Genomic DNA, 115073 nt, shown 5'->3' on the forward strand with positions numbered 1-115073 from the left:
CGCATATTGAATGGTGGAGATCGACACGTTGAGTCGCTGGGATAACTGGCGCAATGACGGCAGCTTTACGCGCGTATCCGTGCTCACCTCGTTAATCAGGCTGATCATGTAGCGGTAGACCGCCTGATAAGCAAAGTCAGCCTGCCGTGCGCCCCGCAGCGTCATCGCCCAGACAGCTGAAAGGCCATGCCATCACGGGCTTGAGACCTTTGCACAGGCGCGCTGCGGGCACCGCCGAGGGCCAGGTTCATCGGCCGCTTGCGGTACAGATGCTGGAGCAAAGGCAACGGCAACCCACTGGCATCGGCGACCCATTGCTGCAGCATCTCGGCTGCCGGTTTACCCTGCAAAACCTTGTGCAACTCGGGCAACGCCACCAGCATGCCAGGGTGGCACTGACGCAAATAGCCTTCCAGCCGTTCGCCATGATGAATGAAAGGCGAAAACAGCAGGCAGACCAACTGGTTCTCGTCCAGACCGAAAAATTGTTGGGCAAGGCTGCTCGACAACGCACGCTCCCCGCGATTGGCGACCTGGTTCACCAGCTCTTCGGGCACCTGCCGACGCCGCAGGTAATTGCGCGCCTGCCCGAGGAACTCCTCCACGCCCTCCTCGTAATGCAACTCGCGCAGGCATTCGGCCTGCAGGCCGCGCAGGTGCGCCATCAACGGTGGGTTGGCAAAGCTTGGGTGGCTAAAGTGAAAGCCCAACGGATCTGGCGTGTAAGCCATGAAGTCGATGAGCAACGGCGCAGTCGCGCGGTCGATGCCTTCGAGCAAGTCGGCAATGCCGATATAGGCCAGGTGGCGATACCCGCCTGGGCTGACGTCAGCTTTGGGCACATAGTGCTCGCCGTACAGGTCACGGTAGAAATCGCCGCTCCACTCATCCATGCGCGTGAACAACCCGCCAAGCGACGTCGGTATCCCCTTGGCGGCCTTGACGCTTTTGGCCTGGGCGGCTTTTTTCAGCCACGCCAGCAGTTGGCTCTGTTTGCGCGCGGAATCGCCGCTGACCAGCGCGTGCACGCCACCGTTCCAGGCGGTGACACGCTGATAAAAGTCCCCCAGTGCCAGGTAGGCATCGTTACACAGCGTGGCGCGAACATCGCCGGAGGTCAGGTGCCCCACCATCAACATGTTGCGCTGGTGAGCTTCACAGCCACGGCTGGAGGCCGGACGCTGATGGTTGAAGGGCAACACCTGTTCGTTTTCGACCATCAACAACTCGACCCGCTCGTCATCATGGAAAAACAGCCGGCTATAACCGCGATGAATCGCGTCGAGGGTTTCTTGCGTCATACCCGCGTGGCGTAACGTTGCCACCCGTAACTGGAAGGTCCTGGGCGCACGTGCGGCAATACTCAACTGTGCGGCACGCAGTAGCGCCAAGGTGTAGCTGCTGACTTCGCCACCGCCATGGGCCACCAGCACTTTGTAATCGCCTACTTGTTCCATGCCGCCGGCGGCCACGACAATACGCTGAATCAATAATTGAAGTGCGGTGCGCTCCGCGCGTGTGAAATACCCAACCAAGCGTTGTTGAACTTGCTGGTAAACATAATTCATGGCCTGCTCGTGAATAGCGCTCATAGTTCTACTACCTGAGTTGAAATATCAGTTCAAAACAACTACCGAGCGTAGTTGTCCGATCTATTGCATGTGTAAGAACGTTGCCTGCGGCGCAGTGTGTGCGACAGATAAACACTAGCACCCGGTAACAAATCGATAAGGACCGCGTAGGGGGCTCCTTGCACGGCAGCGCTGGCGTCGAACAGCCGTACCGCAAGCATCCCAGCGATTTTCAGCAGCGCTCCTAGGAATATTCAGACAAGCTCCTACAACTCTTTAACCTCGAATTTAAAGATCCATCTGACAAATAAAACTTGTCAATTTTCAATCTCCGGTCATGCATCGATCGGAACCAGTCCTTGGCGTGCCGATCACCTCGCGTCCTGATAGCAATGGCGTCACGCGTAGTTGCAGGAAGTACCTGCTGATGAATCAGACAATCATTCATTACCCAGTCCTTGAGTTGAAAGTGAAGTACCAATTATCAGGGCTGAAATAATGATTAACAGATACAGAAGCTGGCCGAAAACCAGTTCAGATAGTTGCCGGGCCAAATACGCAGGGCGCAGACACAACAACGCCGCGCTGAATTTCAGGGCGGCGGCGGGAAAAAGGGCATCGTTTGCGGGACCGGACGGCCGTTGCGCGTTTCAGACAACGCGCGGATTCAACCCTTTCAAATGGCGCATTTGCCCCATGCGCCGAGGGTTTGTAAAACTCATTTACGAATCTTCCTACACCTCAAACAGCCTCAACCTGCAACGCAACGCGCTCGCGGCACGGGCATTCGTCCATGTAACGGTGTGCTTCTACAAACTGGTTGAACGCAAACACGGTGGTTTTCAGCGGCACCAGCACGCGATCGGCCGTCAGTTGGTTGATGTCACGCAAGGCGCGTTGCAAGGCAACGTGGTCCTGAATGATGCCCAACTCCGGCTTACCGGTGAAGTTACCGATACAGTGCACAAAGAACTGGATGTTCTTCTGGAACGCTGCACAGGCCGGGAACGGCGTCTGGTTGCCGCCTTGCAAGCCGTAGAGCACCAGGCTGCCACGGGGCGCCAGCACATCACCGAGCAATGACATCTGCGGGCCGCCCAAGCCATCGAACACCACATCCACGCCGCGGTTATCTGTGAACTTGTTGATTTGCATCAGCAGGTCCTGCTCTTCGGTGACAATGACCTTCTCGGCCCCCAGCGACAGCAGGTATTCACGCTCGGCGCTGTCCTTGGTGGCGGCGATCACGCGCACGCCCAGCGCCTTGCCCAGTTGTACGAACGAAGGGCCGGCACAGTGGCTGGCGTCAGTCACCAGGGCAAACTGGCCGGGTTTGACCCGCGCCAGGTCCATATAGGCAAAGTAGGCGATCAACAGCGGCGTGTAATGCACGCTGGCTTCAATCGGGCTCAGCACATCCGGATAACGGGTCAGCGCCGAACGCGGCAGCACGATTTGCTCGCCATACACGGGGTAATCATTGGGGCTCTCGGCCGGAAAACTGGCCACCTTATCGCCTACCGCCAAGTCATCCACGCCCTCACCGAGGGCCACCACCACACCGGCCATCTCATGGCCAAGGCCGGACGGCAAGCGTGCATGGGAGGACGCCAGGTTCTGGCGCCACAGAATGTCATACCAGCTGATGCCAATCGCTTCGACACGCACCTGCACTTCGCCCGGTGCGGGCTGCGCGGCTGCATGCTCTTCGCATTTGAGCACCTCGGCCGGACCAAACTTGTGAAAACGGATCGTGCGGGACATCGCAAACCTCGTCAAAGTAACCTCTAATGCCATGAACTCTATCTGGGCTTTCCAGGTAAGGCCACCGGTCGCCATTAATAGTCGACATGTCTGTCATTGATTCCGCAACTGAGGCATTTGCCTCAAGTATCGTAGGAAAACTCAATTATCCGGTGCAGAGTACCAGCCTTTCCCCGTAAGATTCATGCCGGTCATTGTTTACATGTGGCCGCTCACGTCAAGTTAGCTGACTCTTCCAGGACACAAGATGAACCGTAACGACCTGCGTCGTGTCGACCTTAACCTCTTGATCGTATTCGAAACCTTGATGCATGAGCGCAGTGTGACCCGCGCTGCCGAGAAATTGTTCCTTGGCCAGCCGGCCATCAGCGCGGCGTTGTCGCGTCTGCGTGGGCTGTTCGATGACCCGCTGTTTGTACGTACCGGGCGCAGCATGGAGCCGACGGCACGTGCCGTGGAAATCTTCGCCCTGCTCTCCCCGGCCCTGGACTCGATCTCCACCGCGGTGAGCCGCGCCGCCGAGTTCGACCCGGCCACCAGCACCGCCGTGTTCCGTATCGGCCTGTCCGACGACGTTGAATTCGCCTTGCTGCCGCAACTGCTCAAACGCCTGCGCGCCGAGGCGCCTGGCATCGTGCTGGTGGTGCGCCGCGTCAACTACATCCTGATGCCGGGCCTGCTGGCCTCCGGGGAAATTTCCATCGGCGTCAGCTACACCGCCGACCTGCCGGCCAACGCCAAGCGCAAAGTGCTGCGCCGCAGCCTGCCAAAACTGCTGCGCGCCGACAGCGTGCCCGGCTCCCTGAGCCTGGACGACTTCTGCGCCCGCCCTCACGCCCTCGTGTCCTTCGCAGGCGACCTGAGCGGGTTTATTGATGAAGAGCTGGAAAAACTCGATCGCAAACGCCACGTGGTATTGGCCGTGCCGCAATTCAACGGGCTGGGCACACTGCTGGCCGGCACCGACATCCTCGCCACCGTGCCGGATTACGCCGCCGAAGCACTGACCTCGGCGGGCGGTTTGCGCGCCGAGGACCCACCGTTGCCGGTGCGCACGTTTGAGCTGCACATGGCGTGGCGTGGGTCGCAGGATAATGATCCGGGGGAGCGGTGGTTGAGGTCGCGGATTCAGATGTTTTTTGGCGACCCTGAGAGTCTTTAGGCGTTGTCTGGCAGGCTGTTCGGCTGATCATTTTTGCGTTTCCACCAACCATGGAGCTCCATTCACTTCCGGTGGATTGCTAAATTGGGGGCACATCTGATGGCATGCATTGGATGCTTCGAAAAGGATGCCCCCAGCCTAAGGCCAAACAGGCTATTGATAAGGGCAGTTCCGATCGGAGTCTCTGCAAATCGATAGACCGGCCTGAGGCTTTCAACATATCTGTGGGAATCCTGAGAGTTTTTTGAAAAACAGGAAGCACCTGTGATCTGCCCTACCCTGATTATCACAAGACGTGGCGAGATCACCATAGGTGAGCCAAGTAGCCGCTCCGCTATTGGTCCTGCGCGATTCCCCCCGCACTCTGTGCCGACAACACAATCGCCAGCACCATCAACACCGCTCCTGTCAACATCCGATATGACGGCGCTCCATGGAACCACCACCACGCGTAGGCCATGGCGTAGACCGGCTCCAGTGAGATGATTATCCCGGCGCTGCGCGCGTTGACGCCCTTTAAGCATCAGCCCAGAGACGAAGTACACGATGAGTTTCTTGCGGTTGAGGCCCCGCAGCAAAGCCCGGTCTTGCAAAAGGGCAAACACCTCCAGGATTAGCTGGGCAAACTCCGCGTGGCCGAAGGTGATCATATTGACACTGGCGTGAATCAGCGGCCCAGGTTGGGGTGATTGAGTCGCTCACAAATGCGCAGGGCGTCGTCGTGCTTTTCGCTCCAGTGCAGCAAATGCGAGTAGATCAGGATGCCTATATTGCTCTGCTGTGCGATAGACAAGGCTTCGGCCAACAAACGCACCACAGGCTCATCGCCCACTGGGTCCGAACGCGCGAAATCCCCCGCGGTTTTAATCACCAATTCGACGGTGGAGCGTGGCGGTGCCACTTTCAGCATCTGATAAATGCCCGCGTTCTGCTCCGCCTCTGCGCCAAGGCGCAGGTTGAGCACCACATAGATGCCCGCTACCTCAATGTCGTAACGCGTCCTTGACGCTGTTCAATTGCTGGGCAGTTGCCCAGTTGCGTCCATCGCAGATTGAAAGATAGGTGGCGTCATAACCACCGCCTTAGTCATCTCGCACCTGTCCTCAAAACTGTAGGTGCCCATGGAGCTGTAGAAACAGGTGTCCTGTGCTTAAAACCTTGGCGTCATGGTGTTCTCCCGCAGGGCATCAGGCATTGGTTGCAAAGCACCGTCGAACGCCCACTTCGCCCCCACCAACACCGAAAGCAAATGTCTTGACACTAACTGTAGTGACCACTATAAAATGCACGCGATATGTAGCGATCGCTAATTAAATGGCTTTCAGTGATGCGCTGGACGGGAAGCATTCCCACAAACTGAATGAATCGGGTAGGCAACGTGATAGACCTGGCCGTACACAGCGTCGCCCAGTGGACCGAGATTATTCGCTCGCTCGCAGTCGTCGGGATTGCGCTATATGCCGCGATATTTGTGGTGGGCACTGTCGCCTTCGTACCCGCCTCGATGCTTACGGCGCTCGCCGGTTTTTTGTACGGCCCGATGGGGGGAACGCTGCTCATCTCGCCCGCTGGCTTGCTGTCTGCAGCGGTCGCATTTGCCTTGGGCAGATCGCTTCTGCGCCCTTGGGTCAAACGACGCCTGGCGAACAGCCCCACATCAGCGGCGGTCGACCACGCAATCGAGTCAGGAGGTTTTCGAATTGTTTTTCTCTTACGCCTAGCGTCCATCGTGCCGTTCGCTCCGCTGAGCTATGGACTCGGAGCCAGCCGAATCGCCCGTCGAGATTTCCTCCTGGCGACTTGGATCGGCCTGCTTCCTGGAACATTTCTGTATGCGTACTTGGGCTCTCTGGCGGCTGATGTCGCACAGATAATCAGTGGCGAGGTAACGACCAATCGATCGACTCAAATGATGACTTGGACGGGTCTGGTCGTTGCATTGATCGCCTTACTGACCGTCGCCAGATATGCACGCAAAGCGATCAACCAAGCCCTTCTTCAACCCTCTTCAAACTAGGAGTTACACCATGAGCAACCCAACTTACGTCGAAGACTACAACGCCATCGTCACGGTGCTGAACCACTACAACGAAGGTGGCAAGCAAGCCAAAAGCAGCCTCATGAAACCTGCCTTCAGCGAGCAGGCCACCATCTTTGGTGTAGATGGCGAAGGCAAGCTGACCGGAGGCCCGATCCAGGGTCTGTTCGACATCATCGACAGCGCCTTCCGGCCGTCACCGGAAGCCAAAGGCGCCATCGTCAACGTCGATATCGTGGGCACCGCTGCCAGCGCACGTATCGATACCAACGACATCTCCGGCTTCTGCTTCACCGATTTCTTCAACTTGCTGAAGGTTGACGGAAAGTGGACCGTCATCAGCAAGATCTACCACACCCACGTTGCTCCTTAACCCAGCCGTTTGAACCGCGCCCTGTTGGCGCCAAAACCATGCAAAGGGGTTTGACCATGAGCAAAAACATCAAAGCTGTACCCACCCAGGACTACAACGCCGTTGTCGCCGTGGCCCAGCAATACGCTGACGGCCTGCGTGCCGGCAGCCCGGAAGTGCTGGAGCAGGCCTTCCACAAGGAAGCGGTGATGTACGGCTTCACCAACGGCAAACTGTTGGGCGGCCCGATCAGCAACCTGTTCGACTTCGTCCGCACTAATGGCAAGGCCCCGGATATCAGCACTCGCCTGGACGTGCTGGCGATCACCCCAACCACCGCCGTGGTACGTGTGGACATGGAAAAGGACGCGATCGGTGCCGACTACAACGATTACCTGACACTGATCAAAATCGACGGCACCTGGAAGGTGATCGCCAAGGTTTATCACCAGTTTGAAGGCTGACCCGAGCAGCCTGAACGTAATGCTGTTTCTTAAGGTGATGAATCATGGCAAAAGTTGAATACAGCGCAGTGGTAGACGGCGGCGCCGAGCGCGTTTGGGATGTACTCAAGCGCTTCGGGAAAATCAGCCAGTGGCACCCGGCGATCCCGCAGAGCGTCATCGAAGACGGTCAGCCGGACGGTCTGGTCGGTTGCATTCGTCGGCTGACGTTGCAGGACGGCGCCATTCTGCGCGAGCAGTTGTTGTCGGTAGACGCGGTGAATCTGCAGTTCTCCTACCGCTTCGTTGAAGCGCCACTGCCCGTCGACAACTACGTGTTGACCGTGCGACTGATCCCGCTGACCGGCGAGCAGAAAACCGTGATTCTGTGGTCTGCGACCTTCGACACGCGCGAGCCTGATCCCCAGGGGCAATGGACCTCGACCATCGAGTCGCTCATTGTCGGCGGGCATGAAAGCCTCCAGGTTTACCTGAACCAAACCGCCACCGCGTGAATGTGCCCTACCCCGCTCCAGCAATGGATGCGGGGTTCAATTTTTCTGGAGTTACGATGCACGATCACATTGCCGAAGTGCCGCTTGAAAAAGCTTATCGGCTGATCAACCACGGTCCCACCGTGCTGGTTTTTGCTCAACACGAGGAGACTCGAAATGTGATGGCCGCGGCATGGGCCTGTGCATTGGATTTCTCACCGCCCAAAGTCACTGTGGTGCTGGACAAGATCGCCAAAACCCGCGAACTGGTAGAGCGTAGCGGCCTCTTTGTGATTCAGGTTCCCACCGTGGCACAGCTGCAATTGACCCGCGATGTCGGCAGCGTCAGCCTGCAGGAAGATCCACAGAAGCTGGCTCATAGCGGCGTGGAGCTATTCAGTATCAGCGGCCATGACGTGCCATTCGTGGCCGGCTGCTCGGCCTGGCTTGCGTGCAAACTATTGCCCGAACCGCACAACCAGTCGACCTACGACCTGTTTATCGGTGAAGTCGTCGCTGCCTGGGCCGACACACGGGTATTCAGCGACGGTCATTGGCTCTTTGAGCGTGCGCACCCGGACTTTCGTAGCCTGCACTACATCGCAGGCGGCCACTTTTATGCGATCGGAGAAGCGCTAACCCCATCAGTGATCTAGTGCAGTTTCAACCGAGGCTCGGTGCCTGGCCCCAGGTGGTTACCCGACATCAGTAATGCATAGGGTACCAGGCCATAGCGCGCGACTTGAGGCATGCGGTACAGCGATGCATAGAACGCCCGCGCCAACCATCCTTCCAGCGTCACGCAGGCTCTTCGCCAGCGCCACCGTCGACAATCAAAATACGAGTGTCATTGAAGGGTCTCAGTGCTTTTACTCGGGAGCACAGGACGGATCCTATAGCGCCCAGGCACACAGCGTCGCGCCGGTGCCTGGGCTGGGTGATTTCAACGCTTATGACTTACCAATCCTGACGGGTCGGCGAAATGATCAGGTCGTTGACGGTGACGTTTTCAGGCTGATTCAGTGCATACACCACTGCGCGACCAATATCGTCCGGCGAGATAGCAATTTTATTCAGCTCTTGAGCCGCTTTACGGCCTGCCGGGTCGGTGACTTTATCGGCCCAACCGGTGTTGATCACACCCGGGCTGACCGTGTTGACACGGATGCCGTGCTGCACACCTAGCTCTTTGCGCATCGACTCAGTCATGGCCTGCACGAAAAACTTAGTGGCGCTGTAGATACCCGCAGCAGGCCCAACCTGGTGACCGGCGACCGAATCCATATTCAGGATCTGGCCCGACTTCTGTTTCAGCATGAACGGCAACACCGCCGCGATACCATGCAGGTAGCCTTTGATGTTCACGTTGATCATCTTTTCCCAATCATCGGTGGCTAGGTCGACCCAGTTGGAAAACAGCATCAAGCCTGCGTTGTTGATCAGGATATCCACCGAACCGAAAGAGTCCTGGGCGAATTGCGCGAGCGCTTTCATATCCTCAGGGTTGGTAACGTCGCTGACGCGACCTACCGCTTCACCGCCCTTGCCTTTCAGTTCGCTGACGATGGCGTCCAGGCCTTGCTGGTCCAGGGCTGCTGCGACAATTCGAACGCCTTTCTCGGACAAGGCACGTGCCGATGCAGCACCCAGGCCGGACGATGCGCCAGTGATGATCGCGGTTTTATTCTGCAGATAGTTCATGGGCGTTCCTCTCGTTGGTGACTGCCCGTCTGTGCGGGCAGTTTTTGGGGTTATCGCGGATGTAAGCGGATCAGTAGTTGCCGACAGGCCAGTCGGTGTAGCCTTTGGCGCCGCCGCCGTAATACGACTCGCGCGGTGCGATGGTCAGTTCGGCCCCACGGCGCAAGCGCTCGACCAGGTCCGGGTTGGAGATAAACAGGCGGCCAAACGCTACCGCGTCGATCTTGCCTTGGGCGCGGCGCTCAATAGCCATGTCCAGGTCGTAGTTGTTGTTGCCGATGAAGGGCCCGTTGAACTGCGCGCTCAATGCGTCCATGTCCACGCCTTCCGGTACTTCACGCGAGGTGGCGGTAGCGCCTTCAACGAAGTGCAGGTAAGCCAGGTCGAAGGCGTTCAACTTCTGGATCAGGTAGCCATACATCGCCATCACGTTGCTGTCGGGCGGCGTGTTGCCGGCGTCAGGCGTCACCGGCGACAAACGAATGCCAACACGGTCGTTGCCCCAGATTTCGACGATTGCTTCGGTCACTTCCAGGGTCAGACGTGCACGGTTCTCGATGGAGCCGCCGTACTGGTCGGTGCGATGGTTCGTCGAGTCCCGCAGGAACTGGTCCAGCAGGTAGCTGTTAGCTGAGTGAACCTCTACACCATCAAAACCGGCACGCTTGGCATTCTCGGCAGCACGCTTGTACTTCTCGATGATCCCCGGGATCTCATCGGTTTCAAGTGCCCGTGGCATCGACACCGGAACGAAGCCGTTGGTGGTATAGGTGTCGCCTTCAGCCTTGATCGCGGAAGGTGCGACCGGTGCGGCACCGTCAGGTTGCAGCTCGACACTGGAGAACCGTCCCACATGCCATAGTTGGCTGACGATCTTCCCGCCGGCGGCATGCACGGCGTCCGTGACTTTCTTCCAGCCCGCAACCTGCTCCTCGCTCCAGATGCCGGGGGTGGCCGCGTAACCGCGGCCTTGCGCGGAAATATTGGTGGCCTCGGCGACGATCAAGCCCGCGGTGGCGCGTTGAGCGTAATACTCAGCGTGCAGCTCGTTGGGGATGCCATCTTCGGCATAGCGGCTACGGGTTACAGGCGCCATCAAAATACGGTTGGCGAGTTTCATCGCGCCCAGGTTGATGGGGGTGAATAAGTCGGTACGAGTGGCGTTGTCTGTCATGATAGACCTCAATTAAATAGACCGGTCGTCTAGTAAGTTGGTAAAAAATAACTACGACAAAAGTCGCTTTGCCAGAGTCAGGGATGTTTCAAAGGCGTCGTCGCGCTTGCCGATCTTCATCATCAACGAAGCGCCGAGCCAAACCTGATAGAGCGATTGCGCAAGCGTCGCGCTTGGCGCTGTGGACGTGATCGAGCCATCGACAAGCCCCTGCTCAATACAGCGCTCAAGCTTTGCGTGGATAGCCTGCGTGCCTCGGTCGAGCACCAGGCGCATGCCCTCCGAGAGGTCACAGACCTCGGCGCCCAACTTGACCACCAGGCACTTGTCGGTAGGCAAATCAGAGCACTGGGTTTGCGCCCAATACTGGAAGTAACTCAGCAGCCTTTGCGCGGCGGGTGCAGAACCCATCAACAGCGTGTCGACTGTTGCGAGGTAGTCGGAAAAATACTGCTCAAGCAATGCCTGACCAAATTCTTCCTTGGATTTGAAGTAGTGGTAGAACGAACCTTTAGGCACGCTCGCAGCCGCTACCACCTCAGCTAACCCTACGCTGGTGTAGCCTTTGTGAGTCATCAACGTCCTGGCGACATCCAGGATGTGTTGGCGTGTTTCAGAATGATGCTTTTTCATAATGCAGCCACCCTAATTAAAACTAGACCGGTCGTCTAGTAAATTTTAGAATAGGCTCACGTTCTACGACCAACGGCGAACGAAGACAAATGACAGGGTAAAGCTCATGAACACCCCTCCCCCCACGTCAACGTTCAACACCGAGTGCCTTGCGCAATTCAACCTCAATTGCCTGGTGATCTTCGCTGCGCTGTATCAGGAAAAAAGTGTCACCAGGGCGTCCGAGCGGTTGAACATTGGGCAACCTGCGGTCAGCAACAGCCTGTCCAAACTCAGGCTGGTTTTTCAGGACCCACTGTTTTTTCGCCGAAACGCAGAGATGGTGCCCACCGCAGTCGCCGATGATATTGCGAAGCATGTGATACCGCTATTGAGCGGTATTGGCCACGTGCTTGAGCGATACAACGTACCGGCCCTTGGGCACCCGTCACGGCCGAACTGAAAGCTCAGAATTACGCTACGCAACCGAAAATTTCATTTTGTGTATCATTGGGCAGAACTTTCTTCCAGGCATGCTCGTCTGGCGATACGCCCCCAAGGTGCTGCACTCAATGACCAACTCCACCCCAATCTCTGTTCCACGCGCAAAAGGACGCCCGCGCGCGTTTGATCGAGACCAGGCTCTGCTGCAGGCGCTGGCAGTGTTTTGGAGGCGTGGCTACGAGCCGGCCTCTGTGGCGGAATTGTGTTCAGCCATGGGCGTCAGCCCTCCCAGCCTGTATGCGGCGTTCGGCAACAAAGCCAAGTTGTTTCTCGAAGCGGTTGCCTACTACGAAGCGACGTTCTGGGATGCCACGTGGGAGCGCATGGACACCGAGCCCGACATCGTGCTTGCCATCAGCGAGTTCTTCCACACCTCCGCGTCGATCTTGACCGAACCCGAGGCGCCCTGCGGCTGCATGGTCGTCCTCGCGGCAGTCAATGTCTCCGACGATGCCGGTGAAGTCACCGCGACCCTAAAGGCCTTGCGCCAGGAAGGCCGTGACTACTTACAGCAGCGCTTGGATCGCGCAGTGGAACAAGGTCAGCTCAAACCGGAAACCAACACTCGCCTGCTCGCCGCTGCCTTGAATACATTGCTCGAGGGCATGTCCCTGCAGGCACATGACGCTGCCAGCAGGGAAGATCTGCAAGGCATCGGCGCAACAGCCGTAGCGATGCTGAGCCCTTCCCTGTCAGCTTGACTGGAACCAACTCCGCCAAACCACGCGCTGCATTCAAGCAAGCTGTTCACACGCAGCCTTGATGCGCGCGCATGCCTGCTCCAGCAGCACCGTGGAGGTCGCAAAGGAGATGCGGAAATAACCCTCCAACCCAAACGCACTCCCCGGTACCACCGCCACCTGTGCGGCTTCGAGCAGGTACTGGCAGACATCCACGTCATTAGTCAGCACCGCTCCTGCAGGCGTTTTGCGCCCGTACAGCCCCGAGCATGAAGGGAAGAGATAAAAAGCGCCCTCCGGACGGCGACATCCCAGGCCGGGAGTGGTGTTAAAAGCGTCCAGGCAAAGATCCCTGCGCTGACGAAACACTTCATTGCGCTCAGCCAGAAAATCGATAGGCCCGTCCAGCGCTGCCACGGCAGCCGCCTGGGATATTGCGCAGGGGTTGCTCGTGGTCTGCGATTGAATGGTGGCCATGGCGGCGATCAACGGTTTAGGACCGCCCGCATAACCAATGCGCCAGCCCGTCATTGAATACGCCTTTGAAACGCCATTCACGGTCAGCACGCGACCATGTAACGCCGGCACCTGCGAAGCCAGCGTGGAAAACACCCAACCGTCGTAACTCAGGTGCTCGTACATATCATCCGTCAGCACGTAGACCTGCGGATGCTCCAACAATACGGCGCCCAACCGATCAAGCTCTGCCGCGCTATAACCCGCCCCCGTCGGGTTGCTTGGCGAATTCAAAATCAGCCACTTGGTACGCGGCGTGATGGCTTGCTGGAGTTGCTCAGCGGTGATCTTGAAATGCTGATGGGCCGCGCAGCGGATTTCCACGGGCGTGCCCCCCGCCAGGCGCACCATGTCCGGATAGGACACCCAGTAAGGCGCAGGAATGATGACTTCATCCCCGGGGTTAAGGGTGGCCTGCAGCGCATTGATCAGCACTTGCTTACCGCCGGTGCCGACGCTGATTTCGTCTGTCGCGTAGGTGATGCCGTTTTCACGCTGAAATTTTCGAACGATCGCCGCTTTGAGTTCTGGAGTGCCGTCTACATCGGTGTAGCGGGTCTGGCCTGCATCAATCGCCGCCTTGGCAGCCGCGTTGATGTGATCGGGGGTTGGAAAGTCCGGCTCGCCGGTTGACAGGCTGATGATATCGGCCCCATTGCGGCGTAACTCTGCCGCCTTGCGCGTGATTACCAGCGTTGGCGAGGGCTTAACCGCTTTCAGCAAATTTCCGAGCAATTGCATGGGGCCACTCTTTGAGCTTTTGTTGATAGTGCATCAATGCTAGCGGCCTCCAGCAGACAATTAAAACAATATATATGGATGCAAAAAATCAATTTTATTTGTTTATTCCGGGCTGATTTTTTTGGCCTCTTGCGCCGATTGAAGACAAGGCACGTGCCCGGGGCCAAATCTCCCAGGCGCTTGACAGTTTCTGTAGTGACCAATATAGAATAACCCTCGGCGTGCATTCGCCGAGCGCGTTTGCAGGTTCGCTTGAGGGGACATTTTTGAAACATCGCCTGATCTGGAGGAACTATGCACTCAGTTTTTATCGTCGGTGGTTCGGGTAAAGTGGCCCGAAGCCTTGCTCGAAAACTGGCAGACCGAGGCCATCAACCACATTCGTTATACCGTCATGCGGAACAGGCCGAGGGACTCGAAGCACTCGGCGCCATCCCCGTGGCGGGTAACTTGCTTGACCTCGACACAGAGGCTCTGGCCAAGCTGATGGCGGGCAGTGATACCGTGGTATTCGCGGCGGGTGCCGGCGGCAAAGGCGGCGAGCAGATGACGGATGCCATCGACGGTCACGGCCTTGAGCTGTCCGTAGCCGCGGCTGAGTTGGCGGGCATTCAGCGCTTTATTCTTGTGTCGGCGTTTCCAGAGGCATCGCGTGGAAAATCAGTTTCCGAGACCTTCGAAAACTACATGGCCGTGAAAAAGCGCGCCGATGTGCACTTGGCCGCAAGCGATCTAGATTGGGTCATTCTGCGCCCCGGCACCTTGCTGGACTCACCCGGCAGTGGCAAGGTCCACGCTGGCCTGGCTATCCCCTATGGCGACGTGCCGCGCGACGATGTCGCCGCAGCCTTGTTGCAGATCATCGAACAGCCCGGCGTCAGTCGCGTCATTATCGAACTGACCCAAGGCAGCACACCGGTCAACGAGGCTATCCAGAGTTTTGTGCCGGATAGCACTCAAGCATGAACGAACCCACAACATTCAAGCTGCTACTGGTCGGCGCAAGCGGGCTGGTTGGCAGCCATGTACTGGATCTGGCCCTGTCGGATCCGCGCGTCGGCAAGGTCTACGCACCAACACGCAAGACTTTGGCGGCGCACCCTAAACTCATCGCCACGCCCATCGATTTTGATCACTTGGACGAACAGGCTGATCGCTGGCAAGCAGATGCTGTGATCTGCACGCTGGGTACCACGCTTAAAACAGCTGGCTCCAGAGCAGCCTTCGAGCGAGTCGACCACACCTATCCATTGGCAGTGGCCAGGCTCGCACGCGCGCATGGAACGCCGACCTACGTGCTCAATTCGGCTATCGGCGCAGATGCGGGATCTTCGTTTTTCTATAACCAGGTCAAAGGCCGCCTGGAACAGGATCTGGCGAGGGTGGGGTTTGAATCGCTGACGTACGTGCGGCCGGGTGTCATCGGAGGCAAGCGTGAGGAGGTGCGCCATGCCGAGCGTGCACTGATCCGGATGCTCAAACTTGCATCGCCGCTGTTACCTGAACGCTGGCGTCTCAATCCCCCGGCGCTGATTGCGCGGGCATTGCTTGAAGCCGCGATCAGTCAGGAGCCTGGCATTCATGTGGTGCCATCGAGCAGCATGACCAAGCCTGCCGATCGAAACTAAGCCAACAAGCGTCGGCTCATATCAAGCGCAGCATCAAAAGGCTCGCGTGTTCTGTTGACCTTGACCAACAACGAGGCGCCCAGCCACATCTGGTAGAGCGCTTCAGCCAATATTGCTGAGTCAATCGACGCACTTATGGAGCCATCCGCTTTACCCTGCTCAACACAACGAACCATCCGCTCAATAATCAGGGCAGTACCCTTCTCAAGCACACCGCGCATGTTTTCGGACAGGTCACACACTTCCGCCCCCAATTTGACCACCAGGCATTTTTGATCGGTGTGATCAAACGCCTGTGTCTCGGCCCAATAGCGTAGATAGCTCAGCAGACGTTCGGCGCCGGAGCCCTCACTGGCCAACTGCACATCGACACGCGTGAGGTACTCGTCAAAGTACTCTTCGAGCAGCGCTTGGCCGAACTCGTCCTTTGATCGAAAGTAGTGATAGAACGACCCTTTAGGTACACCCGCTGCCGCGAGCAGCTCGGTAAGGCCGACGGCGGTGTAACCTTTCTGGGTCATCAGCGACCTGGCGACATCGATGATGTGCTGGCGCATGTCATGGGCGGGTTTCTTCATAATGCCGCGCATGCTAGCAAAAAAATGATCTAGCGTCAGGCGCCCGTTAGAGCGCCTGACGTTTGTTCACCTGTATCGGAAGCAATTTTACGTAGCGCTTCAGCGACAAAAATATAAATATATTTCGAAGCAAAACATAATTATTATTTGAGCATGATCAAAGAACTGAAAACACTTATCGCTGTGGCGAGAGAAGGCACATTTGCGGCTGCCGGCAGCAAAATCGGCCTCACCCAAGCCGCCGTCAGCGCCCAGATGCAACGCCTTGAGGCGGAGCTAGGGGTACAGCTATTCGACCGTAAGGGACGCTCGGCTCAGTTAAATCGAATGGGTCACCAGGTTTTGGCGCAGGGTCAGGAACTGGTACGCCAATTTAAAGATCTGGGCTCGACATCGGTGGGTCTTCCTGCGAACGTTTTGGTCACCATTGGAGCGATTGCCTCGGTTCAGCGCTCCTTCTTGCCAGACGCCCTGGCTGAATTTCATCAACGATCTGCGCAATGCAGGACGCGAGTGCTCCCCGGCTTGTCGATGGAGTTGGTGAACCAAGTCGATTCAGGCGAAATCGATATGGCCGCGATAATCCGCCCGCCCTTCTCGCTTCACAGTGATCTGCGCTGGACAACCTTGGCGCGAGAACCTTACCGGCTGATCGTCCCCGCCGATATGCCGGGAGACGATTGGGCTGAATTGGTATCGAGCCAACCCTTTATACGCTATGACCGATCATCCTTCGGCGGACGCCAAGTGGATAGGTTTCTGCGACAAACCCATTTTTCATTGCACGAAGTCTGCGAGCTCGATGAACTGGATGCAATCGTCAAACTGGTTGCAAACGGCGTTGGAGTCGCCTTGGTGCCTGAAACGGCCACCCGTGAAGAATGGCCTGCCGAGGTACGTGCAATCGACCTGAAACAACGTACATTCCATCGCGATATTGGTTTGGTGCACCGTGCACGTCGCAGTCTAACTGAGCCAGTAAAACTACTGGCTCAACTGATTACCGAGCATGCAGTGAAGAAGCATTAGATAAGTGCTGACGAGTACTTCGTGAAACTCATCTTCGATTTCGAACTCAATTTTCAGCGCGGCCCTAACTAGTTAAGGCGCTTCATGGGTTTGGAAAATTTTGCTAACGACCGTCCACTTGCCTTCTACTTTCAGCAACTGGAAGAAGTCGGTGAAAGAGAGGCCTGACATGCCGTTGGCGTCGATACGAGCACTCGCGGCATTACCGACGATTTCAATACGAGTAATCGCGGCCTGCGCGTCGGGAGATGGACGGAAATTCTTGTCAATTCCCTCGAACAGGATTGGAATCGCGCCGCCGTCCAACTTGCCATCGGCACCGACGCTGTACATCGTCGCATGTTCATTGAAGGCGGGTTTCATAATACTGCTCTTGGCCTGCTTGCAACCCTCAATATACTTGTTAAGCACCTCTGTAATAGCTTGATAGTCTTCTACATACGTAGCTTTGCTGACTGTTTTACTGCTGAGAACTTGTGGGCCACCTGGTGCGTTTTCCGCTTGAGCCATCGCGCCTAAGGTCGAAATCAAGGCCAAAAAAAACAACTGCTTAATAGATATAACTTTCATTTAGTCGCTCTTCATAATGAGTGCAATTATTGAAAAATGCTCAACCGCACAAACGCAGCAGAAACTCCGGGATTCGACTGTGCGCAAGCAGCTTCGCAATGAGATGACGAGGTGTTTTCAATGACGAAGCCCGCAGTTTCACCGTGACCTGCGGGTTCTTTGTTTTTAAAATTACTTGCTCAGGTTGATCTTGAGTTCCTGAGAAGCCTGCGCAATCGCGCTGCGCGGCGTCGGCAGATGGCTGAAGCCATTCGACAGACCGAAATCGTGAATCATGCCGTTGTAGCGAACCGTCTTCACAGGCACACCCGCAGCGTCGAGCTTGCGGCCGTAAGCTTCAGCTTCATCGCGCAGGACATCGAATTCGGCTGTCTGGATCAGCGTCGGCGGCAAGCCCTTCAACTGTTCGGTCGTGGCCTGCAGTGGAGAAGCGTAAATCTGTTTGCGTGTCTCGGCGTCGGGTGCGTAATTGTCCCAGAACCACGCCATCATGTCCTTCGTCAGGAAATAGCCGTTGGCAAACTCCTTGTACGACGGCGTGTCAAAATTGGAATCTGTCACTGGGCACAGCAACACTTGCGAGCGCAGTTCAGGTCCACCCTTCTCGTTCGCCATCAGAGCAACTACGGCGGCAATGTTCCCGCCAGCACTATTGCCGGCTACGGCGAGGCGAGTGCCGTCTACCTTGATATCTTCGCCATGTTCGGCGACCCATTTTGTCGCGGCATAGGCTTGCTCGGTGGCGACGCCATATGCCGCCTCTGGCGAGAGGCTGTAGTTGACGAAGACCGCCACCGCACCCGAGCCTACCACCAGGTCACGCACCAGTCGTTCGTGGGTCGGGAAGTCGCCCAACACCCAGCCGCCGCCATGGAAATACATGAACGCGGGCAGCGTCTTCTGTTGGCTACCGACCGGGCGCACGATGGTCAACTTCAGATTGCTGCCGTTGACGCGGATCGTCTTCTCACTGACATCAGCTGCCGGCAAGGCCACTTGAGGGGCAGCCTGGGCGCCCGCCAGCGCGGCACGGGCATCGACCGGCTTCATGGAGTCGAGCGTCGGCACACCTTCAAGCGATTGCAAGAGTTTCGCCGTGTTGTGCTCAACTCCCGGGTATGTGGTGGCGGAGGCACTACCCGGCGCAAGAGTAACGACCGTAAAAGCGAGAGCGGAGGTAAGGGTTTTCATGACGGTTCCATTTGTATGGCTGAGTGCCGGGAAGCAATCAGCTACAGCAGACTCAAGGACGACAGAGGTTCAAGGCGCGACGTGGGTGTGAAAGATCTTGCTGACGACCGTCCACTTGCCATCGACTTTCAGCAGATGGAAAAAGTCGGTGAAAGAAATGCCTGACATGTCGTTGGCGTCGATGCGCGCGCTAGCCGCCGTACCGACAATCTCAATGCGGACGATAGCTGCCGGTGCATCTGGAGAGGGGCGAAAACCCTCATCAATCCCCTTGAACAGGATTGGAATTGCGCCACCGGCCAGCTTACCGTCGCCATCGACGCTAAACATGGTCGCTTGCTCATTGAAAGCAGGCTTCATGAGGCTGCTTTTTGCTTGCTTGCAGCCCTCGATGTACTGGTTCAGCACCTCGGTGATGGCGTGGTATTCGTGTACGTAAGTAGGTTTGCTCATGGTTAACTCCTGCTTCATTGGATTGAGGATTAGCGCACCGCAGCGGCGCGTTCGACGTGGACAAGTTCAGGCTTGGGTATCAAGCCATACAGAGCCGTAACGCGTGTAGGCAGCAGGAATCTCAATGATTTCTTTCAAATCATCTGCTGCAGTGCGCACCCAGAACGGATCACGCAGCATTTGCCGGCCGACAAACACCAAGTCAGCTCGGCCGTTTTGCAGGATGTCTTCGGCCTGACGACCACTCTGGATGACACCCACGGCACCCGTCGCAATATGCAATTCTTTGCGCAGCAACTCAGCGGCCGGGACTTGGTAACCAGGATAGGTCTGAACCTTGATCATCTTGATCCCGCCGGAGCTGCAGTCGATCAGATCGACGCCTTGCTCTTTCATCCAGCGACCGTATTCAAGGAACGACTCGGGGGTATTTCCGCCTTCGGCGTAATCAGAGCTGGAGATACGGACAAACAGAGGACGATCGCCCCAATGGGTTTTGACTTCCTCCAGCACTTCGCGCAGGAAGCGATAGCGACGCTTGGCATCACCGCCATATTCGTCGTCGCGGGTATTGGCGAGTGGGGAGAGGAACTCATTCAGCAAATAGCCATGAGCGGCATGAATCTCAAGCACATCAAAGCCCGCGTCACTGGCGCGTCGTGCGGCATCGCCATAGAGCTTTACCAACCCCGGAATTTCGTCAGCCGCGAGTGCGCGAGGCACGGGGCTGGTTTCCGTGAACGGGATAGCCGATGGCGCGATGTGAATGAGATTGGGCAGGTCAGCGTTGCGCCCCGCATGGCCGATCTGAGCACCGGCTTTTGCACCAAAGCTGTGAAGCAGTTCGGTCAGCGCTTTCAAGCCGACGATGTGTGCGTCACTCCAGATACCGAGGTCACCGGCCCCGATACGACCGTCGGCGTGGACTGCCAGCGTTTCCGGAAAAATCAGCCCCGCCTGGCCCAAGGCGCGAGCACCGTAATGCACTCGGTGCCACTCAGTGACAAAGCCGTCATCGGCAGCCATGTGCATGCACATCGGCGACATAACGACGCGGTTTTTCAGTTTAAGGCCTTTGATTTCATGAGGGGACAGCAGCAAACTCATCTAACTAATTCCATAGTGATCGATATGGAATAATGTTAACGTGCGCATCCGATTCGCGTAAGTACGCACATTTTTGTGCTGTAGGTACATTTTTTATACCTAGGAGATCCCTTTGAAGAAATGCACCCCACAGAGTGAAGTAGAAGCGTTTGCCTGTCCTGTCGCCTTTACGGTGGATGTCATCGGCGGCAAATGGAAATCGCTCATACTGTTCCATCTGATGTCAGGAACGAAGCGGTTCAACGAATTGCGTCGGCTGATGCCAGATGTGACCCAGAGAATGCTCACACTACAACTCAGAGAGCTGGAGACAGATAAGGTTATCCATCGCGAAATCTATCGAGAGGTCCCGCCCAAGGTCGAGTATTCCCTAACAGCATTAGGCAACACGCTTGCCCCACTGATCAGCGCGATGCGGGAGTGGGGAGCGGTGCATGAGCATGCAATCCTGGCATTCAGGCGCGCTGAGATTGATGCAAATTCATTTGAATCGCTCGCCTAACTTTAGATTCTTGTCAGGCAGGCGAACGCCTCAGCGCAGGATAAAGAACTAGCACTGGGGCGTGGGCTCTGGTGGATCTCGATCCACCTGGATGACCACCCCCTTACCGAGTGCTTCTGGCCAAATGCTCGTAAGCCAGACGAGCGGATTGACCCGCTACTTGGCGATGGACGTGACGCCCCTCCCCCTGGGATCAGATACGGGTTCAGGCACGCCGTGCTCAACGCGGATTGCCTGAATATCACCGTTGAAGCCCTGGTTAGCCAGGTAGTAGCCAGCGACGTCAAGGTCCGCCGCCAGTTGCCCGGAAATCGGCGCGTAGGGCTCCCAGAAGATCGTGTTGGCAGGCAGCAACTGGTGGTGAAAGCGCATCGCACCCACCGCGTCTTTTAGCCCTAGGTGGAAGTCATACACGTTACTGACAACCTGAAAGATAGACGTAAAAATCCGCGAGCCACCCGGTGTACCAATGACCAGGGCGACCTTGCCGTCCTTCAGGAAAATCGTCGGAGTCATCGAAGACAATGGCCGCTTTCCGGGTTCGATAGCATTGGTATCAGTACCCACGACACCCATCTGATTGGGCACCCCAGCCAGTGCCGAAAAGTCATCCATCTCGTCATTGAGCAAAATACCGGTTTTTTCTGCGACCACACCGGAGCCGAAAAAGCCATTGAGCGTGTAGGTGTTGGAAACGGCATTGCCCCATTTATCGACGATTGAGAAGTGCGTGGTCTGGGGTTTTTCCGGCGATTCAATATTCAGACCGGCGACAACCTTATTGGTGTCCGAAGGGACCGACAAATTGACCTGCGACGCCCGGCCCGCCAGGTAGTGCTCGTCGATCAACTCATGCACCGGCACCGTGTAAAAATCCGGATCGCCCAGGTACTGCGCCCGATCGGCAAACACCCGCTTCTCGATCTCCGCCACCAGGTGCATATAGCGCGCGGAATTGAGCGGCACGCCCTGGAAATCCTCGCGGCGCATCTCTTTCATCTTCAACAGTTGCACCAGCGCGACCCCGCCGGAGCTGGGCGGTGGAGCGGTGACAATCTGAAAGCCATTCCAGTTGGCTTGTATGGGATCTCGCCACACGGCTTTGTAGTCGGCCAGGTCCTGCGTGCTGATCAGCCCGCCATTGGCACTCATATCGGTCACGATCAACGCAGCGGTTTTACCGGCGTAGAATCCTTTAGGACCTTGCGCGGCGATGCGTCGGAGTACCGCCTCAAGTTCGGGCTGCTTAAAGGTGGTACCGGCCTGCAGCTTGCCGAAATGTTCAGCGAAGTTGGTTTTACCGGCGAAGCGTTTTTCGTTTTCGCTCGTAGCGATACTGGCCAGTGCTTCATCGACGACGAAACCATGGCGCGCATAGTGAATGGCCGGTTCGATCAGCTGCGTCCATTTGAGCTTGCCAAAACGTTTGTGCGCTTCCCACAGACCGGCGACCGTCCCCGGCACGCCCACCGACCGGTGGCCGATCACACTGCCTTGCGGTTGGTCGGCAGCAATCACTTTTTTACCCGAGCTGTCGACGAACATGTCTCGCGTCGCTTTCAGCGGCGCACGCTCGCGGTAATCGAGAAAGTAGGGTTTGCCCTTGAAGTAGACGGTCATGAAACCGCCTCCGCCGATGTTCCCGGCTTCGGGGTAGGTCACGGCCAGGGAAAAGGCAACGGCGACAGCCGCATCTACGGCATTCCCGCCTTTGGCAAAGATTGCGTTGGCGGTGTCCGCAGCAAATTGGTCAGGTACGGCCACCGCAGAGTGCGTCAACGCCGTGCGTGGGCTGGCGACCGCCAGTTGATAAGTTCCCATAAATAGCAACACCATCCATAGTGCGACGCAGCGACGCGTCCGATAGAACACTGATTTCTTGCACATAGACCACCTGTTTTTTTTATAAATAATGGCAGCACAGTGGCAACTAACAGGGCACGATTATTTATCTGAACCGAGCACCCGGGCGCCTGAAAAGAATCAACACGCAACAACTTCTTATTGGTTTGTCAGCCAAAAAAAAGAGCCCTCGACGCGGTTAACGTGGAAGGCTCTTGTGTGTCGCTGATTAAGCGTTCTGCTCGACCCCTACTGAGCTTTTTCGCTCCAGGGGGGCTTTCTCCCACTTGGCGATAACCAGGGGTGCGATTGCATTACCCAGCACGTTCAAGGTGGTAGTGCCGCTGTCGATGATCCGGAAGATCCCGGCAATCAACGCGACCCCTTCCAGCGGCAGCCCGGCAGACGCCAAAGTAGCCGACAGAATGATGATGGCGAACCCAGGTACACCCGCAGCGCCCTTTGACGTCAGCACCATCGTGACCACCAGCAAAATCTGCTGAGTCAGTGACAGGTCGATGCCATAGAGCTGGGCAATGAAGATCGTCGCCACACCGAGGAAGATCGAAGCACCGTCCAGGTTAAACGCATAACCCACCGGCACCACGAAGCTGACGATGCGCCGAGGCACGCCGTAGGCTTCCAGCTTGGTCATCAACTGCGGCATGACAGCCGCAGAAGCTGCACTGGAGAAGGCCAGGATCAGCTCATCGCGGAAGTACTTGATCAACTTGAAGACGTTTTCGCCGATCAGGTAGCAGATACCGCCGAGCATCACCAGGGCGAAGGTAATCAGCGCCAGGTACACCACACCGATCAACTTGAGCAACGGCAGCAACGAGGCAAATCCGAAGGTCGCTACAGTGGCGCCGATCATGCCGAATACACCGATCGGTGCGTAGGCCATGACAAACGACACCACCTTGAACATGGCGTCGGAGAAGCCCTGCACAACCGCTACAACCGGCGCACTTTTGGCTTTGGGCAACGTGTTCAACGCCATGCCCAGCAGCACCGCAAAGAACAGCACCGACAGCAACTTCCCTTCCGACATCGCGACAATCACGTTATCGGGCACGATGTTCTGCAGGATGATCAGCGCGCCTTTCGACGGCTCCATATGCACGGCTGCTGCGTTGTGCGCGATGCCCACGATTTCGGTGCCTTTACCCGGCTCGAACATGTTGGCGAAGCACAAGCCAAGCACGATGGCGAGGCTGGTGATTGCAAAGAAGTAGATCAACGACTTTGCGCCCATACGACCGAACGATTTGTTATCACCGCCCCCAGCAATGCCGAGGATCATGCAGCAGAAAACAATCGGCACGACGACCATTTTCATCATCTTGATGAAGATATCACCGAGCGGTTTAAGGATTTCGGTACTGACCCAAACTTGATTTTCCGGGTGGGTATTGAAATACCAACCCACGAGCACGCCAAGCAACAGCCCGGCAACGATTTGCCAAACTAAGGGGATACGTTTCATGTCTAGCCTTTTTGTTGGAATGAAAGGACTGCGTGACGGCAGTAGCTAGATTCATGAGCTTCCAGCTCATTTATATTTTCCTGACGCACTCTTTGGCGTGCGCCAGTTTTTTATTATTTAGCGAACAGCTGGCTCATATCCTTGAACGCCTTGAACTCCAGCGCGTTGCCGCACGGGTCGAACAGGAACATGGTGGCTTGCTCACCGACCTGGCCTTTAAAGCGAATGTAGGGTTCGATCACAAACTTGGTTGCGCGCGCTTTCAAGCGCTCGGCCAGGGCTTCCCATTGTGCCCACTCCAGGATGATGCCGAAGTGCGGAACCGGCACGTCGTGGCCGTCTACCGGGTTGCTGTGCACGCTTTCCTGCGAAGCAGTCTTAGGGTGCTCATGGATGACCAGTTGATGGCCGTAGAAATCGAAGTCTACCCACTGGTCGCTCGAGCGACCTTCGGAAAGACCGAACACGTCACCGTAGAAGTGACGTGTGGCGGCCAAGTCATACACAGGGATTGCGAGGTGGAAAGGAGAAAGACTCATCAGGACTCCGATAACAACTTTTTATTGGTTTGTGGTGCCGGACACCGTGGTCGCTGCCCGACGGCTTTTTGAAGGTGGATTTATGCTAAAGCCGAACCAACTTAAAAAAAATCAATATAAATTTTTCAACAGCACAATTTTATTTTGTTAATCGGTAATCTCTTTTTACTGCTCCCAACCCGCCTGAATCGCATGGGTAATTTTATCGACAAACACCCTTGTCTTCGTCGGAACCCACCTCCCCGGGGGAATCACGGCATAGATACCACCCGTTGCCGCGCCTTCCCATTGCCTCAATATTTGTATACGCGTGCCATCACGCACCGCCGCACCGGCCAGCCAATCAGGCGTCAGAATGATCCCTGCGCTCTCCACAGCAGCCTGTAAAAGCGCCTCCGAACTATCCGAGATCAGCGGCCCCGTCTCAATGCTGATTCCGTGTCTAGGCGACTGGAGTCGATGGACACGCGGGTCGATCCCCCTGGCAACCGCGCATTGCACATCGCGCAGAGCATGAGCATCTCGCGAGCCAATTTCTGGATAGATGCAGAGAGACAGACCCGAAAAGTCCGCTTAGGGATATCAACTCACAACCCATAACCCTCTTCCGAGCGACCACGGATTTGCCCCATTCGGGTTGCTCATCCAGTATATGGAGGCGCACTGAATACCAGCCACGGCCACCCAGGTCCGTGTCGGCAATCGCCGTTCGCGATCGCTCGTACGCCCGGTGTGAATGGGGGCATAACTGGGGGCATAATTCGTTTTTTCAGGCTGTAACTACCGCCCTAGAGCCCAGTCAAAATGTTCTTTGGCGACCCTGAGAGTCTCTAGGCGTCTTCTGGAGGGCTCGAATGCAACTGCCAGAGCAACGCCGACGGTTTGGCAGTCACAGCGCCGGGGCAGCGGGCATGGCAATACGGGTGCGCCGCTCATTCAGGGCAAATACCGTCATCGCCAGCGCCGCAATCGCGCCGGGGATGGCAAAGACCATGAAATTCAGTTGCAGAGGCAGTTCGATCGCCATCAGCGCGCCGCCCAACAGCGGGCCGACTATCGCGCCATTGCGACCGATGCCGGACGCCCAGCCCAGGCCCGTGGCGCGAATCGACAAGCCGTAAAGCTGCGCAGCCCCCGCGTACAGCAGGATCTGCGTACCAATGGTTGTGGCACCCGCGACGAAGATCAGCAGGTACAGGACCGGCATCGGGCTGTTGATGCCCAGCAGGCTGATCGAGACCATGGCGGCGGCGAAGAAGCAGATCACGACTTTCACCAGGTTCAGGCGGTCGCCCAAACGGCCGCCGAGCAGCGCCCCGGCCATGCCGCCCAGGTTCAGCGCGATCAGGAACGACAGGCTCGACCCCAGGCTGTAACCGGCGCCGGCCATCAGCTTGGGCAGCCACGAACTCAATGCATAGACCATCAGCAGGCAGCAGAAAAACGCGACCCAGATCATCGCCGTACGTACCGCCAGGCCATGGCGGAACAGCTCTACCACCGAGGCGCCCTTACTTTTGCTGTCGACGATCACCAGCGCATCGTCGACCTCGATCCTGGTGCCTGGCGACAACCGATTAAGCAGCGCGCGAGCCTTGTCTTGTTGGCCCTGGCGGATCAGGAAGCCGATGGATTCTGGCAGCCAGTACACAATCAGTGGCAACAGCAGCAGCGGAATCACCGCCACAAAAAACATCGACTGCCAACCGTAGGCCGGCAGCATGAAAATCCCCACGCTGGCGGCGAGCATGCCGCCCAGGGAATAGCCGCTGAACATGAAGGCCATCAAGGTGCTGCGCAATTTCTTCGGCGCGTATTCGTTGATCAGCGCCGCCGCGTTGGGCATCAACCCGCCGCAGCCGAGCCCGGCGATAAAACGGCAGATACCGAACTCGGTTGGGCTGCTGGCAAAGCCATTGATCACGGTGGCCAGACTGAACAGGGTGAAACAGAACACGATGCCTTTCTTGCGCCCGAAACGGTCCGCCAGGGTGCCGAAAATCAACGCGCCGAACATCATGCCGAACAGCGCATAGCTGCCCAGGGCGCCAGCCTGCAACGGCGTCAGCCCCCACTCGCGCATGATTGACGGCAGGACCACGCCGTAGATAAACAAGTCATAGCCGTCAAAGATCAATAGCAAGGCACACAGGCTCACGATCAACCAGTGGAAGCGGTTGAACGGGGCATTATCGATAATCGAATGGACATCATGGCTACGCATGGCAGTGCTCTCTTTATTGTTGTTGTGAGTCAGTGTCAGCTGATGGAAAAAGCCTTAGCCGAGGTCGCCGCCGCCCACCGGCAAGGTCACGCCGGTGATGTAGGAGGCCTCGTCGCAGGCCAGGAACAGAATCGCGCCAGCTTGTTCGTCGATGCTGCCGTAGCGTTTCATCGGGCTGCTGTCGAGGGTCTGGTCGACGATCTGCTGGTACCACACACGCTCTTGCTCGCTTTGCGGCTGGCTGTTGCGCGGGATCCGCCGTGGCGGTGCCTCGGTGCCGCCGGGCGCGGTGGCGTTGACCCGGATCCCGCTGCCGGCAGTCTCCAGGGCCAGGCAGGCCGTCAAGGCATTCACGCCGCCCTTGGCCGCGCCATACGGCACGCGATTGACCCCACGCGTCGCCACGGAAGACACGTTGACGATGGCGCCCGCGCCCTGCTCCAGCATGTAGGGCAGCACGCAATGGCAGCACCACAACGTAGGGAACAGCGAGCGGCGCACTTCGGCCTCGATTTCAGCCTCGGCGTAATGCTCGAAAGGCTTGGCCCAGATAGTCCCGCCGACGTTGTTGACCAGCACGTCGATGCGCCCGAAACGCGCCGTGGCGGCGGCCATCACCCGCGCGCACTCGCTGTAGTGTTCCAGGTCGGCGGTCAGCAGCAGCGCTCGCTCATGCTGCAATTCATGCACCAGCTCGGAGCGATCCACTGCGACCAGCCAGGCGCCCTCCTCCAGCAAGCGCTCGGCGACACGCCGGCCGATCCCTTGGGCAGCGCCGGTGACCAGCGCGACCTTGTTGTTAAACCGTTGAGTCATGCGGCAGTCCTCAGGCGGCATCGCACGTGGCGACGGCGTTAGCGGTGAATTTCTCGTAATGGAAGCTGGCCGGGGTCACGCCCTGCTGCTTGAAGTGCTCGCGCACCGCATCGACCATCGGCGGCGGGCCGCACAGGTACACGTCGACATCGCCGCCATTGAGGGCTTCGTCGGCCATGTGCTGCGTCACATAGCCCTGGCGCGGGTGAGTGGTGTGCGGATCAGCCACGCAGGTCACCAGGTTGAAGTCGGGCAAACGCGCGGTAAAAGCCTGCAACGCCTCGACCATCACCAGGTCCTGATCGCGCGTTACGCCGTAGATCAACCGGACCGGGCGGGTTTCCTGGCGCTGTGCGAGCACTTCAAGCATCGACAGGAACGGCGCCAGGCCGGTACCACCGGCCAGTAACAGCAGCGGCCGCGCCACCTCACGCAGGTAGAAACTCCCCAGCGGGCCGGTAATCGCCACGCGGTCGCCGGGCTGGGCGTGCTCCAGCCAGCTGCTCATCAACCCGCCGGGCACGTGCTTGATCAGGAAGCTGGCGTGCGTGTCGCCCGGGCGACTGCTGAAGGAGTAAGCGCGTGTCTGCCCACTGTCGGGCACGCTGATATTCACGTACTGGCCGGGCAGGAATACCGGCGCCTGGTCCAGCTCGAAACTCACCTGCAGCGCGGCATCGGCATGTCGGGTGATGCCGGCCAGCGTCGCGGCAAACTGCGTGGTGCCGGTCTTGCAGGCGCTGGACGGCACCGGCACGGCGATCACGCAGTCGGACTGCGGCACCATCTGGCAGGTCAGTACCTGGCGCGCCTGCGCTTCGTCGGCGCTCAGCGCGTCGTCGATATAGTCGTCGCCCAAGTCGTAGGCGCCGGTTTCACAGCGGCATTTGCAGGTGCCGCACACACCGTCCGAGCAGTCCATGGGCAGGTTGATGCGTTGGCGGAAGGCGGCATCGAGCACCTTTTCCCCCGCCTTGCAGTCGATGAAGCGGGTCACCCCATCTTCGAAGTTCAGAGCAATGGCATACGTCATGGCGGTGTCCTCAGATATGGTAGATGTCGATGACCTGGTGGATGTAGTCGTTTTTCAGCACCACCTTCTTGCGCGTGATCAGCGGCTGCTCGGCACGGATGTCGAGGCGATAGAAGGAGGTACCGAAATAACTGTCGGTGGTTTTGTAGCGGTGGCTGAGGGTGTGCCAGTTGAAACGCAGGTCCACCTGCGAGCCATCGTCGGCCAGCACTTCGAGGTTGCACAGCATGTGCACGGTGCGTGGCTCGGGGGTGCTGGCGCTGGAGCGCTCGGTCTTGATGCGGAAGATGCGGTCTTCCAGGCCGTCACGGCTGGGGTAGTAGATCAGCGAGATTTCGCGCTGCGGGTCTTCGGTGAGGGTGTCGTGATCGTCCCAGGCGGGCATCCAGAACTCGGCCTTGGGCGAATAGCAGGCCAGCCAGTCATCCCATTGGCGGTCGTCGAGCAGGCGCGCTTCACGGTAGAGAAAATCCAGCAGGTGCTCACGGGCAAGGCTCATGGCTGCACCTCGCGGTCGCTGGCAATCAGCCCTTGCTGTTCGCGCTCGATCGCACGCTGCAGGCTTTGGGCCCAGTGCGCATGCTGGCGCACAAACAAGCCCTCGTCCTCGGTCTTGACCCCGCTGAGCTGCGGTTGCATACCCATGGCCAAGGCATTCTCATCGGCCCCTTCCACCCACTGTTTGGCGCCACGGCTGAGGTCATTCCACAGGGTGCTCGCGCCCTGGTAACCGGTCTGGCAGGCGCGGAACTCCTCGAGGTCATCCGGGGTGCCCATGCCGCTGACGTTGAAGAAGTCTTCGTACTGGCGAATCCGCGTGGCGCGCTCCTGGGCGCTTTCGCCGATGGGCGCCATGCAGTAGATGGTCACTTCGGTTTTATCCACGGCGAGGGGCCGCACCACGCGGATCTGGGTCGAGAACTGGTCCATCAGGTACACATTGGGGTAGAGGCAGAGGTTGCGGGTCTGGTCGACGATAAAGTCGGCGCGCGCCTGGCCCAGGCGTTCGGCCAAGGCCTCGCGGTGAGCGTGCACCGGGCGCACTTCGGGGTTGAGCAGGCGCGTCCACAGCAGGATATGCCCGTGGTCGAAGGCGTAGACGCCGCCCAGGCTTTTCGACCAGCCATTGGCGTCGACGGTGCGCGTGCCTTCGGCCTCGTAGTTGCGCCGTCCCATGGTCGCCGAGTAGTTCCAGTGCACCGAGCTGACGTGGTAACCGTCGGCGCCGTTTTCGATTTGCAGCTTCCAGTTGCCGTCATAGACATAGGATGAGCTGCCGCGCAGCACCTCCAGGCCCAAAGGCGCCTGGTCGACCATCTGGTCGATGATCACGCGGGTTTCGCCCAGGTAATCGCGCAGTTCCGGCACCGCATCGCTGAGGCTGCCGAACAGGAAACCGCGATAGCTTTCAAAGCGCGCCAGGCGCTTGAGGTCATGGGAGCCGTCGCAGTCGAAGCTGTCCGGGTAGGCGCCGGTCTTGGCGTCCTTGACCTTGAGCAGCTTGCCGGCGTTGCTGAACGTCCAGCCATGGAAGGGGCAAGTGAATGAGCCCTTGTTGCCTTGTTTGCGCCGGCACAGCATGGCGCCGCGATGCGCGCAGGCGTTGACCAGGCCATGCAGCGCGGCGTGTTTGTCACGGGTAATGACCACCGGCTGGCGGCCGATCCAGGTGGTGAAGTAATCGTTGATCTCGGGCACCTGGCTTTCATGGGCCAGGTAGATCCAGCCGCCTTCGAAGATGTGTTTCATCTCCAGGGCAAACAGGTCGGGGTCGGTAAAGATGTCGCGGCGGCAGCGGAACACTCCGGTGGCGGGGTCTTCCTGTACGGACTCGCGCAATTGGCCGGCGAGTCGGTCGAGTGTACTGATCATGGGGCGGGCCCTCCGTTGTTCTTGTATCAGGCGCCCTCACCGTACGTGTTCGCCCTGCGCGTCAATATCCGCTGCCTGCACATCGTTATCCGCCAGGCGCACGTCGCTTAACGATGGCGTTTGAAGGTCTGCGACGGCAGTTCGCCGAAGCATTTGCGATAGGCCTCGGCAAACCGCCCCAGGTGCATGAAGCCATGGTCCAAAGCCACCTCGGTCACGCTGCGCGTGCTGCGCAGTTGCAAGCGTGCGTGCACGCGTTCGAGCTTGCAGCGGCGTACATAGTCGCGCGGCGACAGCCCCACCTGGCGCGCAAACAGGCTGTACAGCGAACGTTCGCTGACGTTGGCCACCGCCATCAACTGCTCGACGCTGATGTCATCGCCCAGGTGCTGCTGGATAAATTCGCGCACCGCTTCAAACCCACCGCCGTGGGCCGCCTGGGGGATCACCCGCAACACATTGCTGCCCAGCAATGCCAGCAGCTTGTTGGCCACGATGCGTTCGTACAGGCCCTGCATGTGGGGCTCGGCAGCGTTTTCCGCCTCATGGCAGATCAGCCCGAGCAACGGCAGGAAGCCGCTCATTTCACTGAGCGCGTGGCGGGCCGTCGCGAAGCGGATACCCACCTGCGGCAGGCTCCAGTGCTGCTCCAGGCAGGCGTTTTCCAGCAGGCGCACCGGCAGTTTGATGATGAATTTCTCGCAGTCGGCGGAATAGGTCAGGTCTACCGGGTCGTCCGGGTTGATCAGCAGGATTTCCCCCGGCCCGAACACGTCATCCTCACCACGGGAGCTGGAGCGGCAATGCCCGCTCAACAGGATCTGCAGGTGATAGATGGTCTCCAGCGCCACCGATGTGACCCGTACCGGAGCGCCGTAGCTGATGCGGCACAGGTCCAGGCTGGCGAAGGTGCGATGGCTGATACTCGCCCGGGGCCGGCCCTTGGGAGGCAGGCGAATGCAGTGGCTGCCCACGTGCTGGTTGACGTAGTCCGACACCGCGTAGGCATCGGCGCCCCGAAAAATCTGGCTGCGCTCACTCAATAGCACGGTCATGGTTGCGACTCTTTTATAGTTATTGGGCTCAGGCTGACGCGTGGGTACGGGGGCGTCCAATATGGAAAAAGTCTGAAGGGATACCCTGGAGGTATTGTCGGGCGTTCTGCGCCAGGGTTTCAGCGGTGCGCCGGGACGCGCAGGGCTTGCGGTGAGCATGGCGTGCTAAAACTTTGAAACAATACGCTTGGCCGGATTGGACGGCCGCTCGGGTACCTAGCGATACCCCCGCGCCTGAACATCGAACAACTCGGCATAGCGCCCACCCGCCGCCATCAGTTGGTGATGGCTGCCCTCCTCAAGGATTCGCCCGCCGTCCAGCACGATGATGTGGTCGGCATTGCGCACGCTGGAGAAGCGATGGGAAATCAACAGCGTCATGCGGCCCTTGGCGTGTTCGCGAAAATGCTCGAACACCGCCGCCTCGGCGCCGGCGTCCAGCGCGGCCGTCGGCTCGTCAAGAATCAGCAGGTCCGCCTCCTGGCGCATATACGCGCGTGACAAGGCGACTTTCTGCCATTGCCCACCCGACAACTCCTGGCCGCCAAGCCAGCGCCCTAACGGTGTGCCGTAGGCCTTGCTCAGACGCTCGATGAATTCGGCGGCCACCCCTTGTGTGGCGGCCGTGCGCCAGCGCGCCTCGTCGTTCAGCGCATCGACGTCACCCACGCCAAGGTTCTCGCCGACGGTCATCTGGTAGCGGATGTAATCCTGGAAAATCACTCCGATGCGCTGGCGCAGTGTCTGTTCATCCCAGTCTTGCAAGTCGCTGCCATCCAGCAGAATGCGCCCCGCGTGCGGTGTATACAGGCGCGTGAGCAGTTTGATCAGGCTGGTTTTGCCCGAGCCGTTCTCGCCCACCAGGGCCAGGCTTTGCCCCGGCGCCAAGTGCAGGTTGATGTCAGTCAATGCCGGCCGCTCAGCGCCGGGGTAACTGAACCCCACGTGCTCGCAGCGCAGACCGTCGCCGGGACGCGCGCCCTGGGTAAGCCGGCCACGGGGCACGACCACAGGGGTCAGCAGGTACTCATAAAGGTCCGACAGAAACAGGCTGTCGTCATACAGGCCGGCAATCGCGCTGAGGCTGGCGGTGATCGCGCTTTGCCCCTGCTTGAACAGCACGATGTACATGGTCATCTGGCCCAGGCTGGTCTGGCCGCGCACGGTGTCCAGCACCACCCAGGCGTAAGCCACATAAAACGCCGCGGTGCCCAGCAGGCCCAGGGCAAAGCCCCAGGCATCCCGACGCACCGTCAACTGGCGGTCTTCGGTGTACAAGCGCCGGGCGTTGTCGCGGTAGCGCTTGAGGAACAGCGGCGCCAGGCCGAACAGTTTGACCTCTTTGGCGTGGGTTTCGTGGGACAGCAGCGATTCCAGGTAATTCTGCTGCCGGGTCTCGGGCGCGCGCCGGTGGAACAGGCGAAACGCATTGCCCGAGAAATGCGTCTCGGCGAAGAACACCGGTAACGCGCCGACCACCAGAATCACCAGCGCCCACGGCGAAAAGTGCACCAACAGCACGGCAAAGCTGATCAGCGAGATCAGGTTCTGCACCAGCCCCAGGCCCTTGGTGACCAGGCTCAGCGGCCGTGTCGACGCGCCCTGGCGCACGCGCACCAGCTTGTCGTGGAACTCGGCGTCTTCAAATTGCAGGAGTGAGAGGGTCTGGGCTTTCTCCAGAATCATCAGGTTGACCTTCACCCCCAACTGCACCCGCAGCAACGATTGCTGCATGGACAACGCACGCTGGGCGGCGGCCAGCAGCGCCAACACGCCCGCCTCGGCCAGCACGTACTGCATCACCGGCCACACGGGCGCCTGGCTGCCGGCTGCATGAATCTGCATCGCGTGCACCACGCCATCGACAATGCGCTGGCCGATCCAGGCAGCCAGCGCAGGCAACAGACCGGCAACGATGGTGGCCAGCAGCAAGCCTATGAATAAGGGACGCGACGTGCCCCACACCAGCTTCAGTGCCCGGCGCGCCTGGATGGAAAACGCGCTCAATCGATTCAACAGCACCATGAATGGCATGGACTCCGTGTGGGGGGCTGGGGTGAGACGGGTGGATTATGGCAGGCGATGGCGTTGCGCACATCCAACGGTGAGGCAACAGGGGCAAGTGGTGGAGCAAGGGGCACCACGGCAGATTCTCGGCGCGCCGCAGCATGACAACCCCCGCAATCCCTATGCGCAGCCCATAACCTGCGACATTCAATCCTTGCTCAATTTGGGTATGGCCATACGGCTGCCCGCTTTGATTTCACGCAACGCCAGACTCGACTGAATAGACGCAATACCGACCTGGCGCCGCAACACTTGCTCGATAAAGTCGCTGTAGCTATCAAGGTCCTCCGCCAACACTTGGAGCACGTAGTCGGCGTCTCCGGTGATCTTGTGGCAGGCCAATACCTCTGGCAATTGCGCAATCACTGCCTCAAAGGCGTCCGGAGCGTGGTCGGCATGCGTGGAAAAGCGGATGTGCACGAATGCCATGATATCCAGCCCCAGCATTCTTCGATCAAGCGTTGCCTGATAGCCCTTTATCACCCCCGCCTCCTCCATTCTCTTGCGCCGTCGCCAGCAAGGCGTAAGGCTCAATGAAAGCCGCTCACTGAGTTCGGCATTGGAAATGCTCGCGTCCTCCTGCAATAACTCAAGAATGGCCAGATCGGTCTCATCGAGGCTGATGCGCCTGGATATATTTTTCTTCATTACGCCATTCCTGAGTTAAATCGCCCGGTAAATATACAAAATCACAAAAACAAAGCAAAGAAATCGCCTCCTGACCAGAACAGAATATTTGCACTGGCTCACATTAACGGATGCGCAGAATGTTTACAGTTTTCAGTGATTCCCACCGTCTGCACCATGGCACCGAGTTGAAGGATGGCGTGCTCAAGCCGTCGTTCGAGCAGCCCAGTCGGGCCGACACGGTTCACAACCGCGTCAAGCAAGTTGGCCTTGGCCAGATAGTCGAACCGCGCGCGTTCGACCGCTCGTGTTACGTCAACGCGCACAGCGAGCGCTACGTGAGCTTCCTGGAAAGCGCGTGGTCGCAATGGAGCGCCACAGGGCGCACCCATGATGCCCTGCCACTGGTATGGCCTGTACGTGACCTGGCCAACGATCAGGTACCCACGTTCATTGACGGCAAACTCGGCTTCTATGCGATGGATGCCGGCTCGCCGATCACTGCCACCACCTGGCAGGCGGTCAAGACCAGTGCCGATATCGCCCTGACGGGTCTGGCGCTTATCGATGAGGGCCATGACAGTGCCTTTGCCCTTTGTCGTCCGCCGGGCCATCACGCGGCGCGTGAATACATGGGGGGTTACTGCTATCTCAACAACGCGGCCATTGCTGCACAGCAGGCAATCACCCAGGGTGCCAAACGCGTCGCGGTACTCGACGTCGATTTTCATCACGGTAACGGCACCCAGAACATTTTTTACCCGCGCAATGACGTGATGTTCATATCGCTGCACGGCGAGCCGGCCGTGTCCTATCCCTACTATTCGGGGTTCAGCGATGAAGTCGGCGCAGGTGTTGGCGAAGGGTTCAACCTCAACTACCCGCTGCCGAAAAACACCGCCTGGGATACCTACCGCGACGCCCTGCTGCATGCCTGCAGGAAACTCCAGCAATTCTCGCCGCAGGTATTGGTGATCTCACTGGGGGTCGACACCTTCAAGGACGACCCGATCAGTCACTTCCTGCTGAAAAGCGAGGATTTCATCGGGATCGGCGAGCTGATAGCGAGTGTGGGTTGCCCCACCCTCTTTGTGATGGAAGGCGGCTATATGGTCGATGAAATCGGAATCAATGCGGTGAACGTACTGCATGGCTTCGAGAGCAAGCGCGCTTGAGCATCCGCCCGAAGACGGTGTGATCGACCTGAAAATATAAAAAACCTGTTTCAGAGGCTTGATCAGCAGCCGACCAAAGCCGCCCATCTGCGCACGGCCCGTTGACCTGCGAGTGACACCCCCAGGCGTGTGCAGGGGGGCCATCGCTGTCCAGATAAACCAACACCGTCACCCGCCATTGCATCCTGACAATGGCGCTGGCTATGCACTTTTCTGCCAAAACTCAAAAACATAAGATCAAGAGGTTTTGAAATGAAATCGAATCTATCAGAGCAGGTTGAGCAGCCTGCGCTGCAGCGCACGCTCAGCAATCGTCACATCCAGTTAATGGCAATGGGCGGAGCCATTGGTACAGGGTTGTTCATGGGCTCCGGAAAGATCATCGCCCTCTCCGGCACCTCGATCATCCTTATCTACATGATCATTGGCCTGTTCGTTTACTTCATCATGCGTGCCATGGGCGAAATGCTGCTTTCCAATTTGAATTTCAAGACCTTTGCGGATTTTGCCGGCGCCTACCTGGGGCCTCGCGCTGCATTTTTTCTCGGCTGGTCCTATTGGCTTAGCTGGAGCGTTGCGGTGATCGGCGATGCCGTCGTGGTCGGCGGTTTTTTCCAGTACTGGTTTCCCCATCTGCCTGCCTGGATACCGGCTATCGGGATGCTGGCGACACTGTTTGCCTTGAACGTGCTAACGGTCAGGCTTTTCGGTGAAGTCGAATTCTGGTTCGCGATCATTAAGATCATCGCCGTGGTGACACTTATTGGCGTCAGCATCGTGATGATTGCCAGCTCGTTCGTTTCGCCCAATGGCGTCACCGCGTCGCTGAGCCATCTGGTGGATAAGCAGGCTGCATTCCCTAATGGCTTGCTTGGTTTTTTTGCCGGTTTTCAGATGGCGATATTCTCATTTGCCGGCACCGAGTTGATCGGCACCGCTGCGGCAGAAACCCGCGCTCCGCAGAGGACGTTACCCAAGGCAATCAACTCGATTCCACTGCGAATCATCCTGTTCTACGTGTTGGCATTGGCCTGCATTATTGCCGTGACGTCCTGGCAACAGGTTTCACCGGTAAAAAGCCCTTTTGTCGAGCTTTTCCTCGTCGCAGGCTTTCCCGCAGCAGCCGGCATCGTTAACTTCGTGGTCCTGACATCCGCCGCGTCATCGGCCAACAGCGGCGTATTCTCCTCCAGCCGCATGCTGTTCGGGCTGGCGAATCAAGACAACGCTCCGGGTATTTTTCGGCGTCTATCGGGCAACAGCGTGCCTCTGTTGAGCCTGGCCTTCACGACACTGTTGATGCTGTCAGGTGTGCTCGTGCTGTTCATCGTTCCGCAAGTCATGACAGCTTTCACCATCGTGTCCACCGTGTCGGCGATCCTGGTGATCTTCACGTGGTCGACCATCCTCGCGTCTTACATTGCCTATCGCAAAAAACGTCCTGAGCTTCACGCCAAATCTGCTTACAAGATGCCAGGCGGCGTGCCAATGGCCTGGTTGTCACTGGCTTTTATGGGCTTCGTGCTCTGCCTGCTGGCATTGAGACCTGACACACGCGTGGCGTTGATGGTCATGCCGGGGTGGTTCATATGGCTGGCAATTGCCTATCAGCTGACACGTAGCAGGAAACCAAAAACCGCCGTTGAATCGGCAGGGCAATTCGGTTGAGTCAAAACGCGTATTTCAACCGGCAACGACCACGGCAGAGAACCCCACACGTGCACGCGTCAAAGGTTGATTAAAACAGAAGAAATTGGACTCAAGGAAAACCTGATGACTACCGATCCGGGGCTGGCTACAGCCGGGCTAGCGGAGCCCGATCCTGCGTGGCTCCGGGTAGGTAGATGCAGTATTCACTGATCAGAGGCGAGCAGCTTTTTAACTTCGGCAATGATCAAGTCGATGTTGAATGGCTTCGCCAATACCGCATCAAACAGATCCGATCTCTGCATGCCGATGTGTGCCTGAGCACCGCTCATCAGGATGATCGGCAATTGATTAGCGCAAGGGAGGGCTCGAACGGCTGTGGCAAATTCCAGGCCGTCCATAACAGGCATCATAAAGTCGGTGATGATCAAGGCAGGCCTTTCTCTATCCAGCACTTCCAGTCCTTTTCGACCATTGCTGGCAGTCACCACCATGAACCCCTCATCCTCCAGTGCGAAGCTGAGAATGTCAGCGATCAAATACTCGTCATCGACGACCAGGATGGTGGTCATGTTAATTCAACCCACTCAAAAGCTTAAGAAAGTGAACCGGGCGATGTCCCAGTGGGGGCTGAAGGTTCATGTCTCGAAGCCTTTTTCAGGAAAACATCGCGATCTTGGATGACAACCTCAAATCTGGAGGGGTCATAAGAGCTATCTCGTACCTTAAGAATGGAAAGTGTCCTGCTTAGTTCAGAGTGATTCTCAGAGAACCGCATCAGCATCAAGTTATCGACGATGCTGGACAGGTCAGAGTTTGGCGCGCTGACCTCGGAGCCAAATAGATCACGCATTTCCCAGGACGCGAATACGGTTACGCCCCTGGAGCGCAGTTCATTCATCAGCGCACTCAAGAAGTCAGTAATTCGCGCCGGATTTGTAGAAACTCGTGTCATACCGCTAAGGCTATCGATGAACAGGCGCTTGATGCCCTTCTCTTCTACAAGACTCAACAAGCGTGCGCCCAACCCATCCAGCAACCCCTCAGTCGTCGGCTGCCAGGCAATGCTCAGGGCGCCGCTGTTCTCCATGCCTTGGATATCGATACCCAATGATTGGCCTTTGAGTCGCAACCGTTGCGGGCTTTCATAAAAGCCAAAATGCAGTCCTGGAGCCTCCACCGTCGACTCGGCCAGAAATTTCAGGCCCAGCGTCGTTTTACCAATGCCGGAGGGGCCCATGACCAGAGACACACTGGAACTGTAAAGGCCTCCACCCAATATGCCGTCCAGCGAACCAATGCCACTGGCGATACGCGTCATGTCGGCGCTGTCGGGGGCGGATGGGTGGCTATAAAGGCTTTCGAGACGAGGGTAAACCACCAAGCCATTGTCGGTAATCTCACACTCATGAAGGCCTGTCATGGCCCCACTGCCGCGAGTTTTACGCAGTTGAATACGACGTACCGAGCGAGTGCCAAACAGCTCTTCGCCCATTTCAATGACGCCATCAACCATGGTGTGCTCAGGGCTGCCGTCGTCGAGACGGGAGCTGGTCAGAAACAGCACCGTGCAACCCGCGAAAGCAGCGTGCCCTTGCAACTCGGAAATGAATTTCTTGGTGTCGATGTGCGAGTCGGCTTTTGAGCGAGCATTAAGCAAGCCGTCTACCACCATCACTGTAGCTTTTTGGCGACTTATCTCGCGCCGAAGCAGTTTTACCACCTCGTCCAGCCCTTCGTTTTCCAACGTATCAAACGCGCTGACAAACTGAATGTCGGCGCCCACTTTGGACGCGTCGAAAAAGCTCAGAGTAGAAAGAAACTGAAAAAGACGGTCGTGTGACTCGGCCAGCAGTGTGGCGACCAGAACCCGGCCTCCATTGTTCGCATGATGGAACCCAAGTTGGTTGGCCAGGATCGTTTTGCCAGACCCTGGTCGCCCCTGGATTATGTAGGAGGCGCCCGCGACCAGCCCTCCCTTGAGCAGAGCGTCGAGCCCTTCGATTCCACTTTGGAGGCGTTTTAGCTTTTCCACAATGCGACCCTGATCTGAAAAACAGGCTGTTTAAGCCGAGTGATAGGAATGCTAACGCCATTTACGCTTTAGAGCCATTCAGACCTGGAGCGCGGTGGGTTAATCAACGGGAATGAAGTCCCAGATCATCTATCCCATGCGCGTATTGCGCAAGAAATGCTCAAGCACGTTACGAACGGGTTCGAAACGGTTTGGCTAACCGGATCAAAGATGCAACGCGGGCTTGGACTGGCGGATGCCATGGGCGGAGGGGACGCGAACACGCAGCGCGATCAGCAACGCGGCCAGCAGCATCAACACGGCCGCGGCTACAAATACGCCTGCGCTTCCACCGAGGCTGAACACCGCACCGCCAGCGGCGGCGCCCGTGGCAATGGCGGACTGCACCGAGGCCACCACCATGCCCCCGGCGCTTTCCGCCTGGTCAGGGACCGAGCTGGCGACCCAGTTCGACCACGCCACCGGCACGCCACCAAAGGCCAGGCCCCAGATCGCCAGCAGGACCGCCTGCCCCGGCACCGAGGCCGGCAACAGCACCAACGCCAGTGCGGCGACGCCGACCAGTGCGGGCATCAACACCAGCGTGGCCAGCGGGTGGCGCTCCAGCAGCCTCCCGGCCAACAGCGTGCCGACGAAGTTTGCGACACCGAACCCCAGCAGCATCAGTGACAGCCCTTGGGCGCCGATACCCGTAGTCCCCTCGAGGAAGGGCCGAACATAGGTGAACATCGCGAAGTGCCCGCTGTGCACCAGCACACAACCGAACATCCCCATGGCGATGCCCGGGCGCAGCAACACCTCAAGAACGGTGCGCAGGCGTGCCGGTCGGCGCGGCGCAAGGCGCGGCAGAGTGAACGCCTGTAAAGCCAGCGTGACCATGCCTACCGCCGCCGCCGCAAAGAACGCGCTGCGCCAGCCATACAGCCCACCCAAGTAGCTGCCCAGCGGTACCGCAACGACCGTGCCGATGGCGATGCCGCTGAAGATGATCGACAACGCCCGGGGCAACAAGGCACTCGGCACCAGGCGCATCGCTACTGCCGCCGCCATGCTCCAGAACCCGCCAAGGGCAATGCCCAGCAAGATACGCATCAACAACAGCACCACGAAGCTGGAGGAAACGGCGACCAACAGATTGGAGGCGACCATCAACGTGGAAAAACCCAGCAACACCCAACGTCGGTCGATGCCACGGGTCAGGCCTGGCACCAACAAGCCGGCAAACAGCGCCACCACCGCCGTCACGGTGACTGCCTGGCCAGCCAACGCCTCGGACACGCCCAGGTCAGTCGCCATCAGCGTCAACAAACTGGCCGGAAGGTACTCAGCGGTCAGTAATCCGAACACACCCATGGCCAAGGAAAATACTGCCATCCACGCGGGGGTTGCAGGTTCTACGTCCGCGTCGACGCCAACATGGCGGTCGGAAACGGTATTACACACACAGTCAGTCATTGCACGGATCTCCCAATCTTCATTGCGAGCCGCAGTCTAGGCGCGGGAATCCGGATGATCTATGATCTAAAGTCTCTACTTTTTGATCAAAACACCTGAACGATGCCTACAGATCAGTTTGCGCTTTCCTCGGATCTCATCAACGAGCTGTTACGCGGCATGCGCCTGCGTGGGGTCGAATACCGGCGTATCCAAACGGGGCCGACCTTTGGTTTGGGCTTCGCGGAAAAACCCGGGCACGCCTGGTTCCACTTCATGGCCGTCGGCACTGCGGTGTTAAAGATGGAGGACGGAACCACCTACGCGCTGTCTGCCGGCAACGCCGTGTTTATTTCCCATGGCGCGGCCCATCAACTGTTTTCCCATACGGACGTGCCGGTTCAAGACATCGACCGTTTAGACGGCGCCCCTCTGGGCGACACCGTCAGCGCGGTGGATACCGGGACCGACGGCAGCCCCACGCCGAGCACTATCGTGTTCAGTGGCTGCATGGAATTTGAACTGGGCAGCATCCATGGGCTTGGTCGGCTGATGCCGGGCCTGATGCTGATTGATGCCGGTGGCCAGCGTTACCCCGGACTGGTGCCGATCCTGACCACCATGGAACGCGAGGTCAGCGCCGCACGTGTCGGCTTCGCCGGTATCCTCGCGCGGCTGGCCGACGTGGTGGCGGCCATGGTCGTTCGCGGCTGGGTGGAGTGCGCCTGCGGCAATGCCTCTGGGCTGGTCGCCGCCTTGCGCGATCCACGCCTGGCCGGTGCGCTGCTTGCGCTCCACCAACAACCGGGTCGCGAATGGACCGTTGCGCAGCTGGCCGAGCACTGCAATACCTCGCGCTCGGTGTTCGCGGACCGCTTTCAAGTGACTATCGGCATGACCCCGCTGCGCTACGTCACCGAACTGCGAATGCGGCTTGCAAGCCAGTGGCTGACCCTCGAAAGGCTGCCGATTGAAGAGGTGGCGCAGCGCTTGGGCTATACCTCCCAGGCCGCCTTCAGTCGTGCATTCAAGCGCATTACGGGGCAGACACCGGGATTGAGTCGCAAGGTCAGGCAGCCCGCGCTGACTTGAACCGGGCGCAAGCAGCCGATGAGCCGTGGCGCCGGCTCATTTACCGCCCGTCACGTCGAGGAATGTACCGGTAACGAAGGATGCCTCCGCGCTCGCCAGCCATAGAATCGCGCGAGCCACCTCCTCGGGCTGACCACCGCGCCCCATGGGGATCGAATCCTTGACCCGATCGACCCGCCCCGGCTCACCGCCACTGGCGTGCATGTCGGTATAGATATGCCCGGGGCGGATACAGTTGACGCGTATGCCTTCGCGCGCCACCTCCTTTGCAAACCCAATGGTGAACGTCTCCAACGCGCCCTTTGACGCCGCATAGTCGACATACTCATTGGGGCTGCCGAGGCGCGCCGACGCCGAAGAGACATTGATCACCACACCGCCCGGGCCGTTGTGGCGGTAAGCCATGCGCTTCACCGCCTGTTGGGCACAGAGTATTGGCCCAATGGCATTGACCGCAAAGATGCGCTGCATCCGCTCCATGCCAAGGTCTTCCAGGCGAGACTGAGGCCCCAGCATCCCGGCGTTATTGACCAGCACGTCGATACGTCCGAACCTGCGGTCGATGGCCGCGAACAAGTCGGCCACCTGTTGCGGGTCGGCACTGTCGGCCCGCATCGCCAACGCCCGGCGCCCCAGTGCTTCTACATCCGCAGCCACGGCCAGCGCTGCGGATTCGTTGGCAACGTAGCTGATAGCCACGTCATAACCCCTTTCGGCGGCCAGCCGGGCGGTGGCGGCCCCCACTCCACGACTGCCACCCGTGATTAGAATCAGCGGTGCCTGCGAGACATTGACCATTGAACATAGCTCCTGAGCTGTTGGCTGTATCAGCCGATGATGAGCGTACCGCCGGCTATCACCACGCACGCCAGTATCCGGCGTGCAGTGAGCGTCTCGCCAAGAAACGCATAGCCGATCAACGCCGCGAACAGCACGCTGGTTTCGCGCAGTGCCGATACCGCGCCCAGGGGCGCTTCGTTCATGGCGTAGATGATCATTCCATACGCGAGCAATGAGACCAGGCCGCCGACCAACGCGGTCACTGTTCCGGGCCGGACGCAGAACAAGCTGCGGCTGTCGCGCAGGCCGATGTAGACCACCGGCATCAGCACGCCCCACAGGGCGCACATCCACACCGTGTAGGCAAGCGGCGCACCGGAGAGCCTCGCACCGATGCCGTCGACCACACTGTAGGCCGCGATAAAGCCGCCCGTTCCCAGCGCATAGGGCAAGCTGGGAACCGACAGACTGCGGCCTCTGAAGGCCAGCGAAATAATCCCGCCCGACACCAGCGCAATACCGACGAGCTCGCCGGGGGTGATGCTTTCTCCGGCAAACACGGCGGCACCAAAAGTGATCAGCACCGGCGACGATCCACGTGAAATCGGATAGACCTGCCCCAGGTCGCCAACCCGGTAACTGCGCACCAGAAACAGGTTGTAGCCCACATGCAGCAACCCCGACACCACCGCGTAGCCCCAACTTTCAATCGCCGGGGACGCCATGAATGTCGCAGCAACCACACTGGTGATGGCGATGGCGACGCACATCACCGTCATCGACCACAGCCGATCGGCGCCGCTACGCAGCAGCGCGTTCCAACTGGCATGCAGGAGCGCGGCGAACAGCACGAGGAACACGAGATGAATAGGCATGCGCCACTGTAGGCAATGCGGCGCCGGAGCTAAAGCGAAGTCTCCTCATTGGGCCATGAGCAGATGCTCATAACTCGCTTGTCTACGCCTGTACTTTCAGCGCCTCACTGACCAGCCATTGGCGAAAGCTGGCGATGTGCGGCTGCGATTCGATGCCCTTGGGGCAGACGAAGTAGTAAGCCAGCGGCGATGGCAGCGGTATGTCGAACAGCCGCACCAAACGGCCATCGCTGATTTCCTTCTCGACATGCCCGCTGCGCACCAATGCAACGCCCTGGCCGAGCAAGGCCGCCTCGACCGTCATGTTGGTATCGCCAAACCTGACGCTCTCCTTGAGCGGCAAATAGGCCAGGCCGACGGTTTGAAACCACACCTCCCACTTTGGCACCAACTCGGCGCCATCGCGCGTCAGCAGCGGGAAGTGCAACAAGTCTGCGGGGCTCTGCGGCGTCCCCACGCGTCGCAGCAGTTCGGGGCTGGCCACAGGGAATACCTCCTCCCCAAACAGGAACTCCGAATGCAGACCTGGGTAATTGCCCTTGCCCAGCCTGATCGCAACATCCGCCTGGCCGTGCGAGAAGTGGATGATTTTATCCGTGGTGTCCAGCGAGACCAACAGCTCGGGGTGCTGACGAGCCAGACGTGGCAAGCGTGGCAGCAACCATTTGAGCGCGAAGGAATAGGTGGTGCTGACGCTGAGTCGCACCCTGCCCTTTTGCTCGCGCAAGTCACCCAACGTCGCCTCCAGGCTGATGAAAAACTCCCGCACGATGGGCGCCAGCGTAGCCCCCGCTGCCGTGAGGCGTAACGCCTTGCCACGCTCAAACAACGGCACACCCCAAAGCGCCTCCAGGTGCTTGAGCTGGTGACTGACCGCGCTTTGAGTCACATGCAACTCCTGTGCGGCGGCTGTAAACGTCGGGTGGCGGGTCGCAACTTCAAAAGCGCGCAAGGTCGCGGTGGGCGGCAGATCTCTCATAGGGGCGGTATCCAGCGAGTTTTCGCAAAAGCACGTGTATGAACGTTAGCTCATGCAGCGGCGAAGTTCACTGTAAACGTCGCCTCCGTGACAGTACCGTGGCTCAATTCAAACTGAATACTCAAAAAGCATTTTCGGTTTTAACTTTCCTTCTCGCATTTGCCTGTGCCACCCAAAGCATACTAAGGCCCGCCATATGGAAAACAAACAGCCCTCCTCTTATCGAGCCAAGCAATTTTATTACTGCTCTAGCGCTACTGACTCAATCACCTTAGCGATTCAAGATCGCAACCGTATAACTTCTAGCAAACGTTAAAAAGACCAGGCAGGCAAAGCCTGCCTTACAGCTCTCAAAAAAATCGACGATACCAACCTCGCTCATAAGAACCATCATTTATTTACGGCATATTCCTCTATCAACTTCCACAGTAGACGCCCCATGGGCACGCGATAAATATCGCTATGCGCACCACCTCCTGATCCCGGAGAATTAAATTGGGTGATGCCGTCCGACACGTTTATATAAGAGACCTTCCGGACTTGCCGATTGCCATCGAATGGATCATTACAAGCTTGCCCCCCATGCTTGCAGATACTGAAGCTGCCTGCCGACGCTGCCGAAGTATCAGACGCGGTCATACAATTAAATATATCCTTATAAGGCGAATCGGGCGAGTCGCAAGCTTTATGATAAGAACTGATCGACCCTGCTGGTGACGTCCAAATGATAAATGGAGAGCCCACCGCACTGTCATTAGCCGCGGCAGTAAGTACCAACTGAGTGTTTTTTAACTTCGCATAATCACGGTAAGGAGCGCCCTCACTGCTCAAGCCAGCTACAAACCGATTGATGCTCATTGCACCTTGTAAAGCGACGGCGAGATCAACGGAGCTAGTCACCATCTTCTGATCAGGGAAATGGTTATCTATAGGTACCAGCGCAGGCGAACTGAAAACAGCCCTCGTCATTGCCCGAGCCCCAAAGCTATGCCCTAGTGCAACCACACGTGCGGGGCTACCTGAAGCGGCCAGGCTCTTGGGAATTGTCTCGTTCAGAATTTTATTGAGCCAAGACAATCCGACTTCATCTGCGTCGCCTGCCTTATTTGAGTAGCTCAATACGTTACCGGCAGAGTTCGACCAATAGGAAGGCCAGGTGACGCCAATCACTAGTGGCCTGAATGGTCCATTGATAGCTTTCTGTGTATCCAGTGCCTCCTTGCGATTGATCTCGTTTTCCTGGAGGCCTCGTTTGTCCTCAAGCGAGGCCGCAATTACGTTGCCGGTGAGGTCATTAAAGTTTCGGATTGCCTCTTGCTGAGAGGTATTCCAGCCCATAACAATAACCAGAATGTGCGTATAACTACCGTCGAGCAGGTCTTGCGTAAGGTTGGTTTCCAACGAGGCCAACGCGTACTTTCCATAGTCATACAATTGGTAGGCTTTCGCGTCCACCTTATCCAGGTTCGTGGAGATTCTGCAGGCGTGCCAATCGCTGATTTTAGCGAGGTCATAATCCTCTTTTATGAGTGCCAATGGTTTAGCGGCATAAGCGTTGTAAACAAAACAATGTGAGGTGGAAACGTAGGGCTTGGACAACACCGCAACGTTCTGGGTATAGCGATTCTGAACGATATGTGAGATGAACATTGCCTTCGGATCGTTGCGCTGAAATCTGCTGATAATATTGGACGTATCACCCGCACTCGTTTGCTCGCTGTTTATGTACTGACCACTTCTTACAAAACTTACCTGTGGGTAGGGCTTGGGACCACCCACTATCGATTGTGGGCTTTTTTCGAGCGCAACCACGTAACCTGGGTAATGCAAGGCGGTTCCGGACGGAAAATGCAAAACAGAATGGAAGTTCTTGGCATTGGAACTACCAACCTTCAGGCTCGTTTCGTACGGTTCCATAACTGATCGCTGGTCTGAACACGCAAAAAGTCCGATGCACCCCGTCAGAACACACACCCATTCAAGTTTTTGCATAGTATTCCCCAGGCTCGTAAGTGGTCTGCAATCGTTGAACTATGTAAATGCCCTTATGCCGTGAGTGTGGTTAATCACCGCATAGCAGGATGACTATAGTTCGCAGAATTCAAGAACGCTCATCGCTCTTAGAGGGTGAATGCCCTCTCCTATCTGGATCTCACGATCCACAACCCCAACGGGACTGGGTGGCTTGGCTGGGGATCTGGTTCATCGTTGCGCTGAAGCCGAGGCCGCTGCACGCAACGTATTGATCGGTTTTCGCCTGGGCGATGTGTGGGCGGATGTTTTCACTGATGCCAAATACAAGCTTTGGATCATGTACAGGGATAGAACCACTACCCTTTGATAGTTACTGCCTGGCTAGACCTACCTACAACCGGTTGCATTACTGAACCTGTAAATCAGCAGCATTTGCTTGGCAGGTACTCGTCACGACTGAAGTCTTTCAAGCCGCAGCGTTGTTCTGTGGCGTTGGCGAAACGGCGAAGCATTTGTATCGCCCCGTCACGTGCTTCTTTCGACAAATCACAGGCAAGATCGCGAGCTTCTCCCACCAAATCCGACCGAATACTTTCATAGATGGCCGTGCCTTCTGGTGTAACTGTAATGGCTAACGCTCGGCCGTCCGTTTCGTCGGGTACGCGGCGCACCAGCCCTTGTTTGGCAAGTGAGTCCACCAGCCGGCTGGCATTGCTCTTGTCTAGATAAAGCTCACTCGCCAGCGATTGAACGCGAACAGGCCCAGCCTTTATCACGTGCTCCAGCGCGTAGCATTGAGTTACGGATAACCCTTCGCAGCAGCTGCGGTCTCTGTCACGAAACTGGTAGACGCGAACCAAGTGACTAAGCGCTTCGTAAAGCTGTTCGGCATCCTGGTCGATCTGATCAATCTTTGTCATAGCACTCGGCTCGCAATTCCGGGGAAACGCTAATAACACCTTAGCACCCGAAGCGACACATTTTTTTGGGTATAAGCCCTAGCAAAATTGTTCCAATATATTAGTTGCGACTCGCAACGTATTTTGCGATTGTGGACTGAAGGCAAGGCCTGCGGCCCTATCAAACGGCAATTCCGGTAACTTTCGGAGACACAAGGATGTTGGTAGAAGCGCTTAGGACGAAAACAGGTTCCCGTTTACGGAACCTATGGAGCAGCGTTTCCATGCCTCTCCCTGTCGCAATGCTACTGGGCGCGATTCTAATCCCTCTTCTTGCCGGCACTAGCAGCGGTGACGTATTTCAATCGCTGAGCGAAGGCTTCGCAAACAACCTCGGCTATTTCGCCATCGTCATCCTGAGCGCGTTTTTCATTGCCGGATGGATCTCGACGCAAGGCAGTGTGTCTTTTGGAAAATTCGGTATCTCTCTATCACCCCTTTTGGGTGCTGGGATGGTTTGTCCCGATACGGCCTACGCCTCTCTTGCTCCCATTGCGGGGCAACACAGGAAATACATCGCCATAGGATGCTACTCAGGGTTCAAGCTGCTGATGCCCGCAGGCCCGCTGATCATCGGGATTGGGCTGGGAGCCAACACTCATGACCCAAAGTTTCTGTATCTAGGGTTGCTGCTCACCGTCGTCACGTGGATAACTGGAACGATCTGGACGTACTGGACGACTCGCACAGACTTTTCATTCCCCCAGAATTCGACGGCCCCGACCGTGCCTCAGGGCTCGGTTTTCAAAGTAATTCTGCCTCTGGCAGTATTTTTCGCGCTCCTGGTCGCCGGGTACACCCTCACAAAGAACCAGCACTCTGTAATCGAGTTCTTTACTACGCCCGCCGGTGCGCTGATCGCCACATCGTTATTGATCGCGATTAGCTGCAAACCTGGTGAGGTTCAAGATCTGCTCTCCAAAGCGATGCGTAGAACCAGCTCGCTACTGTTCACCATCGGCTGTGCATCTGCGTTGGGGCAGGCCCTTGGTAGGGTGCTTCCCAAGGATCTGATTCAGCAGGCATTCAGCGCGTCGGGCAGCACCACGCATATTCTGGTTGCGGTGTTCCTGTTGGCAGCGGTATTCAAAACACTGAATGGTTCTTCGCTTGCGACCTTCGCTGCCATCCCTCCTGTTCTCTCGCCGATCCTGGCGTCCAGCGGGGTGGACTTGATGAGCGTCACATTCGCCGTGTGTCTCGGATCCTTTGTCGCCATTCTCCCTAACGACAGCTATTACTGGCTGGTCAAATCGGACGCTTTTCCCGAATACAGCACCGGCAGATACATGCGCTTGGTGACAGCAGGCTCAGTTCTACAAGCATTCATAGGGCTGGCAGTTCTTCTGCTGATATCGCCTTAACTTCGAATTCCTACAAAACCAACAGTGACTCCAGTCACCGAATTGTCGTGCCTGAACTCAAGGAGAAAGAGAATGAATTATCTGGTCGCCAGTACATTCGAAGGGGGGTATCAACCGCTCAACGCGATATCTGCAACCACAGCCCTACTCGATGCAGATATCGACGCGCAGCTCATCGATATCTACGTCGAGGGACTTTCCCTGGAGAGATTCAGCGACGCAGATGTGGTCTTCATCTGCGTACCGCTTTTTGACTCTCTGACTGCGGGAACGCAGTTGGCCAAGCAGCTTAAAGAAGCGAAGCCCTCCCAAAAAGTTTGCTTCTTCGGTCAATACGCGACCATCAATGCAAAAAGCCTGGCCTCCAAATACGGTGACTATGCAATCGCAGGCGAGTGGGAAAAACCTATTGTCAGCTTGGCCAAACATCTGAGTGGCGAACAGGACCAAGATCTGCGCGGAGTGATCGATCGGACTCGCGGCCTTTCCAGTGAGATCGTTGTGCCTCAGTTGATCCGTGACGGATTCCGCCTGCCGCGCAGGGACCTGGCACCGCCTCTACACAAATATCCGCAACCTCAGCTGGAGAAGTTGCTCGGCGAAAAGAAAGTTGTGGGTGGGGTCGAAGGGTCGCGCGGATGTCACCATAAGTGTTCCTACTGTTCGGTGTATGCGGCCTATGACGGCAAGGTGCTTTTGGTCTCCGACGATCTCGTTGAGCGCGACGTGGCGAACCTCGTTGCACAGGGCATGACTCACCTCACGTTCACGGATGCCGATTTTTTCAATGCCAAGAAGCATGGTTTGAAAATCATCCGGACTCTGCATTCGCAGTTCCCTGATCTCACTTATGACTTCACCACTCGCGTGGATCATATTCTGGAGAACAAGGACGCCATCACAGAAATGGGGCAGCTCGGGCTTGCCTTCATCACCACCGCGCTGGAGTTCCCCAAGCAGGAAGTTCTCGACCAGGTCTTCAAGGAAATGAACGTGCCCATGATCGAGGAGGCGTTGGCGTTTCTGAAAGAGGCCGGCGTCAAGGTTAACCCGACCTTCATCACGTTCAACCCTTGGGTGAGCCTTGAGGACATGGCCGAGCTGCACGATTTCATTGCTCGCAACGAGCTGGAGAACATCGTCGACCCCATTCAGTTTGAAACTCGGCTGCATCTCTACAAGGGCTCACCGCTGCTCAACAACGACACGGTGAAGGAACTGCAGTTTGAGGAGCACGAGTTTCACTTCGACTGGCAGCATTCGGATTCCCGCCTGGACAAGCTCTTCATGGACTCGGTCACACCGCCAGAAGCAGGTGTGTTCAAACGTTGCTGCCTGAAATGCTAAGGAGATAATAGATGTCGTCACTTACTTTGTTGCAGGCGGCTCTCAGGCTGGCCAACCAAACCGATGGTCTTCAGGTGCCGGGCCATATTGCTTGGCGCGCTCATAACGAGTCGTTGAGCAGGTCGCTCAAGGACGGCAAAGACACTCTTTTCATCTGCTCCGCGAGCCGCAATGACGAACTCACAGCCCAGTATGGGCAAGCTCAGGGCGTAGTGTTCAGTCCGAGTTCGGACGAAGCCAACTCCACTGCGGCCGTGTTCGCGAACATTTACTGGGAAGGGTTCAATGCCGAGCCCGAGTTTGGCCGAATCGCGCAATCGCTCTATGAGCGACTGCAACGTCATGGTCGACTGGTATTTCCGGCGATTCTGTCTGATGAGGAAGCCGTAGCGCTCCGGGCCTTCACTGTTGAGGGGTTGGAGTGTAATAACGCACTCACCGAGTCTGCTGTTGCCGAGCAGCTCTGCGAGGCGGGCTTCCATGGCATCACCTATGAGCTGGCATCCGAGGTGCCTGTCTCCATTCAGGACGGCATTGAGTTCCGCCTGTTCACCGTGAGCGCATACAAGGGTAAGGCCGGCGTGTGCCTCGACCAAGGGCATGCCGTTATCTACAAAGGTCCTTGGAAACATACGGTCGACGACGACGGCCATACCTACCAGCGCGGCGTCCGTACAGCGGTGTGCGAGAAGACCTTCAATCTGCTGATGTCAGCGCCTTACCAAGGCCAATTCATACCAGTGCGCTGCTATGTCGAGCCAGACTTGGACAAGAGCGGCTTCTTCGACTGCAACACGCCTTCAGTTCGAGACCCCAAGGTCACCAAAGGGCTTGTGCCCATCGCAGGCTCAGCCGAGGAATCGTGCTGCGCTGATGGTAGTTCGTGCTGCTGAACGGGAGATGTGAGCAATGACTTCTGCAATTGAAAACACAATCATCGCGGACTACACCGAAGCGTTGAGCAACGGCAACGTTGTCCTTGAATCGCAGCTGACTGAGAGCTGCTGCAGCGACGCTTATGGTGCCCAGTACCTGAAGAACATTCCAAAGCGAATCATCGAAGCCAACTTCGGTTGCGGTAACCCGACCAAGTATGTGCGCGAAGGTGATGTCGTCCTAGACTTGGGCTCAGGGGCCGGTCTGAATTGCTACGTCGCTGCCCAAATCGCCGGTAGTAACGGTGCTGTCTTTGGTATCGACATCAACCCAAGCATGTTGCAGATCGCTCGTGAAGAAGCGAAGGCGTTTCAGAAGGCAACGGATAGCGCACCTTTGCGTTTCTACCAGGCCTCCGCGAGCAACTTGAAAATCGATCAGGAGCTGGCCGAGGAACGCCTGCGTACAGAGCCTTGTGCTGATTGGGCATCGTGGAAAAACTTCGAGCAGTTCATCAGCGATAGCTCCCAGTCCAAGCCTCTTATCGACAGCCAGTCTGTCGATCTGGTGATCTCGAACTGCGTGATCAATCTAGTTGGTGAGACCGAAAAGCAGAATGTTTTCGCCGAAATTTATCGGGTACTGAAACCAGGTGGCCGTTTTGCAATTTCTGACAACGTCTCAGATATCGCCATTCCTGACGAATTGAAACGAGACACCAAGCTGTGGTCGGCCTGCTACTCAGGCGTACTTCAGGAGCAGGAGTTCTACAAGCAGCTTCAGGAAGTCGGTCTCACGGGAATAAAGATTGAGGCCCGGAACGACGCCTCAACCAAGCGAATCGGTTCAGTCCGGTTCTACTCCGTCACTGTTACCGGCACCAAACCCGAAGTTCAGAACGGGGCGTCTGCGACAGTGATCTACCGAGGCCCTGGCCGTGAACTCACCGGAGATAGCGGCAGAGTTTACAAGCGTGGCGCGCCCACGGAATTGGCTTCACAGGATGCCTGCCTTAGCGTAGACGATGCATTGTATGTCGTGGAGGGAAGTCAGCCCGTCAAGCCCAAGTCTTGCTGCTCGTAACAGCGTCTGCGGCTACGAGCCTACTCAGTAGCCGCTACCCCTCAAATCTTTCCTAATGGGCCTGTCCAATGAGTACTTCACGCAAGATCCTCGCTGAGTTTCTCGGTACCGCAGTGCTGCTTTGCACCGTGGTCGGTTCTGGAATCATGGCTCAGCGCTTGGCGAACGGTAACGACGCGCTAGCGCTTCTTGCCAATGCGCTGGCAACTGGCGCGAGCTTGTATGTGCTGATCGTGTGCTTCTCCACTTTTTCGGGTGCGCACTTCAACCCGGTAGTCTCTGTAGTCGACTATTTGCGCGGAGGACTGAGCAGCAAGCAACTGGGCCCCTACGTGGTAGCTCAAACGATGGGTGCGATTTTCGGTGTATTCGCCGCGCACTTGATGTTTGAGCTGCCCTTGGTCGAGTTCTCCCACCACGCTCGCACAGGACCCTCGCAGTGGTTCAGTGAGTACCTGGCAACGTCGGGATTGGTACTGACAATTCTGCTGTGCGATAAATATCACAAAGCAAAAGTGCCTCAGGTAGTTGCCGCGTATGTTGTCGCAGCCTACTGGTTCACGTCCTCCACGAGCTTTGCGAATCCGGCAGTGACCATTGCTCGCGGGTTCACCGATACATTCTCGGGAATACGTATTTCAGATGCTGCACCCTTCATTATTTCGCAGTTCTTTGGCGGGCTGACTGCACTATTCCTGGCGAAGGTTCTTGGGGGGAAAGAAGTGATCGTGGACATCCCGCAGCCAGGCCTGCAGGAGCAGAAGCTCCCTATACAGTGATCGAGCCTCGCTTCGATTCGCGGATGTGATGAAGCTTTTCAAAAGGGTGATATACGAATCCAGCGCGATATTCTGATCCCGGTTGATGCCTTGCATGGTTCAGCCCGGACCAGCCACGGTTCATTATGGCAAACAGCAAGGAAAAACATGAATTACAACGTTAGGGTTGCAACACCCGCTGATGCCTCTGCCATCCAGGCTATCTATGCGCCTATGGTGTTGGACACCGTCATCTCGTTTGAGCTGGCACCACCGACAATCGACGAGATGGCGGAGCGAATTGCAGTAACCCTGCGGACGTACCCCTATCTGGTTGCAGAGATGGGCGGCAAGGTCGTTGGATACGCTTACGCAAGCCAGCATCGAACTCGAGAGGCCTATCGCTGGTCGGTAGACGTCACCGTCTACGTTGACCCCGCCGTGCACCGACGAGGGATAGCTCGTGCGCTTTATCAGCAGCTACTTCCCCTTCTTGAGAAGCAGGGGTTCCATGCGGCCTATGCTGGCATCGCATTACCCAATGCGGGGAGCATAGGCCTCCATGAAGCGCTCGGTTTTACTCATATTGGTACTTACCCTGAAGTTGGGTACAAACACGGTCAATGGCACAGCGTGGGCTATTGGCGGGCGCCACTTTGTGCGCAGACGCCCCCACTGGAAATCACCCCGTTTCGCGATATGAAGAACTGCGCACCTGCTTGAGCTTGGTTGCTCGATTGCATTGCCGGGAAGCTTCTCTTCGTCAATTTTTTTGGAACCCCGATAGCCTGTAACAAAACCCATAGAGACCCAAGTTCAAGGTTGCCGATCCACCGCGTTTGCGGCCTCGCGCGCTAAAGCCCTACTTCGCCCACCTACTCCTTCGCCCTCAGCACAACAATCCCCGGCGTGTTGGCCACATACGCCAGAAACGGCGAATCCACCACCTTCTGGCTGCCTGAATGTGAGGACGCATTGCGCAGTACGGGGCCTTTGTCCGTCATGATAAAGAACCCCACATGGGTCACATCCAGCCCGGCCAAGGGCGTATAGATGCCAATAAAATCGCCCTCGTGCAGGCGATTGATGACCTTCTTATCGATAAAACCGGCAGGAATGTAGGTGACCGTACGCTGGACCACCGGCAGGCCAGGCAAGTAGGTACTGCCGTCGGCTTTTTGGTTGAGGCGTTTTTCGCGGCGAACGGCATGGGCACTTATCTGCGCGGTGATGTCTTGCGCCGGCTTATACGTGCCGCTGTAGGCCCAATCCGTGTAGAAGTGCTTACGGCTCAGAAAGTCGAGATCGCCATCAACATAACGCGTGCGCAGCAGGTTTTTCATAAAGTCGGGTTGTGCTGCCGATTGTCGCAGGGCCTCGACGTAATCCAGGTAGGTAAAGCAATCCAGGCCTCGAAAATCGACCACCAACTGTTCGGGCGTGCTCAGTGAGCCCTGTAACTTGTTGGCAACATAGGGCGTGCCTAAAAAGGCCTCCGAGATCAGGCCGATCTGTTGGCCCGCGGGAAGCAACCGGTAGTTTGGACGCTCTTGGAGAATCGCATTGAGCTTCTCAACGGTGTAAGGATCCAGCGTCGCACCGGACGTCAGCGCTGCATTTTGCTGACGTTCGAGCGCATGATTTCCAGTGGTTGCGCCCGACGAGCCGCAACCCGCCAACAGCATCGACATCAAGATAAAAACATAGGGTGTGCGCATCTGACTCTTCACTTATCCAAGGGGCATCCGATCATACCTGCCAGCGCAAGTCAGCCGTGGCCGGCGCTCAAGCGCTCCCACAGAAAGCCATAGACCAGCGCTTTCATGTACGCACTCTGGGCATTATCCGCCGCGCCGCCGTGGCCGCCTTCGATGTTTTCGTAGTACGTCACGTCCTGGCCGGCATCGATCATTTTGGCCGCAAGTTTACGGGCATGGGCCGGGTGTACGCGGTCATCGCGGGTCGAGGTGGTGAACAGCACCGGCGGGTAGGTCTTGGCCGGGTCGAACAGGTGGTAGGGTGAAAACGTCTGGATGTAGGCCCATTCTTCAGGCACGTCCGGGTTGCCGTACTCTTCCATCCATGAGGCGCCCGCCAGCAAGTGGTGATAGCGCTGCATGTCGAGCAAAGGCACCTGGACGACCACGGCCGCGAACAACTCGGGGTATTGGGTGAGCATATTGCCGGTCAACAGGCCGCCGTTGCTGCCACCTTGCACGGCCAGGTGCCGGGGCGAGGTGATGTTGCGGTTGATCAGGTCTTGCGCCACGGCGGCAAAATCCTCATAGGCGCGCGCACGCTTGTGCTTGAGCGCCGCCTGATGCCAACGCGGGCCGTATTCGCCGCCGCCGCGAATATTCGCCACGGCATACACACCGCCTTTGGACAGCCAGGCGCGGCCCAGCCCGCCGGAATACTCCGGGCACAGCGACACTTCAAAACCGCCATAACCGTAGAGCAAGGTCGGCGCGTTGGCGTTGTACTGCAAGCCCTGTTCGTGCACCAGGAAATACGGCACGCGGGTGCCGTCCTTGGACACGGCAAAATGCTGTTCAACCTCATGCCGGCTCGCATCGAAGAACGCCGGCATGGCTTTGAGCACTTCAGGTTGCGCGTCAAGGTCGGCCAGTGACAGCGTGACCGGCGTGAGAAAACCTCGGGTGACCATCCACACGGCGTCGCTGTCATCGCTGTCGACGGCGCTCACATCCACGGTCGCCATCGCCGGCGCGCCGATAAATGCGCTGCGTGCCCAGCCTTGTGGGCCCGGCGTCAGCACGCTGAGGCGGTTTCTGACGTCCTCCAGCACGTTGAGTACCAAGTGGTTGCGGGTCCAGTCCATGCCGGCCAGCGAGGTGCTGTCCGATGGTTCGAACAACAGGTCGAAATCCCGCGCGCCGGCCATGAAGCGTGCAAAGTTGATCGCCAGCAACGAGCCAGCCACATAGCCATCACCCACTGCCCAATCATCACGCAATTGCAGGAGCAACCAGTCTTTGTGCACCGACTTGTCGGCCGAGTTCGGCGCGTCGATTTTGCTCAGCGTGCCATCCGGGGCGCGCAGGTACAGTTCGTTGTTGTAGAACGCCAGGGTGCGGCTGACGAAATCACGCTCGTAGCCCGGTGTGCTGTCGTGCATCGCCGCGATATACATATCGTCGTGCCGGCCTTCGTAGACGATCGTCGCGGCACTCAGGGGTGTACCGCGCTGCCACTGCTTGACGATGCGCGGGTAACCCGAGCGGGTCATGCTGTCTGCACCGAAGTCGGTAAACACATACACGTTGTCGTGGTCGATCCAACCCAGCCCGCCCTTGGATTCGGGCAACTCGAAGCCGTCATTGACCCAGGCTTTTTCGACCAGGTCGAATTCGCGCGTGACACTCGCGTCCGCGCCGCCCCGGGACAGTGCAACCAAGGCGCGTTGATAGCCAGGGTGCAGGCAGTCGGCGCCGTGCCATACCCAATTCTCACCTTCCAGGGCATTTAACGCGTCGATGTCCAGCACGGTTTCCCAGGCCGGTTGCGCCTTGCGATATTGCGCCAGCGTGGTCCGCCGCCACAGGCCGCGAGGGTGGGCGGCGTCGACCCAGAAGTTGTAATAGTGGGCGCCGATTTTTTCCACGTAAGGGATATTGCTGTCCGAATCGAGCACCGCCAGCAGGTCGGCCTGCATCGCCTTGAAAGGCGCGGATTCGGCGAGCCGGGCGTGGGCCTTGAGGTTTTGTGCGCGCACCCAATCCAGCGCCTGCGTGCTGTCGACGTCTTCCAGCCAAAGGTAAGGATCGTCGCCCGTGGAAGGCGGTGTCGGGAGGTTTGGCATCTGCGCATCCTGTGGAAAATTTGTTCGGAAAATCAAGGAGTGTCACTCAACCGCGCCCAACCCTGCAACCAGCACCTCCACCACCGCACGCACCTTGGGCAGCGCGTGGCGGCTTTTGATCCAGGCCACACTGATGCCCATCCCTTCACTTGCCCATTGCGGCAAGACTTGCACCAGCGACCCGTCCTGCAAGTGTTGCTCAATCAGCCACGACGGCAGTTGTGCAATACCGCAGCCGGCCAGCGCAGCCATCTTCAGGCCGTTGCCATGGCCGATCACCAGTTGCGGCTGCACGTGGCTGTGCAGTGTCGCGCCATGTTCGCCGGCGTGCTGCCAGTGGCTGACGCGACCATCGACCCAGCCGTAGGCAATGCACTGATGCTGTTCAAGGTCACGCTCGGACTGTGGCGTGCCGTGGCGAGTGAGATACGCAGGGGACGCACATAAAACATGCCACTCTCGGGTGAGTAATCGGTGCCCTACCGTCTCCGGCCAGGCCGGGTCGTCGCCGATGTGCACGACGATATCCACGCCTTCCTTGAACGGATCGACAAAGCCATCAGAGAAGGAGATGTGCGGGGTCAGCAATGGATGAGTGTTCAGCCACGGCAGCAGGATCGGCAGCACCTGCGCCTGGCCAAAGGCGCCGGGCAGGTCAATGCGCACACGCCCGCGCAGTTCGGTGTTTTCAGCCTGCAATGCCCATTCGGCTTCTTCCAGGTCGGTTAATACGCCGGTGCAGGTGCGCAGGTAGGCAACGCCGGCATCGGTCAGCGACAACCTGCGCGTGGTGCGTTGGAACAGTCGGGCACCCAGACGGGCTTCCAGGCGCGCAATGCTTTTACTCACGGCCGAGGCGGTCAGGTTCATTTTCCCGGCGGTCGCCGTAAAGCTGCCGTACTGCGCGACACAGACGAATACATCGATGCCCTTCAGGCGCTCTGAAGAAAACATGCACAGCCCTTATTCATGAATTGAGTTCCTGTGTCTGGATAAAAACCATCCTAAATCAGAACTCGGTTCAAAGGTAAGCTGCTTGTACTCTGATAAATGGACTCTGAGGCTCGAATGCTGGCCACGCTGAAAAACTACCCCGCCACCCTCAACCTGCTATTGAGCGCCTCGCTGATACTGACGCTCGCCCGCGCAATCACCCTGCCCTACCTGGTCATCTATTTGTCGAGCCACTTTGGCTTGAGCATCGCCGATATCGGCTTGGTGATCGGCAGCACACTGATCATTGGCTCGCTGCTGAGCCTGTATGGCGGCTTTCTGGTGGATCGGATGAGCAGTTACCGGCTTATCCTGCTCTTCTGCGGTGTGTTCACGCTGGGCTTTCTCGGCGCCCCTATCGCGCCTGCGCTCTGGCTGTTTTACCTGTGCCTGGTGTTGGTGAACCTGGCGTATGCGGTGATTGATATCGCGGTAAAAGCCGGGTTTGGCAGCCTGCTCCCCGTTGATCAGCGCAGTGAAGCGTTTTCGATCAAATACACGCTGACCAATATCGGTTATGCCGTCGGGCCGTTCCTGGGCGCGGGGTTGGCCGCCGTGGATGCCAGCCTGCCGTTTCTGATGTCAGCCGGGCTGGGTGCCGGGTTCTTGTTTATTTACTTCGTGTGGGGCGACAGGCGTTTGGAGACAGCCCAAGCAAACCAGCCACCCGTAGCGTTCCTGGCGGTCGCCACACTGCTGCTGCGCGATTACCGCCTGGTGTGCTTTACCCTCGGCGGACTTCTCAGTGCCGTGGTATTCGGCCAGTTCACGGCCTACCTATCGCAGTACCTGATCGTCACCACTACACCTCAGGAGACCTACCGGATCATCAGCACAATCGTGGCCACCAATGCCCTGACAGTTATCAGCTTGCAATACAGCCTCGGCAAACGGATTTCCCCGCGCTACCTGAGTCGGTGGCTTGCCGCTGGCCTGAGCCTGTTTATTGTCGGGCTGGGCGGGTTTGCGCTGTCGACCACGCTGCTGATGTGGGTGCTGTCGATGGCGATTTTCACCCTTGGCGAAATTATCGTGTTCCCGGCCGAATACATGTTCATCGATAACATCGCGCCCAATCACCTGCGCGGCATGTACTACGCCGCGCAGAACCTGGGCAATGTCGGCGCGGCGTTGGGGCCGGTGTTGTGTGGGTGGGTGTTGGCTACGCAGCCGGCGTACAGCATGTTTTATATGTTGGTGGTTTTTGTTGTGGCGGGCGGGTTGATGTACTTTTTGGGAGGGCTGACTGCTAGTAAGCGTGGCAGCCTGACGCCACCGTCAGACGTTTGAAGGAGTGGATTCATCTGGTTGCGAGGCAACGACAGCGGGTTGTGAGCCTCGTTCCTTGCACGCTACGCAATACACCTTTGTCATCACGCCTATTGATAGCTCCCTAACGAAAACGCCATTCTAGAGGGCTCGCCTCTCGCTTATATCATTCCGAATGATAGTTACCTTTGTTTCATTCGATTCGTGACATAGCACCTCGCCGCGCATGATCCGCCCATCTCAAATACATTGGCGGATGCACCTCATGGAACAGTCACTCAAACACTTGCGCTTCCCCTTGGCGATTTTGGCCGTGGTGGTGATGAGCGCCTGCGGTAAGACCCCGGATCAAGCGGCCGCCATGCCCCCCGCGAAAATCAGTGTGGCCAAGGTGCTGGAACAGCCGGTCAACGAGTGGGATGAATTCACCGGTCGCCTGGAAGCCCCGGAAACCGTGCAAATTCGTCCGCGCGTGTCCGGCCAGATCGACCAGGTGGCCTTCACCGAAGGCGCCCTGGTGAAGAAAGGCGACCTGCTGTTCCAGATCGACCCGCGCCCGTTCCAGTCTGAGGTGCGCCGCCTCGAAGCCCAACTGGCACAAACCAAAGCCGCCGCCAGCCGTAGCGATAACGAAGCGCAACGCGGCGAGCGTCTGCGTCAGAGCAATGCGATCTCCGCTGAACTGGCTGACTCGCGCACCACCGCCGCCCAGGAAGCTCGCGCCGCTGTCGCCGGGATCCAGGCGCAGTTGGACCTGGCCAAGCTGAACCTGAGTTTCACCCGCGTGACCTCGCCGATCAGTGGCCGCGTCAGCCGTGCTGAAATCACCGCCGGCAACCTGGTGACCGCCGACACCACGCCGCTGACCAGCGTGGTCTCTACCGACAAGGTTTACGCCTACTTCGACGCCGACGAGCGCGTGTACCTCAAATACACCGAGCTGGCTCGTGAAGGCCGCCGTGGCGCGACCACCCCTGTGTACCTGGGCCTGTCCAACGAAACCGGCAACCCGCACCTGGGCCAGATGAACTTCGTCGACAACCAGGTCAACCCGGCCACTGGCACCATCCGTGGTCGCGCCGTGTTCGATAACAGCAAGGGCGAATACACCCCGGGCCTGTATGCCCGCTTGAAGTTGGTCGGCAGCGGCACCTACTCCGCCGTGCTGATCAACGACGAAGCGGTGGGCACCGACCTTGGCAAGAAGTTCGTGCTGGTGATGGACGGTGACAAGCCGGCTTATCGCTCGGTGGAACTGGGGCCGAAGATCGAAGGCCTGCGCATCGTGCGCAGCGGTTTGACCAAGGACGACACCATCGTCGTGAAGGGCTTGCAGCGCATTCGTCCGGGTTCGCCGGTTGCACCGGAAACGATCCCGATGGCCAGCAAGGAAACCCTCGCCGCCTTGGCACAACAACGACAAGCGCTTGAAGCCAGCAACCTGGAACAAGTGGCGCCGGATAAAGCCGCGCCCAAGCTCGCAGCCGTCGCGACTCCACGCGGTTAAGGGATACAACTCAAGATGAATTTTTCCAAGTTCTTCATTTCGCGGCCGATCTTCGCAGCGGTGCTGTCGCTGTTGATTTTGATCGCCGGTGCGATCTCGCTGTTCCAACTGCCGATCAGCGAATACCCGGAAGTGGTGCCGCCCACCGTGGTGGTACGTGCCAACTTCCCGGGCGCCAACCCCAAAGTCATCGGTGAAACCGTGGCCGCTCCGTTGGAGCAAGCCATTACCGGCGTCGAGAACATGCTGTACATGTCCTCGCAGTCGACTGCCGATGGCAAGCTGACCCTGACCATCACCTTCGCCCTGGGCACCGACCTGGATAACGCGCAGGTGCAGGTGCAGAACCGTGTGACGCGCACGCAGCCCAAGCTGCCTGAGGAAGTGACGCGCATCGGTATTACGGTCGACAAGGCTTCCCCTGACCTGACCATGGTTGTGCACTTGACCTCGCCGGACAAGCGTTACGACATGCTCTACCTGTCCAACTATGCCTTGCTCAACGTAAAGGATGAGTTGGCGCGTCTGGGCGGTGTGGGTGACGTGCAGTTGTTCGGCATGGGCGACTACTCCCTGCGTGTTTGGCTGGACCCGAACAAAACCGCTTCGCGCAACCTGACCGCCACCGATGTGGTCAACGCGATTCGTGAGCAGAACCGTCAAGTGGCCGCCGGTGCCCTGGGTGCGCAACCTGCACCGAATGCCACCAGCTTCCAGTTGTCGGTGAACACTCAGGGCCGCCTGGTGACGGAGGAGGAGTTCGAGAACATCATTATCCGCTCCGGCGCCAACGGTGAAATCACCCGCCTTAAAGACATTGCACGGGTAGAGCTGGGTTCCAGCCAGTATGCGCTGCGCTCGTTGCTCAACAACCAGCCGGCGGTGGCGATCCCGATCTTCCAGCGCCCAGGTTCCAACGCCATCGAGATCTCCAACGAAGTACGCGCCAAGATGGCGGAGCTGAAAAAGAGCTTCCCGGAAGGCATGGATTTCAGCATCGTCTATGACCCTACCATCTTCGTGCGTGGCTCTATCGAGGCGGTGGTTCACACCCTGTTCGAAGCACTGATTCTGGTGGTGCTGGTGGTGATCCTGTTCCTGCAAACCTGGCGCGCCTCGATTATTCCATTGGTGGCGGTGCCGGTATCGTTGATCGGTACCTTTGCGGTGATGCACTTGTTTGGCTTCTCGCTCAACGCACTGTCGCTGTTCGGCCTGGTACTGGCCATCGGTATCGTGGTGGACGACGCCATCGTGGTGGTGGAGAACGTCGAGCGAAATATCGAGTTGGGACTCGAACCGTTCCCGGCCACCGAAAAGGCCATGAGCGAAGTAACCGGCCCGATCATCGCGACCGCGTTGGTGCTGTGTGCGGTGTTCATTCCAGCGGCCTTTATCAGCGGCTTGACCGGTCAGTTCTATAAGCAGTTCGCGTTGACCATTGCCATTTCCACGGTGATCTCGGCATTCAACTCGCTGACCTTGTCCCCTGCCCTGGCCGCCGTGTTGCTGCGCAGCCATGACGCGCCGAAGGATCGCTTCTCCAAGGTGCTCGACAAGCTGTTGGGTGGCTGGTTGTTCCGCCCATTCAACCGCTTCTTCGAGAAAGCCAGCCATGGTTATGTGGGCACCGTACGCCGGGTGATTCGCGGCAGTGGTATCGCGCTGTTCCTGTACGCCGGCCTGATGGTCCTGACCTGGCTGGGCTTTGCCCACACGCCAACCGGTTTCGTACCGGCCCAGGACAAGCAGTACCTGGTGGCTTTTGCGCAATTGCCGGACGCCGCGAGCCTGGACCGTACCGAAGACGTGATCAAGCGCATGTCCGACATCGCGCTGAAACAACCCGGCGTGGAAGCCGCCGTCGCCTTCCCGGGCCTGTCGATCAACGGCTTCACCAACAGCCCGAACAGCGGCATCGTGTTCGTGACCTTGAAGCCCTTCGATGAGCGTAAAGACCCGAGCATGTCCGCTGGCGCAATTGCCGGTGCATTGAACGGCAAATACAGCAGCATCGAGGAAGCCTACATGGCGATCTTCCCACCGCCGCCGGTACAGGGCCTGGGTACGATCGGCGGGTTCCGCCTGCAAATCGAAGACCGTGGCAACCTGGGTTACGACGAGCTGTACAAGGAAGTGCAGAACATCATCACCAAGAGCCGCACCACGCCTGAATTGTTCGGCCTGTTCACCAGCTACACGGTCAACGTACCGCAGGTCGATGCTGCCATCGACCGCGAAAAGGCCAAGACCCATGGCGTGGCGATCAGCGACATCTTCGACACCCTGCAGATCTACCTGGGCTCGTTGTATGCCAACGACTTCAACCGCTTCGGCCGTACTTACCAGGTCAACGTGCAGGCAGACCAGCAGTTCCGCCTGGATGAAGACCAGATCGGTCAGCTGAAAGTGCGTAACAACAAGGGCGAGATGATCCCGCTGGCGACCTTTATCAAGGTCAGCGACACCTCGGGGCCGGACCGCGTGATGCACTACAACGGCTTTATCACCGCCGAAATCAACGGCAACGCCGCACCGGGCTACAGCTCCGGCCAGGCTCAGGCGGCGATTGAGAAACTGCTCAAAGATGAACTGCCCAACGGCATGACCTACGAGTGGACCGACCTGACCTATCAGCAAATCCTCTCGGGCAATACCGCGCTGTTCGTGTTCCCGCTCTGCGTACTGCTGGCGTTCCTGGTGCTCGCCGCCCAATACGAAAGCTGGAGCCTGCCACTGGCGGTGATCCTGATCGTACCGATGACCCTGCTGTCGGCCATCACCGGGGTGATTATCTCCGGTGGCGACAACAACATCTTCACCCAGATCGGCCTGATCGTATTGGTGGGCCTGGCGTGTAAGAACGCGATTCTGATCGTCGAGTTTGCCAAGGATAAACAGCAGGAAGGTCTCGATCCGCTGGCCGCGGTACTGGAAGCTTGCCGCTTGCGTCTGCGGCCGATCCTGATGACCTCGTTCGCCTTCATCATGGGTGTGGTGCCCCTGGTGTTGTCCAGCGGTGCCGGTGCCGAGATGCGTCATGCCATGGGTGTGGCGGTGTTCTCCGGGATGATCGGGGTGACCTTCTTCGGTCTGTTGCTGACCCCAGTGTTCTACGTACTGATCCGTCGTTATGTGGAGCGCGGCGAAGCACGCAAAGCGGCCAAGGCCTTGAAGCTGGAGACACAGCAATGAGCGTGAAAGTATTTTTGCCGAGCTTGCTGGTACTGGCGCTGAGCGCCTGTGCCGTAGGCCCGGACTACAAAACCGAAAAATTGGAGGCGGCCAATATCACGGCCGCCGCCGACACCAAAAGCTATGACCACGCCAAGTACGAAGGCATCTGGTGGCAGCAGTTCGAGGACCCGACCCTCAACCAACTGGTCACCCAGTCGTTGAGCGGTAACCGCGACCTGCGTGTGGCGTTCGCCCGTCTGCGGGCGGCACGCGCCATCCGTGATGACGTGGCCACCGACATCATGCCGGTCGTCACCTCTCGCGCCAGCAGCGACGTGGGCAAAGGCCAGATCCCGGGCCAGACCACCAAACGCGTCAACAGTGAGCGCTACGACCTGGGCCTGGACATGGCCTGGGAAGTCGACTTGTTCGGCCGCATCCGCCGCAACCTGGAAGCCAGCGATGCTGATCAACAGGTCGCCGAAGCCGACCTGTACCAACTGCAAGTCACCATGATTGCCGAACTGGTAGACGCCTACGGCCAACTGCGCGGCGCTCAATTGCGTGAACGCATTGCTCTGGACAACCTGAAGAACCAGCAGGAATCTCGCACCATTACCGTGAGCCTGCGTGATGCCGGTGTGGGCGATCAGCTCGATGTGGAACGCGCCGACGCACGCCTGGCCGCCGTTGAAGCCAGCGTGCCGCAACTGCAAGCCGAGCAAGTGCGCGAGCGTAACCGCATCGCCACCCTCCTCGGCCAGCGCCCCGACAAGCTGAGCGTGGACCTGAGCCCCAAAGACCTGCCGGCGATTGCCAAGGCCTTGCCGATCGGCGACCCCGGCCAGTTGCTGCAACGTCGCCCGGACATTCTCAGCGCCGAACGCAAACTGGCCGCCGCCACCGCGCGTATCGGCGTGGCCAAGGCCGACCTGTTCCCACGGGTCAGCCTCAGCGGCTTCCTCGGCTTTACCGCCGGGCGTGGTTCGCAGATCGGTTCGGCTGCCGCCAATGCCTGGTCGCTTGGCCCTAGCATCACCTGGGCCGCCTTTGACCTGGGCAGCGTGCGTGCACGGTTGCGCGGTGCGAATGCCGAAGCCGATGGCGCCCTGGCGACCTACGAGCAGCAAGTGTTGCTGGCGTTGGAAGAATCGGAGAATGCCTTCAGTGATTACGGCAAACGCCAGCAGCGCCTGGTCTCGCTGATTCGTCAAAGTGAATCCAGCCGCGCTGCCGCAGACCTCGCCGCGATTCGTTATCGCGAAGGCACCGTGGACTTCCTGGTGCTGCTCGATGCGCAGCGTGAGCGCTTGGCGGCTGAAGACTCCCAGGCTCAGGCCGAAGTGGACTTGTATCGCGGCATCGTCGCGATCTACAAGGCCCTGGGCGGTGGCTGGCAGCCGGACACGGTCGTCGCCAGCAGCAAGTGATGTAACGAGCTCCTTTGGTTGGTCGCATCCAGCCAATTTTTAGCCCTGCGGCTCATTCGGTCGCGGGGCTTTTTTTTGCTGATGATTTGAGGTGAGGCTTTCAGCTCGGTCGTGCAGGAGGGCGACAGTTGTCGGGGCGCGCGCAGAGTCGGGGTCAAACCAGCGAGAGATGAGCATCCCTGCTCGAAACAACAGTGGTTACGTTTTAGAAACGATTCAGCCTTCAGACGCCTTGGGCGGTGATTGCTGGGCAAAATCTATCGTGCCGTTAACCGTATTTGGCAATCCGATGTTTCCCACTAAGTTAGTGACTTCTTTGCCCGTACGCTCGCGTGGCGATAGCCTGATTAATGTCGCGGTTTTTTTGCTACCACACACCAGTTTTCTGAAATCAGAGAGTCCTTTCCCTAATGATTTAGGGACGTTCACCCCCACGCTTCTGACGCCCATTGCGGTGAGACGAAACAAGGATTTCGCCGTGCCGGCCACTGCCCCCGGTAGATTAAACATCGACAGCACTGCTTTACCCGCAACGGTTAACTTGGCAGCTATCGACCCTGCCTTTGCGACCGCGCTGACGGCACTGGCGGCCACAAACAGAGCACCTACAATTTCCAAGCCCAGCCCAATAGCGCCCACGGCAACACGACGGCGATCGCCTGAGGCGAGCTCTTCGATATTGCCTTTGAACGGAATCAGGGTATTGATGACGAAATTATCAATAGCATCCAAACGCTGCTGAACGGCTTCGTTATACGTCGTGCCTGCAGCTTGCTTCATCAGCAGCAAGGGGTCGACGAGCAAATTTTCCAGTTGCAGGGCTCTAAGAATTTCAGCCGTTCGTGTCGATGAATAGGTATTGGGCAAGCCCGCTGATGCGTCCTGACGCTTAGGCGGCGCGGGAAAGTGCGCGACGACCTCAATATCAACCGGCAGTGTCGGGCTTAGACGCCGGCGCATGATTTTCCCGAAGGAATCGGTACCCGAATCACTCATAAACGTCATGGCGTCGACCAGTTCCGGGCGTTCTGCGTAGCGGTTAGAGCCGGGGAGAAACTCATAACACTTGGCGCCCGACGCATCTCTGAGAAACAGAACAGGCCCGATTTTTTGCTGAGCCTCTTCTTGATTGAGGTCGCCCTCTTGAGTCGAAGCGCCATAGACGGTGACTTCGCCAGACTCTAACCTTCGCCTGTCTTCAACAGGCAATTCGCTCATCAGCATTTTCGTGGCAATGCCCTGATAGGTTGCCAAGCTTGTAATTCCCTGCACGACGGGCAATAGAAACACGCTTTCGATCGGCTTCAACTTTACAAGTTGATTCTTCAATGCCTCGAACGCGGTTTTATCTGAAGGGTTGATAAAGTTCCATTCTTTCGTGCTTATATTTTCAGCCGTCAACTCGCCTGACAAGTATAAATCCTTGATTGAACAAGGCCCCGCTGCAAGCCCAAGGACAGTGGTATCAGGTTTCCACGCGTTGATGGCTGAGTTCGCAATGTTGCTCAAGGGTACAGCGTTAACAACTGAAGAACTGGGCTTGAACAGTACCGTCCTTTTACTAAAGAACTCACTCTGGCCAGGGCAAACACGCTCCAATTCCTGTTCACCTACATGCGTGCGGGCTTTAAGTAATGAGCTGGCCTTATCAAGGCTGGCGGCCACTAGCCCACTGTCCTCCACGCGCTTGTTGTAAGCAATTGCCGCGGCATTCAGCGCTGTGGGTGAGTAATCATCCTCCTCGGTCACGACCCCCTGGGCCAAGGCCCAATCGTATATCGGTCCGGCACAGTGCATTGCTTCCAATTGTTCGTGTTCAGGCGAGACCGGCCTCAGTAAGGCACGAGAGCCAAGTTGTTCTACACTCATCAGCCGCGAACTGCCTTGAGATGCCATTTCCGCCAGTGCCGTGTGGACGCGCAGGCTGACCAGTGGCAACGTCCCCACACGTACAGTATCCGCGCCCTTCACCAGAAACTCGGGGGCGACGGTCGACAACAATGCATGCGTGACCAGTATCGCTTGATCGAGGGGCAGTTGTTTTTCTCTGGCCAGGTGTTGTTCAAGCTCAGTACGCACCTCGAACAGGGTTTTTCCTGCGTTTGATGCCGAGTACAGGTTGTAGCCGCCGATATGATTGCGCTGCGTACCCAGCGTTGGATCTATGATCAGCAGATCACGGGTAAGGATCAGCTGTTTGCGATAGCTTGGCGAAGCCTTCCCGCGCACCTCTGCCCCGTCGTCTTTAAGTGCAGCAAGAATGGGCTCACAGCGCCTCAGTCCTGCACCTTGAGTCAACGCTTGGCTAATGAGTTCGTCGGCATTCTGGCGGATGGATACCGGGCTCTGGCCTGCCCAGGGTTTGGGTGAGCAATCAAGCAGTGTCAACTGTGGGGGTATGTTGTTGCCGGGTGCTGAGCGGCGGACTCTGATACGTTGCCCCTCGGTCAGGGAATCAGGTGATTGCTGATCTTCCAGAAAATTACGGGCATAGCTGCCAAGTGGTGGTTCTGGTGGTAGCGGGTTGAGTTTCCAATTCACAATGTTGCGCAAGTCGCTGGCAGTCATGACGGCCGGTAATTCGCTCGACGTTGCATAGCGCAGCAATTGCCATACATCGCCGATTGAATGTGATCTGATTATTTTTCCGGTTGCTTCCGATTGCTGAATGGCACTGTCGAGCAGTTGCGCGAGCGTGGGATGGGCCAGAACTTGCTCCGTCACGTTGCGCCACGGTCCAGATGTGCCGTTGGCGCTGACCATAAACTGCCCATTCTCCAGCCGAACCTGGGCATTCACGCCTGTGCGGTTTGCGCTCAAGATGGGTGCCATCAGAGGATCGCGCATCAAGCGCTTCACTATTCTGAGCCCCGAGCGATTGGCAATCCCAAGTGACGAACCCGGTGCAATGTCCTGGGAAATCGCTCTGAGGTCGATGTCCTCGTTGTCTGGTTTGTCCTTGAGCTTACTGAGCAGCGTATTTATCAATGCGCTTTCATTTTCTACATCCATGAACTCACGCTCTGCCAGCTTGCGCATTTCAGGCGACCGCAGGGGGTCTTCCTCAACAGGCTTTACCGGAAAACCGGTGGCTTTGAGAGCGTCGGCATCGGTACTGTTGATGGGCCAGCGAACGCCGTAGAACGCCGCAATCTCAGCGGGCAAAAGCCTGGTTCCGGGGTTGCTCAGGCCATTTGCTTGCGGATCAAGCATGGCAGCACTGGCAATCACCTGCCGTCCGATCGGCCACCAACCGCTGCCATCAGACGGGGTAAATGTAGTGATTTTACCGGTATCTTGCGCTTGTACCGTCAGGGTGGCCCCCACTATGTGAAACCTAGGCATCACGAAATTTTGCGCCCTTACCCAAGCCTGCAGGGACGGCGCGTTCCACGCGTCAACAAAGTGGCCCATCCATTTGCCAATCGACGTCTCTGGCGACAAATCTTGAAAGCGCCAATCGTCTTGGTGCCCGCTACTCAGCAGGGTGGCCAGTTCAGCGTCAGCTCCAGCGGTTGGTTTAACGGCAACCGCCAGCTTGTCCGTTTGGCCGGTTGACGTCGCCAGGTTCAGCTCACCGGGTGACGGATTTGATTGGTGTGAGAGCGCACTGTTGCCTGTATCAACACGGGATAAGCTCATTAGACGTACTCCAGAGAAAGGAGCCTAATAATCTGAGAGCCGCCCCTTCGAAACGGATCGGCTTATTCTGAAGCGCAGTGCAGCAAGTGTATGTACACATTACCTCCTGCTAATCAACGCATGAGCCTGCGTCACAAAGACGGCAACGCGTCACTCAGAATCAGGCTGCGGTAGTGCCCTGGGTTTGAGCCGGACCATTTGCGGAAGGCTTTGTAGAATGAGCTGACATCAGCAAAACCAAGGCGCACGGCAATTTCAACAAAACTGATATCGGCCTCGGCAAGCCAGACAATCGCCAGTTCCTTGCGCACGCTATCCTTGAGCCCCTGATAAGTCTGCCCTTCATCTGCCAGGCGGCGACGCAAGGTTGACGCCGATATACACAGGTTGGCGGCCAAGCCTTCGGTTTCGGGCCAGGTATTGGCAGGCATATGGCGCAGATCATTTTTGATGCGATTGGCCAGGCTCGCCGGGTCGCGGTACTTGACCAGTATGTTGGCCGGCGCATGCGCCAGGAATCGCTTGAGTTCTTCCGGGCTACGCTTGATCGGCAGGTCGAGACAGTCGGCAGAAAAGATCATGCGCGTGCGTGGCCGATCAAAGCGCAGGTTGTCGGAGAACATCACGCGGTAGTCATCACAGAATTGCGGCTGCGGGCAACGCAGCTCAATGGCGAGTATCGGGATACGCCGACCCGCCAGCCAACAGGCCACGCCGTGGACGATCATCCAATAGGTGAAATAGGTAAACGCGCGTTTGGGTTCGGGTTCGAGCAAGACGATTTCTGCCAGGCTCTGTTGGCGCACCAGCTGTGCAGGCATCTGCTCGAACATCAGCGACAAAAAACCCAGGCCGGTTTCCAGGCCGGCATCCAGGCTCGGTTGCGCCATCGCGGCGCGGCACAGGAACGCCAGGCTGCCAGACTTGAGTTGGCGCGGGTCCATGCCAAAAAACTCATCGTCCATGCGCCGCGCCAGCAAGCGCCACAGGCGTGCGTAGGCCGTGGCGGGCACGCGAGCGTCGGGCTGCTCGAGCAGCGCCGGGTCTATTCCGACCTTGCTCAAGGCTTCAACCGTGGCCGTGCCGGGCGCGCAGCTCTGCAGCAAGGCTTCGCGCACAAGATGGATAGAGATGGTGTCTTTTTCCGCCATGGGAATCGGGCTATTCAATGCTGCAAAAGATGGGATGCATCATAAGGGCGGTTGCGATTCGCCACCACCGTTCAGCCGCAGTTCAGCAAAGGTCAATATTGGCTGTTTAGTAATGAGTATCATTATGTTACAAATTAGCATCCTATCCAGCCTTGATGCGGTGCCGAATGCTCGTTCCCTTTCTAATCATGCTGCGCGAAGGCATTGAAGCCGCATTGATCGTTGGCATTATTGCCAGTTACCTGCAACAGACCGGCCGTGGCCAGTGGATGCCCGCCGTGTGGATCGGCGTGTTCCTGGCCGCTGCGTTGGCCCTGCTGGTAGGTGGCGGCCTGGAACTGGTCAGTGCGGAGTTCCCGCAGAAACAACAGGAATTGTTCGAAGGTATCGTCGGCCTGGTAGCCGTCGGCATCCTCAGCTCCATGGTGTTCTGGATGCGCAAGGTGGCGCGCTCCATCAAGCATTCCCTGCACGAATCCCTGGATCATGCACTGGCCGGCTCCAAGCACCAAGTCATCGCGCTGATCGCCATGGTGTTCTTTGCCGTGGCCCGTGAAGGTCTGGAAACCGTGTTCTTCCTGCTCGCCGTGTTCCAGCAAAGCGAAGGACCGGGCGCCCCGATTGGCGCCCTGCTCGGCTTGATCCTGGCGATTATCGTCGGCTTCCTGATCTACACCGGCAGCATGCGCCTGAACCTCGGCGCGTTTTTCCGCTGGACCGGCCTGTTCATCCTGGTGGTGGCCGCCGGCATTCTTGCCAACTCGGTGCAGGCGCTGCATGAAGCCGGGGTGTGGAACCACCTGCAAACCGTGTTGTTCGACTTCAGCGCCGTGCTGCCGATGGACAGCCCGTTGGGTTCGGTGCTCGCCGGGATGTTCGGCTACCAGGAAGCGCCGACCGTGAGCACCCTCGGTGCCTATCTGATTTATCTGGTAGTGGCGCTGGTGATGTTCTTCCTGCCCTCGGCCCCTGCCAAGCCTGTCGCCAAACCTTCTTCCGTTTCCAGCCATTAAGGACCGTCTCTTGTCCAACCCAACCCTTCAACCGGCACCGCCGTCGCGCGCCCTGCGCTGGGCAGTGGCCGGCTCGGTGGTGGTGATGATCGCCGCCGGTGCGCTGTTTTATTACGCCTCGCAATTGGCTGCCGCCAAGCGTCAGACCAACCACAATGAAATCGCCGTGACGATTCACGCTCACGCTTGCGAGCCGAATGAAATCAGCGTGCCCGCCGGGCGCGCGAGTTTTCGCATCATCAACCGCTCCGACCGCGCGGTGGAATGGGAAATCCTCGACGGCGTGCTGGTGATTGAAGAACGCGAAAATATCGCGCCGGGCCTAAGCCAGGTGATCAACGCCAACCTGTTGCCCGGCGACTATGCGATCACCTGCGGCTTGCTGAGCAACCCGCGCGGCACGCTGCATGTGACCCCGACCGCCGAGTCTGACGCCCAGGCCAAGGCCAAGCCGTCGATGGTGGCGTTTATCGGCCCACTGTCGGAGTTCCGGGTGTACCTGAGCGGCCAAGGCAGTGCACTGGTCAAGGCCGTGACCGCGATGCAGCAAGCCATTGCCGCCGGTGACCTGGCCCAGGCGCAGGCGCTATATGTGCCGGCACGTGAAGCGTATCAGCGCCTGGCTCCCGCTGCGCAACGTCTGGCCGAGCTGGACAACGCGATCAACGCCCGCGCCGATTACTTCGAAAAACGCGAGCAAGACCCCGCGTTCAGCGGCTTCCACCGCCTCGAATACAGCCTGTTCCAGCAGCGCAGCCTCGATGGCCTCGGCCCGGTCGCCGAGCGCCTGGTCACTGACGTCACCACCCTCAAGCAACAGCTGCTTGCGCAATCACTGCCGCCGGAACAACTGGTCAGCATTGTGGTGCGCAACCTCAACAGCCTGGCGGATGTGCGTGCCGCCAGCGGTGAAGAGGAACGCTACAGCCATATCGACTTGAACGGTTTTGCCGCCAACCTGGTGGCCGCCCGCAAGGTGGTCGACCTGATGCGCCCATTGCTGACCAAATCGGCGGCGGACCTGTTGCCAAAAATCGACAGCGCGCTCGATGCCTTCGATGCCCAACTCAACAGTTTTAAAGTCGACGGCCAGTACAGCCGCTACGACAGCGTCACGGCCGATCAGCGCAAGCAGATCGCCGACAAGGCCAAGGCTCTGGCCGTTGCACTCGATGGAATCGACCCCGCCCTTGGCCTTTCCGGCCTGCAGTGAAGACGACCTAATAGATGAGTGATTCAGAACAGTTTTCCGCACACTTTTCAGCACAGCGCCGCCGTGTCCTGCTGGGCATGGCCGCCACCGGCGCCGCGATTGCCGGCAGCACCCTGACCTGCCCGGCCATGGCCGCTGCGGCCGAACAAGTCACCACCGCACCACGCAGTGACAAGACCCAGGACCACCACGACTTTTTCGGCCAGCACCAGACCGGCATCGTCACCCCGCGCCCGGCCTGCGGCATGCTCGTCGCCTTCGACGTGCTGGCCAGCGATCGCGAAGACCTGGAGCGCCTGTTCCGCACATTGAATGAGCGCATTGCGTTTCTGATGACCGGCGGCACCGTGCCGCAAGTCGACCCGAAACTGCCGCCCACCGACTCCGGAATCCTCGGCCCGGTGGTCACGCCGGATAACCTGACCATCACCGTCTCGGTCGGCGAATCGCTGTTCGATGAGCGCTTCGGCCTGGCGGCAGCCAAACCCAAGCGCCTGAGCCGCATGGTCGGCTTCCCCAACGATGCGCTGGAACCCGCGCAGTGTCACGGCGACCTGAGCCTGCAATTCAGCTCGAACACCCCGGACACCAATATCCACGCCCTGCGCGACATCGTGAAGAACCTGCCCGACCTGCTGCTGGTGCGCTGGAAACAGGAAGGCAGCGTACCGCCCCAGGCACCGGCCAAACCCGGTGAACCGGCGCAGAGCGCACGCAACTTCCTCGGTTTCCGTGACGGCTCGGCCAACCCGAACTCCAACGATGCCAAGGCGATGGACCAGATCGTCTGGGTGCAGCCCGGCAGCGACGAACCGGCGTGGGCCGCCCACGGCAGCTACCAGGCCGTGCGCATCATCCGCAACTTCGTCGAGCGTTGGGACCGCACGCCGCTGCAGGAACAGGAAAGCATCATCGGCCGTATCAAACCGACTGGCGCGCCCATGGATGGCGACAAAGAAACCCAAGTACCTGACTACAGCAAAGACCCGCAAGGCAAGTTGACCAAGCTCGATGCGCACATCCGCCTGGCCAACCCGCGCACCCCGCAGACACAGGCCAACCTGATCCTGCGTCGGCCGTTCAACTACTCCAACGGCGTCAACAAAAACGGTCAGCTGGACATGGGGCTGTTGTTCATCTGCTACCAGGCTGACCTGGAGAAAGGCTTTATCAGTGTGCAAACCCGGCTCAACGGCGAGCCCCTGGAGGAATACCTCAAGCCGGTTGGCGGCGGGTACTTCTTCACCTTGCCTGGGGTGACGGGGCCTAAGGACTTCCTTGGCCGCACGCTGCTCGCTGCAACGCACTCTCAAACCACTGCCAAGACCTAAAACAAACCCAGAGCGGAAAAGCCCCATGAAGAAGTCGACTATCGCGTTGTCGTTGCTAATGACCCTTTCACCGTTGGCAGCCTTCGCCGCCACCGCGCCTCTGGACCTGGTAGGCCCGGTGTCGGACTACAAGATCTACGTCACCGAAGAAATCGGCGAATTGGTCACCCAGACCAAGGCGTTCACCGATGCCATCAACAAAGGCGACCTGGCCACCGCGCAGAAGCTCTACGCACCGACCCGCGTGCACTATGAGTCCATCGAGCCGATCGCCGAGCTGTTCAGCGACCTCGACGCTTCGATCGACTCGCGTGTTGACGACCACGAGAAAGGCGTGACCGCTGAAGACTTCACCGGTTTCCACCGCATCGAATACGTGCTGTTCTCCGAAAAGACCACCAAAGGTCTGGAAGCGCTGACCGCCAAACTCAACACCGACGTCAAGGACCTCAAAACCCGCGTGGATGGCCTGACCTTCCCACCGGAAAAAGTCGTCGGCGGCGCAGCAGCACTGTTGGAAGAAGTGGCTGCCACCAAGATCTCCGGTGAAGAAGACCGTTACAGCCACACCGATCTGTATGACTTCCAGGGCAACATCGACGGCGCGAAGAAAATCGTCGACCTGTTCCGTGGCCAGATCGAAAAGCAGGACAAAGTCTTCCTGGCCAAAGTCGACAAGAACTTTGCCACCGTGGACAAGATCCTGGCCAAGTACAAAACCAAGGACGGCGGTTATGAGACCTACGACAAGGTCAAGGAAACCGACCGCAAGGCCCTGGTGGGCCCGGTCAACACCTTGGCTGAGGACCTGTCGACCTTGCGCGGCAAGTTGGGTCTGAACTGATTAAAAGCCCCGAGCCATGCATTCATACCGCAAGGCACGGCTCGGGGCCTATTGGTGCTTAGTTCACCGGTGCGTCGGGCTTGAAGTCTTCAATTGGCGCTCCAGTGGGTATCTGCGTTACCGGATCAATCGCATACCATTTAGTGTCTATTTGTACCGCATATGTCGGGCAACTTCGACTCACGCCCAGCTGGCTTCCTGGGTAAGCGCCGCTCGCCTGCCGTGGGGCTAACGCGTCATACGCCCCAAGCCCCCAACGGCATTTCTCAAAGGCGGTGGTCGTCAGAAAAAAGCCTGGCCCCACACAAACCAATTCGCCTCTGAGCACCTGCCTGGCCGCCCCCAGGGCTTTGGGGCCAATCCTGAACACATCAAAAACCCCGTCCAGCGGGTTGAACAAACCGCGCAACGTTTTCGATCCGCCCTTCAGCGCGGTCATCGTAAACGCACGACTGCCGAACGGCACAACCGTTTTGAACCCACTGAAAAAGCCACGTAACCCACCGGTAAACGCAAAGGAAGTAAAGTCGATCACCAGCCCCTTCAGGCCTGCGCCAATGTTGCCGTCGGCGATATCGGCAATCGCCCCCACAAATGGGATCAGGCTTAATACCATCCTGAGGTTTTCACGGGTAAAGACCTTTCCGGAATCAAACGGATAACTGCGTCTTCTCTGTAGCGTTGTCGGCGCGTTGGCGTATTCCAACAGCGTCTCGCGCTTCACATCGAACGTAGCGTTGACGATGGCCCTGGCTATATCGTTGGTTTTTTTCGACGCCCAACTGTTAGGCACAGCACCTGGCGTGCTGCTGGCCCACCTCGACGAACTCTGCCCCGGCAACGTCTCTCCGAACTTTTCGATAATGGCCTTGGTTCGCACGCCGGGACGCAGCTCGCTGCCTGTCTGATAGGCCTGAAGGTCAAAATCTACTTGTGTTGCCTTGCGATAGTCCGCAGGTACATTGGCAAAAGGACCATACGGGACCGTCCCCTTTTCAATCACCCCGTCCAACTTTAACGTAGAGAACAGCAAGTTACGCTTGCACACTTTCATGGACCCCGGGAACATTTCGAGACAGGTATAGCCTCCCTCTGGCCCCTTGTTTTTGTAGCGCAACAACACACCCTGCTTGGCCCTCTTTTCGACCACCTTCGAGTCGCTCCCCTGATCCTGTGCCAGGGATTCCCCGGTTTCCTCACGCAACGTGAAAATCTCCACATCGCCGGACTCCAACCCTGTGCGTACATCCAGCGGTGCATTGGCGATCATCAGTTTGATCACCGTTTCCTGTGCGCGACGACTGTCGGCCAGGTATTGGTCCACTGCCGGCGCTACCAGCGGCTTGATACGTGGAAGCTTCTTGATTCTTTCTTCAAAGGTTTCCTGGGAGATAGTGGGGTGCGTGAATGCGTATTTCTTCTCGCCAAAAAGTCGCGTATTCACCCACTGCTGAGCCACGAAAAAAGGGTCCTCCTCAGGTTCTCCGGCAAGGATCAACTCGGTCAACAACGGGGTACGTGTTTCCAGGTGGCCCTCGTTTCTGGCGTCATACGGTTTGTCGGTCACCAGCGTCAACTTGATCTTGGCGATCTCATCCCGCGTCATTTCGGGAAACAACAGAACCAATTGATCAATCAATAGGCTCGTCTGCGAAGGTGGCTCACTTGTCAGGCTCTGGAAGGCCGCGACAGTACTGCTCTGGCGGTCAGCAAACGCTTGCGCGGCCGCCCGATAATCCCCTGCGGAATAAGTCCCATCGCTGGTTTTGGGAAACACACCGGCCATCACCGCCCAATCCAACAGAGGCGCAGCCCCCAGGCATTTGATCAGCGTCTCGTGCTCCGGCCCCATGGGTTCGAGTCGGGTAAGGGCTTGCGCCTCCGAGATGTTCAATGCGCGCGAACTGCCTGCCCCACTGAGTTTTTCCGCCATGGCGCAACCCAGGCGCAGGCTCATCCAAGCGGTCGAGCCCACGCTGACTTGGCCAGGAGACAGCTTGAGCGCCTCAGGTGCCTGTGGCGATAACCCAGGATCCGGTTTGATCAGAAACTCGGGGGCCGCCTGTGCCAACAACATATGGGCGATCAAGGGCGCGGTATTGACGTCGGCACCCTTTTTTCTCAATAAGCCTTCAATGTCAGCACGTACTTCGTCCAAGGTACGACCAAGGTTGTTGGGCTGATAAATGTCGTAGCCCGCAACCATCCCAGGCTTGCCAGGCATCTGTGCATTGACGCTGGCCTTGATGGTGGCCGCCAGGAGTTGATGGCGGGTAGCCTTTGACAGCTGTTTGCCGCCGGTAACCTCAGCCATATTCAACTGCTGCGCCAATGCCTGAGCCTTGATGATCGCCTCGTGCGAATCGAAAAACTGCTGCAGTTGCAGGTCAGGGTCGCGGGGCAAATTTGTCCGGGCCATATGGCTGGCGAACAGTTCGGACACCGAGCCAGGCCCGCTGGACGCTGCCTTCAACACGTTCAGGTCAGCGGGCGACAGCGCGCCAGGGGCCCATGTATAAGGTGACAAACGGGCATAGTCACCCTGCGTTGGCGCGGGTGGCAGCTTGGCGGTCAGCCAACTGATGGCCGAATTGATCTGCGTAACCGTTTCGGGGCTTCCCAGCCCGGAAAACGCCAGTACTTGCCGCACGTCATAAACGGCCTGGGAGTACAGGGCATTCCCGGTCGCCTTGCTCATCTCTACCAGTTGATGGAGGTCGTTATTGAGCGCGTGGATAGCGGCTTTTTCGGCCGGGCTGCCACCTATCGAAACGTTGTAGATCTCTTGGTCAAGAATGACTTGAACACTGATCCATTGATTGGCCGAGTCACGTATCTCAAGGCTTCCATTGGATATCCTGTAAACGCTCTCAGCACCACCCAGACCGGACCTCTCGATGAAAGCCTTGAACGCCGGCCTGCCCAGCCACTCAACAAAACGTTCACGGGGCGCATGACTTTTGTGTGCCAGCGTCGATTCAGGATAAACGGTGGCGTACTGCGCGCTCAGAGTGGGCGTATCACCCTCCCCACGGTCCTTGACCAACCCTCGCAACTGAGAGGTGAGGTGCGTTCGCACATCAATGTCACTGTTGTGCTGCATGAGCTGCTCATACTGCCGGCGCCACTGGTCGCGATGCTGGTCGGATATCGGCGGCCAGCCGTGTTTTTTCAGGCGTTTCCCAAGCGCCTTTGCATCTATTTGAGGGGCCGGATATTCCACACCGTAGAATTCGAGCACCGCATTAAAATCGCGAAATTTGACCGTGTGCTGGCCCGGCAGCAATACACCCATATCACTCGGCTTCAACTGCTTCACTGCCGCACTCACTTTCGCGCTGACCTCCCACCAGCCGGAGCCGTCGGTGGTCGTGAAGGTTCGCGCGACTGTTTTGCCGTCAACCACCACTGTGCCTTCGACCCTGTCGCTGAAAACAAGCGCAGTTGATAGATCCAGGCCTTTGGATGTCAGCCAGGCCTGCACCTGTGGCTCGTTCACCGCCTCAGTGTAGGCATCAATGAAGGGCCTTATCGAGGCACCTGGAGGAAACGGGTCGGCGTTCAGTTTGTGGGTAGTCAGCAGATGAGTGAGGGTTTTCTGCAGGCTGCTGTCGGCTTTTTTTGCTTGCGCCAATGCGGGATAAACCGCTGTTTTGCGCTCAGCGTCGGGGGCGTGCGCGTCACTTTCAGACGCAACCTCGCGCGTCTTGCGTATCGATGCGGGTTCAAACTTGAATTGCGTCAGCTGTCCGCGTACCGGGCGGGGTGCGCCTGCAGGCGGCCCGTTTTCAATCATTGGCAAAACAGCGGGGTCAGGCGTTGCAGGCTTTACAGCAGGCCCCGTGGGGAGCTGCATCTGAGACAGGTGGGGATGACTGACAACTGTAACGCTACCCTTGGAAAGGCTTGTCGACATTCAAAAATTCTCTCTACCGGTTGGGTTGATGAGAGTTCTCGTCCCTAAAAACAGTCGGTTAAGAAAATATTAAGAATTCTTGAGATGCAGAGTAGGAAATTTCTCGATCGACTGAGGAATAGTGTGAAAACCTGAGCGCTTGAACCGGCACCGAAAGGATGTGCCCGTTGTGGGCCACCATCTGGCGACCAAGCCCTTGCGGGAGGGAGATCCACTCAATGAGCGCAGGTATGTGCGCACAAGCGAGTGGCAGCGTGCGCGTCCCTTAGATCTGTTCCACAGAGAAATGTACGAACCTGGGTGTAGGCAAACTCTCAAGATGGCGAAGACCTTCTGAGAGTTTGCGGTAACGCGTCCGCTTTCCTACAAGATCCGGTAAAGCAACCGCTCAATCCGCACCCGGCTGACCCGGCGCAAAAACTTGCCGACTGCTGGCGGATACTCCACCAGGGTCTGCAATTGCTGATACCGCTCGATGCGCGTGGTGTGCTGGAAGATCTGCGCGAGCTCTGTGCGCCGCGGCGCCAGCCACTCGCCCTTGGGATCATCGATCAGCAAGGCATTTTCCAGATCGAGGCGGAATGCCCGTGGGTTGAGGTTGTTGCCCGTGAGCAAGGTGTAACGCTGGTCGACCCACATACCCTTAAGGTGATAAGTGTTGTCGCCGTCACGCCATAAGTGCAGGTTCAACTGGCCGCTGTCGATCATCGGCTGATGGCGTTTGGCGAAGCGGCGCAGGCTGATTTCATACAGGTAAGGCAAGGCCGAGATCACCTTGAACGGCTCGCTGGGCGGGATGTAGAAATCGTTGGCGGTTTTGTCGCCGACGATAATGTCGACCTTCACCCCACGCGCCAGGGCGCGGTTTATTTCGCGGGTCACCGGCAGCGGCAGGTTGAAATACGGCGTGCAGATGGTCAGTTGATGCTGGGCACTGGCAATGAGTTCGAGGATCACCCGGTTCAACGGATTGTTCTTGCCCACACCCAGCAACGGGCTGACCGACAAGTGCCCATTGGGCAGCAAACCTGTGGTGGTGTCGTAGGTCGCGTGCTTCAAGCGGCTGCGCAAGTCACCGATGTCATTGCGCAGGCTGCGGGTGGTCGGCAGGTTCGGCAGGTCCAGGCGATGCACGGCTTTGGACGCGACCAGGCCGTGTTCCACCAGGTGTTGCATCGAGTCAGCCAAGGACTTGCTGTGGATCAGGTGATAGCGGTCAAAGCGGTATTTGTCGAACTTGTGCAAGTACACATTGTTCAGGCTGGCACCGCTGTACAGCACGCTGTCATCGATCACAAAGCCCTTGAGGTGCAACACGCCGAACAGTTCGCGGGTTTGCACCGGCACGCCGTACACCGGTACTTCGCTGGCGTGGGAGTGGGTCATGGCCTGGTACCAGGCGCTGTTGCCCGGCTGCTTGCCGGCGCCGATCAGGCCGCGCTGGGCGCGCAACCAGTCAACCACCACCACGATATCCAACTCGGGCCGTGCCGCCTTGGCGGCGTGTAAGGCGTCGTAGATTTCCTGCCCCGCTTCGTCCTGCTGCAAGTACAGCGCGACGATGTAGATGCGTTGTGTGGCCTGGGCGATTTTTTCCAGCAGGCACAGACGGTACGCAGCGGCACCGGACAGCACGTCGATGGCATCGGGAGACAGCGGGAAACCACGCAGTTTGGGCAACAGGGAGCGTTTGAAGAACGACGGCATAAGGCTCGCAATGGGTCGAATCCGAAGAGGCACAGAGCTTACACCATGGGGCTGCTCAGGTCTCGTCGTGGCCAATGGAAAAAATTTAATTGACCATGAAGAACGATCGTTCTACTGTTTGTTGCATGAACGATATTAACAGCAACGAAACCCGCGACATTATCCTCGACGTCACCCAGAAGTTGATCTATCGGCACGGCATCGCCGCCACCGGCATGGAGTTACTGGTGAAAACCGCCGGCGTCTCACGCAAAAGTATTTACCGTTACTTTGCCAATAAAGACGAGCTGGTCATCGCCGCCCTGCAACGCCGCGACGCACGCTGGATGCAGTGGCTACGCACTGAAGTGGAACGCAGCGAAGGCAGCGGCGAGCGCCTGCTGGCGCTGTTCAGCGCACTCAAGGCCTGGTTTGGCTCGGCAGACTTTCGCGGCTGCGCCTTTATCAACACCAGTGGCGAAACCGGCGATGCGCAAGACCCGGTGCGCCTGCTGGCCAAGGCGCATAAACAAAAACTGTTCGAGTACGCCCTCGAACTGTGTAAAGCACATGGCACCCCCGACCCCGAACGGCAGGCAGCGCACCTGCTGATTCTGATCGATGGCGCCATTACCGTTGCCCTGGTCATGGGCGATTCAACAGCAGCTGATAATGCGCAATGCATGGCGCGAACGTTATTAGGACTTTGAACGCACAGGCTGAGCAACTTTCGACAACACCTTGGTATTGATAGGAGCTGCCCCATGTCATCGACAGCAGAACAACGTCCGCCGCTGCCACCGTTTACGCGTGAATCGGCCATTGAAAAAGTGCGCCTGGCCGAAGACGGCTGGAACTCCCGCGACCCGCAACGGGTGTCGCTGGCGTATACCCTTGACACGCAGTGGCGAAACCGTGCCGAATTTGCGCATAACCGCGAAGAGGCCAAGGGTTTTCTCACGCGCAAGTGGGCCAAGGAACTGGATTATCGGCTGATCAAGGAGTTGTGGGCATTCACCGGCAACCGTATCGCCGTGCGCTATGCCTATGAGTGGCATGACGACTCCGGCAACTGGTTCCGTTCCTATGGCAACGAAAACTGGGAATTCGACGAAAACGGCCTGATGGCCAACCGTTTTGCCTGCATCAACGATCTGCCGATCAAAGCAACCGAGCGCAAGTTCCACTGGCCGTTGGGCCGGCGCCCGGATGATCATCCGGGGTTATCCGACCTCGGCCTGTAAGCCACACGCATAGGTATCTACACAACCGGTTATTGTGGCGAGCAGGCTTGTCCTGCGTTGGGCTGCGAAGCGGCCCGAGTGAAGGCACTGCAATTTTCCTGAAAAAACTCGGCGTCCGGGTTAGGGGCTGCTTCGCAGCCCAACGCAGGACAAGCCTGCTCGCCACAGGAAAAATTGGCGGCCTTCAAGCCAGCTCCCACATTGGACCATCAGCCTCTGTCAGTCCTGATTCAAGCCGACGCGATACAGTACGCCCTTGTCCTCATCGGTCAGCACATACAGGAAGCCGTCCGGCCCCTGACGCACATCGCGAATCCGTGCCTTCAACCCGCCCAGCAGGCGCTCCTCGTGGATCACCTTGTCGCCATCGAACTGCAGGCGAATCAACTCCTGGCTGGCCAACGCGCCGATAAACAGGTTGTGGTCCCAGGCTTTGAAACGCTCGGCGTCATAGAACGCCATGCCACTGATGCCGGGTGATTTTTCCCAGACGTGGTGGGGTTCCACAGTGCCCTCCACAGCCTTGCCCTTGGCTTCCGGAATCGGCGTCAGCGAATAATTGATGCCGTGGGTTGCCAGGGGCCAGCCATAGTTTTTGCCGCGCTCGATGATGTTTATTTCATCGCCACCGCGCGGGCCATGTTCGTTTTCCCAGATCGTGCCGCTCCAGGGGTTCAACGCCAACCCCTGCGGGTTGCGCTGGCCATAGGACCAGATCTCCGGGCGCACGCCCTGCTGGCCCACAAAGGGGTTGTCTTCCGGCACACGGCCATCCGGGTAAATGCGCACGACCTTGCCTTGCAACTTGTCCAGGTCCTGGGCCGTCGGCCGGTCATTGTTCTCGCCCAGGGTCACAAACAGGTAGCCGTCCCGGTCGAACGCCAGTCGCGAGCCGAAGTGATTGCCGGTCGACAGTTTGGGCTCCTGGCGCAATATCACTTTGAAGTCTTTGAGCCCGCTCAAATCATCGGCCAAACGCCCACGCCCCACGGCAGTGCCGGCCTTGCCACCCTCGCCGCCGCCTTCGGCATACGACAGGTAGACCAGGCGGTCTTGCTTGAAGTCTGGCGACAGCACCACGTCGAGCAAACCGCCCTGCCCTTTGGCCCACACCTGCGGCACGCCGGTCAGCGGCGCAGAGAGCTTGCCGTCCGGGCTGACAAAGCGCAGGTGGCCGGGGCGCTCGGTCACCAGGAAGCCTTGTTTGTCCGGCAGAAACGCCACGGCCCACGGGTGATCGAGGCCTTTGGCAATGGGGGTGGCAGTGATGCTGCCTTGCTCACTGGGGAACTGCTGGGCATCCGCCGCCATGACGGCCGTCACGGGCAGCAGGGTTGCGCAGATAGCGGCTAACAGGGTTTTGCGTAGAAACATAAGACAGAGTCCTTACCGGCGATTGCCGTTGGCATCGTAAGTGGGCGCTTTGGGTGCAGTGGCAGGACGGCTCGGGGCCGCGTTACGCGTCGGGTAACGATTGCCGATACCGCCGTTTTCCACGGTCGGTGCAGGGCCGGTCGGCGCGGGTTGAACCCCGCGGGTGGCGGCCGGCGCATTGGGCTGGGTGCCCTGCATGCTGTTGGGGTTAGCCCGATGGATTGGGCTGTTATTGGTGTTGTAGCTGCCGGGCAGGTTCTGCGCCTGGGCCAATGGCGCGAGGGCCAAGCCCAACGCGACTACGGCGAGGTAACGCACACAGCTGTTCATGACAAAGCCTCATTGGGGCGAGTAGTACGTGCTTTCGATAACACGCTACGCCTTGGGTTCGGCTTTCGACATTAAATAGTTTCTCATCAGATGTAACACGATCTGTCCGCGCATCCGTCCGCCGAAACTTTTGCGCCAGCCTGCGAGTCACCAGAACACCGACTCTTCTCAAGGAACCGCAGCCATGCCAAGGGCAATCTGGAAAGGCGCCATCAGTTTCGGCTTGGTCCATATCCCGGTCTCGCTGGTCTCGGCCACGTCCTCCCAGGGCGTTGATTTTGACTGGCTGGACAAACGCAGCATGGACCCGGTGGGCTACAAGCGCATCAACAAGACGACTGGCAAGGAAGTCACCAAAGACAATATCGTCAAGGGCGTGGCCTTTGAGAAAGGCCGCTATGTGGTGCTCAGCGAAGACGAGATTCGCTCGGCCCACCCCAAGTCGACCCAGACCATCGAAATCATTGCCTTTGTTGCCGCCGACCAGATCCCGCTGCAAAACATCGACACGCCCTACTTCCTGGCCCCGGACAAACGCGGCGGCAAAGTCTATGCGCTGCTGCGTGAGACCCTGAAAAAAACCGCCAAGGTCGCCCTGGCCAATGTGGTGCTGCACACCAAACAGCACTTGGCAGCGCTGATGCCGCTGGAATCAGCGCTGGTATTGGTGATGCTGCGCTGGCCCGCCGAAGTACGCAGCCTCGACGAGCTTGAACTGGGCAGTGACGTGACCAAACCGAGCCTGGCCAAGGGCGAATTGGACATGGCCAAGCGCCTGGTCGAAGACATGAGCGCCGACTGGCAGCCGGACGAATACCGCGACAGCTTCCAGGAAAAGATCATGGCGCTGGTGGCGAAGAAGGCCAAGGCCGGCAAAATAGAAGACGTCGAAAGCCAGCCAGGCAGCGAAGAACGCAAATCTGCCGATGTAATCGATCTGACCGAACTGCTCAAGCGCAGCCTGGCCGGCAAGCCCGCCGCGAAAAAGCCCGCAGCAAAAAAACCGGCCGCGAAAAAAACCAGCAAAAAGGCCTCTTGAGCCCGCCATCAGCAGGAGAACGCCATGGCCAAGCCCCTGAGCGAATACACGCGCAAACGCGACTTCGAGATCACCGCAGAGCCCGCAGGTGATGCACCTGCCAGCAAATCCAAAGCCTCGGCATTGTCATTCGTGATTCAAAAACACGACGCGCGCAACCTGCACTATGACTTTCGCCTGGAACTTGATGGCGTACTCAAAAGCTGGGCGGTGCCCAAAGGCCCGAGCCTGGACCCCAGCCAGAAACGCCTGGCGGTCCACGTTGAAGACCACCCACTGAGTTACGGCAACTTCGAAGGCAATATCGCCGCCGGGCAGTATGGCGCCGGCGATGTGATCGTGTGGGATCGGGGGGTCTGGCAGCCTCACGACGATCCGCACAAGGCGTATGCAGCCGGCAAACTCAAATTCACCCTGGTCGGTGAAAAACTCTCCGGCGATTGGGCGCTGGTACGCACCCGCCTCAAGGGCAGCGGCGACAAGGAGCAGTGGTTGCTGATCAAGGAAAAGGATCAGCAAGCCCGCCCGGCCGCAGACTACGACATCGTAAAGGCCCAGCCCAAAAGCGTGCTCAGCGATGCCACCGTGGGCAAGCCCGCGCCTGCACCGCGGGCAAAGCGCCAGAAAGCCAAGACCGCCCTGCCCGATCAATTCGCGCCACAACTGGCCACCCTGGTCGACCGCGCCCCGCCCGGCGATTGGCAATACGAGATCAAATTCGACGGCTACCGCATGCTGGCGCGTATCCGCGACGGCGATGTGCGCCTGTTCACCCGCAACGGTCATGACTGGACCGAGCGTTTGCCGCGCCAGGTCAAGGCCCTTCAAGCCCTCAAGCTCAAGGACAGCTGGCTGGATGGCGAAGTGGTCAGCCTTAACGCCGATGGTTTACCGGACTTCCAGGCGTTGCAAAATGCGTTCGATATCGGCCGCAGCCTGGACATCGTTTACTACCTGTTCGATGCACCTTTTTTACACGGAAAAGACCTGCGTGAAGCGCCCGTGGAACAGCGCCGTGCTGCGCTTAAATCCGCGCTGTCGGGCAGCCGCAGCAAATTGCTGCGGTTTTCCGAAACCTTCGCCGCCAACCAACGCGACATCTTCGAAAGCGCCTGCGACCTGGCGCTCGAAGGCGTGATCGGCAAGCGCGTCGGCAGCCCGTATGTGTCCAGCCGCAGTGCCGACTGGATCAAACTCAAATGCCGCCTGCGTCAGGAGTTTGTGATTGTCGGTTACACCCGCCCGCAAGGTTCGCGCACCGGCTTCGGCGCGTTGCTGCTGGCGGTCAATGACGACAACGGCTTGGTGTATGCCGGCCGTGTCGGCACCGGGTTTGATCAGCACGCGCTCAAAGCGATTTACGCCCAGCTCACGCCTTTGGCGCGCAAAACTTCGCCACTGCAAAACCCGCTGACCAGCAGCCAGGCACGCGGCGTGCACTGGGTGGAGCCCGAGCTGGTCGGCGAAGTCAATTTCGCCGAATGGACCCGCGAAGGCGTGGTACGCCAAGCCTCATTCGTGGCGATGCGCAGCGACAAGCCTGTGGCGCAGATCATCCATGAGCAACCGCGCGCGGCCAAATCTCTCAAGCAGGCCTCAGTGCCGAAAAAAGCCGGCAACGGCGTGAACATCACGCACCCCGATCGCGTGATCGATCCACGAAGTGGCACGCAAAAGCAGCAGTTGGCAGACTTTTACGCCAGCATCAGCGAATGGCTCCTGCCGTTTCTGCGCCATCGGCCGGTCTCGCTACTGCGCGCGCCGGATGGCATCGAAGGCGAGCAATTCTTCCAAAAACATGCAGAGCGCCTGGCCATTCCCCATATCAAACAACTGGACCAGAACCTCGACCCTGGCCATGCACGGCTGATGGAAATCGACACCACCAAAGCCCTGCTCGGCGCCGTGCAGATGGGCACCATTGAGCTGCACACCTGGGGCGCGACTGCCGACAAAATCGAAACCCCGGACCGGTTTGTGCTTGATCTCGACCCGGACCCGGCGCTGCCCTGGAAAAGCATGCTGGAGGCCGCGCAATTGACCCTGTCGGTACTGGATGAGTTGGGCCTTGAGGCGTTCGTCAAAACCAGCGGTGGCAAAGGCCTGCACGTGGTCATCCCGCTGGCGCGCCGGGACGGCTGGGAGACAGTAAAGGCCTTTGCCAAGGCCATCGCACAGTTTATGGCACAGCAACTGCCTGAACGCTTTACCGCTACCAGTGGCCCGAAGAACCGCATTGGCAAGATCTTTATCGACTACCTGCGCAATGCCCGCGGCGCGAGTACGGTGGCGGCCTATTCGGTACGGGCACGCCCGGGCCTGCCGGTCTCGGTGCCGGTGAGCAAGGACGAACTGAACGGGTTACGCGGTGCGCAGCAATGGACGGTGGCTAATCTGCATGAGCGTTTGAGCACGCTCAAGGATGACCCCTGGGCCGGTTACGCCAACCGGCAGAAGATCAGCAAGAAGATGTGGGGCAAGCTGGGGGCGCAGCCGCCACAGTGATTGGCATCCAGCGTCCGCCGCCGATACGAAAGCGTCGGGGATCGCTTTGGCCAGGCCCCCAGCAAAGCCAACACAGCAAGCAAACCACCAGCGTTCTTGAATACGGTACCGCGCTTCATGCAAAAACCTCGACGAACAGGGATGGTGTTTGTGTGCCGACATCCCTGTCGTTAAGGCTAACGTTTGGCGGGGGCCATAAATTCCGGCCCGATTGGATCTTTTATCGTGCTGGCAAGAATACGGTCGATATGTGTCAGGTCATCGGCGGTCAGGTGCCAGCCAAACACCTCTTCAAAACCCTTCAATTGTTCCGGGCGGCGCGCGCCCCACAGTGCAATGGTCGGGCCTTGGTCCAACACCCAGCGCATGGCCAGGGCCAGCACCGACTTGCCATGGCATTCGCGCGCATAGCTGTCCAGCGCCGCCACAGCCGCCAGGTATTGCTCGAAACGCGGTGCCTTGAATTTGGGATCAAGCTTGCGCACATCATCCCCGGCAAAGCGGGTGGCCGAGTGCATGCTGCCGGTCAGCAAGCCACGGCACAGCGGGCCATAGGCCAACAGCACCAGCGAGCGCTGGCGGGCATAGGGCAGGATGTCGCTGTCGATGGCGCGCTCGAACAGGTTGTAGGGCGGCTGCACGGTGGCCAGCGCCGTGTGCCGACTGAAGTCGTCCATTTGCGCGCAGGAATAGTTGCTCACGCCAACGGCGAGGATCTTGCCCTCGCGGCGCAGGCGCTCGAGCTCTTCGGCGGTTTCTTCCTGGGCCACCAGCGGGTCGGGCCAGTGCACCTGGTACAGGTCGATATAGTCGGTGTCCAGGCGCACCAAAGAGTCTTCGACTTCTTTGCGGATGCGCCGCGCCGTGGCATTGCGCCGGGTGGTGCCGTCGTCCCATTGCAGGCCGGCCTTGGTGGCAATCACCGCGCTGTGGCGCATGCCGCGCACGGCCTTGCCGATCAGTTCTTCGGACAGCCCAAGGCCATACACCGGCGCAGTGTCGATCAGGTTGATGCCGCAGTTCAATGCATGACGAATGGTCTTGATCGACTGCTCGTTGTCCGCACCGCCCCACAAATGCCCCCCCATGGACCAGGTGCCGAGGGCAATCCGCGAGACGGCCTTGTCGATGCCGGCAATCCGGAGGGTCTCGATGCGCATAAAAAACTCCTCGAAGAGCAAAAATACGTAGGAAAACAATTACTCTAGATCATCCGATGTTGAATAGGGCTCAACGCCCCATGCAACCGAACTCCTAGTAAAGAGGCTTGATATGGCGGCTTTTAATCGTTCCGAATTGGCCGATCTGAATGTGTTCATGGCGATCATCCGGCGCCGCAGTTTTCGCCATGCCGCCCATGAGCTGGGCGTGACCACCTCGGCGCTGAGCCACACCATGCGCAACCTCGAAACGCGCCTGGGGGTCAAGCTGCTGTACCGCACCAGCCGCGCGGTGGAACCGACTGACGCCGGCACCCTGCTGGCGGAAAAACTCACCCAGGGCTTTGCCGTCATCCAGGACGGTCTCGATACCCTGGAGCTGCACCGCGAAGCGCCGATTGGCCGCTTGCGCATCAATGTGCCACGGGATGCAGCCGTGCTGCTGTTGGCGCCGATCCTCGGCGACTTCACCGACGCCTACCCGCAGTTGCGCCTGGACTTGATCGTCGAAGACCACATGCTCGACATCATTGCCGAAGGCTACGACGCGGGTATCCGCTACGGTGCGACCGTGCCACAGGACATGGTCGCGGTGCCGCTGACCGGCGCACTGCGCTGGATCATGGTCGCCTCCCCCGCCTACCTCGCCCGTCGCGGTACACCTCAGGTACCCAAGGACCTGCTGGAGCACGCGTGCATCCGCATGTACCTGGGCGACAAGACCACCTACAAATGGGAGCTGGGCAACGGTGCGCGCCAACAACGCATCGATGTGCCCGGACACTTCAGTGCGGCCGACACAGAAACCATCGTCAATGCTGCGTTGCAAGGCGTGGGGATTGCCTATTGTTTGTCCGACCGCGTGCAGCAGCAGCTTGCCGAGGGCCGACTGGTGGAAGTCATGCCGGACTGGGCCTGCATGGGCGAACCGCTGTGCATGTACTACCCGAGCCGCCGCCAGTCGCAACCGGGTTTGCGCCAGTTGATGGATATGATTCGGATGAAAACCATCGGTTCGCAGTTAATGGAAACACATTGAACCTGGGCCAGGCAGGTTGGCCTGGAGGGGGCGAAATATAGGGTTACGACTGAATCGGTGGAAGCAGGGAATCAAACCGAAGCGGCTGTTACGTAAGGGAAATGCCTCGTTAGTTCCCACGTCGAGGCGCTATTCCCACACGCACAACGGCAGCCCACTATGAACAGTGTTTCCAATCAGATCATCGCACGCCCTTCATCAGCTCCAACGTTGCCGCTACTGCCGCCGCTTTCAAGGCCAAAACGTGACACCGCGGCCCCGCAGGAAGCGCAGGCTGCCACACGGGCCAATGGAGACATCGAACTGGCCATGCAATACGCGATCGCCCTGAACCTGGCTGGCCGTCGCACTCATGTTGAAGACTTCGATCACATTGCTCCCCACTCCACCTTTGGCCAATGGTGGAGGCACTTGCATGATGCCTTCCAATCGCCCGATGTTCAGCAGTGGATCAAGGCCTTGGGGGTTGATACCACCTCAATAAAAATCGATCCAAAATCAGGTCAGATTTCCTTTTACCGTGAGCGCTTTCTTGACCCGCTAAGCACATTACACACGCTGGGCCAGGACGACAGCCAGTGGGCTGCCCTGAGCGGGCCTATCCTGCGGGCCGCGAGCGTCATAGATGGCGAATTTCCTTTTGCGCCTCCCGTCAATAGCCCGGACGCACCTGTACCCTGGAAGCTCGTCGGTCGATTTTATCAGGAGCCACAGAACCTGACGCTGTCTGGCATGCTCAAGCGAGCGGACGAAATCAGCCACCAGACGGGTAACTTCAAAACCCTCGATCCAGGCCGCTTTGCGGACAAGATCCAGTCGCGCAGCGAAGAAACACTACAGGAACAGAAAGCGGCACTGGGTGATATCCACAACTGGCACCGGGCGGGCGCTGCACTGCAACGCCTGGCGATGGCCCTGGAGGATGGCAGTAAAAAGTTCGAGGAACTCCAGCCCGAACTGGGACAGCCGCTGCCACTGTCTGCAGACAGCACCTACCGGCCAACGGGCACTGGCGCCGCCAACGAAACCAGCCTGCTTCAATTTCTGACGGAGCATGGCATTGACGTCCCCACCAACCCCGAGCAACTGGAAAACCTCTCCAGCGCGCTCCTCACGACGCCCCCCAAGGCCGCCCCCCATGGCGACTTGGGCGGCGCGCTGACATGGCCCGAACCACTTGCACGTGACAACCAGACCCAATTAAAGATGGGTATTACCGAAGGAAAATTCGGCGACGTCACATTAAAACCCTTCAAGCATGTCCTGGATTATCTGCTCAACGGCAGATCGATCTCTGCGCAGGAACAGCTGAATCCGCGGCAGTTGATCAGCAGCTTGATAAGTTCAGACAGAGGCACCGCACTGGGCAAGGCAATTGAAGCCACATTCGAGGCTCGCTCAGTCAAAGGCAGTGTCACCGACTGGCTGCTGGCGGCCTTGGGCGTGGGGAAATACGACCAAGCCCACGGTGAAACACGTATTGAGGGCTACCCCCTGGTTTCAGCCCACAACAGCCATAAATCGGCTTCGAGGGTGGTCAAGGAGCTGGAGGAGCATCTGCTTGCCAACGGCCTTGCTTCCAGCGCGCAAACAGCAGCCGTGCAGGCCCACCTCATGCTCGCCAGTCGCGCACCGCAGTTTCTGGTCAAGGGTATCCCGCAGGAAGTGACGATGGGTTCGCACAGCTGGGTCAGCTTCACCACGGCGGTAGCGCGCGTGGAAGCGAAAGCGCCAGGCGCGACAGCCAACATGGACTACGCGCAAATCATGCTCGCGGCCAATATTGCACCGATCTCGAACGAGGAACGCCAGATCGAATATGCCGCCCAGAACGAGGCGATCAAAGCCTGGGGCGTTCCCAACGGCATGGGCTATCCGACCACGCAGACAGCCCTGTCCGAGGTGCGTGAGGCGTTCAACCGGCATATCAGCGAAATGAGCGAAGCCGCCTCACTGCCGCTCCTCGAGACGCCGACCACCAAAGCCATTGCGGTCGAGCTTTTGAAAAAAGCATGCCCCGGGATGGACCCAGCGCTGTTTGAGAAAAAGTGCATTACGTCGCAGCCCTCTACCAACGTATACCCCGGCCCCTACTCACTGTTGGACCTGCTCATTGATCGCAGGGCGCTTAGATCCCCACCACCAGATTCCGACAACAGAAAGCCTGCGGTATGGGTTTCATCATCAGACGAAATCAATATCGGCGATCTGCTGCCAATCCTCAAAACCCTGCCGGATCCCATCAAGCAGTTCAATGAGGACTTTCGCACGTTCTCTGACGCCGTCAAAAAGGCCACGTCGGCGCAGTTCAAGGTCATGATTTCGAAATTGCAACTGGAAGACCGGCAAAATCTGGCGTTCGGCGAAATCGTCGTACACAAAGAAATTCGCTACGACCGCATTCAAGGCTCCAGTTATGACAAGCGTGTTGAAACAGGCGTGGTACTGGTCGAGACCCTGCGTACCGTCAACGGTAAACCTCAGACCAGGCAGTACGCAATCAACCGGCTGGAGGGCACTATCACCCCGCGGCCGAGCCTGTTTTATGAATCACTCCCGCCCGCCAGCCTTGCCTCTACTGGACCACGTTACATAGCAGACCAGATAACGCCCAGGGGTGAGCACCCCGCGGGAATAACAGACGAACGCAAAGGCGCCACGGGTATACCTGATAGCGTTGCCAGTGCCAGAACCCAATACCTGGCCGATGCATTGATTGAGGATATGAAGCTGCCTGAGTTGGGCGCATATTCCAGGGGAGCAACGACCTTTCAGACGGAACACAGCACCACCGAAGCCATTCGCGAGGTCCTGCTGGGCTTTATTCCGTTCAGGTCGGCCATTAAAAATTTCAACGAGGGCAAGACTGCCGACGGTGTTCTCGACTTGGCGTTCGACATTTTTGGTTTCGTGGTCGGCGTCGGCTCCGCTGCCAAGGCCGCGAGAGCTTCATTTGTCGGTGCTTCCGTGCTGTCAAAAGCTGCCCTGGGGTTCAAGATTGTCGGGCGGGCAGCAGTGGGCGCGCTCAATCCGTTGGGCGGTATTGATGACCTCGCGCGTAGCGCTATAAGGGGCGTAAAGTTTGTAGCCGGCAAAGCCTATAAAGGTGTCAATGATCTGCGCCGTTCGTACCGCCATGTCAACCTGTTGGAGGTGGCCAAAAGGGCCGATATCGCTGAAGGCGCATTCAGTGCCGCCAACAGCGCTCGCAACACAAAAGCCCTGGCTAAGTTCGATGAGACAACCCATAAGTGGTACGCCTTGGATCCGCGCACGAAGCAGGCCTACGGCAAGCCGCTGGAGAACTTCGTCCCAGACGTGCCAAAACCGGGCGACTCGAATAGTTTGCGAGCAATCTCCAGTGACGACGCAATCCAGAACATCAGCAAGCAACACGGCCTGGCAGCAACCGGGACAATCCAGGTGGGCCAAGAAACAGTCGAGCGCCAGGCTGTGATGTTTCTGGGTAATTGGCATGAATACGATGCATTGAAGCAACGCGCCATGGGCCTGCCCTTGAGAGACTTTAAACCTAACCGCGTTGCTGCCAATGGAGAAGTACGCTCACTGGATGATCTGCACAGTTATGAAGCCCGCTACATCGCCGCAGACGAGCTATCGACCACGGGGTTGCAGAACAACGTGTTGGTGGGCCGCAGTAAACGCGAATATGTGAAGGTTGATGGCAGGCTCTTTGAGTCCCAAGTCAAAGACGGCCGGCGCGTCATCCGCCATCCGAACGGCACGAGCCCCGATATACCCGTCAAGGATCTTGGCCCTACAGGGTGGGCACCTTTATCCCGATCCGAACGTTTGCTGGCCGGCGCAGGTGGCACACCGACGCCTTTCAGGCTGGGAGATGGAACCTACGTAGTGCCGATGGACGATATTAAACGCGTGGAAACCTCAGGCAATCCATTCAGGATTACTTACAAAAACGTTGATCAGGAAGTTGCGTTCGACAGCACGGCCGGCGCATGGAGAGGCACCCACGAGCAAGGCCAGCAGTATTACTGGCGAACTACCAAAGGCCACTGGCAACGGGGAACACTTGAAGCGTCCAGAAAGGCTAAAAAAGCCAGCGCCCATCACTATAACTTTGTGGATATTTCGTCGATTCCCAGAATCCCCAAACAACTGGCTCCCGTGCCCAAAACGTTGAACTATTTCTGGGCGGGCCAGGAGATTCCCACCCACTTGGTCGACAACATGACCAAAAACGCCACCCGAGCTTCAAGCTATAAAACAGTCCTGCACGCGGACGCCGACAGCCCCGCTGTGTTCAAACAAATAGAAAGCAAGCTGAAGGAGAAAATTCCCGGCGTGACGGTGCTCAATCTTAATGAAGATGCCGCATTCAAGCAGTTGAAGACCGGCGAAATGTACAACTACTTCCGACAAGGGCAAGGGAAGAATCTGGCGGCAGCTTCGGATGTAGCCCGCTACCCGATAATGAATAAACACGGTGGTTTTTACCTGGACACCGATGATCTTATCCAAAGCAACGTCGGTGCCGTCGATGTAGCAGCAGGCGCCGACGATGTGCTGCTCGGTTTACCAGTGACGCACCAAGTGGCCGATTACAAAACGTTCTATAACACCAGTAACTTTGCTACTCGACCCGGCAACCCGGTGCTTGACGAGATGATCAGGGAAATGAATAAACGGTTTGCGACTAACAAACCCTACTTTGCGAATAATCGACCGACTATCACTCGAGGCCCCGAGGGCAGGCTGCAATTCACCCCGGAATTCAAGGAGTATGAGGCAAAAATTTTCGATACCGTAGGGCCGAATATGTTTAATGACACGCTTAAAATGAAAAGACCCGACATGTACGACTTAGGCTTGGATGGCCTCTCTAAAGAAGCAACATTAGTCGATGGCAAACTCGTGGCGCAGGGTCCGGTTGTCAACATTCAACAAAGCGTGAGTGAGGCCTATGCACGTCACGGCGTGGTGGCGCCAGTCACAGCGCCCTACCAGATCCTGAAGACCAAGGAGCATTACTTCCCGCTTCGCTACACGTTCAATGTGAAAGTTGGGGCTGACCATTCCTGGATCAGTACCTGATCGAAACACATTGAAGCAACCTGCACCGAGTTGCTGGGCCGTCGTTCATGACCTGAGCACTCAGCCAAAGCTGGCGTGGTATGAACGACGAGCCAAGGCGAACGCTCAATCCTGACTTTCGGTGTTGCCTACATCCGCTGCATCATCGAGGTCGTTGAGCGGTACTTCTGCATCATCCATCAATGAACCTGGGTCTTCATTGCCCGGGTCATTGAGTTCTTCATCGTCATCGAGTTCCTGGGACATGACCTTCTCCTCTAACCACCTTGGGTGTCGATATCGGCATCGGTTTCAGGCTTGGGCTCGCGCGTGGGCTTGAAGTCTGGACTGTAGTCGTTTTCCCGGGCTTTGGGGTCGCTGGCAGGTTTCGGGTCTTTTGGCGCATCGGCAGCGGTGCCGGGCGCCGGCTCGCCGCCATCGATGGCCGGGTCGTTACGGTTGCCGGTTTGGGGGTCGTTGCTGGTGTTCATAGGTCACCTCTTGAGTAAAACGCAGCCTGCGTAGAGTTAAGGGTGTGCGCAGCGCCACGAAGTTCAAATTGCTTAAGAGACCGGGTTATCCACCTGGATATAGAACGCATAGGCACCCAGCAGCACCCAGAACACCATAAACAGCCACGGTGCACGCATGGAGAACAGCAGCGACTTGCGATAGCCCTTGTGGGACGATTCGGTCTCGCAGAACAGCGGCGAATCATCGTAGGCCATGCCCATCACCGGCTCACTGCGCAGCAGCTCGCTCTGCTTGTAGTGCCAGTGGTCGATAATTTCGTAGGCGGCGCGAATACCTGGCCAGGCATTCAATGAGCTCAGAATGCCGAGGAAGGCCAGAAACGCGGGCACAACCAAGGTAAAAAACTTGCCCCACTCCGGGTTCAGGTTACCCATGCCGGAGACAAAGGCGATCACCAGGAACGACTGTGCCGAGAGATAGGCGTCGGTACGGTTGGCAAGAATGGTGGTTTCGTACTGGATCTCGCGGCGATAGAAATCGAGGCGGTCTTTGGGTGAGCCGAAAATCTTGGCATTGTGCTCGTTGTGATCGTCCAGGGCGGCTGCCGGTGTGTTGGGAGAGATGATTCTGGGCACGGCGGTGCTCCACAAGGTGACGAGCCTTGTTAGAAGAATCGGGGCTGGATGAAGTTCAAGTTTGTTCATGCACCAATTTGGCGCATTCGCTGCACCCTTGTAGTGAGCGGCGTTTAGTGGCACCACGCTTTTGTGGCGAGCGAGCAAGCTCGCGTTGGGCTGCGTAGCGGTCCCAATAAAAGCGGGAGCGCTGCGCACTCCAGCGCGAGCAAGCTCGCTCGCCACAAAAGCTCGCTCGCCACAGGGGAATAACTGCCTTGAACACCGTTCCGGCACAAGCATTGCTTAATGCATTCATCTGCCCGGATACAGGAGCATTCGTTACCCCCCGACCCAGAGCCGACCCCATAAGAAAGTAAGGACCAGGCCCGTTGGCACCCTCAGCCACAGGCTCATAAAAATATGCGTTTTTTTAAGCGGCAGTGCCACCCAAGGCAACCCTGGGCACTGACAAGGTACTGGAATGGCTCGATCTTTCTTTGATGAAATGAATGACGCAAACGGCGCCTGCCGTGCGCACTATCAGGACTTCTCCCGCTGGCTGGCCAATACGCCGCCGGAACTGTTGGCCCAACGGCGTCGCGAAGCCGATTTGCTCTTCCACCGCGCCGGGATCACCTTCACCCTCTACGGCGACGAACAAGACACCGAGCGCTTGATCCCCTTCGATATCATCCCGCGCAGCATCCCCGCCAGTGAATGGGCCATGATCGAACGCGGCTGCATCCAGCGCGTCAATGCGTTGAACATGTTCCTTGCCGATATCTATCACGACCAGCGCATCATCAAGGCCGGGATCATCCCGGCGGACCAGGTGCTGGGCAACGAGGGTTATCAAAAGGCGATGGTCGGGCTGGACCTGCACCGTGACATCTACTCACATATTTCCGGCGTGGACCTGGTACGCGACGGCGACGGCACCTACTACGTGCTTGAAGACAACCTGCGCACCCCCAGCGGCGTGAGCTACATGCTCGAAGACCGCAAGATGATGATGCGCCTGTTCCCGGAAGTGTTCGCCAAGCAGCGCATCGCGCCGGTGGACCACTACCCCAACCTGCTGCTCAAGACCCTGAAAAGCTCGAGCCGGCTCGACAACCCCAATGTGGTGGTGCTGACGCCGGGGCGTTTTAACAGCGCGTTCTTCGAGCATGCGTTCCTGGCCCGGGAAATGGGCGTGGAGCTGGTGGAAGGCGCCGATCTGTTCGTGCACGACCTGAAAGTGTTCATGCGCACCACCGACGGTCCTAAACCAGTGGACGTGATCTACCGGCGTATCGACGACGCATTCCTTGACCCCCATGCCTTCAACCCGGACTCCATGCTTGGCGTGCCCGGCCTGGTCGCCGCTTACTGCGCCGGCAATGTGGTGCTGGCCAACGCCATCGGCACCGGCGTGGCCGATGACAAATCCATCTACCCTTACGTGCCGGAAATGATCCGCTTCTATCTGGACGAAGAGCCGGTGCTGCAAAACGTACCGACCTTCCAGTGCCGCAAACCGGATGAACTGTCCCATGTGCTGGCGCATTTGCCGGAACTGGTGGTCAAGGAAACCCAAGGCTCCGGCGGCTACGGCATGCTGGTTGGCCCGGCTTCAACGGCTGCCGAAATCGAGGACTTCCGCCAACGCATCAAGGCGCGCCCTCACGCCTACATCGCCCAGCCGACGCTGAGCCTGTCCACCTGCCCCACCTTCGTCGAAAACGGCATCGCGCCACGGCACATCGACCTGCGCCCGTTTGTGCTCTCGGGCAAGGAAACCCGACTGGTGCCTGGCGGGCTGACCCGTGTAGCGTTGAAGGAAGGCTCGTTGATCGTCAACTCGTCGCAAGGCGGCGGAACCAAGGACACCTGGGTGGTGGAGGGCTGAGTATGTTGAGTAGAACCGCCGCAGATCTGTACTGGATGTCCCGTTACCTGGAACGTGCCGAGAACCTGGCGCGCATGCTGGAAGTCAGTTATTCGCTGTCGTTGATGCCCCAGGCCGGGCGCAGTGACGGGCTGGATGAGTTGGCCATGTCGCTGCTCAGCAGCGGCACACTGGACAGCTACCTCGAACGTCATAAACAACTGGACGCCGAACGCATGCTGCACTTCTTCGCCCTCGACGAAGAAAACCCGGCCAGCATCTACAACTGTCTGCGCGCCGCCCGTGGCAATGCCCACGCCGTACGCGGGCGCATTACCGCCGACATGTGGGAAAACCTCAACGCCACCTGGCTGGAAATGCGCAGCATCGCCGCCGGCGGCCTGGCGCGCCATGGCATCAGCCACTTTTGTGACTGGGTCAAACAGCGCTCGCACCTGTTTCGCGGGGCCACCTCCGGCACCATCATGCGCAATGACGCCTACCGGTTTATTCGCCTGGGCACCTTTGTCGAGCGTGCGGACAACACGTTGCGTCTGCTGGACGCGCGTTATGAAATGTTCGGCGAAGAATCCGAAGAGGTCAGCGACCTTTCGGCACGCGGCTATTACCAGTGGAGCGCCCTGCTCCGTGCGTTGTCGTCATTTGAGGCTTACACCGAGCTGTACCCGAATGCGCTGAATGCGCGCTCGGTCTCGGAGTTGCTGCTGTTGCGCAGTGATGTACCGCGCTCACTGCACGCGTGCATCGAGGAGTTGAGCCATATCCTCGCCGACCTGCCCGGCAGTTACGGGCGCGAGGCTCAACGCCTGGCGGCCGAGTTCGAAGCGCGGCTGCGTTATACCGGCATCGATGAAATCCTGGAGGACGGCTTGCACAGCCGGCTCACGGACTTTATTGACACGGTGCGCGAACTGGCGCGGGCGATTCACAGCTCGTACCTGGAAGTGGTGTGAGTGCATTCGGGTTACTTATCTGTCAATTCGGGTGATTGACCCTGCTTGAGTGCCGCTCTTATGTTGGGCAGGTGAACGACCTTCCCAACATAAGAACAGGTACAGCCCATGTCCGAACTCCACCTGAACCCCGCCGCCGCCCACAGCCTGCAACGCTGGCACGCCATGCTGGCCGCACGCGACCTCAACGCCCTGCCCGAACTGCTCGCACCTGACGCGGTGTTCCGCTCGCCCATGGCCCACACGCCCTACCCCGGCGCGCCGGTGGTGTCGATGATCCTCAACACGGTGATCAAGGTGTTCGAAGACTTCGCCTATCACCGTGAACTGGCGAGTGCCGATGGGCTTAACGTGGTGCTGGAGTTCAGCGCGCGCGTGGGTGAAAAACAGCTCAAGGGTATCGATATGATTCGCTTCAATGAACAGGGGCAGATCGTCGAGTTTGAAGTGATGGTGCGCCCGTTGAGTGGGTTGCAGGCGCTGGGTGAGGAAATGGGCCGCCGGCTGGCGCCGTACCTGGCCAAGGCCAAATCCTGAAGACGATCGTTCCCACGCTCCGCGTGGGAATGCCTCTTGTGACGCTCTGCGTCACGTCTTGGGACGCGGAGCGTCCTGGGCTGCATTCCCACGCAGAGCGTGGGAACGATCAGTCCGGGTGGTTATTGGTTTTTGACTAACACCGGCTCGGCACGGTATTGGTCGGGGAACAGTTTCTTGAGCTGCGCCACCTTGGGCAAATCATTGATCACAATGTACGGGTAAGACGGGTTCTCGGTCAGAAAATCCTGGTGATAGGACTCCGCCGGGTAGAACGTCTTGCCCATCTCGACCTTGGTCACGATCGGCTTGTCGAACGCTTTGGCGGCGCCCAACTGGGCGATATAGGCCTGTGCGACTTTTTGCTGCTCGGCATTTTGCGCAAAGATTTCCGAACGGTACTGGGTGCCGCTGTCCGGGCCCTGGCGGTTCAGTTCAGTGGGGTTGTGGGCCACCGAGAAGTAGATCTGCAACAGCTTGCCGTAGCTGACTTTGCTCGGGTCGTAAGTCACCGACACCGATTCGGCGTGGCCGGTATCGCCGTCGCTGACCGACTCGTACTGGGCCGTGTTTGCAGCGCCGCCGTCATAGCCGGATACGGCGTTTTTCACGCCTCGCACATGCTGGAACACGCCTTGGACACCCCAGAAGCAACCCCCGGCGAACACCGCGGTTTGCAGGTTGCCGGGCTCGGCCGGCAGGTCCATGGCCGGCGGCGCGATCATCACGGCCTCTTCGCCGCCACCGAAGGAGAACGCCGAGCTTTGGCCGACGAAAGCGGCGAATGCCAGTGCGGGTAAAATCTTGAGAAGCTTCATAGAACTCACTCCAGTACGCGGTCAAGTGTGGGAGCTGGCTTGCCTGCGATGGCACCGGCAGATCCAACATCATCGTCGGCAGGTACACCGCTATCGCAGCGATGCGGCGACCCGACAAGCCAGCTCCCACATGGATCAGGTTTTCACTTCAACCGAAAGTGAAGGCATACGCCGACACATGCGGGTCGAGAAATTCGATGCTGAAGGTGCGGTCCTGCACGGCGCCGCTCTGACGCACCAGTTGGTAAAGGCGCTGCTCGGTCACCGTACCGCTGCCATCCGGCGCCACGTCAGTACCATGAGCATCGCCAGGCGCCTGGCCATCAATCGTCACCTTGAAGCGCACCGGCTTGCCATCGGCGCCAGGCCCCAGCACCAGGTGCAGGTCACGGGCATGAAAGCGGTAAACCACACGCCCACCGGCCTGGTCGAGGGTGGCTTGTTGGCCGCCGACATTCCATTGGCCTTCCAGGGTCCAGTTGTTCAGGGCCAGGTGGCCGGCCGCCGGGTAATTCACCACTTTGTCGGTGCCCAACGCGCCGGTGGTGACAAAGTTTTCCGCACGCTGGAAGCCCAGGTAGGTTTCCGGCGATTGCACCTCGTTCATGTCCGGCGCTTGCTGCACACCCTTGGCATCGGCCTCGATCAAACCACCGGCGACGTTGGTCGCGCCGGCCTCACGCAGCAGTTGCTGAATCACCCGCTCCGACTCGGCGTAGTCGCCTTCACCGAAGTGGTGATAACGAATCTGGCCCTTGGCATCGGCAAAGTAATGCGCCGGCCAGTATTGGTTGTTGAAGGCGCGCCAGATCTTGTAGTTGTTGTCGATCGCCACCGGGTAGGTGATGCCCAGGTCTTTCATGGCCTTGGTGACGTTGTTCACGTCGCGTTCAAAGGCAAACTCCGGGGCGTGTACGCCGATCACTACCAAGCCCTGGTCTTTGTATTTCTCGGCCCAGGCTTTGACGTAAGGCAAGGTGCGCAGGCAGTTGATGCAGGAGTAGGTCCAGAAATCCACCAGCACCACTTTGCCCTTGAGTGCTTCGGCGGTCAGCGGCGGGCTGTTGAGCCATTGCACCGCGCCCTCCAGCGGCGGCAGCGTGCCTTCGATAGGCAGTGTGTCGCTGTGGTTGGCCGCCGCCATCATGGCGCCACCGGCCATCATCGCCCCGCTCTTCTGTGCAGGTTTGGCGCTCAGTGTGTCGACCAGGCTTTGTTCAAGGCCACCGGTAGAGGCGGTCGACAAGCGCGACAACACGCCCGTGTCCAGGCCCAAGGCGATGGCGGCCACACCGGCCAGCATCAGCGCACCCAGGCCACGGCGCAGCCATTCGCCGGCGCCCAGGGATTTTTTCATCAAGCCAAAGACTTTACCGCCGACCAGCAAGGCCAAGGCCAGGGAGGTGGCAGCCCCGGCGGCGTAGGCCAGCAAGAGCAAGGTAGTGCCGATGCTGGCCCCTTGCAGCGCGGCGCCGGTCAGCACCAGCCCCAGGATTGGCCCGGCGCAAGGCGCCCAGAGCAAACCGGTGGCCACGCCGATCAGGAACGACGCGCCCGGACGCGGTTTGGCATCGGCCCCGGCGGCCTCCGACAAACGACTGCCGGCGGCCACCAATGGCCGCGTCAGTCGCTCCGAGAGTTTCGGCAGCAACAGCGTGAGCCCGAACAGGGCAACGCACAGCAACGCGAGCCAACGCCCGTATTGATTGACTTGCACCACCCAGCCGCCGCCCACCGCAGCCAGTGAGGCCACCAGGGCGAACGTCACCGCCATCCCCGCTAACAGCGGCAAGCCACTGCGCATAAACGGCTGCCCGGTGCGAGCGAAGACAAAAGGCAGAACAGGCAGGATGCACGGGCTGACAATTGTCAGCACGCCGCCCAGATACGCGAGAACCAGCAGCCACATGGAATCGACCCTTATACGAATTAAAAATGGACATCGGCTTAAGCCGCCGTGAACGTCATGGCGACGCCATTCATGCAGTAGCGCAGGCCTGTGGGCGCCGGGCCATCGTCAAAAACGTGCCCTTGGTGGCCACCGCAACGGCGACAATGAATTTCCTTGCGTACCACGCCATACGAAGTGTCGACGTGGCTGGCGACCGCGTTGTCCAGCGGCTGCCAGAAGCTTGGCCAGCCGGTGTGGCTGTCAAACTTGGTGGTCGAGGAGAACAGCGGCAATGCGCAACCGGCACAGGCAAAGGTGCCAGCACGGTGTTCATCATTGAGTGTGCTGCTGTAGGGGCGTTCGGTGCCCTCCTCGCGCAGCACGTCAAATTGCTCAGCCGTCAGCAGGCTGCGCCACTGGGCTTCGGTGTGGTTGACCTCAAAGGCCTCGGCCGCTTCGACTTCGGTGACCATGCTGAGCTGTTTCAGCAGGCCACCGGCCAGGACGGCGACACCCAGGCCACCACCGGCCAGCAGCATTTGTCGACGTGAGTACATACGATTCTCCTCAACCCATAGGCATTCATGGCGAGCGTGCTTGTTGTGGCGAGCGGGCTTGCCCCGCGTTGGAGTGCGCAGCGCTCCCGCTTTTTTGGGGCCGCTACGCAGCCCAACGCGGGGCAAGCCCGCTCGCCACATAAAACCCATCCGCAGCAACAATGTCGCCATCCTGAGCCTTGGCCGGTCGCGAAATCCTCACGCAGAGTTAAACAATTCGTGATAACTACACTGTGGCAAAAGCCGCACAATGCGCGGACTACAAGCGAAGGTTTTCTTATATGGATCAGCCCAAACGCGTCCTGGTGGTCGAGGACGATGCCCATATTGCCGACTTGATCTGCCTGCACCTGCGCGACGAGCAGTTCGAGGTGGTGCACAGCGCCGATGGCACCGAAGGCCTGGGCCTGCTCGAACAAGGTGGCTGGGATGCACTGATCCTCGACCTGATGCTGCCCGGCGTCGACGGCCTGGAGATCTGCCGCCGTGCCCGCGCCATGGCGCGCTACACACCGATCATCATCACCAGCGCGCGCTCAAGTGAACTGCACCGCATCCTCGGCCTGGAGTTGGGTGCTGACGACTATTTGGCCAAGCCGTTCTCGATGCCGGAGTTGGTGGCTCGGGTCAAGGCACTGTTGCGCCGGGTGGACGCGATGGCGCGCAACCTGAAGATGGACGCCGGCAGCCTTGAGCTGGGCGCGTTGTTCATCAACCCGCTGACCCGTGACGCCACCCTGCAAGGCCAGCGCCTGGACCTCACGCCGCGCGAATTTGACCTGCTGTACTTCTTTGCCCGTCAGCCGGGTAAAGTCTTCTCGCGCATGGACCTGCTCAACGCCGTGTGGGGCTACAGCCACGAGGGCTACGAGCACACCGTGAACACCCATATCAACCGGCTACGCGCCAAGGTCGAGGTCGACCCGGCCAACCCGGCGCGCATCCTCACGGTGTGGGGCCGTGGCTACAAATTCGCCGAGAGCGCCGCATGAAGTTGACCCTGACCCAACGCCTGTCGGTGGTGTTTGCCGTGTTGCTGGTGATCTGCAGCGGCACGTCGGCCTGGCTGCAGGTGCGTTCCAACCACATGCATGAACTGGAAGTGGTGCAAGGCCTGTCCCGTGACTTGGCGGCGCACATTGCCCGCGATACCCAACTGATGGACGCCGACGGCCTCAAGCCGGATGCCGTGCGCAATCTGTTCAACCAACTGATGCTGGTTAACCCGAGTGTCGAGGTGTACCTGCTCGATATTGACGGCCGTGTGGTGGGTAACGCCGCACCCAGCGGGCATTTGCTGCGTGACCATGTGGACCTCGCGCCGGTTCGGCGCTTTCTCAGCGGGGCCATGCTGCCGATCCTTGGCGATGACCCGCGCAGCGTCGACGGGCGCAAAGTATTCAGTGCTGCGCCGCTCAAGGCCAACGGCCAGCAAACCGGCTTTCTGTATGTGGTGCTGCTGGGCGAAGCCCATGATGTGTACGACGCCAAGGACGCCACCGGCATGGCCTTGAAGATCGCCCTGTGGTCCATCGGCCTGGTCGCCCTGCTCTGCCTGATGGCGGGCCTGATCGCCTTTGCCTGGATCACCCGGCCACTGCGCCAACTGACCGACAAGGTCGGCCAGTTCGACATTAACGGCGCGCCGAAAGCCGCCGAAACGGCTGTTCCCGAACTCAACAGCGGCGATGAAATCGCCGTGCTCGACCACGCCTTCGTGCAGATGGAAAACCGTTTGGGCGAGCAATGGCGCGCCATCACCCATCAAGACCAGGAACGTCGGGAGATGGTCGCCAATATTTCCCACGACCTGCGCACGCCATTGGCGTCGTTGCATGGCTACCTGGAAACCCTGTCGCTCAAGGATGCGAGCCTGAGCCCCGAAGAACGCCGGCGCTACCTGGGCATTGCGCTGGACCAGAGCCGTAAAGTCGGCGGCCTGGCCCAGTCCCTGCTGGAACTGGTGCGCCTGGAGCACGGTTTTGTGCAGCCGGTGATAGAAGGCTTCTCGCTGCCGGACCTGGTGCAAGATATCTTTCAGAAATTCGAACTGACCGCTGAAGCCCGTGCCATCACCCTCATCGCCACCCTGCCGCCCCAGGTGCCGACGGTGATGGCCGACCTGGGCCTGATCGAACGGGTGCTCACCAACCTGCTGGACAACGCGTTGCGCCATACGCCGGTGAATGGAGAAGTCGAGGTGATCCTGGCGCCCGAGGCCGGTGCCGTAGCAGTCATGGTCAGCGACAGCGGCCCCGGAATCGATGCCCAATTGCGCGAAGGCTTGTTCCTGCGCGCCTTCACCATCGGCGGCGCGCGCCGCGATGGCGGCCTGGGCTTGCGCATCGTGCACCGCATTCTGCAACTGCATGGGCGCAGTATCGAACTGGTGGAGCGCCCTGGGCATGGCGCGACGTTCAGGTTCTCCCTGGAAACCCGAGCCTCAACGCGTTGACTTGCGGCTAGGCTGGCATGGCGGCCTGTGCCGCCATACCTTTTTGCACTGCCTGCGCCCTTTGCGAACCAGCCCTACACTTTTGCTCAGTGTTTACAGCAGGCCTCCGCCGTCGATATCAATTACCGCGCCGGTGACAAAGCCATTTTCCATGGCCAGCACATAACCCGCCGCCACTTCATCCGCCTGCCCGACTCGCCCCACTGGCAACGCGGTGCCGGCCTTGGCGAACATCGCCAGGCGTTGCTCGTCTGCCAACCCCGCATATGCCGGCGTGTCGATCACACCTGGGCTGATCACATTGACGCGCCGTGGTGCCAACTCTTTTGCGAGCTGCTTGCCCAGCGCTTCAGTCGCAGCATTGATACCCGTCTTGATGAACTGCCCCGCCATCAACTTACGGCCCAGTTGGCCCGAGGTCAGGCTGATGCTGCCGTGCTCTGCCAAAAATGGCAGCGCTTGCTGAATCGCGCGCAATGCGCCCCAGAGTTTCACGCTGAAATTGTCCTGGGCCTCGTCCAGATCGGTCTCGACCAGCGGTTTTGCCCGCACTGACGGGCCGGAGGTAAACACCAAGTGGTCAAAACGCCCGACCGTCTCGAACAAACGCTGCAAGGAGGCGCTGTCGGTGACGTCGACCGGTTCGCTGCGCACAGCGTTTTCGACACCCGAGGTCAAACGCCGCCCGGCCAGCACCACGTGTGCGCCACGGGCGCTGGCGGCCTTGGCCACGGCGGCACCGATGCCGCTGCTGCCGCCGATCACGATAACGGTTTTACCGCTGAGGGAAGATGTCATGGGGTTACTACCTGGCTAAAAAAGTGAGCGTTGATCTTCTCAGCTTGGCAATCGGCGAAAAATCCCGGTAAAACGACAAGATCTTTAAAGGATTTTTACAAATGAGCTCGACCCTGGACCTTGAAGTGTTCGTGCGCACCGCCGACACCGGCAGCCTGTCGGCGGCGGCGCGCAGCCTCAACCTCACCCCGGCGGCGGCAAGTATTGCGCTCAAGCGCCTGGAAACCCGGCTGGGCATCCGCTTGCTCGCCCGCTCGACGCGTAGCATGCGCCTGACCGAAGAAGGCCGGCGCTACCTCGACAGCGTGCGCGTAGCCCTCGAAGCGCTGGCCGAAGGCGAGCAGGCGATCAAGCAACAAGGCCAGAGCTTGAGTGGGTTATTGCAACTGGCAGCACCTTCGGACTTCGGCCGCAATGTACTGCTCGGCTGGCTGGATGAGTTCAAGCTTGCGCACCCGACGATCCGCCTGCAGCTACTGCTCAACGACAGTAACGCGGATCTGTTCCGCGACACCGTCGACATTGCCCTGCGCTTTGGTGTGCCGAGGGATTCCAGCCTGGTGGCGCTGCCCGTGGTACCCGGCCACCATCGTATCCCCTGCGCCAGCCCTGACTACCTGGCGCGCCATGGCACACCGCGCACGCCAGCCGACCTGACGCAGCACAGTACATTGCGCTACATGCGCCGTGGGCAGGCAAATAGCACCTGGTACTTTCGCCAAGGCGCCTTGCTGCAGGAGGTCGAGGTGTCGGGTGATTACCTGAGCGATGACGGTGAAATCGTGCGGCGCTGGGCGCTGGCAGGCCACGGCATCGCCTATAAGGCCAACCTGGATATTGCCGGCGATATCAAGGCTGGGCGGTTGGTGCCGCTGCTGCCCGACTGGCAAGGCGAGCCCACGCCGTTCAACCTGATGTGCCCACATCGCCTGCAAGTGTCGGAACGGGTGAAAGTGCTGCATGGTTTTTTACAGCAGCGCTGCCAGACCTTGCTGAGTGTATGAAGAAACGCGCGCAGGGCTTGTTCCAGAGCCGCCGAGTCTGGTATTGCATGGGTAACGTTTCCCTGCCATGAGGAGCTTTGCATGATTTACCGCACATTGGGCCAGTCCGGGTTGAAGGTCAGCGCACTAACCCTGGGCACCATGATGTTTGGCGAGCAGACCAACACGGAAGACTCGCTGCGCATCATCGACAAGGCCTGGGACCAGGGCATCAATTTCATTGACACGGCCGACGTCTACACCGGTGGGCGCTCCGAGGAAATCGTCGGCGAGGCCATTGCCCGCCACCGTTCGGATTGGGTGCTGGCCACCAAAGTCGGCTTTGGCCCGGTGGACGGCCTGCCCAACCGCAGCGGCTTGAGCCGCAAGCGCATGTTCAATGCACTGGAAGCCAGCCTGAAGCGCCTGGACACCGACTACCTGGACATTTATTACCTGCACCGCGAGGACCACGACACGCCGCTGGAAGTCACCGTGTCGGCGATTGGCGACCTGATCCGCCAAGGCAAGATCCGCTATTGGGGCCTGTCCAACTACCGTGGTTGGCGTATCGCCGAAGTGATTCGCGTGGCCGAGCGTTTGGGGGTCGACCAGCCGATCATCAGCCAGCCGCTGTACAACATCGTCAACCGCCAGGCCGAGGTCGAGCAACTTACCGCTGCAGCCGCCTATGGCTTGGGTGTGGTGCCTTATAGCCCACTGGCCCGTGGCGTACTCAGTGGCAAATACGCCCCCGACGTGACGCCCGAAGCCGGCAGCCGTGCGGCGCGCCAGGACAAGCGTATCCTGGAAACCGAATGGCGGGTGGGGGCATTGCGCATTGCCCAGCAGATTCAGCAATACACCCAAGGACGGAGTGTGGGAATGATCGAGTTTGCAATTGCCTGGGTGCTGAACAACTCCGCGGTCAGTTCGGCGATTGTCGGGCCGCGTACCGAGGCGCAGTGGGATGCGTATACCGGGGCGCTGGCGGTGAAGATCACGGCAGAAGATGAGGCGTTTATTGACTCGCTGGTGACGCCAGGGCATTCGTCTACGCCGGGGTTTAATGACGTGAGCCATTTTGTGTCAGGGCGTATTAGTCGGTAGTCATACCCCGCCCACCGTCGCCAGTGTGGGCGGGTTTGTTGGTTGCCGAGTTATAGTTTTATATCCGCTTTTACACCTAACCCATGGGCGGCTTCTCTGGCCTCTTCTTGTGTCACAGGTTGTTGTTTTAATATCTTCGCCAGCACGGCGGCGACAGATCTGTAAGTACCATAGCCAGGCACAAACCCCTGAGCGGCAGTCGCAAAGTTGGTAAGTATCGCGTTCATTTCACTTTTTGGCAGACCGAATACTCTGCCGATATCGTTGTTCTTATTCAAGAAAAGCAACACGGCATTGACGGGGTTATCCAGGCCGCGTTCGACGGTATCGGCAGTTGCTTTGTCGACTCCAAGCGCTTGCAGGAGCGTTGAGACCCCGGAAAATGGACTTTCTAGAAAATTGGCGAAGGCGTTGACCACAGAGTTCAGATCACCATTACCCCTGAAGACGAGTTCTCGCAGTTGTGGCAATGTGATGGGAACCAGTGGCAATTGACTATGGGCGCCATTTTTAAGGAAGTAAAAATTCCCCTTGTCACCCGAACCCAGCAAGTTGCCGTGAAAGTCGTACCGATAGACCACTTTCTCTCCATTGGGCCGCACGCCGCTAAAGGTCGGCCTGCCGTGATCGACCGATTCCAATTGCTGATTGACAAGCCCGTTGACAAACCTGATTGTCGTAGGGTTTTCACTGGTTCGATCCAAGTGCTCAAACACATTCCCTACGATCTGCTGGCCTGGTCCTATCAGCATATTGGGTGCGCTGCCTTGCGTTGCGGATGCACGCGCCTGTACTGCTGTTCTGACAGGGGAAGTCGCTGTCTTGTCGACAAAATGGGCAAGAAACGCGTTAAAGGCGTCAGTCTTTTTCGGTAAACTTTTCAGAAAATCGTCGATTGCCTGATAACTGTTAAACTCATAACTTGATTTAAAGTCCTTCTCCGGCATCCACAATACAAAATTCACGGCGCCCTGCACGATCGGTTCGCGTTTGACAATAAAACTGTCCCTGGCCGGATAAGGACCCACGTTGAAGCAATAAGCACTGACGCGAGGTTGTTTAGAAGTATCTGGAGAGGCAACCGCGTCCAGTAATTCCTTACCGTCCGCCGTGAGTACGCCGCTGTTGTTATCTATGGCGACCGACTCGAAAAAAGTCTTATAGGTTTCAAGTTTTTTCCATGACGGTGTGTCACCTTTCGGAAACGCAACGCTTTCGCCGAACCTGCCTATAATACCGGGCAAGCCGTTGAAGGTAGCAGGTGAAGAGCCATAATAGGGGGAAATGCCATGCATAGGGTGGACCTCATTATCTAATGTCTTAGTCTGCAACCCTCTGAACCACTCCTTGCCAGAGCCATGGTTATCATCACGCAATGATGACGCCCACCAAAGTCGCACTTACTAACTTATTTCCATTAGTTGATGTTTTTTGCAGAGCATTAATAAGCCATGCAAAACTTTCCATGCAAAACCAAGCGCAGTCATGCTAGCCGCGAAAAGTCATACTTGTGTGGCACGGGGGTAGGAAGGTGTTCCATTAAAATGTTGTAATCGGCGTGACAAAGAGTGTCACGAACCCTATATTCCCCACCTAAGTTCCCCTTCTTCTGTAAAAATCAGCTTTCGCGAGGACAGTGTGTCTAAAGGTGTTGTTTTATCGGTCTTGGCCTCGGTGTTGTTTGCCGTGATGTATTACTTCACCTCGCTGCTCACGCCCTTGAGCGGCCTGGAGATTTTTGGTTGGCGCATGCTGCTGACCGTGCCGTGCATGACGGTGTTCATGATCGTCAGCGGTGAATGGCGGCGCGTGTGGGAGTTGCTGCGAATGCTGGCGGCCAGGCCGCGGCTGATCGGCGGCGTGGTGCTGTCGTCCGCCCTGCTGGGCGTACAGTTATGGCTGTTTATGTGGGCACCGTTGAACGGGCGCAGCCTGGATGTGTCGGTGGGGTATTTCCTGCTGCCACTGACCATGGTGCTGACCGGGCGCCTGGTCTACGGCGAACGCTTGTCGCGCTTGCAGCAGATCGCGGTATTTTTTGCCGCGCTCGGGGTGCTTAATGAGTTGTACCAGGCCGGTGGTTTTTCCTGGGCCACGCTGGTGGTAATCATTGGGTACCCGATCTACTTCGTGGTACGCAAATACCTGAGCACCGATCACCTGGGCGGCTTGTGGCTGGACATGGCGCTGATGCTGCCGGTGGCCTGGTGGTTTGTGCAGCATGGCGAACAAGGTTTTGCCGTGCTCGAGCTGCACCCCAAGCTCTATGCGTTGATTCCAATGCTGGGCTTGATCAGTGCCTCGGCGCTGGTGAGCTACATCATCGCCAGCCGCTTATTGGCCTTCAGCCTGTTCGGCTTGCTCAGCTATGTGGAGCCTGTGTTGCTACTGTTCGTGGCCTTGTTGCTGGGCGAAGGCATCAAGGGCGGCCAGTGGCTGACGTATATCCCGATCTGGCTGGCGGTGATGGTGCTGGTGTATGAAGGTTTCAAGCATCTGCTGCGTCAGCGCAAAGCCTGATGCGCAGGCAATAAAAAGCCCGGCCGGGGGTTAACCTCGGCCGGGCTTTTTTGTGCTTAGTCGGTGGTCAGTACACCACGACGCACCTGGTCACGCTCGATCGACTCGAACAGTGCCTTGAAGTTGCCCTCGCCAAACCCATCGTCGCCTTTGCGCTGGATGAATTCGAAGAACACCGGCCCCATCAGGGTTTCCGAGAAAATCTGTAGCAGCAGACGTTTGTCGCCCTCGATCGAGGAGCCGTCCAGCAGAATACCGCGCGCCTGCAGTTGGTCCACCGGCTCGCCGTGGTTTGGCAGGCGGCCTTCGAGCATTTCGTAGTAGGTGTCCGGCGGCGCAGTCATGAAGCGCATGCCGATCTTCTTCAGCGCATCCCAGGTCTTGACCAGGTCTTCGGTGAGGAACGCCACGTGCTGGATGCCCTCGCCGTTGAACTGCATCAGGAACTCTTCGATCTGGCCGGCGCCTTTGGACGATTCCTCGTTCAACGGGATGCGGATCATGCCGTCCGGGGCGCTCATGGCCTTGGACGTGAGGCCGGTGTATTCACCCTTGATATCGAAGTAGCGTGCTTCACGGAAGTTGAACAGTTTCTCGTAGAAGTTGGCCCAGTAGACCATGCGGCCGCGATACACATTGTGGGTCAGGTGGTCGATGACCTTGAGGCCTGCTCCTACCGGATTGCGGTCGACACCTTCGAGGTACACGAAGTCGATGTCATAAATCGAGCTGCCTTCACCGAAACGGTCGATCAGGTACAGCGGCGCACCGCCAATGCCTTTAATGGCTGGCAGGTTGAGTTCCATCGGGCCGGTTTCGATATGAATCGGCTGGGCGCCCAGTTCCAGCGCGCGGTTGTAGGCTTGCTGCGAGTCTTTGACGCGGAACGCCATGCCACACACCGACGGGCCGTGTTCGGCGGCAAAGTACGACGCCAGGCTGTCGGGCTGGTTGTTGAGGATCAGATTGATCTCGCCCTGGCGATACAGGTGCACATTCTTGGAGCGGTGGGTCGCGACTTTGGTGAAGCCCATGATCTCGAAGATCGGCTCCAGGGTGCCTGGAGTCGGCGATGCGAATTCAATAAATTCAAAGCCCATCAGGCCCATCGGGTTTTCGTATTGGTCGGCCATTTCGGCACCTCATCATTCTTGTAAGTAGCAAGCAGTCAATTACAGGCAAGGATGAGGTTGCAGGGTGGCGCGCACGAGAGGCCCCGCACGCTGCGGGCGAGGAAGTCACCAAAGATCAGGGGGGAGCCGAGTAGCTTCATGATTACATCAGTCTCTGACGGCCGAGGCTTGCGTGAGCGCAAGTCCATATTCTTGTATGCGTAAATCGATTCTACACAGCGTAACAGTATTTGTCCGCACTCTCATCAAATCCCTATTGCCCTGGGCTGCGCAAGGGGTTTGTTGCACAGATAGATGCCCAACAGGATCACCGCGCCACCCAGCGCCATGGGTAACGTCAGTTGTTCGCCGAGCAGCAGCGCGCCGCAGATCACCGCCGTCAGCGGGTTAAGCGCGATGAACACGCCCGCGCGGGTCGCGCCGATACGCCGGATGCCATCGTAATAGCCGATGTACGCCAGCGCGGAGCCGAGCACACCCAAATACAACAGGCTCACAACCTGCGACCAGTGCAGGCTGACGACCCCTTGTACGGTGAAGCGTCCGGTGAGCGCGGTGGCCAGTGTCAGCATCAGGGTGCCGAGCAATACTGACCACGTGACGGTTTGCAATGGCCCCAGGCTTTGATTCAACGCGCGGGAAAACAACGAGTAAATCCCCCACCCCAGCACACAGCCAAACACCAGCACGTCGCCCTGCCAGGTACTCGATGCACCTTGCAGCAGTTGCGGGTTACGACTGACGATCACCGCCGCAGCGCCAGCCAGGCACAACGCCATGCCCAGCACCTTGGCAGCGCCGAGGCGCTCTTTGAACAACCACCAGGAAGCCAGGCCGATCACGGCCGGATTCAACGCCACGATCAATGAAGCGCGCGAGGCATTGATGTACTGCAGGCCGTAGAAAAAACACAGGTTGTAGAAAAAGATCCCGAAAAAACCCAGCACTGCCAGACGTAGCAGTTGCCGGGGACGTGGCCGCGCCAGCGGGATGCGTGCACACAGCATAAACAGCAGCAGCGCCAGGCTGGCCAGGATAAACCGCAGGCTGGCGGCCAGCAGCGGGTCTACTTGATGGGCCAGGTAGCGCCCGGCGACAAAGGTGCCACCCCAGATCATGGTCACAGCGGCGAGCTTCAGGTAGGTGAGGCGATCAGATGAATGATGCATTAGCAGTTGCTCGACAGGTGGCAGGGTTGGCATATTCTTCGACTAATGTTCAGTAATCGTAAAATGAGCCTTTACTCATGACCTTGACCCAACTGGAAATTTTTTCACTGGTGGCCGAGCTGCAAGGTTTCACCAGTGCGGCGCACCGCCTGGGTATCAGCCAGTCGGCGGTGTCCCATGCGGTCAAGGCCTTGGAGCAGGAGCTGGGCGTGGAATTGTTTCGGCGCCACCAGACGTTGGTGGAGCTGAGCGATATCGGCGCGCAATTACTCGGGCGCGCCCGTGCCATGCTCGGCCTGGCCGCGACGTTACAGCAGGAAGCCGCCGACGCCCGTGGCATGAAGCGCGGCACCTTGCGCATCGGCTCCTTCGGCCCCACTGCGTCGGTGCGCTTGTTGCCGACAATCCTCAGCCATTTTCGGCAGGCCTACCCGGGCATTGAAGTGCATGTGGACGAGGGGCCAGACCGGCAAGTCATCCAGTGGCTGGACGAGCGGCGTGTCGACGTGGGTTTTGTGGTGCTCGCCGACACGCCAACAGACAGTGAGCGTTTCGACACCGTGGCGTTGTTCGAGGATCAGCTTGTCGTGTTGTTGCCGGCCACCCATGCGCTGGTTGCCAGCACATCAGTACCTTTGCAAGCTCTGTGTGACGATCCGTTCATTCTCACCGAAGCCGGCTCATCAGAGCTGGTGATGCGCTTGTTCAGCGACGCGCGTTTGCGGCCCAACGTGCGGTATCGCTGTGCCCAATTGCTCAGTACGCTGGAAGCCGTCAGCCGTGGCGACGGGTTGAGCATCGTGGCGCAGGCATCGTTGCCCGAACGTGTCGACAGTCGTTATGTGGCACGGCCATTATCACCGCCGGTGCCGCGCCGGATCGGCCTGGCGGTGTTGGACCGGCGCCAGGCCTCACCTGCTGCCCTTGCGTTCCTCACACTCGCGCAAGGGCTGCAACACACCGGCACTCACCGATAACTCATGGTGAACGAAGCCAACCCGTTGGCCGTACCGGGTCGGATCATTTTTTCGGTTTGCACATAACGAGCAGTCAAAGGGATCGTGATAGTGCCGTTGCTCGTACTTGTCACCCGCCATTGGTTCAGGTTGTCGACGGCTGAAGAGTCGGCGCCATAGTTGAGCACTGAGGGGCCACTCAACAGCTGTATTGCCACACCCTTGGCTGTCGAAGTACGCGTCAGCGACAACTGATTGCCGCGATTTGCGGGGTTAGTCTGGTCGGTCACCGTGACCCAGATATCCAGGCTACCACCGGTTCCCCCGGCACAGTCCAGCCTGATGTTATGGCTCACGCTTGCGGCGTAGCTGCCTACGCCCGTGAAATCACGGCTGGCCACAGGCCCCATCGGCATGACAACCGAAGGTGTCGAAACATGGCAGGTAGGCCGCAGCGGCGGCGCTATGACCGCGTTGCTCAGGCTTACCGAAGCGTAGCCCGGGCCTGAGGTCGTGACATTGGTCAGCGTGTAGTTGGCAAACGTTCGCGCAGTGATCGTGCCGGCCGAGACAGGACCGGTGGCCACCAGGTAGATCCGCCCCTGGAGCCCCCACCCATTGGGCCTGTTGTGTTTGACGGTTAATAACGCCGTGGTGCCGTGATGGAGTGGGTGAAAAGGCTGGCCGGGGTCCCTGGCCATCACCGCGAATCCCACTCCGGGCAGGTTGGTGGCGTAGACCGGCATCGAGAGGCCGGACGCACTGAACGTGATCCCCGTAGCCGGCGAATTGACTATGCTTATGTTCGCTGTCACGGGTTGTTCGATAGGCCAATCCTTGTATTGACAGCGCATTACATAGCCATTGCCACTATCGAAGTCGTAGCCGTTTGCCGCGCCCAGGGCCTGCCCGATCTGTACGTGGCCCTGCAAGGTGATGGGCGCAATCGAGACATTCAGGTTTGCCTGGGGCGAACAATCGCCAGCATTACCAAAGTGCGCTTGGGCAGGCATTGCGAAAGCCCAGCCGCTCAGCAGTGCGACGACGCCGGAAAACCTGATCGTGAAGCGTTGAGCACCGTTCATCGTGTGACTCATCAGGTGTTCTCCTCATAGCGACACTGGCTGACCAATTGATCTGTATTTTCCTGGCGGCGACCGGGTTCACGGGCAGGTAGATGGTAACGAATGAAACACCGCTCGCCCGCCGCCTCAGCCCACTGCACGGTCAGCCTGCCGTGGTCGGCAACCCCGCGTACAAAAGCCTTGCCCGCCTGGCCAACCACCCCGACTTCGTTGCCCTGCTCGTCAAATACCTGGGCTGCGAACGGCAGGGGTCTGCCGTTCGGGTGGGTGGCTTTGATCACTACCGCCCGGCCGCTGACGGTCTCGAATTTGACCAGCGATATTGCGCCCAGGGTCGGTACCACGGAACGGTTCGACTCCTTTAATTCCACGTCCATGGGCATGCCTTGCGGGTCGATGTCCACGGCGTTGGGCTGGTACGCCCGCAAAGAAGGCATGACCCCGTAACCCTGCTTGTCGATACGCGCCCCGGAACCGCCGAGCTGCGCTCCCTGGGCATCCGGCGCATACACCAGCGCCGAAGCTTCACCGAGGTTTTGCGCGAGGGTGACGCCACCGCTGTGGGCGATCAGGCCGCCGTCGACGCTCATGGACACTTGCGCATTGCCCTGGCGCTGGCCATAACCGCCGCGCAGGTTGGCTGCGTTACTGCGATAGCCCGCGTAAGCGTTGAAGCTTGAGCCGCCGTGATCGCCGGTGCCGCGACTGCCGACCAACCCGTAATGGGTGTGCGCCGTATCCCCCAACAAACCATTGATGCCGACTTGTTGCTGACTGCCGCGCGACTCACCTGCATCCCGCGACAGTGAACTGCTCAGGGTCGGTGCGCGCGTGCCCTCGCCCAATGGCATGGAGAGGCTCAGCACCCAGTGATTCTCAACGCGTTCGGTTCGCGTTGAGCGGCCGAAGAAAATATCCTCACCGCGTTCGCGGTCGCTCGCCCGATACAGCTCGCTGACTCTCGAACGCTGCGCCGAGACGTTCCAACTCAGCGACTTCCAACTGGCCCCATAACTGGCGGTGAACGACGTCTGGCGCCCTTGCTGCCCGGCCCAGTAGTCAGTAGAGCTGCCATACAAACTCAGGGTGCCCTCCCCCAGCTGCTGGCTGATCGTCAGGTCCAGGCGGCTCTTTTGCCGGGCATAGCTGTCCAGGTTCCCGCCGTGACGGCCCAGGTCGCGCACATTCAATGCGTCCGGCAGGTTCAGGTAGCCATCGGTCGAGAAGCGATAGGCGCCGAGCGCAAAATGCGTTCCCGAAAACGGCACATTCTTGTTGTAGGCCAGGCCAAGGCTTTGTCCGCGGGCCAGGGCTTGCCCCTGCACCTGTGTGCGCGAGTGGGTAGTGTCCAAGGCGAATGCACCAACAGGCGTACTCATCGCCAGGCCCGCCTTGCCTTGGCTATAGCCCTGGGAAAGCGTGGCGCCGCCATAAACGGTGAGGTTATCGACTAGCCCATGTTGCAGCGTGCCTTGAAACACTGAAGCGTTGGCATCACTCACACCATGCTGCTGCACCCGGCCCACCGTTGCGCTGTAGTGTGTGGCGCGGTAACGCAACAGTTGCGGGGCCACCGAATAAGGCACGACAAAGGTGCTGCGTCGCCCGTCTACCTCGGTGACACTGACGTCGAGGT

General features: G+C 58.5%; 101 protein-coding genes and 1 pseudogene (2 of these 102 cut by a window edge). 45 read left to right on the plus strand and 57 right to left on the minus strand.

Annotated elements, in window-relative coordinates; genetic code table 11:
* From AOA62_RS22485 to AOA62_RS22495, 3 genes are all read right to left on the minus strand, one after another.
* On the minus strand, positions 1-165 hold the start of the coding sequence (locus AOA62_RS22485) for a PLP-dependent aminotransferase family protein (protein ID WP_099549799.1). Its footprint begins 1242 nt before the window's first position; 165 of the gene's 1407 nt are visible here — the first part of the coding sequence; its start codon is at positions 163-165; its stop codon lies off the left edge, out of view.
* Entirely contained in the window at positions 162-1592 is a 1431-nt protein-coding gene (locus tag AOA62_RS22490) for a hypothetical protein (RefSeq protein ID WP_099549800.1), read from the minus strand. Before AOA62_RS22490 ends, AOA62_RS22485 begins: the two co-directional genes overlap by 4 nt.
* Positions 1593-2312: 720 nt before the next feature.
* On the minus strand, positions 2313-3335 hold the full coding sequence (locus AOA62_RS22495; RefSeq protein ID WP_017135574.1) for a zinc-dependent alcohol dehydrogenase family protein: 1023 nt from the start codon (positions 3333-3335) through the stop codon (positions 2313-2315).
* Positions 3336-3582: 247 nt separating this feature from the next.
* Between AOA62_RS22495 and AOA62_RS22500 the strand changes: the two genes are divergently transcribed.
* The gene (locus tag AOA62_RS22500) at positions 3583-4497 is read left to right on the plus strand and encodes a LysR family transcriptional regulator (RefSeq protein WP_099549801.1); all 915 of its coding nucleotides are present in this window, start codon (positions 3583-3585) and stop codon (positions 4495-4497) included.
* Positions 4498-4831: 334 nt separating this feature from the next.
* Here AOA62_RS22500 and AOA62_RS22505 read toward each other — a convergent pair whose 3' ends face one another.
* Together AOA62_RS22505 and AOA62_RS32070 are read right to left on the minus strand one after the other, a co-directional pair.
* Positions 4832-4957 carry a hypothetical protein gene (locus tag AOA62_RS22505; protein WP_256591561.1) on the minus strand — a complete coding sequence of 42 codons (126 nt, stop codon included), beginning with the start codon at positions 4955-4957 and terminating at the stop codon, positions 4832-4834.
* Positions 4958-5164: 207 nt separating this feature from the next.
* A complete protein-coding gene (locus tag AOA62_RS32070; protein ID WP_178075647.1) occupies positions 5165-5461 on the minus strand; it encodes a hypothetical protein in 297 nt (98 codons plus the stop codon).
* A gap of 414 nt (positions 5462-5875) precedes the next feature.
* Here AOA62_RS32070 and AOA62_RS22520 point away from each other — a divergent pair, with 414 nt between their 5' ends.
* From AOA62_RS22520 to AOA62_RS22540, 5 genes are read left to right on the plus strand one after another with little or no spacing between them, the layout of a single operon-like run.
* The gene (locus AOA62_RS22520) at positions 5876-6514 is read left to right on the plus strand and encodes a TVP38/TMEM64 family protein (protein ID WP_099492270.1); all 639 of its coding nucleotides are present in this window, start codon (positions 5876-5878) and stop codon (positions 6512-6514) included.
* Positions 6515-6524: 10 nt separating this feature from the next.
* Positions 6525-6908, plus strand: a complete 384-nt coding sequence (locus AOA62_RS22525) for a nuclear transport factor 2 family protein (RefSeq protein ID WP_010656555.1) — start codon at positions 6525-6527, stop codon at positions 6906-6908.
* Between the two features lie 56 nt (positions 6909-6964).
* The gene (locus AOA62_RS22530; protein WP_064052537.1) at positions 6965-7351 is read left to right on the plus strand and encodes a nuclear transport factor 2 family protein; all 387 of its coding nucleotides are present in this window, start codon (positions 6965-6967) and stop codon (positions 7349-7351) included.
* Between the two features lie 44 nt (positions 7352-7395).
* Positions 7396-7845: an SRPBCC family protein gene (locus AOA62_RS22535; RefSeq protein ID WP_034105446.1), complete on the plus strand. Its 450-nt coding sequence runs from the start codon at positions 7396-7398 to the stop codon at positions 7843-7845.
* A 56-nt stretch (positions 7846-7901) separates the two neighbouring features.
* Positions 7902-8480 carry a flavin reductase family protein gene (locus tag AOA62_RS22540; RefSeq protein ID WP_099549802.1) on the plus strand — a complete coding sequence of 193 codons (579 nt, stop codon included), beginning with the start codon at positions 7902-7904 and terminating at the stop codon, positions 8478-8480.
* Here AOA62_RS22540 and AOA62_RS22545 read toward each other — a convergent pair.
* From AOA62_RS22545 to AOA62_RS22560, 4 genes and pseudogenes are all read right to left on the minus strand, one after another.
* A pseudogene (locus AOA62_RS22545) lies at positions 8477-8626 on the minus strand (FAD-dependent oxidoreductase); the annotation flags it as partial. The gene AOA62_RS22540 and the pseudogene AOA62_RS22545 sit on opposite strands and share 4 nt — an antisense overlap.
* A 155-nt stretch (positions 8627-8781) precedes the next feature.
* Positions 8782-9525 carry an SDR family oxidoreductase gene (locus AOA62_RS22550; protein WP_010656559.1) on the minus strand — a complete coding sequence of 248 codons (744 nt, stop codon included), beginning with the start codon at positions 9523-9525 and terminating at the stop codon, positions 8782-8784.
* Between the two features lie 70 nt (positions 9526-9595).
* The gene (locus tag AOA62_RS22555; protein ID WP_099549803.1) at positions 9596-10699 is read right to left on the minus strand and encodes an alkene reductase; all 1104 of its coding nucleotides are present in this window, start codon (positions 10697-10699) and stop codon (positions 9596-9598) included.
* A gap of 51 nt (positions 10700-10750) precedes the next feature.
* Complete coding sequence (locus tag AOA62_RS22560; protein ID WP_010656561.1) at positions 10751-11332, minus strand: TetR/AcrR family transcriptional regulator; 582 nt, start codon at positions 11330-11332, stop codon at positions 10751-10753.
* A 106-nt stretch (positions 11333-11438) separates the two neighbouring features.
* Between AOA62_RS22560 and AOA62_RS22565 the strand changes: the two genes are divergently transcribed.
* On the plus strand, positions 11439-11774 hold the full coding sequence (locus tag AOA62_RS22565; RefSeq protein ID WP_099491999.1) for a LysR family transcriptional regulator: 336 nt from the start codon (positions 11439-11441) through the stop codon (positions 11772-11774).
* A gap of 109 nt (positions 11775-11883) precedes the next feature.
* Complete coding sequence (locus AOA62_RS22570; protein ID WP_010656563.1) at positions 11884-12516, plus strand: TetR/AcrR family transcriptional regulator; 633 nt, start codon at positions 11884-11886, stop codon at positions 12514-12516.
* 33 nt (positions 12517-12549) lie between these two features.
* Here the strand turns inward: AOA62_RS22570 and AOA62_RS22575 are convergent, their stop codons facing one another.
* Positions 12550-13752, minus strand: a complete 1203-nt coding sequence (locus AOA62_RS22575; RefSeq protein WP_099549804.1) for a pyridoxal phosphate-dependent aminotransferase — start codon at positions 13750-13752, stop codon at positions 12550-12552.
* 294 nt (positions 13753-14046) lie between these two features.
* Here AOA62_RS22575 and AOA62_RS22580 point away from each other — a divergent pair, with 294 nt between their 5' ends.
* Both AOA62_RS22580 and AOA62_RS22585 read left to right on the plus strand, forming a co-directional pair.
* Positions 14047-14718 (plus strand): NAD(P)-binding oxidoreductase, encoded by a 672-nt coding sequence (locus AOA62_RS22580; protein ID WP_099549805.1) that lies wholly within the window; start codon positions 14047-14049, stop codon positions 14716-14718.
* Complete coding sequence (locus AOA62_RS22585; RefSeq protein ID WP_099549806.1) at positions 14715-15380, plus strand: NAD-dependent epimerase/dehydratase family protein; 666 nt, start codon at positions 14715-14717, stop codon at positions 15378-15380. Before AOA62_RS22580 ends, AOA62_RS22585 begins: the two co-directional genes overlap by 4 nt.
* Here the strand turns inward: AOA62_RS22585 and AOA62_RS22590 are convergent.
* Positions 15377-15958 carry a TetR/AcrR family transcriptional regulator gene (locus AOA62_RS22590; RefSeq protein WP_169985955.1) on the minus strand — a complete coding sequence of 194 codons (582 nt, stop codon included), beginning with the start codon at positions 15956-15958 and terminating at the stop codon, positions 15377-15379. The genes AOA62_RS22585 and AOA62_RS22590 overlap by 4 nt on opposite strands.
* Positions 15959-16111: 153 nt before the next feature.
* Between AOA62_RS22590 and AOA62_RS22595 the strand changes: the two genes are divergently transcribed.
* Complete coding sequence (locus AOA62_RS22595) at positions 16112-16987, plus strand: LysR family transcriptional regulator (RefSeq protein ID WP_046036268.1); 876 nt, start codon at positions 16112-16114, stop codon at positions 16985-16987.
* Positions 16988-17059: 72 nt separating this feature from the next.
* Here the strand turns inward: AOA62_RS22595 and AOA62_RS22600 are convergent, their stop codons facing one another.
* The 4 genes from AOA62_RS22600 to namA all read right to left on the minus strand — a co-directional run bounded on the left by AOA62_RS22600 (position 17060) and on the right by namA (position 20308).
* Positions 17060-17497, minus strand: a complete 438-nt coding sequence (locus AOA62_RS22600; RefSeq protein WP_046036384.1) for a nuclear transport factor 2 family protein — start codon at positions 17495-17497, stop codon at positions 17060-17062.
* A 231-nt stretch (positions 17498-17728) separates the two neighbouring features.
* Positions 17729-18748 carry an alpha/beta hydrolase gene (locus AOA62_RS22605; RefSeq protein ID WP_099549808.1) on the minus strand — a complete coding sequence of 340 codons (1020 nt, stop codon included), beginning with the start codon at positions 18746-18748 and terminating at the stop codon, positions 17729-17731.
* Positions 18749-18817: 69 nt separating this feature from the next.
* Positions 18818-19201 (minus strand): nuclear transport factor 2 family protein, encoded by a 384-nt coding sequence (locus AOA62_RS22610; RefSeq protein WP_099549809.1) that lies wholly within the window; start codon positions 19199-19201, stop codon positions 18818-18820.
* A 66-nt stretch (positions 19202-19267) separates the two neighbouring features.
* On the minus strand, positions 19268-20308 hold the full coding sequence (gene namA, locus AOA62_RS22615; RefSeq protein ID WP_099491992.1) for an NADPH dehydrogenase NamA: 1041 nt from the start codon (positions 20306-20308) through the stop codon (positions 19268-19270).
* Between the two features lie 112 nt (positions 20309-20420).
* On the opposite strand from namA, the gene AOA62_RS22620 reads away from it, so the two are divergent.
* Positions 20421-20810 (plus strand): helix-turn-helix domain-containing protein, encoded by a 390-nt coding sequence (locus AOA62_RS22620; protein WP_012724350.1) that lies wholly within the window; start codon positions 20421-20423, stop codon positions 20808-20810.
* A 156-nt stretch (positions 20811-20966) separates the two neighbouring features.
* Here the strand turns inward: AOA62_RS22620 and ggt are convergent, their stop codons facing one another.
* The 12 genes from ggt to AOA62_RS22680 form a co-directional block, all read right to left on the minus strand.
* On the minus strand, positions 20967-22631 hold the full coding sequence (ggt, locus tag AOA62_RS22625) for a gamma-glutamyltransferase (RefSeq protein WP_256591558.1): 1665 nt from the start codon (positions 22629-22631) through the stop codon (positions 20967-20969).
* A gap of 250 nt (positions 22632-22881) precedes the next feature.
* Positions 22882-24141, minus strand: coding sequence for a cation:dicarboxylase symporter family transporter (locus tag AOA62_RS22630; protein ID WP_099549810.1), 1260 nt, complete (start codon positions 24139-24141; stop codon positions 22882-22884).
* A gap of 113 nt (positions 24142-24254) precedes the next feature.
* Entirely contained in the window at positions 24255-24680 is a 426-nt protein-coding gene (locus AOA62_RS22635; RefSeq protein ID WP_099491989.1) for a VOC family protein, read from the minus strand.
* 165 nt (positions 24681-24845) lie between these two features.
* Positions 24846-25181: a LysR substrate-binding domain-containing protein gene (locus AOA62_RS22640; RefSeq protein ID WP_256591550.1), complete on the minus strand. Its 336-nt coding sequence runs from the start codon at positions 25179-25181 to the stop codon at positions 24846-24848.
* A gap of 388 nt (positions 25182-25569) precedes the next feature.
* Positions 25570-26904, minus strand: coding sequence for an aromatic acid/H+ symport family MFS transporter (locus AOA62_RS22645; protein ID WP_099549811.1), 1335 nt, complete (start codon positions 26902-26904; stop codon positions 25570-25572).
* A gap of 54 nt (positions 26905-26958) precedes the next feature.
* On the minus strand, positions 26959-27720 hold the full coding sequence (locus AOA62_RS22650) for a 1,6-dihydroxycyclohexa-2,4-diene-1-carboxylate dehydrogenase (RefSeq protein ID WP_099549812.1): 762 nt from the start codon (positions 27718-27720) through the stop codon (positions 26959-26961).
* Positions 27721-27730: 10 nt separating this feature from the next.
* Positions 27731-28753 carry a benzoate 1,2-dioxygenase electron transfer component BenC gene (gene benC / locus AOA62_RS22655; protein ID WP_099549813.1) on the minus strand — a complete coding sequence of 341 codons (1023 nt, stop codon included), beginning with the start codon at positions 28751-28753 and terminating at the stop codon, positions 27731-27733.
* Positions 28754-28763: 10 nt separating this feature from the next.
* Positions 28764-29252, minus strand: a complete 489-nt coding sequence (gene benB, locus AOA62_RS22660) for a benzoate 1,2-dioxygenase small subunit (RefSeq protein WP_099549814.1) — start codon at positions 29250-29252, stop codon at positions 28764-28766.
* Complete coding sequence (locus AOA62_RS22665; RefSeq protein ID WP_099549815.1) at positions 29249-30625, minus strand: Rieske 2Fe-2S domain-containing protein; 1377 nt, start codon at positions 30623-30625, stop codon at positions 29249-29251. The genes benB and AOA62_RS22665 overlap by 4 nt, the downstream gene beginning before the upstream one ends.
* A gap of 107 nt (positions 30626-30732) precedes the next feature.
* Positions 30733-31680, minus strand: coding sequence for an AraC family transcriptional regulator (locus tag AOA62_RS22670; protein WP_099549816.1), 948 nt, complete (start codon positions 31678-31680; stop codon positions 30733-30735).
* A 216-nt stretch (positions 31681-31896) separates the two neighbouring features.
* Entirely contained in the window at positions 31897-33705 is a 1809-nt protein-coding gene (locus AOA62_RS22675) for an ABC transporter ATP-binding protein (RefSeq protein WP_099549901.1), read from the minus strand.
* Positions 33706-33894: 189 nt separating this feature from the next.
* Entirely contained in the window at positions 33895-34395 is a 501-nt protein-coding gene (locus AOA62_RS22680; protein ID WP_056859928.1) for an Lrp/AsnC family transcriptional regulator, read from the minus strand.
* A gap of 119 nt (positions 34396-34514) precedes the next feature.
* On the opposite strand from AOA62_RS22680, the gene AOA62_RS22685 reads away from it, so the two are divergent.
* The gene (locus tag AOA62_RS22685) at positions 34515-35549 is read left to right on the plus strand and encodes a histone deacetylase family protein (RefSeq protein WP_099549817.1); all 1035 of its coding nucleotides are present in this window, start codon (positions 34515-34517) and stop codon (positions 35547-35549) included.
* Between the two features lie 252 nt (positions 35550-35801).
* Positions 35802-37217, plus strand: coding sequence for an amino acid permease (locus AOA62_RS22690; RefSeq protein ID WP_099549818.1), 1416 nt, complete (start codon positions 35802-35804; stop codon positions 37215-37217).
* 185 nt (positions 37218-37402) lie between these two features.
* Here the strand turns inward: AOA62_RS22690 and AOA62_RS22695 are convergent, their stop codons facing one another.
* From AOA62_RS22695 to AOA62_RS22705, 3 genes are all read right to left on the minus strand, one after another.
* Positions 37403-37768 carry a response regulator gene (locus AOA62_RS22695; RefSeq protein ID WP_099549819.1) on the minus strand — a complete coding sequence of 122 codons (366 nt, stop codon included), beginning with the start codon at positions 37766-37768 and terminating at the stop codon, positions 37403-37405.
* A 23-nt stretch (positions 37769-37791) separates the two neighbouring features.
* Positions 37792-39231 (minus strand): ATPase domain-containing protein, encoded by a 1440-nt coding sequence (locus AOA62_RS22700; protein ID WP_099549820.1) that lies wholly within the window; start codon positions 39229-39231, stop codon positions 37792-37794.
* A gap of 204 nt (positions 39232-39435) precedes the next feature.
* Positions 39436-40686 carry an MFS transporter gene (locus AOA62_RS22705; protein WP_099549821.1) on the minus strand — a complete coding sequence of 417 codons (1251 nt, stop codon included), beginning with the start codon at positions 40684-40686 and terminating at the stop codon, positions 39436-39438.
* A gap of 102 nt (positions 40687-40788) precedes the next feature.
* On the opposite strand from AOA62_RS22705, the gene AOA62_RS22710 reads away from it, so the two are divergent.
* On the plus strand, positions 40789-41757 hold the full coding sequence (locus tag AOA62_RS22710; RefSeq protein WP_056859921.1) for an AraC family transcriptional regulator: 969 nt from the start codon (positions 40789-40791) through the stop codon (positions 41755-41757).
* Positions 41758-41793: 36 nt separating this feature from the next.
* Here AOA62_RS22710 and AOA62_RS22715 read toward each other — a convergent pair whose 3' ends face one another.
* The 4 genes from AOA62_RS22715 to AOA62_RS22730 all read right to left on the minus strand — a co-directional run bounded on the left by AOA62_RS22715 (position 41794) and on the right by AOA62_RS22730 (position 46308).
* Positions 41794-42555, minus strand: coding sequence for an SDR family oxidoreductase (locus AOA62_RS22715; RefSeq protein WP_017135558.1), 762 nt, complete (start codon positions 42553-42555; stop codon positions 41794-41796).
* A gap of 29 nt (positions 42556-42584) precedes the next feature.
* Positions 42585-43412 carry a DMT family transporter gene (locus tag AOA62_RS22720; RefSeq protein ID WP_099549822.1) on the minus strand — a complete coding sequence of 276 codons (828 nt, stop codon included), beginning with the start codon at positions 43410-43412 and terminating at the stop codon, positions 42585-42587.
* Positions 43413-43494: 82 nt separating this feature from the next.
* Positions 43495-44391: a transcriptional regulator GcvA gene (gene gcvA, locus AOA62_RS22725; RefSeq protein WP_099549823.1), complete on the minus strand. Its 897-nt coding sequence runs from the start codon at positions 44389-44391 to the stop codon at positions 43495-43497.
* 390 nt (positions 44392-44781) lie between these two features.
* A complete protein-coding gene (locus tag AOA62_RS22730) occupies positions 44782-46308 on the minus strand; it encodes an alpha/beta hydrolase (protein ID WP_232626295.1) in 1527 nt (508 codons plus the stop codon).
* A 214-nt stretch (positions 46309-46522) separates the two neighbouring features.
* On the opposite strand from AOA62_RS22730, the gene AOA62_RS31545 reads away from it, so the two are divergent.
* Complete coding sequence (locus AOA62_RS31545; protein ID WP_100219272.1) at positions 46523-46732, plus strand: DUF3577 domain-containing protein; 210 nt, start codon at positions 46523-46525, stop codon at positions 46730-46732.
* Between the two features lie 55 nt (positions 46733-46787).
* On the opposite strand, the gene AOA62_RS22735 is transcribed toward AOA62_RS31545, so the two are convergent.
* Positions 46788-47285 carry a MarR family winged helix-turn-helix transcriptional regulator gene (locus tag AOA62_RS22735; RefSeq protein ID WP_017135553.1) on the minus strand — a complete coding sequence of 166 codons (498 nt, stop codon included), beginning with the start codon at positions 47283-47285 and terminating at the stop codon, positions 46788-46790.
* Between the two features lie 197 nt (positions 47286-47482).
* Here AOA62_RS22735 and arsQ point away from each other — a divergent pair, with 197 nt between their 5' ends.
* From arsQ to AOA62_RS22765, 6 genes are all read left to right on the plus strand, one after another.
* A complete protein-coding gene (gene arsQ, locus AOA62_RS22740) occupies positions 47483-48688 on the plus strand; it encodes an arsinothricin export permease ArsQ (RefSeq protein ID WP_099549825.1) in 1206 nt (401 codons plus the stop codon).
* A gap of 72 nt (positions 48689-48760) precedes the next feature.
* The gene (arsL, locus tag AOA62_RS22745) at positions 48761-50035 is read left to right on the plus strand and encodes an arsinothricin biosynthesis radical SAM protein ArsL (RefSeq protein ID WP_099549826.1); all 1275 of its coding nucleotides are present in this window, start codon (positions 48761-48763) and stop codon (positions 50033-50035) included.
* 11 nt (positions 50036-50046) lie between these two features.
* Positions 50047-50928 (plus strand): methyltransferase type 11, encoded by an 882-nt coding sequence (locus AOA62_RS22750; protein WP_099549827.1) that lies wholly within the window; start codon positions 50047-50049, stop codon positions 50926-50928.
* A 16-nt stretch (positions 50929-50944) separates the two neighbouring features.
* The gene (arsM, locus tag AOA62_RS22755; RefSeq protein ID WP_099549828.1) at positions 50945-51994 is read left to right on the plus strand and encodes an arsinothricin biosynthesis methyltransferase ArsM; all 1050 of its coding nucleotides are present in this window, start codon (positions 50945-50947) and stop codon (positions 51992-51994) included.
* Between the two features lie 68 nt (positions 51995-52062).
* Complete coding sequence (locus AOA62_RS22760; protein WP_099549829.1) at positions 52063-52773, plus strand: MIP/aquaporin family protein; 711 nt, start codon at positions 52063-52065, stop codon at positions 52771-52773.
* Between the two features lie 147 nt (positions 52774-52920).
* Positions 52921-53475 carry an arsinothricin resistance N-acetyltransferase ArsN1 family B gene (locus AOA62_RS22765; RefSeq protein ID WP_017135547.1) on the plus strand — a complete coding sequence of 185 codons (555 nt, stop codon included), beginning with the start codon at positions 52921-52923 and terminating at the stop codon, positions 53473-53475.
* 152 nt (positions 53476-53627) lie between these two features.
* Here AOA62_RS22765 and AOA62_RS22770 read toward each other — a convergent pair whose 3' ends face one another.
* Genes AOA62_RS22770 through AOA62_RS22780 form a run of 3 tightly spaced genes read right to left on the minus strand, consistent with a single transcriptional unit; the run spans position 53628 to position 57529 of the window.
* Positions 53628-54470 carry a DUF1460 domain-containing protein gene (locus tag AOA62_RS22770; protein ID WP_099549830.1) on the minus strand — a complete coding sequence of 281 codons (843 nt, stop codon included), beginning with the start codon at positions 54468-54470 and terminating at the stop codon, positions 53628-53630.
* Positions 54471-54520: 50 nt separating this feature from the next.
* On the minus strand, positions 54521-56575 hold the full coding sequence (locus AOA62_RS22775) for a prolyl oligopeptidase family protein (protein ID WP_099549831.1): 2055 nt from the start codon (positions 56573-56575) through the stop codon (positions 54521-54523).
* Between the two features lie 42 nt (positions 56576-56617).
* Positions 56618-57529: a LysR family transcriptional regulator gene (locus AOA62_RS22780; protein ID WP_099549832.1), complete on the minus strand. Its 912-nt coding sequence runs from the start codon at positions 57527-57529 to the stop codon at positions 56618-56620.
* Positions 57530-57643: 114 nt separating this feature from the next.
* Between AOA62_RS22780 and AOA62_RS22785 the strand changes: the two genes are divergently transcribed.
* The 4 genes from AOA62_RS22785 to AOA62_RS22800 all read left to right on the plus strand — a co-directional run bounded on the left by AOA62_RS22785 (position 57644) and on the right by AOA62_RS22800 (position 64951).
* Complete coding sequence (locus AOA62_RS22785) at positions 57644-58858, plus strand: MFS transporter (RefSeq protein ID WP_099549833.1); 1215 nt, start codon at positions 57644-57646, stop codon at positions 58856-58858.
* A gap of 244 nt (positions 58859-59102) precedes the next feature.
* Positions 59103-60344, plus strand: coding sequence for a multidrug efflux RND transporter periplasmic adaptor subunit MexE (gene mexE, locus AOA62_RS22790; RefSeq protein ID WP_026013568.1), 1242 nt, complete (start codon positions 59103-59105; stop codon positions 60342-60344).
* A 15-nt stretch (positions 60345-60359) separates the two neighbouring features.
* Positions 60360-63539 carry an efflux RND transporter permease subunit gene (locus AOA62_RS22795; protein ID WP_017135542.1) on the plus strand — a complete coding sequence of 1060 codons (3180 nt, stop codon included), beginning with the start codon at positions 60360-60362 and terminating at the stop codon, positions 63537-63539.
* Positions 63536-64951 carry an efflux transporter outer membrane subunit gene (locus tag AOA62_RS22800; RefSeq protein WP_099549834.1) on the plus strand — a complete coding sequence of 472 codons (1416 nt, stop codon included), beginning with the start codon at positions 63536-63538 and terminating at the stop codon, positions 64949-64951. The genes AOA62_RS22795 and AOA62_RS22800 overlap by 4 nt, the downstream gene beginning before the upstream one ends.
* 216 nt (positions 64952-65167) lie before the next feature.
* Here the strand turns inward: AOA62_RS22800 and AOA62_RS22805 are convergent, their stop codons facing one another.
* Positions 65168-68593, minus strand: coding sequence for a hypothetical protein (locus AOA62_RS22805; RefSeq protein WP_099549835.1), 3426 nt, complete (start codon positions 68591-68593; stop codon positions 65168-65170).
* A gap of 131 nt (positions 68594-68724) precedes the next feature.
* On the minus strand, positions 68725-69744 hold the full coding sequence (locus AOA62_RS22810; RefSeq protein WP_017135539.1) for an AraC family transcriptional regulator: 1020 nt from the start codon (positions 69742-69744) through the stop codon (positions 68725-68727).
* A 167-nt stretch (positions 69745-69911) separates the two neighbouring features.
* On the opposite strand from AOA62_RS22810, the gene efeU reads away from it, so the two are divergent.
* Genes efeU through efeO (AOA62_RS22830) form a run of 4 tightly spaced genes read left to right on the plus strand, consistent with a single transcriptional unit; the run spans position 69912 to position 74145 of the window.
* Positions 69912-70757: an iron uptake transporter permease EfeU gene (gene efeU / locus AOA62_RS22815; protein WP_099549836.1), complete on the plus strand. Its 846-nt coding sequence runs from the start codon at positions 69912-69914 to the stop codon at positions 70755-70757.
* 10 nt (positions 70758-70767) lie between these two features.
* Positions 70768-71970 (plus strand): iron uptake system protein EfeO, encoded by a 1203-nt coding sequence (gene efeO, locus AOA62_RS22820; protein WP_099549837.1) that lies wholly within the window; start codon positions 70768-70770, stop codon positions 71968-71970.
* 14 nt (positions 71971-71984) lie between these two features.
* On the plus strand, positions 71985-73301 hold the full coding sequence (efeB, locus tag AOA62_RS22825) for an iron uptake transporter deferrochelatase/peroxidase subunit (RefSeq protein WP_099549838.1): 1317 nt from the start codon (positions 71985-71987) through the stop codon (positions 73299-73301).
* A gap of 25 nt (positions 73302-73326) precedes the next feature.
* Positions 73327-74145, plus strand: coding sequence for an iron uptake system protein EfeO (efeO, locus tag AOA62_RS22830; RefSeq protein WP_099549839.1), 819 nt, complete (start codon positions 73327-73329; stop codon positions 74143-74145).
* Between the two features lie 58 nt (positions 74146-74203).
* Here the strand turns inward: efeO (AOA62_RS22830) and AOA62_RS22835 are convergent, their stop codons facing one another.
* A complete protein-coding gene (locus tag AOA62_RS22835) occupies positions 74204-78061 on the minus strand; it encodes a hypothetical protein (protein ID WP_099549840.1) in 3858 nt (1285 codons plus the stop codon).
* A 363-nt stretch (positions 78062-78424) separates the two neighbouring features.
* Positions 78425-79768, minus strand: coding sequence for a CDP-diacylglycerol--serine O-phosphatidyltransferase (pssA, locus tag AOA62_RS22840; protein WP_017135533.1), 1344 nt, complete (start codon positions 79766-79768; stop codon positions 78425-78427).
* Between the two features lie 125 nt (positions 79769-79893).
* Here pssA and AOA62_RS22845 point away from each other — a divergent pair, with 125 nt between their 5' ends.
* Complete coding sequence (locus AOA62_RS22845) at positions 79894-80457, plus strand: TetR/AcrR family transcriptional regulator (RefSeq protein WP_099549841.1); 564 nt, start codon at positions 79894-79896, stop codon at positions 80455-80457.
* Between the two features lie 54 nt (positions 80458-80511).
* Positions 80512-80991 carry a nuclear transport factor 2 family protein gene (locus AOA62_RS22850; protein ID WP_099549842.1) on the plus strand — a complete coding sequence of 160 codons (480 nt, stop codon included), beginning with the start codon at positions 80512-80514 and terminating at the stop codon, positions 80989-80991.
* Positions 80992-81210: 219 nt separating this feature from the next.
* On the opposite strand, the gene AOA62_RS22855 is transcribed toward AOA62_RS22850, so the two are convergent.
* Together AOA62_RS22855 and AOA62_RS22860 are read right to left on the minus strand one after the other, a co-directional pair.
* Positions 81211-82365 (minus strand): PQQ-dependent sugar dehydrogenase, encoded by a 1155-nt coding sequence (locus AOA62_RS22855; RefSeq protein ID WP_099549843.1) that lies wholly within the window; start codon positions 82363-82365, stop codon positions 81211-81213.
* A gap of 12 nt (positions 82366-82377) precedes the next feature.
* The gene (locus AOA62_RS22860) at positions 82378-82695 is read right to left on the minus strand and encodes a hypothetical protein (protein WP_099549844.1); all 318 of its coding nucleotides are present in this window, start codon (positions 82693-82695) and stop codon (positions 82378-82380) included.
* A gap of 184 nt (positions 82696-82879) precedes the next feature.
* Here AOA62_RS22860 and AOA62_RS22865 point away from each other — a divergent pair, with 184 nt between their 5' ends.
* On the plus strand, positions 82880-83734 hold the full coding sequence (locus AOA62_RS22865; protein ID WP_099549845.1) for a Ku protein: 855 nt from the start codon (positions 82880-82882) through the stop codon (positions 83732-83734).
* A 24-nt stretch (positions 83735-83758) separates the two neighbouring features.
* Positions 83759-86239 carry a DNA ligase D gene (ligD, locus tag AOA62_RS22870; RefSeq protein WP_099549846.1) on the plus strand — a complete coding sequence of 827 codons (2481 nt, stop codon included), beginning with the start codon at positions 83759-83761 and terminating at the stop codon, positions 86237-86239.
* Positions 86240-86415: 176 nt separating this feature from the next.
* Here ligD and AOA62_RS22875 read toward each other — a convergent pair whose 3' ends face one another.
* Entirely contained in the window at positions 86416-87399 is a 984-nt protein-coding gene (locus AOA62_RS22875; protein WP_099549847.1) for an aldo/keto reductase, read from the minus strand.
* Between the two features lie 112 nt (positions 87400-87511).
* Here AOA62_RS22875 and AOA62_RS22880 point away from each other — a divergent pair, with 112 nt between their 5' ends.
* Together AOA62_RS22880 and AOA62_RS22885 are read left to right on the plus strand one after the other, a co-directional pair.
* Positions 87512-88438, plus strand: coding sequence for a LysR family transcriptional regulator (locus AOA62_RS22880; RefSeq protein ID WP_017135525.1), 927 nt, complete (start codon positions 87512-87514; stop codon positions 88436-88438).
* Positions 88439-88597: 159 nt separating this feature from the next.
* Positions 88598-93511, plus strand: coding sequence for a glycosyltransferase (locus AOA62_RS22885; protein WP_256592467.1), 4914 nt, complete (start codon positions 88598-88600; stop codon positions 93509-93511).
* 105 nt (positions 93512-93616) lie between these two features.
* Here the strand turns inward: AOA62_RS22885 and AOA62_RS32075 are convergent, their stop codons facing one another.
* The 3 genes from AOA62_RS32075 to AOA62_RS22900 form a co-directional block, all read right to left on the minus strand.
* Positions 93617-93757, minus strand: coding sequence for a hypothetical protein (locus tag AOA62_RS32075; protein ID WP_017135523.1), 141 nt, complete (start codon positions 93755-93757; stop codon positions 93617-93619).
* A gap of 11 nt (positions 93758-93768) precedes the next feature.
* Complete coding sequence (locus tag AOA62_RS22895) at positions 93769-93981, minus strand: hypothetical protein (RefSeq protein ID WP_017135522.1); 213 nt, start codon at positions 93979-93981, stop codon at positions 93769-93771.
* Between the two features lie 72 nt (positions 93982-94053).
* The gene (locus AOA62_RS22900) at positions 94054-94599 is read right to left on the minus strand and encodes a hypothetical protein (protein ID WP_026013566.1); all 546 of its coding nucleotides are present in this window, start codon (positions 94597-94599) and stop codon (positions 94054-94056) included.
* A gap of 463 nt (positions 94600-95062) precedes the next feature.
* Here AOA62_RS22900 and AOA62_RS22910 point away from each other — a divergent pair, with 463 nt between their 5' ends.
* The 3 genes from AOA62_RS22910 (at position 95063) to AOA62_RS22920 (ending at position 97962) form a co-directional block, all read left to right on the plus strand.
* Positions 95063-96472 (plus strand): circularly permuted type 2 ATP-grasp protein, encoded by a 1410-nt coding sequence (locus AOA62_RS22910; protein ID WP_017135520.1) that lies wholly within the window; start codon positions 95063-95065, stop codon positions 96470-96472.
* A gap of 2 nt (positions 96473-96474) precedes the next feature.
* A complete protein-coding gene (locus AOA62_RS22915; RefSeq protein ID WP_017135519.1) occupies positions 96475-97425 on the plus strand; it encodes an alpha-E domain-containing protein in 951 nt (316 codons plus the stop codon).
* Positions 97426-97533: 108 nt separating this feature from the next.
* Positions 97534-97962: a nuclear transport factor 2 family protein gene (locus AOA62_RS22920; RefSeq protein ID WP_099549850.1), complete on the plus strand. Its 429-nt coding sequence runs from the start codon at positions 97534-97536 to the stop codon at positions 97960-97962.
* A 122-nt stretch (positions 97963-98084) separates the two neighbouring features.
* On the opposite strand, the gene msrA is transcribed toward AOA62_RS22920, so the two are convergent.
* The 3 genes from msrA to msrB form a co-directional block, all read right to left on the minus strand.
* The gene (msrA, locus tag AOA62_RS22925) at positions 98085-98780 is read right to left on the minus strand and encodes a peptide-methionine (S)-S-oxide reductase MsrA (RefSeq protein ID WP_099549851.1); all 696 of its coding nucleotides are present in this window, start codon (positions 98778-98780) and stop codon (positions 98085-98087) included.
* Between the two features lie 148 nt (positions 98781-98928).
* Positions 98929-100689 carry a cytochrome c biogenesis protein DipZ gene (locus AOA62_RS22930; protein ID WP_099549852.1) on the minus strand — a complete coding sequence of 587 codons (1761 nt, stop codon included), beginning with the start codon at positions 100687-100689 and terminating at the stop codon, positions 98929-98931.
* 38 nt (positions 100690-100727) lie between these two features.
* Complete coding sequence (gene msrB, locus AOA62_RS22935; RefSeq protein WP_099549853.1) at positions 100728-101228, minus strand: peptide-methionine (R)-S-oxide reductase MsrB; 501 nt, start codon at positions 101226-101228, stop codon at positions 100728-100730.
* 281 nt (positions 101229-101509) lie between these two features.
* On the opposite strand from msrB, the gene AOA62_RS22945 reads away from it, so the two are divergent.
* Together AOA62_RS22945 and AOA62_RS22950 are read left to right on the plus strand one after the other, a co-directional pair.
* Positions 101510-102220, plus strand: a complete 711-nt coding sequence (locus AOA62_RS22945; protein WP_017135515.1) for a response regulator transcription factor — start codon at positions 101510-101512, stop codon at positions 102218-102220.
* Positions 102217-103683: a HAMP domain-containing sensor histidine kinase gene (locus tag AOA62_RS22950; RefSeq protein WP_017135514.1), complete on the plus strand. Its 1467-nt coding sequence runs from the start codon at positions 102217-102219 to the stop codon at positions 103681-103683. The genes AOA62_RS22945 and AOA62_RS22950 overlap by 4 nt, the downstream gene beginning before the upstream one ends.
* Before the next feature lie 93 nt (positions 103684-103776).
* Here AOA62_RS22950 and AOA62_RS22955 read toward each other — a convergent pair whose 3' ends face one another.
* Positions 103777-104481, minus strand: coding sequence for an SDR family oxidoreductase (locus AOA62_RS22955; protein WP_099549855.1), 705 nt, complete (start codon positions 104479-104481; stop codon positions 103777-103779).
* A 101-nt stretch (positions 104482-104582) separates the two neighbouring features.
* Here AOA62_RS22955 and AOA62_RS22960 point away from each other — a divergent pair, with 101 nt between their 5' ends.
* Complete coding sequence (locus AOA62_RS22960; protein ID WP_099549856.1) at positions 104583-105485, plus strand: LysR family transcriptional regulator; 903 nt, start codon at positions 104583-104585, stop codon at positions 105483-105485.
* Positions 105486-105566: 81 nt separating this feature from the next.
* Entirely contained in the window at positions 105567-106574 is a 1008-nt protein-coding gene (locus tag AOA62_RS22965) for an aldo/keto reductase (protein WP_099549857.1), read from the plus strand.
* A gap of 50 nt (positions 106575-106624) precedes the next feature.
* On the opposite strand, the gene AOA62_RS22970 is transcribed toward AOA62_RS22965, so the two are convergent.
* A complete protein-coding gene (locus AOA62_RS22970) occupies positions 106625-107869 on the minus strand; it encodes a hypothetical protein (protein ID WP_099549858.1) in 1245 nt (414 codons plus the stop codon).
* Between the two features lie 343 nt (positions 107870-108212).
* On the opposite strand from AOA62_RS22970, the gene rarD reads away from it, so the two are divergent.
* Positions 108213-109094 (plus strand): EamA family transporter RarD, encoded by an 882-nt coding sequence (gene rarD / locus AOA62_RS22975; protein WP_017135509.1) that lies wholly within the window; start codon positions 108213-108215, stop codon positions 109092-109094.
* Between the two features lie 56 nt (positions 109095-109150).
* On the opposite strand, the gene hppD is transcribed toward rarD, so the two are convergent.
* Together hppD and AOA62_RS22985 are read right to left on the minus strand one after the other, a co-directional pair.
* On the minus strand, positions 109151-110227 hold the full coding sequence (hppD, locus tag AOA62_RS22980; protein ID WP_017135508.1) for a 4-hydroxyphenylpyruvate dioxygenase: 1077 nt from the start codon (positions 110225-110227) through the stop codon (positions 109151-109153).
* A gap of 245 nt (positions 110228-110472) precedes the next feature.
* Positions 110473-111396 carry a DMT family transporter gene (locus tag AOA62_RS22985; protein WP_099549859.1) on the minus strand — a complete coding sequence of 308 codons (924 nt, stop codon included), beginning with the start codon at positions 111394-111396 and terminating at the stop codon, positions 110473-110475.
* Positions 111397-111473: 77 nt separating this feature from the next.
* Here AOA62_RS22985 and AOA62_RS22990 point away from each other — a divergent pair, with 77 nt between their 5' ends.
* Positions 111474-112373, plus strand: a complete 900-nt coding sequence (locus tag AOA62_RS22990; protein ID WP_017135506.1) for a LysR family transcriptional regulator — start codon at positions 111474-111476, stop codon at positions 112371-112373.
* On the opposite strand, the gene AOA62_RS22995 is transcribed toward AOA62_RS22990, so the two are convergent.
* Positions 112364-113449 carry a fimbrial protein gene (locus AOA62_RS22995; RefSeq protein ID WP_099549860.1) on the minus strand — a complete coding sequence of 362 codons (1086 nt, stop codon included), beginning with the start codon at positions 113447-113449 and terminating at the stop codon, positions 112364-112366. The two genes, AOA62_RS22990 and AOA62_RS22995, sit on opposite strands and share 10 nt — an antisense overlap.
* Positions 113449-115073, minus strand: the 3' portion of a protein-coding gene (locus tag AOA62_RS23000) for a fimbria/pilus outer membrane usher protein (protein WP_099549861.1). The gene runs 982 nt beyond the window's last position; only the last 1625 of its 2607 coding nucleotides appear in the window; the start codon falls outside the window, past its right edge — the gene reads right to left on this strand; the stop codon is at positions 113449-113451. Before AOA62_RS23000 ends, AOA62_RS22995 begins: the two co-directional genes overlap by 1 nt.

Origin of the sequence: Pseudomonas sp. 2995-3, from assembly GCF_002742565.1 — a bacterium.
GTDB lineage: Bacteria > Pseudomonadota > Gammaproteobacteria > Pseudomonadales > Pseudomonadaceae > Aquipseudomonas > Aquipseudomonas edaphica.

What these genes read in the sequence shown, in the direction of transcription:
- AOA62_RS22805 (WP_099549835.1), bottom strand. Translation starts at nt 68,593, where the DNA reads ATGAGCTTATCCCGTGTTGATACAGGCAACAGTGCGCTCTCACACCAA.
- AOA62_RS22650 (WP_099549812.1), bottom strand. Translation starts at nt 27,720, where the DNA reads ATGACTCAACGGTTTAACAACAAGGTCGCGCTGGTCACCGGCGCTGCC.
- AOA62_RS22910 (WP_017135520.1), top strand. Translation starts at nt 95,063, where the DNA reads ATGGCTCGATCTTTCTTTGATGAAATGAATGACGCAAACGGCGCCTGC.
- benB (WP_099549814.1), bottom strand. Translation starts at nt 29,252, where the DNA reads ATGAGCCTTGCCCGTGAGCACCTGCTGGATTTTCTCTACCGTGAAGCG.
- AOA62_RS22730 (WP_232626295.1), bottom strand. Translation starts at nt 46,308, where the DNA reads ATGGAACCGTACGAAACGAGCCTGAAGGTTGGTAGTTCCAATGCCAAG.
- AOA62_RS22855 (WP_099549843.1), bottom strand. Translation starts at nt 82,365, where the DNA reads ATGTTTCTACGCAAAACCCTGTTAGCCGCTATCTGCGCAACCCTGCTG.
- AOA62_RS22765 (WP_017135547.1), top strand. Translation starts at nt 52,921, where the DNA reads ATGAATTACAACGTTAGGGTTGCAACACCCGCTGATGCCTCTGCCATC.
- AOA62_RS22590 (WP_169985955.1), bottom strand. Translation starts at nt 15,958, where the DNA reads ATGAAGAAACCCGCCCATGACATGCGCCAGCACATCATCGATGTCGCC.
- AOA62_RS22705 (WP_099549821.1), bottom strand. Translation starts at nt 40,686, where the DNA reads ATGACTGACTGTGTGTGTAATACCGTTTCCGACCGCCATGTTGGCGTC.
- AOA62_RS22880 (WP_017135525.1), top strand. Translation starts at nt 87,512, where the DNA reads ATGGCGGCTTTTAATCGTTCCGAATTGGCCGATCTGAATGTGTTCATG.
- efeO (WP_099549839.1), top strand. Translation starts at nt 73,327, where the DNA reads ATGAAGAAGTCGACTATCGCGTTGTCGTTGCTAATGACCCTTTCACCG.
- AOA62_RS22960 (WP_099549856.1), top strand. Translation starts at nt 104,583, where the DNA reads ATGAGCTCGACCCTGGACCTTGAAGTGTTCGTGCGCACCGCCGACACC.
- AOA62_RS22865 (WP_099549845.1), top strand. Translation starts at nt 82,880, where the DNA reads ATGCCAAGGGCAATCTGGAAAGGCGCCATCAGTTTCGGCTTGGTCCAT.
- AOA62_RS22575 (WP_099549804.1), bottom strand. Translation starts at nt 13,752, where the DNA reads ATGCAATTGCTCGGAAATTTGCTGAAAGCGGTTAAGCCCTCGCCAACG.
- efeU (WP_099549836.1), top strand. Translation starts at nt 69,912, where the DNA reads ATGCTCGTTCCCTTTCTAATCATGCTGCGCGAAGGCATTGAAGCCGCA.
- AOA62_RS22990 (WP_017135506.1), top strand. Translation starts at nt 111,474, where the DNA reads ATGACCTTGACCCAACTGGAAATTTTTTCACTGGTGGCCGAGCTGCAA.
- AOA62_RS22810 (WP_017135539.1), bottom strand. Translation starts at nt 69,744, where the DNA reads ATGGCGGAAAAAGACACCATCTCTATCCATCTTGTGCGCGAAGCCTTG.
- AOA62_RS22915 (WP_017135519.1), top strand. Translation starts at nt 96,475, where the DNA reads ATGTTGAGTAGAACCGCCGCAGATCTGTACTGGATGTCCCGTTACCTG.
- AOA62_RS22835 (WP_099549840.1), bottom strand. Translation starts at nt 78,061, where the DNA reads ATGTCGACAAGCCTTTCCAAGGGTAGCGTTACAGTTGTCAGTCATCCC.
- AOA62_RS22530 (WP_064052537.1), top strand. Translation starts at nt 6,965, where the DNA reads ATGAGCAAAAACATCAAAGCTGTACCCACCCAGGACTACAACGCCGTT.
- AOA62_RS22635 (WP_099491989.1), bottom strand. Translation starts at nt 24,680, where the DNA reads ATGAGTCTTTCTCCTTTCCACCTCGCAATCCCTGTGTATGACTTGGCC.
- mexE (WP_026013568.1), top strand. Translation starts at nt 59,103, where the DNA reads ATGGAACAGTCACTCAAACACTTGCGCTTCCCCTTGGCGATTTTGGCC.
- AOA62_RS22665 (WP_099549815.1), bottom strand. Translation starts at nt 30,625, where the DNA reads ATGATCAGTACACTCGACCGACTCGCCGGCCAATTGCGCGAGTCCGTA.
- AOA62_RS22780 (WP_099549832.1), bottom strand. Translation starts at nt 57,529, where the DNA reads ATGTTTTCTTCAGAGCGCCTGAAGGGCATCGATGTATTCGTCTGTGTC.
- AOA62_RS22715 (WP_017135558.1), bottom strand. Translation starts at nt 42,555, where the DNA reads ATGGTCAATGTCTCGCAGGCACCGCTGATTCTAATCACGGGTGGCAGT.
- hppD (WP_017135508.1), bottom strand. Translation starts at nt 110,227, where the DNA reads ATGGCCGACCAATACGAAAACCCGATGGGCCTGATGGGCTTTGAATTT.
- AOA62_RS22495 (WP_017135574.1), bottom strand. Translation starts at nt 3,335, where the DNA reads ATGTCCCGCACGATCCGTTTTCACAAGTTTGGTCCGGCCGAGGTGCTC.
- AOA62_RS22920 (WP_099549850.1), top strand. Translation starts at nt 97,534, where the DNA reads ATGTCCGAACTCCACCTGAACCCCGCCGCCGCCCACAGCCTGCAACGC.
- AOA62_RS22690 (WP_099549818.1), top strand. Translation starts at nt 35,802, where the DNA reads ATGAAATCGAATCTATCAGAGCAGGTTGAGCAGCCTGCGCTGCAGCGC.
- AOA62_RS22580 (WP_099549805.1), top strand. Translation starts at nt 14,047, where the DNA reads ATGCACTCAGTTTTTATCGTCGGTGGTTCGGGTAAAGTGGCCCGAAGC.
- AOA62_RS22710 (WP_056859921.1), top strand. Translation starts at nt 40,789, where the DNA reads ATGCCTACAGATCAGTTTGCGCTTTCCTCGGATCTCATCAACGAGCTG.
- AOA62_RS22800 (WP_099549834.1), top strand. Translation starts at nt 63,536, where the DNA reads ATGAGCGTGAAAGTATTTTTGCCGAGCTTGCTGGTACTGGCGCTGAGC.
- AOA62_RS22500 (WP_099549801.1), top strand. Translation starts at nt 3,583, where the DNA reads ATGAACCGTAACGACCTGCGTCGTGTCGACCTTAACCTCTTGATCGTA.
- AOA62_RS22770 (WP_099549830.1), bottom strand. Translation starts at nt 54,470, where the DNA reads ATGCGCACACCCTATGTTTTTATCTTGATGTCGATGCTGTTGGCGGGT.
- AOA62_RS22600 (WP_046036384.1), bottom strand. Translation starts at nt 17,497, where the DNA reads ATGGCTCAAGCGGAAAACGCACCAGGTGGCCCACAAGTTCTCAGCAGT.
- AOA62_RS22850 (WP_099549842.1), top strand. Translation starts at nt 80,512, where the DNA reads ATGTCATCGACAGCAGAACAACGTCCGCCGCTGCCACCGTTTACGCGT.
- AOA62_RS22995 (WP_099549860.1), bottom strand. Translation starts at nt 113,449, where the DNA reads ATGAGTCACACGATGAACGGTGCTCAACGCTTCACGATCAGGTTTTCC.
- AOA62_RS22695 (WP_099549819.1), bottom strand. Translation starts at nt 37,768, where the DNA reads ATGACCACCATCCTGGTCGTCGATGACGAGTATTTGATCGCTGACATT.
- AOA62_RS22535 (WP_034105446.1), top strand. Translation starts at nt 7,396, where the DNA reads ATGGCAAAAGTTGAATACAGCGCAGTGGTAGACGGCGGCGCCGAGCGC.
- AOA62_RS22750 (WP_099549827.1), top strand. Translation starts at nt 50,047, where the DNA reads ATGTCGTCACTTACTTTGTTGCAGGCGGCTCTCAGGCTGGCCAACCAA.
- arsQ (WP_099549825.1), top strand. Translation starts at nt 47,483, where the DNA reads ATGTTGGTAGAAGCGCTTAGGACGAAAACAGGTTCCCGTTTACGGAAC.
- namA (WP_099491992.1), bottom strand. Translation starts at nt 20,308, where the DNA reads ATGAGTTTGCTGCTGTCCCCTCATGAAATCAAAGGCCTTAAACTGAAA.
- AOA62_RS22860 (WP_099549844.1), bottom strand. Translation starts at nt 82,695, where the DNA reads ATGAACAGCTGTGTGCGTTACCTCGCCGTAGTCGCGTTGGGCTTGGCC.
- AOA62_RS22550 (WP_010656559.1), bottom strand. Translation starts at nt 9,525, where the DNA reads ATGAACTATCTGCAGAATAAAACCGCGATCATCACTGGCGCATCGTCC.
- AOA62_RS32075 (WP_017135523.1), bottom strand. Translation starts at nt 93,757, where the DNA reads ATGTCCCAGGAACTCGATGACGATGAAGAACTCAATGACCCGGGCAAT.
- AOA62_RS22945 (WP_017135515.1), top strand. Translation starts at nt 101,510, where the DNA reads ATGGATCAGCCCAAACGCGTCCTGGTGGTCGAGGACGATGCCCATATT.
- AOA62_RS22845 (WP_099549841.1), top strand. Translation starts at nt 79,894, where the DNA reads ATGAACGATATTAACAGCAACGAAACCCGCGACATTATCCTCGACGTC.
- AOA62_RS22525 (WP_010656555.1), top strand. Translation starts at nt 6,525, where the DNA reads ATGAGCAACCCAACTTACGTCGAAGACTACAACGCCATCGTCACGGTG.
- AOA62_RS22570 (WP_010656563.1), top strand. Translation starts at nt 11,884, where the DNA reads ATGACCAACTCCACCCCAATCTCTGTTCCACGCGCAAAAGGACGCCCG.
- AOA62_RS22785 (WP_099549833.1), top strand. Translation starts at nt 57,644, where the DNA reads ATGCTGGCCACGCTGAAAAACTACCCCGCCACCCTCAACCTGCTATTG.
- AOA62_RS22875 (WP_099549847.1), bottom strand. Translation starts at nt 87,399, where the DNA reads ATGCGCATCGAGACCCTCCGGATTGCCGGCATCGACAAGGCCGTCTCG.
- AOA62_RS22735 (WP_017135553.1), bottom strand. Translation starts at nt 47,285, where the DNA reads ATGACAAAGATTGATCAGATCGACCAGGATGCCGAACAGCTTTACGAA.
- AOA62_RS31545 (WP_100219272.1), top strand. Translation starts at nt 46,523, where the DNA reads ATGCCCTCTCCTATCTGGATCTCACGATCCACAACCCCAACGGGACTG.
- AOA62_RS22685 (WP_099549817.1), top strand. Translation starts at nt 34,515, where the DNA reads ATGTTTACAGTTTTCAGTGATTCCCACCGTCTGCACCATGGCACCGAG.
- ggt (WP_256591558.1), bottom strand. Translation starts at nt 22,631, where the DNA reads ATGGGAACTTATCAACTGGCGGTCGCCAGCCCACGCACGGCGTTGACG.
- AOA62_RS22895 (WP_017135522.1), bottom strand. Translation starts at nt 93,981, where the DNA reads ATGAACACCAGCAACGACCCCCAAACCGGCAACCGTAACGACCCGGCC.
- AOA62_RS22595 (WP_046036268.1), top strand. Translation starts at nt 16,112, where the DNA reads ATGATCAAAGAACTGAAAACACTTATCGCTGTGGCGAGAGAAGGCACA.
- arsL (WP_099549826.1), top strand. Translation starts at nt 48,761, where the DNA reads ATGAATTATCTGGTCGCCAGTACATTCGAAGGGGGGTATCAACCGCTC.
- AOA62_RS22720 (WP_099549822.1), bottom strand. Translation starts at nt 43,412, where the DNA reads ATGCCTATTCATCTCGTGTTCCTCGTGCTGTTCGCCGCGCTCCTGCAT.
- AOA62_RS22610 (WP_099549809.1), bottom strand. Translation starts at nt 19,201, where the DNA reads ATGAGCAAACCTACTTACGTACACGAATACCACGCCATCACCGAGGTG.
- AOA62_RS22560 (WP_010656561.1), bottom strand. Translation starts at nt 11,332, where the DNA reads ATGAAAAAGCATCATTCTGAAACACGCCAACACATCCTGGATGTCGCC.
- AOA62_RS22885 (WP_256592467.1), top strand. Translation starts at nt 88,598, where the DNA reads ATGAACAGTGTTTCCAATCAGATCATCGCACGCCCTTCATCAGCTCCA.
- msrB (WP_099549853.1), bottom strand. Translation starts at nt 101,228, where the DNA reads ATGTACTCACGTCGACAAATGCTGCTGGCCGGTGGTGGCCTGGGTGTC.
- AOA62_RS22950 (WP_017135514.1), top strand. Translation starts at nt 102,217, where the DNA reads ATGAAGTTGACCCTGACCCAACGCCTGTCGGTGGTGTTTGCCGTGTTG.
- AOA62_RS22585 (WP_099549806.1), top strand. Translation starts at nt 14,715, where the DNA reads ATGAACGAACCCACAACATTCAAGCTGCTACTGGTCGGCGCAAGCGGG.
- AOA62_RS22955 (WP_099549855.1), bottom strand. Translation starts at nt 104,481, where the DNA reads ATGACATCTTCCCTCAGCGGTAAAACCGTTATCGTGATCGGCGGCAGC.
- AOA62_RS22630 (WP_099549810.1), bottom strand. Translation starts at nt 24,141, where the DNA reads ATGAAACGTATCCCCTTAGTTTGGCAAATCGTTGCCGGGCTGTTGCTT.
- AOA62_RS22490 (WP_099549800.1), bottom strand. Translation starts at nt 1,592, where the DNA reads ATGAGCGCTATTCACGAGCAGGCCATGAATTATGTTTACCAGCAAGTT.
- AOA62_RS22795 (WP_017135542.1), top strand. Translation starts at nt 60,360, where the DNA reads ATGAATTTTTCCAAGTTCTTCATTTCGCGGCCGATCTTCGCAGCGGTG.
- AOA62_RS22645 (WP_099549811.1), bottom strand. Translation starts at nt 26,904, where the DNA reads ATGCGTAGCCATGATGTCCATTCGATTATCGATAATGCCCCGTTCAAC.
- AOA62_RS22985 (WP_099549859.1), bottom strand. Translation starts at nt 111,396, where the DNA reads ATGCATCATTCATCTGATCGCCTCACCTACCTGAAGCTCGCCGCTGTG.
- AOA62_RS22775 (WP_099549831.1), bottom strand. Translation starts at nt 56,575, where the DNA reads ATGCCAAACCTCCCGACACCGCCTTCCACGGGCGACGATCCTTACCTT.
- pssA (WP_017135533.1), bottom strand. Translation starts at nt 79,768, where the DNA reads ATGCCGTCGTTCTTCAAACGCTCCCTGTTGCCCAAACTGCGTGGTTTC.
- AOA62_RS22540 (WP_099549802.1), top strand. Translation starts at nt 7,902, where the DNA reads ATGCACGATCACATTGCCGAAGTGCCGCTTGAAAAAGCTTATCGGCTG.
- msrA (WP_099549851.1), bottom strand. Translation starts at nt 98,780, where the DNA reads ATGAAGCTTCTCAAGATTTTACCCGCACTGGCATTCGCCGCTTTCGTC.
- AOA62_RS22505 (WP_256591561.1), bottom strand. Translation starts at nt 4,957, where the DNA reads ATGGCCTACGCGTGGTGGTGGTTCCATGGAGCGCCGTCATATCGGATG.
- AOA62_RS22670 (WP_099549816.1), bottom strand. Translation starts at nt 31,680, where the DNA reads ATGACCGTGCTATTGAGTGAGCGCAGCCAGATTTTTCGGGGCGCCGAT.
- AOA62_RS22680 (WP_056859928.1), bottom strand. Translation starts at nt 34,395, where the DNA reads ATGAAGAAAAATATATCCAGGCGCATCAGCCTCGATGAGACCGATCTG.
- ligD (WP_099549846.1), top strand. Translation starts at nt 83,759, where the DNA reads ATGGCCAAGCCCCTGAGCGAATACACGCGCAAACGCGACTTCGAGATC.
- efeB (WP_099549838.1), top strand. Translation starts at nt 71,985, where the DNA reads ATGAGTGATTCAGAACAGTTTTCCGCACACTTTTCAGCACAGCGCCGC.
- AOA62_RS22760 (WP_099549829.1), top strand. Translation starts at nt 52,063, where the DNA reads ATGAGTACTTCACGCAAGATCCTCGCTGAGTTTCTCGGTACCGCAGTG.
- AOA62_RS22965 (WP_099549857.1), top strand. Translation starts at nt 105,567, where the DNA reads ATGATTTACCGCACATTGGGCCAGTCCGGGTTGAAGGTCAGCGCACTA.
- benC (WP_099549813.1), bottom strand. Translation starts at nt 28,753, where the DNA reads ATGACGTATGCCATTGCTCTGAACTTCGAAGATGGGGTGACCCGCTTC.
- AOA62_RS22970 (WP_099549858.1), bottom strand. Translation starts at nt 107,869, where the DNA reads ATGCATGGCATTTCCCCCTATTATGGCTCTTCACCTGCTACCTTCAAC.
- AOA62_RS22555 (WP_099549803.1), bottom strand. Translation starts at nt 10,699, where the DNA reads ATGACAGACAACGCCACTCGTACCGACTTATTCACCCCCATCAACCTG.
- arsM (WP_099549828.1), top strand. Translation starts at nt 50,945, where the DNA reads ATGACTTCTGCAATTGAAAACACAATCATCGCGGACTACACCGAAGCG.
- AOA62_RS22675 (WP_099549901.1), bottom strand. Translation starts at nt 33,705, where the DNA reads ATGGTGCTGTTGAATCGATTGAGCGCGTTTTCCATCCAGGCGCGCCGG.
- AOA62_RS22565 (WP_099491999.1), top strand. Translation starts at nt 11,439, where the DNA reads ATGAACACCCCTCCCCCCACGTCAACGTTCAACACCGAGTGCCTTGCG.
- gcvA (WP_099549823.1), bottom strand. Translation starts at nt 44,391, where the DNA reads ATGAGAGATCTGCCGCCCACCGCGACCTTGCGCGCTTTTGAAGTTGCG.
- AOA62_RS22930 (WP_099549852.1), bottom strand. Translation starts at nt 100,689, where the DNA reads ATGTGGCTGCTGGTTCTCGCGTATCTGGGCGGCGTGCTGACAATTGTC.
- AOA62_RS22605 (WP_099549808.1), bottom strand. Translation starts at nt 18,748, where the DNA reads ATGAAAACCCTTACCTCCGCTCTCGCTTTTACGGTCGTTACTCTTGCG.